The organism is Prochlorococcus marinus XMU1402 (assembly GCF_017696205.1).
Classification (GTDB): Bacteria; Cyanobacteriota; Cyanobacteriia; order PCC-6307; family Cyanobiaceae; genus Prochlorococcus_A; species Prochlorococcus_A marinus_AC.
In genome coordinates this window covers 1-115,343 of sequence record NZ_JAAORD010000001.1, presented here as the reverse complement: position 1 = coordinate 115,343, position 115,343 = coordinate 1, and the positions used below count along the sequence as shown (strand labels likewise).

Below are 115,343 nucleotides of genomic sequence, written 5' to 3'. Positions count from 1 at the left end.
ATCCACTTTTTCCGGAGGATCCAATATTATTTGCACAATGCAAACTAATTGAAGACTGGGCAGATACTACAATGGCTACAACTTGTAGAAAAGCTTTAATAAAATCTGCAATAGAAAATCCACAGCTAAGAACTGCATTACTTCCAGATGAAATACCTTCTACAGTTAAAAATATTGTTGATAAATTACCTTTTGAAAATCTTAGTAAAATTTCTAATGTAGTTTTGTCTTCTAAAGATAATTTAGAACTCCAAAAATTACTGGAAGTTTTATCAAAATCCTTGATCAACAAAAAATATTTAGTTGGAGATAGTTTATCAATTGCAGATATCTCAATTGCTGCTCAATTATCCCTTATTAAATTTCCAAAGTCTGCAGGACCAATTCTTTCAGGAGAGGGGAGCCAAGAATATATAAACAACCCTTATTTAGAAAATCTTTTCATTTGGAGGAACAACTTAGAAGAATATCTTTTCAGTGCTAACTCTCAATAAATTCAAACTTCAATTTATATTTATTTGTTTTGATAGCATGAATAGAAGGATCACCAACTTTTGAACCATAAGAAGCAACATATTGTACTCCACAAATTGATGGTTTGATTGAATTATCAACTTCCAATATTTCTTCGGAACATTTTTGAAATTTACTAATGGTCTCTACCTGATTAATCCTTGAAGCACCAGGCTTATGTGCTGTTTGTATAACTAGCTCATCTGCGAAAAAAATATCATTATCTTGGATCTGATTTCTCCCTGTAATTCTTGAATCAATATAAAAATCATCTTTTAAATAAGTAATTTGGTTATTAATAGATTGAGGATCATTTACAACCTTGATTAAGTTTTCACCAAATATTGCTTTTCCAATAGATTCAGAATTTTTTGCACGATTACCAACAATTAAATCTGAATCATTCTTAAAGAAATTTACTTTATAAATAACTGGCTCTTCTGAATCATTAACTATATCTTGAGAAGTAACAAGCCAATTACCCTCGAACCATTTAGGATAAATTAAATCCTTAGAAGTATCTGAAAATTTAAAATTTGGTAAATATAATTCTGGCCATTGATTTACACGATTTTCCAAAAACTCTCGTACGTTAGAATCTACTAGAGCAAAAGAACTTTCTAAAAAAATTCCTTGAAAAATCAAGCAAAGAATTAATCCAAGAAGAATTTTCATTATGTCAAATCCACTAATAAGATCATCAGACCATTATGTATTATTAGAGCCAGATTCAAAGGAAAAAATTGTATCAAAGCAAGAAGCAATTTTATGGTTGAAGAATTGGCTTAGTAAGACAGAAACACAAACAATATATCAAAATATAGAAGATCCTGATCAGGAATTTTTTGAAGAATTATTGGAAAGCACTTATGAATTAGAAATAAAATTAGGATACGTTATCAAATGGTTTGCAGTAAGAATTGAACCAGATTAACTGATTATTTCTTTATGAATTGCATTAATTATTTTCATAGCAACTTCTTCAATATTTTCTTTTTTTACTTGAATTCTTAAATCTGCTTGAGAATACAAATTTTCTCTAGATTGAAAAATACTCATATATAGATCATTTAGATTCTTTCCCTGAAGAAGTGGCCTATTTTCAATTTCATTTTTCAATCTTTCAATTGCTATATCTTTGTCGAGATCTATCCAAGCAATTATTCCCTGTCTTAAGATTCCCCAGTTTTCCGATTTGGTAACTATTCCTCCCCCAGTTGAGATTACTAATGAAGGAATTTTAATAGTTTCTTTAAGGCAGTTTGCTTCTAATTCGCGAAAATTATCTTCTCCTTCATCCTTAAAAATTTGATTAATAGATTTTTTTGCCAACTTCTCTATTAATGAATCTAAATCAATGTATTTATACTTCAATAATTCAGCCAGCTTCAAACCAGTTTGTGACTTGCCAGAACCCATCATTCCTATTAAAAATATGCTTCTGCCCTTAATAGCATGAACTGTTTTTTCGATAATGGATTGTTCCATAAAGACAAAAGCGTATTTAAAACCTTAAGATAGTATTATCGCAGACAGGTATGACTTCTACACAATCCAAACCATCTCATGGAAAAGGACGTGAATGCGTCATAACTCGACGTGCCTGCTTTAGTTCTAGTCACCGTTATTGGCTTCCTGAAAAAAGCCCAGAAGAAAATTTATCTCTTTTTGGAAAGTGCAGTATTGCACCAGGTCATGGTCATAATTATGAACTTATTGTTTCAATGGGTGGAGAACTAGACTCTGATGGAATGGTACTTAATCTCTCTGATGTAAAACACTCTATTAAAGATAAGGTTACTGGACAATTAGATTTTCGTTTCTTAAATGATGTCTGGCCTGAATTTAATGTTAATAATCAAGAGGGTATACTTCCCACAACTGAAGCATTAGTAAATGTCATTTGGAGTCGTCTGAAGGATGATTTACCTCTTACAAGTCTAAGACTTTATGAAAACCCAAATTTATGGGCAGATTATTTTGGAAAAAACATGGAAGCATTTTTAACAGTACAAACTCATTTTGCAGCCGCTCATAGACTTGCAAAAGAAGAGATATCCTTTGATGAAAATAAAAAAATCTATGGGAAATGTGCCAGAGTTAATGGACATGGCCATAACTATCTTGTAGATATAACTGTAAAAGGAGATATTGATAAAAGAACAGGAATGGTTTGCGACTTATCTGCCCTCCAAGAGATAATTAACGATTTAGTTGTTGAACAACTAGATCATACTTTTCTTAATAAAGACATCGAATTTTTCCATAATTGTGTTCCAACTGCTGAAAATATAGCTTTATATATTTCTGATATTCTTAAAAAACCAATACATAATCTTGGTGCAACATTACACAAAATAAGACTCCAAGAGAGTCCAAATAATGCTGCAGAAATTTATGTTGATCAAAAGTTGACCAATTCGTTGAAGTTGAAACTGGAAAATAGTTTAGTCACGCAAACTTGAATATCCCGAGAGTAATTATTGTTATAGCATCAAGTCTTGATGGGAGAATTGCATTTCCTGGAGGTGGAGAATCGCATCTTGGGAGTGATGAAGATAAAAAAATATTAAATCAAAACTTATCAATGGTTGACGCCACCATTTTTGGTTTAGGTACTTTAATAGCTCATCAATCAACTTACCTAGTTAAAAATCTCACTGCTAATAACGAAGTAAATATATCAAAAAGCCAACCAATTTCTATTGTTGCTTCAAATAGCAAAAAATTTAACAGTAATTGGAAATACTTTCGTCAACCAATTAGAAGATGGCTAATAAGCTCAAGTAAAGTTGATAATTCGTCGAATAATGAATTCGAGAAAGAACTCTTTTTCGAAGATTCATGGAAAAAAACTTTAATTTCACTTCAAAAACAAGGGATAAATAAATTAGCTCTTTTAGGAGGTGCAAAACTTATAAATTCATTTATAAAAGAGGATCTAATAACAGATATCAAAATTACAATTATTCCACGAATTATTGGAGGTAGATATACATGGATCCCTCCTGAACAAACAAATGCAATTTTTAATCTCAAAAGGCTATGGGAAATAAAATCAATTAAAAATTTAATGAATAATGAAATCCATGTTCATTACAAAAAGATTTGAAATAGTTTCAATAATAAATGAACGAAAAAATACATAAAGTTGAAGTCAAATTGTCAATTAAGGAAATCTCCAAGGAGATATGGAATGAATTAGCAAATGAAATTAATAATCCATTTTATGAATGGACTTGGATTAAAAACCTTGAGATTTCTAAAAGTGTTTCAAGAGAAACTGGGTGGCAGCCTCTATATTTTATTGCTTATAAAAATGAAGAAATACTTGGAATTGCCCCACTTTTTTTAAAAAATCATAGCTATGGAGAATTCATTTTTGATCAATCATTTGCGAGATTGGCTCAAGAGCTGAATTTAAATTATTACCCTAAATTAATTGGAATGAGTCCTTATAGTCCTGTAAATGGATATCAATTTCTTTATAAAAAAAATAAAGATAAGAAAGAAATTACAAATTTACTTATAAACCATATCGAAAGCTTTGCGATTAGAAACAAAATCCTAAGTTGTAATTTTTTATATATTGATGAAAGCTGGGGCAACCATCTTAAATCTTTGGGATACTATGAATGGATAAACTCCAGTAGTGAATGGAGGAGTAATGGAGAAAAAACATTCGACGATTTCCTTTCTAGATTTAACTCTAATCAGAGAAAAAATATAAAAAAAGAGAGGAAATCAATTACTAAACAAGATATTAAAGTAGAAATTTTTAATGAAGATTCTATCAACCAAGAAATCCTCAAAAAAATGCATAATTTTTATGAACAGCATTGTTCGAGGTGGGGAGTTTGGGGAAGTAAATATCTAACATCTACATTTTTCGAAACACTTGTTGATAATAAAAAAAATCTTTTACTTTTTAGTGCATCAAAACATGATTCAAATGAAATTTTTGCTATGTCTATGTGCGTTAAAAATCAAAACAACTTATGGGGTAGATATTGGGGTAGTCAAGAAGAAATATCTAATTTACATTTTGAATTATGCTATTACCAGCCAATTGAATGGGCAATAAAAAATAGTATCCATTTGTTTGATCCTGGAGCGGGTGGTAAACATAAAAGACGGAGAGGTTTTTTTGCAAAAAGCACCGTTAGCATGCATAAGTGGTTTGACAAAAATATGGAAAATATAATTTATCCTTGGCTAAATGAAGTGAATAAACAGACCGAGATGGAAATTGATTTTGAAAATAAATCTATACCCTTTAAATAAAAAATTATTCGGCTTTACCAAAGATTATATTAGTAATATAGTTTTTTATTAACTTCTAAGAATGGATTCTAAGAACAGTTTCGATGAAAAAACAATGATTGATAATAACCTATCCAACCGATATATAGATTTAGATCCAAACGGTTATTTTATTATCAAAGTAGATTTAGAACAAAATAAAATAATTTTAGAGCACTTTCTAAATAACATCGATGAGGAAGGCTATGCCCTTGACCCAGAAACAAATGAACCAATTAAATGCGACTCTCAAAATAAAAGAGTTAGTAATGAAGTTTTTAAAGGTATTAGTGCGAAACAACTTGGAATAATGATCACTGAAGAAAGAAATGACTTAATAACCAGATTCGACCATGCCCTATATTTAGGCCGGGAACTACAAAAAGCAGAAGAATGTTTGTACAAAAGATTAACATATATCCAAGATTAAGAAATTAAACGAAAAAATCTAATCTTTTCATCTGATGTTAAATTAAATAAAAATAAAAACATTAATGAACATCATTTTCTATTTTGCATTTATTGGTTTTGGTTTTGGAGCTGCTTTCGCATTAGATAAGCTCTTAAGAGCAGTTAAATTAATTTAAAAAAACTATAAAATTTTAATAGTCTCTCCATACAAATCATATTCATCACCAAAAGAAATATTTGCTTCAACAAATTTACCAATATAATTTTTCAAATCAATTTTATCCTTAAGAGATAAAATTACTGTTCCGTCAACTTCAGGGGCGAAATTATAGGACCGACCTATTAATTCGTTATTATCTGATATTTTTTCTACCAAAATCTTCATTTTTGAACCAACATATGACTGATTTTTATCTTTGGAGATATTTTGTTGAACTGAAATAACGTTATCTTTTCTTGCCTCTGCAACCTCTAGGGAAACTTTATTTGGCAAATCAAAAGCTGCAGTTCCTTCCTCAGGAGAAAAAATAAACACTCCCACATGATCAAATTTGTGCCTATCCAAAAATTCGAGAAGATGTTCAAAATGTTCTTTTTCTTCTCCAGGGAATCCAACAATGAGACTAGTTCTTAATACAGCAGATGGAATTTCTTCTCTAATTTTCTCCAAAATTGATTCATTCAAAGAAGCCTGCCAAGGTCGATTCATACTCTTCAATACATCAGGATGACTATGCTGAAGTGGTAAATCAAAGTAAGGCACTATATTCTTTGAATCTTTGAAAGCTCTAATAACATCATCAGTTAAACCCGTTGGATAAGCATAATGTATCCTTATCCAAGGAATTGGAACTTTAGAAAGCTCATTCAAAAGTTTGGCTAATGATGGTTTTCCATAAATATCTTGACCATAATTAGTTGTTATTTGACTAATTAAAATGATTTCTTGAATACCCTGTTTTGCAAGACTTTTAGCTTCTGAAACTATAGATTCTATTGTTCTACTTCTTTGAGGACCTCTCAACTTAGGAATAATACAAAAAGCGCAATTATAGTTGCAGCCTTCAGCAATGCGAAGATAAGCAACAAATTTATTTTTATCTACAAAGCGAGGTATTTCCTCATCTGCAATAAATTCCGGTATTTTTGAAACTTCATTAACGATTTCCCCTTTTTCTACTCTGTCTAAAACCTTGGCTATCTTTTGATAATCTCCTGTTCCAATCAAACCTTTTATTTCAGGGATTTCTTTTATAAGCTCATCTTTAAAATGCTGAGCCATACAGCCTGCAACTATTACTTCTTTTCCTTGATTTGTATATTCTAGAATTTTCCTAATAGATTCTTCTCTAGCTGTTTCAATAAAACTGCAAGTATTTACAACAACAACATTTGCATCATTTATATTGCTGTCAACTTCATAACCCTCTTTATCTAATAAGCCTTGCATATGTTCAGTATCAACAAGATTTTTCTCACAACCAACATGACTGAATGCAACCTTAGATAGTTTTTTTTCTTTTACATTGAGACTATTTTTTTTCACAACTTGAAAAATAAGAATTAAAAGATTGACACAGCATTTCGTATATAACTCTCATGCCAAGATAATATTAGGATAGATAATGTAAATAACAAACTTTCTTTTTGTATGTCCCTTAAAACTTTAAACAGAAGAAATAAAAAGGATTTGAAATGGCCAAAAATCATAATTGCAATTCTTAGCACTATAGGCATAGTTGATACAGGTTCGATTACTTTAAAAAACTGGGGATTATTTACTTCGCTTTCATGCCCAGGGATACAAAATGGTTGTGAAACAGTTTTAAATAGTCCTTGGGGTACTTTATTTGAAAATAATCAAGTTAATATACCTCTCTCATTGGCTGGATTTATAACATATTTATCAATATTAGTTATCACAATAGTACTCTCGCTTAATTTAATTTCCCCAAAAGAAAAACTAAATAAGTTTTTATGGTGGTTTGTATTTCTAATTTCTTGTGCGTCATCAACATTTAGCTTTTTATTGATAAATATAATGTTTTTTAAGATTCAAGCATATTGCTTTTTTTGTATACTTTCAGCAATTTTATCGTTTTCTATCTTTATAATTTCTATGATTGGAGCAAAGTTCGAAAGTAGAGAACCTATGATTTTTAGAGGTTTCATTGTAGCTATTAGTGTCCTGCTGGGGGGCCTAATTTGGTCAACTAACGTTGACCCCTCTAATGCTATTGATGTTGCAAACCCTACTGAAAATGTATCGCCAATAATTACCACTTCAAGCTCTCCCCAGAAGGTAAAGTTTGCAAAATTTTTAAGTGAAAACAATATTGTTATGTATAGTGCATACTGGTGCCCTCATTGCCACGATCAGAAACAATTATTTGGTAAGGAAGCAGTTAAAGAATTAAAAGTAGTTGAGTGTGCTAAAGATGGTAAAGATAATGAGTATGAGCTATGCCAAACGAAAGGAATTAGTGGATTTCCTTCTTGGGAAATAAATGGAGAAATTATTAGTGGTACGCGTGACTTAAATGAATTAGCAACAAAAACAGACTATCAGGGAGATCTTAATTTTTAATAAATCTTTTTTGAATTTTTTTATTTAGCTGTTGCCTAGTATGGCATTCCCAATTTTTATCTTTATTTGGAAAATCATCTCTATAGTGACCTCCTCTACTTTCTTTTCTAAATAGACAAGCTTCTAATAGAGTTAGAGTTGTTATTTGTCTATTTTTCAAATCAAGTAAAAGATTCAGTACTCTCCGATTGCGTTCACTCAGTTTGATTTTTTGATCAAAATGTATTTTTTCAAGACTTCTAAGTAAAGTATTTTTTTGTAATTTAGAAATATCATCTTGAATATAACTTAGAAAATTACTCATATTGACCTTATGTCGAGAGACACCTAAATTTGCCCAACATAGTTTTCGTAACTCATCAATTTTCTCAGCTAATTTAGTAATTTGATCTTCTTTCGGATCTTGAATATCTAATTCTTGGAATGATCTATCAAATTTTACAAATTTAGGAGGATCATTCAAAATAATTGAAGACATTTTTCTTGCAAAAACAAGGCATTCCATTAGTGAATTGCTAGCCAATCTATTAGCACCATGGACACCTGTTGAAGCAACTTCTCCTACAGCGTATAGCCCTTTTTTTGTAGAAGAAGCATTTAAATCAGTTTTTACACCTCCCATCCAATAGTGAGCTGCAGGAGCTACGGGGATAACCTCATTTAAAGGGTTAACACCATAATCATTGCATCGACTTAAGATAGTGGGAAAACGCTCCACAATTTTTTCTGGATCAATGTACCTCAGATCTAATCCAACATGATCTACATCATTTTCATGCATATTCTTCATAATTGCTCTACTTACCTGATCTCTAGTAGCTAAATCACGATATTTAAGATTTTTAACTGGGCTTTCACCATTTTTATCAACTAAAATAGCGCCTTCTCCTCTAAGTGCCTCAGATATTAAGAAACAAGGTGCTCCATAAAATTTTAAAGCGGTTGGATGAAATTGAACAAACTCTAAGTCTTCAATAGCAGCGCCTGCCTTCCATGCAAGAGCTATTCCTTCTCCAGAAGATTGAGCAGGATTGGTTGTATTAGTAAATAAATGCCCGCCTCCTCCTGTAGCCAAAACAACCGCTCTAGATTGAATCCAATATAAATTCGCTCCATCAAGAACCTGAACTCCTTTACATTCCTCATTTTCAATAAGAAGTTCAGTTACTCTTACACCTCTACAGTGCAGAATATTTTTTTTATTTTCAACATGATCTTCTAAAACTTCAACTAATGCTCTTCCAGTACGATCTTTTACATGCAAGACTCTTCTTCGAGAATGGGCTGCTTCTAAAGTAGTAGCTAGTTGATCAGAACTTTGGTCAAAAATCATGCCTAGATTCTGTAACCTTTCAACGCAACTCGGGGCTTCTTTAACCAGCATTTCTACAGCTTGATAATCGCAAAGTCCATCCCCCGCTTTTAAAGTATCATCAGCATGAAGCTCGAATGAATCATCTTGTCTAATAACAGATGCTATTCCTCCTTGCGCCCATCTACTAGATGATACTTTGCTAGTGTTTCTATTTAAAAGAAGGACTTTTAAATTTGTTGGCAATTCAAGGGAAGTCATAAGTCCTGCAGCACCAGCACCTATAACAATTACATCCCAATTATTTATTGGAATCAGTTCATGGGAAAATGGAGGTCTCAGCATTAAACCAATCCACTTAATGATGGTTGAAGAATTGCTAAAAAAATAAAAATACCATCAACAATTAGTGTCGTTTGAATTACATAACTAGAAACCAAGAGTGCTTTACCATTAGTAGTATTAATTGTCGCAGAATCAAAAATTTCTTTTGAAATAAACCAAAGTATAAGTCCAACAAAAACAATAATAGATAATGATTTGAATTGAATAAGATTTTCTGAGGTTTTTTGAAGAATTAGAGGTGCAGTTTCAGAATCTGCTGCTATTACCTGCCGCCATTGATCCATTATTCCAATTAAAAATATTGTAATATCAGTCATTGCTGTTCCAAACAAAGAAGAAATATAAAAACTAGAACCAATTTTCCAATTAGTACCCAAGCCAATTAAAGCTAACGGTAAAACAACAGCTTCAACAGGAATGTGAAGGATTGGAAATGGACTTAACCATCCCCAGAATAAACATCCACCAAGCCAACTCCCTGATACACCAAGTAATAATGAACTTACAATAAACCACTTATTTGATCCCTTCTGATTTAAAGTAAATACCACTAAGAGAATAATAAAAGTAAAACAAAGGGCACTTATTGGTTCTAACCTAACCCAAGGGGCTTGAACAAAAATAGGTAAAATTACAAAGAAAGAAGACCATAATCTTAAAGATATAGGATTTGATAAAAAACAATTTTCGTATGAATCAACTTTCTTATTCAATTCATAGTTCAATTTATCTTCCACTTCTAAATTTTTTGTAATTAATTCTGTCAATGAATAAAGTTTTCGAGTTATTTAATTAATTTAAATCGTGTTTTTAAAAACTGCGAATGCCATATTTTAATAAATTAAAGGCCCATAAATTCTTATCTATATTTAGTATTTTAAAAGTATTTAATACACTTTGAGTCATATATAAGTTTAGAATAAATTTATAGAAGAGTATTTGGCCTTAAATTGTGTGGCAAGAAATTAATTACAGAGAAGAACCCGATGATCTTTTGGTCCCCGATATTACTCATAAAATAAACCCTGCAGAAATTGAAAGTATTGAAGCTAATTCCATCGCTCAAGAAATAGGATTTGAACCAGGTGATTCAATTATTAGTATTAATGGGAAAAAACCAAGAGATTTAATTGATTATCAAATTCTCATTAGTGAAGAAATTTTAGATATATCAGTTTTAGATAAAAATCATGAAATTCACAATATAAGTATTGAAAAAGATCAAGACGTTAATTTAGGTATTAACTTTAAAGATGCATTATTTGATTCAATCAAACAATGCAATAATAGATGTCCCTTTTGTTTTATAGATCAGCAGCCAAGTGGCAAAAGAAAAAGCCTTTATATAAAAGATGACGACTATAGATTAAGTTTCCTGTATGGCTCTTATCTAACTCTTACAAATTTAAAAGAAGAAGACTGGAAAAGAATTGCTACGCAAAAACTATCCCCACTTTTTATTTCAGTTCATGCTACGGATCCCATTACAAGAGAAAAATTATTAAAAAATCAAAAAGCAGGAGTGATCCTTGATCAAATTTCTTGGTTTGAAAAAAACTCTATACAAATACATGCTCAAATTGTTGTTTGTCCAGAAATAAATGATGGCGATATTCTTGAAAAATCAATTTTTGAACTTGCTAAATTCTACAAAAAAAATTCTCAGACAGTACTATCAGTAGCAATAGTTCCTGTGGGACTTACAAAATTCAGACCTGAAAATGATGGATTGAAATCAATAAGTCCAGAATATGCAATAAAAACAATTAGACAGGTAGAGAGGATTCAAGACTCTCTAAAAATTAATCTAGGAACTCGTTTTTGTTGGCTAGCAGACGAATGGTATTTAATAGCTGGTATAAATTTACCTAGTTATCAAACCTACGAATATATGCCACAAGAATCTAATGGAGTAGGATCAATTAGGAACTTTTTAAAGATTTTAGATGAAAATTCTAACAACTTGCCAAAAAAAATTAAACAGTCAAAAAAAGTCAGTTGGATCGTTGGTAAATTAGTTTATGAAGCCCTAATTCCTATAGTTAATAAATTAAACTTAATTGATGGTTTAAAAATTTACTTATATGGATTACCAAGTATTTATTGGGGTCAAGATCAAGTTGTTACAGGTTTGCTTACTGGAGAAGATCTAATATACGGGCTGAAAAATAAGGATTTAGGAGAAGCTGTTTATATACCATCTATTATGCTAAAACATAATACTGATTTATTTCTAGATGATAAAAATATTGCAGAAGTTGAAACTCAAATAAATAGCAAAATTCACGTTCTAGATGATTCAAATGATATTATTAATACTTTGATTGGTAATCGAAAATCATCGATATTATAAAATATGTTTAGAAGAGTAATAAATCCTATCTTATTCTTACCCCTTGCCATAAGTATCAACTCTAATAATGTGCTATCTAGCGAAATAAAAAATTATATTGATAATGTTTTAGAAGAAAAGTCAAATATTACTTATGTTGATTATCAAGAAATAGAAAAAATTGTTTTAAATAATAAAGAATTAAAATCATTAGAAAAATTAGTAACCTCTGCAAGCTTTAATCTTTCCAGTCAAATTTCTCAAAGATACCCATCTTTAGATTTTCAGGCAATGGGGTTACCAAGATATGTCGCGGGTAAAAATTACAGCAGTAATTCACAGACTTTAAAAACATCACAATTTACAGCTAATCCGTCTTTACAAATTAAGTGGGATTTAATAGACCCACTAATAGGATCCAAAATTAAAATTGCCAAAGAAAATTACAAAATTGCAAAAAATAATTATGAGATTAAGAAAAAAGATTTAATTCGAGAAGCAAAAATGAGGTATCACAAATACCAAAAATCATATCAAGATATCAAAAATAAAAATTTTACACTTAATTTATCAATTACAAGTTTAGATAATGCTCAAACAAAGTTAGAAGCTGGAATTGGTACAAAATTTGAAGTTCTTGAAGCAGAGGCTCAATTATCTCGAGATAAACAATCTCTCAATGAAAAAAAAATAGAACACCAAATTAATAGGATTTCCCTTAAAGAAATACTTAATATTAACGGGGATTTTGAAATTAATAAAGAGCAAAATCTAATAGGTTTCTGGAATCATAGATTGAATAAAAATATTAATGAAGGTTTAGATAAAAATCTTTCCTTAAAAAATCTTATCCTTCAACGATCAATCAAAAAGAACCAAGCAAATAGTTTTCTAGCTCAAAATAAGCCAAATATCTATATTAGCAATACATTATCTAGTACATTTTCCAAAGGTGAATCTCTAACAACTAATATCGACTCTGAAAAATCTGGATCTAATTATACAAATACCATAAGTCTAAATTTTGCATGGAGTATTTTTGATGGCGGACAAAATAAGAACTCTTACAAATCAAAAATAGCAGAAGCTGAAGCTGAAAAATATGCTTATGAAAATCTAAAAAATGCTTTAACAACAAATATTAGTAAAGCCTACTTAAATCTCAAATTAAATGAAGAGAAAATAATTACCTCTCTAAAAGAAATTGAATCTAGTACAGAGTCTTTAAGGCTTTCTAGACTTAGATATGATGTTGGAATATCAACTCTAAAAGATGTTCTTGTTAGGCAAAGTGAATTAAGTAATGCGAAATCAAAAAATATTAATGCAATATACAATTACAATTTGAATTTAGATGAATTAGAAAGATTAACTTTTATTGATATAAGTAAAAATTGTTTGGGTATCAATAATACTAAAGTTAAAGATAAAGATTCTATTTGCAATATACAAAGATGAATCCACCAAATTTAACTAATAAGCAACTAAGTGAACTAAATTCTTTATTTGAATTAGTTAGTGAACGACAGAAAAAAGATTTTGGAAATATTAGTGCCAGCAATAAAGCAGATGGATCATTATTAACAAGTTGTGATTTATGGAGTGACAAAACAATAGTAGATGGCTTAGCTTCCATAGCTCCAGGTGAGGGCGTCCTTAGTGAAGAAGGGCAAAAGTTCATTCCAAACTCAAAAGCTTTTTGGGTAGTCGATCCACTCGATGGGACAACAAATTTTGCTGCGGGCATTCCTTATTGGTCTATATCAGTGGCAAGATTCGTTAATGGTAAACCGCAATCTTCTTTTTTAATAATTCCCACATTGAAAAAAAAGTTTGTATCCATTAAGGGAAAAGGAGTTTGGTTAAATAATCAGAAAATAGATCCTAACCAAAATAATCGTCAAAGTGAATGCATTTCTTTGTGTAGTAGATCTATAAAAATTTTACAAAAAAAACCAAACTCAGTATTTCCTGGCAAAATCAGGCTGTTAGGTGTATCCAGTTTAAATCTAACAAGTGTAGCGATGGGACAAACTTTCGGAGCAATAGAATCAACTCCCAAGATATGGGATATTGCAGCGGCTTGGTTGATATTAGAAGAACTTAATTGTTCTATAGAGTGGTTAGAAACTAATCCTTTAAGTTTAGTTTCAGGAGAAAACTTGAGCGATGTTAATTTTCCATTAATTGCTTGTAGATCTATAGAAAAAGTTGAAATTTTAAAGCCATGGGGCAATTTATTATTGGCAAAATAGTTGCATCATAAATAAATAATTGCTTGAAAAATTTCTTTATCAGATACAATAAAAAATAAATGAAAAATATTTGAAGAAAATTAATATGCAGCGCAGTTCAACCTGGATACTGAAAAGTTTGTGGGGTGCATGTGAAAGATGGAGTAAATCTGATTGCATTGATCTAAGTGCTGCGTTTGCCTATTACACACTGCAATCATTTTTTCCTATTCTTTTAATTTCTCTTTCAATAGCATCATGGTTTCTAGGCAAACAAGAGGGTTTAGATCAAGAAATAATTGCTATTGCGGCCCAAGTTTTACCTCCGTCAGTAGTTGACTTAGTAAAAACAACATTATTTAAATTAATTGATCAAGGTTTTGGTGCTGGTATTCTAGGAGCCATGTTTTTGCTTTTTACAGCAGGAAATGCATATTTATCTCTTCAAAGAGGAGCAGACAGACTATGGGAAGACGAACTTCCTTCAAAAAAAATTAATGCTGCCTGGAGAGAGCAAGCATCGAGATTTCTGAGAAATAGAGTTGAAGCTTTCTTAATAGTATTCTTTATTGGTTTTTTAATGGTATTAGATCAAATTAGTGCCAATTTAAGGATGATCCCAAGTAACGTTTTGGAAAATCTCTCAAAATCTAACAATTTAATATCTGACTTATTACTAAAGTTACCGCTTCTACAAGTTGGCCAATTTGCAATCCCACTATTTGGCTTTTCTTTAATGGCTCTTTTATTACAAGCTCTTTTACCTAGTAGAAAAGTTCCTTTAAGGCCTCTATTACCTGGATCTTTTCTTATTGGAATTGGTTTAACTACTTTGAACCTAGCAGTAAGTAAAAGTATTCTCTCGCTTGGTGCAAGATTTCAAGCATATGGTTTTATCGGTGGTTTTCTTGTACTTACTTTATGGGTCTGGTTACTAGGAGTGATTTTATATTTTGGTCAGTGTTGGAGTGTCGTTATTGCTAGCATGACTTTAGTAAATAAAAAAAGACAAACAAGATAAAAAAACTATGAATTATTTTCTAAGAGTTAATAAAAATTTAATAACTTATACTTTGATACTTTTAATGATTATTCCTATATTTGGAATCAACTTTTTTATAGGTTTTATAGGAAATATCCTTTTTCTTTTATTTCTGATTCCCTTTTTTTTATTGATTCTAGCATTTGTAGGTTTTAATTTTTATAAGTCAAAAATTATTAGATGTAATAATTGTGGTGCAATATCATTAGGTTTAAGTGAAACCTGCGTGAATTGTGGAACAAACTTAGAAAATATTAACAGTAAAAAAAGTATTGATACAAAACCTGGGGAGAGTACTATCGAAGTAAAGGCAGAAGAAATAAAATAAAATCTATCCTATTCCAATTTGGCGAAGAATACTTTGCCCAGTAATTAATTCGGTGCCCAAGCCAATTAAAATTCCCATCATAGCCATACGTCCATTCCAGGTTTCAGCAAAATTAACAAAGCCAAATCTTTGTTGATTTTCATCATTCATAATTAATTAAATTACTCAATAATTTATTTTAACGTTTCAAATAAGAATTTATGATAATTAATAAATTAATTATTTAACATGTCTAACACCATCGACAGGTCGATACTCGTCGCCAGTTGATTCCTCATATATAATTGCCGGCAAACCTGTATCAAACATTGTTTGTAAAGCTTCTTTTAACAAAGGATTCCATCCTCCAGTGCTTACTTTCCCATGTCTTACTGTCCAATCCCAAGTCCCCTTAAGATCTCTGGGTATTCTTCCTTCTCTATCTCTTCTCGCAACTAAGTCTAAAGATTCAACTAAACCAACAATAATGGGATTTTTACCATAAGAAGGAGTAAGGCTGAGTTCTAGCCTAACAGGATCTTCCTTAACCATTTTCAGGCGAAACCTAGGTGGCAATTTAAGAGACCTTATTACAGCTGAGACAATTTTTGTTCTTAATTCCAATGTTTTTACCTTAAATTTTAAAATAATTGATTAATCAATCAGTTGTAGAACCCTTTTCTTCCAGAGAAGAGTCATTATCATTTGAGAATCTAACTGTTAATAGTTCTTCTTCTGTTATATTTCCTGATTTATCAAGAAGTTCGGGATGTATTGTGTATTTTTTTTGCTTTAAATTCGATTTGTAAAGTGTTTTTTCTGTGCCGGAAATACCCCAGCCATTGGACATAACTTTAAAAGCTTTCCAGACTAGAAAAGTTAAAGCTGCTGAATATATAATTGGAAACAGAAGTGTCATTTAATTTATTGATTAATAAGATCTATGCTATTTATAATAACGTGAAAAAAAGAAATTTAACCATTTTCCGAAAATAAATCCCTCTATAAATTAAATAAATTTTTTTTAAGTAGTTATAGTGAAATTACACAAATATTGTGTATCAAATGTATAGGAAGAACATAGAAAAATCAAAATTGAAAAGCTGCATCCACAAGAAATTAATAGTTTCTTCAGTTATATCAATGGGAATTTTATCTACACCAAAGGTAATATGTGGACCATTAATAAACCCAAGATTTAAAGAAGTAAATGAATATTCAAAGAAATCTTTCATTACTAAAGCTGTCGAAAAAACTGGTCCTTCTGTAGTAACAATTGAAACTCAAAAATTTGTTAAAAAAAGAAAATTTTCAAATAATTCTCAAATATTTCTTGACCCGTATTTTGAGAGATTTTTTGGATTAGATTTACCTAAAGAAAATCAGCCAAGCATAGAGCAAAGCCAAGGAAGTGGCTTTATATTCGCCGACGGACTTGTTATGACTAATGCTCATGTCATTCAAGGATCAGATAAGGTAATTGTTGGTTTAACCAATGGTAAAAAGTTAAAAGGTCAACTTATAGGACAAGACTTTTTTACCGATTTAGCTGTTCTTAAAATTGCGGGTAAAGGGCCTTGGCCAAAAGCAAAATTAGGAGATTCTACAAAAGTTAAAGTTGGTGATTGGGCAATCGCAGTTGGAAATCCATTTGGACTTGAAAATACAGTTACTCTTGGAATTATTAGTAACCTAAAAAGAAACGTCGCTCAATTAGGTATATATGATAAAAAACTTGAACTTATTCAAACAGACGCTGCTATTAATCCTGGAAATTCTGGCGGTCCACTATTGAATAGCAATGGAGAGGTTATAGGTATTAATACACTAATAAGATCAGGGCCAGGAGCTGGGTTAAGTTTCGCAATCCCAATAAATAAAGCTAAAGAAATTGCTGATCAACTAATAAATAAAGGGAAAGTAATTCATCCTATGATAGGCATAAGCCTAATAGAAAAAAGCAGTTCCGAAAGCAATTTGAATCAGGTAATTGTTGGATACGTAGTTCCGAATAGTCCAGCTGAAAAGAGTGGGATAATGAAAAATGACATAATCATAAAAGTGGGTAGTAAGGACATTGAAACAAGTTCAGACGTCATAAGCCAAATAAGTCAAAATGGTATTAATAAAAAAATAAATATATTATTAAAGCGAAGAAATAAATTTATTAAATTAAAAGTAATACCAACTGATATTACCAATTTACAAAACAAGTAAAAGTTTCAATTATCATTTTTTTTGAGTATTTCCACGCATCTAGAAATACAAGTACCATCTTTCATATCACAACTTGAAATGCATTCAAAATAACTTTTAATAGGATCGTAAATTTGAAGATATTTTTCTTTTAAATAATACTTTTTCATAATTAATTATTAAAAACTATTTTGTATCTTTAAGATTAAACAAAGATTGCAAAATATGTAAAGATAAATAAGTGATCTTGCTTAGCTAATTTTAAACTTTACCAAAAACAATTATTTATTATTTACTAATTTTGTTTTTTACTTTTTTTCTAAAAAATATTCGTAGTTTCCAATATATGAATTTAATTTTGAATCTTTAATTTCAATAATTCTATTTGCAACTTTTGAAATGAAATACCGATCATGAGAAATGATTAATAACGAACCTTTATAATTCTTAATTGCTAATTCTAAATTTTCTTTAGATTCTAAATCCAAATGATTAGTTGGCTCATCCAATAATAAAAAATTACTCGGATTCATAATCATAAGAGCCAATGCTAATCTTGCCTTTTCACCACCACTTAATTGTTTAATATACTTAAAAACAGTTTCATTTTGGAAGCCAAAACCTCCTAAAAATGTTCTTACTTTTTTTTGTGACCATTCTGGAGATTTTTTACATATTAAATCAATAACCCTTTCCTCAAGTGAAAGTGCTTCAGCCTGATTCTGTTCGTAATAGCTAGTAATTATATTGTGTTTACCTAAATTAATTTCTCCAATTTCAGGGGATATCTTTTTCATAATAATTTTAAGCAATGTAGATTTACCACAGCCATTAGGGCCTAATAATGCTATTTTCTCACCCGAAGAAATCTTTAAATTCACGTCTAAAAAAAGAATTTTATCTTCATAACTATGAGACAAATTTTTGATATTTAAAACTGATTTTCCTGAGCGAGGACAATCTGGAAAAGTAAAAGCAGGACCTTTTGATTTAGCTCTTGGAGCCTCAATTTTAGAAATCTTTTTTAATTGTTTTTCTCTACTTTTAGCTTGCGAACTTCTAGTTGCACTAGCTCTAAATCTATCTATATACTTCTTCTGAATCTCAATTTCTTTTTGTTGTAATTGGTATGCTTTATTTTGTGATTCTTCATTTAAAGATTTCTGTTCAACAAAAAAAGAATAGTTACCATTATATATTTCAGATATTCCTCTATCTATAAAAATTATTTTATTACATACTTTGTCTAAAAAATATCTATCATGGCTGATGATGATGATTGCAATTTTAAGCGACGCTAAATATTCTTCTAACCAGAAAATAGTCTCTAAATCTAAATGGTTTGTTGGTTCATCCAATAAAAGTAGATCAGGCTTTTGTAATATAATTTTTCCAAGTGCAACTTTCATCTGCCAACCACCTGAAAAATTACCAACTAATTTATCAGCATCTTCCAGAGAAAAGCCTAGTTTTGGCAATATTTTTTCTACATCAGATTGCATTCTATAGCCACCTAAAGTTTCAAATTTTGCTTGATATTTTGCAAGTTTATTTACTAATATTTCAAATTCATCGGAATGTTGTTTTATATCCAAGGATTCCATTTCTTTCTCAATTTCTAGAAGTTTAATGGCAACAATCTTAATTTCTCTGAAAGAACTTTCTAATTCCTCCCTTACCGAACAATCCAAGTTACAATCAAATTCCTGTTTTAAATGTGCAATTTTAGGGTTTCCCTCTTTAATAATCGTTCCACTTGTTTGATCTTCCTCTCCCATTAAAATTTTAAATTGGGTTGATTTACCTGCTCCATTAGAACCAACCAAGCCAACTTTTTCTCCTTTCTTAATCTCCCAATTAATATTTTTTAAAACAACATCTGTGGAATAAATTTTGCTTACACCTTCAAATCTAATCACTGTTTTAAAAATAAAATTTAAAAAATTTACGGCATATTTACTAAAAATATTTTTCTAGAATAAAATTGAATTATGAAACGAATAGAACAAATTGTAGTAATTTTCATAGCTGCAGCTCTTGCAATACCAAGTTATTGGTTTTTTTGGACTTTAGCTGGTGGAGGCGGTTACAACAAAAGAGTAAAACCCATGACGAATCAAAACAATATTTATTCGACACCTTCTACTACAGACCTCCTCGAGCCTTAACTAACCACATTTTAGTAGCCTCATCGTCAATAGTACTCAAATAATCAATAACCTCTTCTTTGGTTACAGAAATATTCAACTCATTGCCAATGTCACATATTTTATCAAGGGCTTTTTTAGGGTTAGTTAAAGCTGTCATAAACAAACTTTTTTTCTTTTTGGAGTCATTTGCTATTAACTTATAAAGCTTTTCGGCATTACTAGACATGTCATTAAAATCTATTTATTAATAGATTATTACTTCAAGCTACATTTTTTTCATTATATTTATCAAAAGATAAATCATTATCCGTATCATTTATTTCTTTTGCTGATGCATCTGCCATACTTCTTGCATCTAAACATAATACCTTTCTTAATTTCGCGAAGTTAGCTGCATGAGATTTTCTACCATCTTTTTGAGCATAATACTCAGACTGCTGAAGAATATGATGAAGATGGGTTAACAAATATGGACTAATTACAGCTGATACCAAAACATCACTATTTTCATTATCGTGAGAATCAGAATTAACTAACCTTTTTTTCTTTTTATCAATTATCGACCGTTTAGGTGAATCAAGTTTTCTTGAACTTTTCATAGGGCAATAAAAAAATTAATTGATACGGAGATATATTTCCTTACTAATAATATACACAAAGATAGTATCCTTGACTAACTGTGTATACTAATAAGTAACAGTTATCAACTTTGACTCATGGCTACCCGTCAAAACTCAACAAATGGGAAGCCCAAATCCCCTAGGATTCAAGTAGTTCTACCAGAATTAATATGTGAACAGCTGACTATTTTAGCTAGTAATGAATCTAGAACAGTTAGTAATATGGCAAAAGTATTAATACAAGAAGGTATAAAAAAATACTTCGAAAAAGAAGGTAAATCTCTCATTTCAGAAAATAATTCAAATACCGATAAATTTAGAGACGAACTTGAGAAACAAAGTATTAGAAGATTAAAAAGAGCTCCTCAAAGGATTCAATACTATAAAAAATCCAATTAAAATTAATTTTGAGGCAATTTTTGTAAATCTACAGTTTTTCCCATAACTACCAAAATATTTCCCCTTTCTAGAATATATTTTGCCGGTGGATTAACTGTTAACTCTTCAGCAGGTCCTGCTGCAAGAATATTAACTAAATAATTCTTCCTCAAATTTAGATCTCTTAAAGATCTTCCAATAAATTCCTCCGGAACAGTTATTTCATCTATACCAGTTTGATTATCTAATTCTAATCTTTCAATTAAATTTGGTCTAACTAGTTCTAAACCTAATCTTTCTCCTTGCATTCTGGAAGGGAAGACAACTTTATCTGCACCAACCCTTTTTAACATTTTTTCGTGCAAATCGCTTGTAGCTCTTGCTATTACTCTTTTCACTTTGCTACCCTCACTATCTTTAGCAATAAGTGTTGTAGTGATACTTGCTTCAATAGGTTCACTTATACCTACTACAACAGTATTCATTTCGAGAATTCCAGATTCTTTCATAGACTCTTCATCAGTACAGTCTACGACTCTAGCTTCTATGGAAGGTTCCAATTGTCTCAAATCATCAATAGCTTTTTCCGAATAATCTGCAGCCAAAACATCTGCACCATTACTAATAAGTTCTCTACAAACAGCGGTTCCGAATCTTCCAACACCAACAACTGCAAAAGTGAGGGCTTCTTTTTCTCTCTTTTGAGACCACTGCCACCAATCAGCCATAATAAAACTCAGTCAGTCCTAAACATAAAGATCAGCCCTAGGATAGCCAATTCTCTTTTGTCTATCTATTCTACTCTTATAAAGAGCCTGCCAAAGTGCACTAAGTAGCAAAAGAATACCAAGTCTGCCCACAAACATACCAACGATAAGAATAAATTGACCAAAATGATTTAATTTTGCAGTTAAACCAATATCAAAACCAACTGTTGCAAATGCAGATATGCAAGTGAACAAAATTTCAAGAAATGTGAAAGATTCTTTTTTAATAAACGTATTAGTTGTACTTAGCAGCATTGCCATTAAAAGTACAAAAAGCAAAGATCCAACTGTAATACCAACTGCCTTTAAGATAACTTTATCTGAAATTAATCTATTGCTTATAATTACATCTTTTTGGCCTCTCAAGGTTGATCTAGTTGCAGCCATTAAAGCAATAAATGTAGTTGTTTTAATACCTCCACCAGTACCTCCAGTACTTGCACCAATAAACATTAGAGTCATTAATAACAAAAGTCCCGTATCTGAGATAGAGTTTAATGAGATTGGATAATTTGTAAAGCCTGCTGTTCTTGCACTCACTATTTCAAAGATTGATGATAATAACCTCTCAAACAAATTCAAATTATTGAAAAATTTACTACTCAGCAATGATTCAGTGATAAAAAATCCTAATGATCCAAATAATATAAGAGAGAAACTTGTCCTAATAACTAGTCTAGAGTGAAGGCTCAATTTTTTATAAGAAAGATTTTTTTTATTATTCCAAATATCATCAATAACCCGCCATCCCAGTCCACCCATGACAATGAGAAAAATAAACACAGTATTAACCAAAAAATTTGTTCTATAATTTTGCAGACTATTTGACCATAAAGAAAAACCCGCATTGTTATATGCAGATATGCTGTGAAAAATCGAAGACCAAAGTCTTTCCCAATTATTTTGAATATCTACGAATCCAAAAGAATATAAAACAATTGCGCCAAACGATATGATACAAGTTGCAGTTATAGCAATGCTTTGAAAAGTTCGACCAATACCTCCAACTCCGAATTCATCCAGAGTTTTTCCTTTATCTAATCTAGTCCTTAGCTTTGTCCCCTTTACAACGAAACCTTGTAGAAATGTGGTAATTGCCATTAATCCAAGACCACCTGATAAAAGCATAAAAGCCAAGAAAACTTGGCCAAAGAAATTCAAATCAACACCAATGTCTATTATGGTCAAGCCAGTGACGGTTATGGCAGAGGTAGATGTAAAAAATGCCTCCCACAAACCAACCTTTGAAGATGAACATAAAGGGGAACTTAAAATTAAAGTTCCAAAGAAAATAATAACCAATCCTGTAACGATAGTAAATTGGGGTACAGATAGTTTTCTGTAAGCATCTTTTAACCTGTAAACTTTACTTGTGAATTCCACTTTATTTATCTGAAATTTAAGATTATCAATGCTGGCACTATAAGTGACATTATAAGTGTTAATCCAGCTCCATATTTTGCGACATCAAAAAATCTATATCTACCAGGACCATAAACCATTAAATTTGTTTGATAACCCATTGGAGTTAAGAAAGATTGACTTGCTCCAAATAAAACAAGCATTATTAAAGCACTGGGAGAAATCCCTAAAACGTTTGAAAATTCAATAGCAACGGGCAAAATCAAGGCAACCGAAGCAGCATTACTGATAAATTGGGTAAGGATAACGGTCGATACAAAAATTACGACTAAGGCAAAATACAAAGGCAACCCATCAAGAGCAAAATTAAGATTGAATGCAATTAAATCTGCTAATCCTGTTACCTGCATAGCTACACTGAAACACGATAAGGATCCCAACAATAAAATAACGTCTAACCTAATTGATTTTTGTATTTCTGCAGGTCTTAAACATCCAAAAGCAACCATCGCAATCACTGCCAAAAGAACTGAACCTACTAATGGAATATTAGTAACCGAAGGCAAAACCACCATTCCTATTGCAATTGCAATCGAGATAGGTTTTTTTATCAAGACAGGTAAATCATCTTCAAATTGATCTAAAATAAGCAAATCATTACTAGCCTGTAAACCTCTTATTGAATCTAACGGCGCTTGTAATAACAATACATCGCCTGCTCTTAAAACAGCTTTGCCTAATCTTTCCTGAACAGTTTGTTGGCCTCTTCTTAGTGCTAAAACCGTTGCATTATGACGTTGCCTGAATCTTAATTCTCTCAAACTTGCACCAGCTAAAGTTGAGCCTGCTGGTAACAAAGCTTCAAAGGTTTTAGTACCCTCATCATCTGAGAAAACGTTAGCTCCGTCGAAAGATGTTTTATTTTCTCCTAACAGAATGGTGTGTTCCTGCTGCAGCCTAAATAAATCTGCCCTTGTAACGCGTATTATTAATCTATCATCCGGTTCAATCTTTCTATCTGCCAAAGGAGGAAGAATAACTTTTCCATTTCGTTGTAATTCCAGAACATCAACGTCAAATCGTCTTTGTAATCTACTATTTCGTACAGATTGTCCAACTAATTCTGAAGTATATGGAATGGTAACTTCAGTAAAGTAAATATTCATATCCCCATTTTTAATAAACTCTTTATCTCTGCCTCTATCTGGCAAAAGCATGTCAGAAACAAGAATCATGTAAGTTGTACCTATAAGCCATACAGGAATCCCAATTGAAGTCAAACTAAATAATTCCAAAGCTCCATAACCTAATTGTTGACTAATATCACTTACAAGCAGATTTACTGAGCTACCCAATAATGTCAGAGTTCCACCTAGTAAAGTAGCAAAAGAAAGAGGTAATAAAACTTTTGATGGTGATATGTTTCTTCGCTCGCACCAACCTTCAATCAAAGGTAACAAAGACGCTACTACAGGAGTATTAGGTACAATTCCAGATATTGGAGCAATCAAAAAAGCTATTAAAGAAATTAATTTCCTTGGCGTTCTAATACTTTCAGAAGAAATCAATTCTCTTACTCTATCTAAGGCACCACTTTTAAATAATGCAGAGGAAACTGCAAATAAACCCATAAGGGTAATTAAAGATGGGCTACCAAATCCAGCTAGAGCTTTTTCGGGAGAAAGAACCCCGGTTGCTATAAATATTCCAACACATAACAAGCCAGTCAATTCTGGAGCAATAGTATTTTTGATAAACAAAATTATTGACATTATTAAAACAACTACCGTTATAAACGCATCAAAATTATTACTAACTGCTGCAATTAAATTCATATGAAACTTATTTAACTCAATATACCCAAAAACAATATTTCAAAAAAGTTTAAATTTAATTATCTTTTTTAGAAAACTTTTTAAAAATAGATTTTTTTTGGAATATCCATGAAGATAAAGATTTTAAGCTTTCCGTAATATCAGGCAACTTGGAAGTATAAATAAGTCTTCTTGCCTCAAAAGCTAATTTCCCAGATAAGGTCACCCCAAGCCCAGAAATCGAAGCTTCGCCTATTCCTAGGCTAATCATTTCACCATTGTCTTGAAATTCAAAAGGTAAAGGATCCTTTCCTTGAATTAATAGTTCTAGATTTTTAGCCAAGTGAATTCCTTCCTGCATAGCAACTTGAGCTGTTATAGGTAAATCCTCCATTCCTTCAATAATTGAAATATCTCCAATAGCAAAACAGTTTTTATAATTTTCTATTTGCAAATTACTATTAACTAGTATTCTTCCAAATTTCTTTGTTATTTGATCTGTTTTCAAATAAGACAAATTAGGTTTAACACCTGCAGTCCAAATAACAATATCTTTATCCAAAGAAGTTATTCCAAACTCATTAGAAATATTAATTTTAGTTTCTGAGACTTCTTTAACTGTGGAATTTAAAAAAATTTTGATTTTTCTTTTTTCTAGTGCAATCTCTGCTTGTTCCCTGTTAAAAATTTTGTTTCTATTAAGAATTTCATTTGATTTTTCTATTAAATTGATTTCAAATTGGTCTGAAAATATATCTTTAATTTTGCATGCTAACTCTATACCAGAGGGTCCACCTCCTACTATGAATAACTTTCTAGAAAACAAAGTTTCTTGCGATTGTTTTAAAAAAGATTTTAATTTATTAAGATCACGAAAATCATTAAAAAAATAACAATTTTCATCTACACCTTTAATTAAAAAATTATTGGGAATTGATCCTGTACAAATTACAAGATATTGATAGCTTAATTTTAATTCATCACTAAATTCAAGAATATTTTCTGTGAAGGAAATCTTGATTAAAGAATTTTTTAAAAAAGTTATACCTGCATCAGAAAAAATATTTGCAAATTTTGGCGTAGCTTCCCAACTTCTTATTTCTTTACTTAAAACTTCGTACATTAAAGGTTTAAATATAAAGTTGGATTCAGAATCAACTACAAGAATCGGTAAAGAAGGATTAAGATTTTTTAAATTCAACGCAAAAGTCATACCTGCAAAACCTGCCCCAACTATTACTATTGGTTTTTGTATTGATTTCATTAGCGAAATATTGTTATGCGTAAATGTATTATTAAACTATACGAATAATTTTCAAATTGAGCGAAATAACATTAAATTCATAACCAACTTGAAGAATGATTGAAAACATCCACCAAAAAATTCAGCCTGAATTAATAAAAAAATATAATCAAGAACTAATAAATATAAAGCCTCAAGAAATGCTTACATGGGGTTATGAAAATTTTGATAGTCAATTTGCTATAACAACAAGTTTTGGAATACAGTCATCAGTTCTTTTAAATATGGTCAGTAAATTATGTCTGCAAAGAAAAATTAAAATATTTTGGATAGATACAGGTTACCTACCCCCAGAAACATACCAATACGCTGAAAAGCTCATTAAAGATTTATCCTTAGAAGTAGAAGTTCTGCAAAGTGAATTATCTCCAGCAAGAATGGAGGCCAAATACGGAAAACTTTGGGAAACAAATAAAGAGAGTGATTTAGATAAGTATCATGAATTGAGAAAGATAAAACCTTTAGAAAATGGTCTAGAAAAATATAATATTTTTTGCTGGGCAAGCGGTGTTAGATCAAGTCAAACAGAAAATAGAAGCAAAATGAAATTCATAGACGTAATTCGTAAAAGACTCTCTTTAAGACCTTTATTAAATTGGACAAATAAAGATATTTTTTATTACATGGAAGAGAATAATTTACCTGCCCATCCACTTTTTATCAAGGGTTATTCTTCTGTTGGAGATTGGCATTCAAGCAGTCCCGATGATATAGAAACAAAAGGTAGAGATACAAGATTTGGGGGAATTAAACAAGAATGTGGAATACACACTAATAATTAAATTGATCATAGAACAATGATCTCAGGTATAAATTTTTTATTAGTAGGCAATAGTAGGCTTCATTGGGCAAAATATTCTAACAATCAATCTGAATTCTTCCATACCAAAAAAGAGCAAAAAGTTCCCGAAAATATAGATCTTGATCAATTAATTTGGGCTTCTGTAGGAAAACTACCAAATTTTTTGCTGAAAAAAGAAAATGAAATAAAAACTAAAGATATTCAAATATCAAATCTTCCCGATAATTTTGGAGTTGATAGAGCTCTTGCTTGTTTTGCCTCTTATAAAATTATTGAAAACCCTTTCAAAAAAGATTTGCTAATCGCAGATTTTGGAACAATATTATCAATAACAAAACTAAATTCAAATGGATTTATTATTGGAGGTCAACTTCTTCCAGGTTTTCTAACACAATTAAAATCAATGGAACAAAATACAAAAAATCTTAAAGTTCCCAAAAAATATGATATTCCGATCAAAGATTTTTTAATTAATACAGAAGAAGCAATCTTAAAAGGAGTAATCAACTCTCTTACTGGCGTGATTAATAGTTTGTTTAACCCAGAAAAGGATATTTTAATAATCTGTGGGGGAGACTCTCAATTACTTGCAAAATCTCTTAAGGTTCAAAAAGAAAATATTATCAATGCTCCTAATTTAGTTATGGAGGGGATGATTATTCACCACCTGTCCCTAAGAAAATTAGCTTAACCCAAGGTCTGCAATTATATGATCAGCCATTATTGCTGCTTTTACCTTTAAGTAAATTTTTTCGATGTTACCTTCAGTATCAATTAAAAAAGTATTTCTCATCATTCCCATATATTCTTTTCCCATGAATTTCTTCAATCCATAGCTATCATAATCAGAAGAAACCTTGAAAGGTTCAGGATCAGTTAAAAGAATAAAAGGTAAGTTAAATTTTTCTATAAACTTCTGATGAGAGGATGCATTATCTTTACTAATACCAAGCACAACAATATTATTTTTTTGAAGTAAATCCCAATTCTCTTTAAAATTACATGCTTCTTTAGTACATCCTGGAGTATTATCTTTTGGATAAAAATATAGTATTATTCGTTTACCTTTAAAATCACTAAGAGAAACTTCTTTCTCAAAAGAATCTTTTAATTTAAATTCTGGTGCTTTGTCGCCAACCTTAAGAGCCATTGAAATTATTAAATGAGTATGAATATAAAATACCAAAAATTTGGTTTTATGAGATTAAAGGTGTGCAAGATGTCGCAACTGTGGAAGAAATTAAAACTGCAAAAAACCTAACAAATTCAAGATCAAAGATTTTTTTAGAAACAAGAGCTTATTTGCGACAATCACTTTCAACACTTTTTGATTTAGACCCCCTAGAAATTCCAATAAATGCTCTTCCTGGAGAACCTCCCAGTTTACCCTCTGGCATGGGAAATATAAGTTTAAGTCATTGTAAAGATGCTATTACTATAGTTTGGCATAAAGGTAAAATAGGGGTTGATATTGAAAGAACAGATAGAGATTTTAACCATATAAAATTTGCAGAAAAATATTTTTTTCATACCAATAAATCAAACCATAATAATTATTTAACAAAAAATATGATATTAAATCAATGGTGTGCTGTTGAAGCAGCTATAAAATGGGATCATGGAAAATTAGCTAAAGACATTAACCATTGGCAATTTTTTGAAAAGCCAAAGGAGTTAATTCATAAAAAGAAAAATATACATTTAAATTATTCACAGATTAACTTCCATAATTGGACAATCGTTTTAGCCTATGAAGAAAAAACTACTTTGAATCCTGAGATTATTTGTTGTTCGAAAAATTTTTAGTTTTCTTTTCTTCTAAGCAGTTTTTCATATTGAGTGTTTTCCCATCCATTATTTGGTTCCCATATTTTTAAACCTCTAAAAGATTTAGGAAGATATTCTTGTGCAACCCAATTACCAGGATAATTATGAGGATTGACATAACTATTAGAATTATTTTTTAAATGAAGTGGAACATCAAAAGCATTGGTAGATTTGATTGTTTCAATTGCTTTAAAAATACTTTTCGTACTATTACTTTTTGGAGACATAGCTAAAAATAAAGAAGCCTGAGTTAAAAAATATAATCCTTCTGGAAAACCAACTCTATCAAAAGCATCACAACAAGATTGTACAACTACTATGGCATTAGGATCAGCTATTCCAATATCTTCACTGGCAGATATAAGTAGTCTTCTAAAAATAAAATTAGGATCTTCACCAGCCTCCAGCATATTCGCGAGCCAGAATAAAGTTGCATTGGGATCAGAACCTCTTATGGACTTGATAAAGGCGCTAATTACATCGTAATGATTTTGACCATTTTTATCGTAAACAATATTTTTCTTTTGAATTGCATCCTCTGCTATTGAGAGATTAATCTTGATTTCTTTAGGATCATTTTCAACAGTTGTTTCAATGGCCATCTCTAGCGCATTGATTAATGTTCTTGCATCACCGCCAGAAAATTTTATTAAATGAGTTACAGCATCTTGAGTTAAACAAATCTTTTTTGAATCTTTTCTTTTAGAATAATGATTTATCACTTTTTGTATAATTTTCTGCAAATCATTTTCTGACAAAGGAAGTAATGTAAAAATACGAGACCTACTAACAAGCGCTTTATTAACAGCAAAGAAAGGGTTTTCAGTTGTAGCACCAATAAAAGTTATAGTTCCATTTTCTATTGAAGGTAATAAAGCATCTTGCTGAACTGATGTTAATCTATGAACCTCATCAATAAATAAAATTGTTTTTCTTTTTGAATTTATTAGTCTATCTTTTGCATTAGCGATTTCATTTCTTAATTCTTTAACACTTGATAATACTGCATTTAACTTAATTAATTTTGAACGCGTATTAAAGGAAATAATTTCAATAAGAGTAGTTTTTCCAACACCTGGAGGGCCAGAAAAAATAAAATTACTAATTTTATCGTTTAATATTGCACTTCTTAAAAGCGAATTCTCATTCAGGATGGATTGTTGACCAAAAAAGTCTTCCAAATTCTTTGGCCTTAATTGATCTGCCAAAGGAGCATTATTTTCTATTTGAGAATAATTAGTAAATAAATTTTCTGAATGCATATAAATAAAATCAAAAAATCATAACTTTCCAGTTTATGTAATTACTGTAGGAGTTTCCATTTTAGTAAGTTTTGAAATGTTTAATAAATCATCTAAATCATTTATTAGAGGTTTCAAAGCGATCTGAGGATTTAACGAAAGATTCTTTTTTGGATTGAAAAATTTCTCAAAATAAAGTCTTAATGTTGCACCCTTAGTTCCAGTTCCGGAAAGGCGCACAATTATTCGAGAATTATCATCAAGCACCAATCTTAAACCTTGATTTTCACTTGTGGAATTATCAACGGGATCTAAATATGAAAAGTTATCTGCAACTTTAACTAAATGGCCAGCAAAACTATTTCCTTTTAACTGTTCAAGCATAGAAGTTAGGTTAGAAAAGATTTGATTAGCAATATTTGAGGGAATAGCCTCATAATCATGTCTTGAATAATAATTTCTACCAAATTGTTTCCAATGATTCTGCATCAAATCACTTACCGAACATTTTTTCTCAGCTAAAACTTGTAACCAGTACAAAACTGCCCATAGTCCATCTTTCTCTCTCACATGATTACTACCTGTTCCAAAACTTTCTTCTCCACATAAAGTTATTAAATTAGAATCTAAAAGATTTCCAAAAAACTTCCAGCCAGTAGGTGTCTCGAAACAAGGTATATTTAATGCTCTAGCAACATTATCAACCGCTGAGCTGGTTGGCATAGATCGTGCTACACCTGTAATACCATCTTTATAACCAGGAACACATTTTGTGTTAGCAGTGATAACTGCAAGGCTATCACTAGGATTAACAAAACATCCACTTCCTAAAATCATATTCCTATCTCCATCTCCATCACATGCAGCACCAAAACTATAAGATTTTTTATTTAATAACAAATCAGCTAAGTGGGAAGCATAAGTAAGATTAGGATCAGGATGTAAACCTCCAAAATCTTTTAACGGGTTACTATTCATGACACAATCGTGTGCAAGACCCATTTTTTCAACAAAAATATTTTTTGCATATGGGCCTGTAACAGCATTCATTGCATCAAAAATTAGCGAGAAGTCTTTTTTTAAAAAATCACTAATTTGATCAAAATCAAAAATTTTCTCCATCAAATTAGAATAATCTTTTAATCCATCAATAATTTCTAAGGTAGTTTCACCGTAAGGATAAGTTCCATATTCACTAAAATCAGGTAATTGAATTTTACAAATTTTATAACTAGTTAGTAATTGCGAAGCCTTGAAAATCTTATTAGTAATTATCTCAGGAGCTGGGCCACCATTAGAGATATTCAATTTGACTCCAAAGTCGCCATCAATTCCACCTGGATTATGGCTTGCAGAGAGAATAATTCCACCAATAGCGTTTTCTTGTCTGATTAAATTTGATGTCGCAGGAGTAGATAATAAACCATATTTTGGAACAATAACCTTTTGAACTTTATGAGCAATGCATATTTGAATAATTTTTTCTATTGCTTCAATATTGCCATATCTGCCGTCACCACCAACTACCAATGTTGAACCTTTTAAATCTTCTAATGATTGTAAGATTGCTTCAATAAAAATTTCCAGATAATGTTCTTCCTGAAACTTTAAAGTACTTTTTCTTAAACCAGAAGTTCCTGGTTTTTGATCTAGAAAAGGAGAATTGATATTAATTACACTAACTTGAGTCATATTTTTAAGAAACTTCCAAAAATCTAACTAAATTAATGAGGCATTTCGGATGTTCTTAACATAGCGATAAACCATAATGAAGAAATTAGTAATGCACTAAGGATTCCATAGTTAACACCAAATTTAGAAATTGTAATTGGAACTATTAGTGGAAATGTTAATGCCCCAAACAATGGAGTAAAAGCTACAATTTTTTTTAGCATTAATTTAGTTTATTAAAACCATTCAGTCTCAGCATTATCTTTTTCATTAGTATCGTCAAGTGGTGTAGTTCTATCAAATTTCATTGATATACTTTTTTCTTGCTCACCAGATACATCAACAGCTTTAATATCATATTTTTGAGTCCCATCTCTAAATGGAACTTGAATTCTAAAAGTACCATCTGCAGCAAGAGGTACATCTTCTCCACCTATTGTCAGTTTTGCAGAAGGCTCTGTAGCTCCATAAACAATTAATTCAGCATCAGCAACGAGCCAAAAAGATCTATTTTTAACAACTCCGCTCCCAGAATCATTTAAACCTGATGACCATTTACCAGCACCTGAGTCTGTAAGATTATCATTAAGGTTTGTTGAATTTACATTTTCCATAAATTCTTCAGAACCAACTTTTCTTCTGAGAGGAATGTTAGTTGCTGCTTGGTATAGTCTTTCATGCATACCATTTTGCTCTGAAACAACAGGGTTTGAAATATCTAGGATTGACTCAGAAGTAGAGTCCAAATTAAAAGGTACAAATTTATCAAGAATTTGCTCAGAAGGATGAGAGCCAGGAACATGACTTATAGAAGAAAATGCCAATGACATCCAGTTAAAACCATATTTATAACCTAATTCAACTTTATAGTCTCTATCTGCAAGAGGAATTGGCAAGTACCACTCAGTACTGTAACTATCAACTGCTATCTCCCTTAATGTTCCTTGATTCAAGTTGCTTCCTTCAGAACCGGAAGCATCAAATAATCGCAAACATAATTTATTGGCTCCCAAAGATTGTGCTTTTTCTCTATCTGCATCAGAAATTTGCCAAAAAACATAAGCCCAATCTGGATCACGAGGCAGAAAAACTACATTTGTTTTAACTGCTTCACTACTTTTAAAAGAATTGGACTCAAAAGTTTCTTCAGATTTTACCTGGGGAGGAGGAGTATTTGTTTTTTTTGTATATTTTTCTTGATATTTGATTATTAAATCAACTAAAACAGCTTTTGTTTTGCGACTGTATAGCGGAACTGATAGTTTACTTGCTTCTTGACGTAATTGTCTGAGGGTAAGTGAGAGTAATTGATCTTTATTCATGATCCCATCAGTCACTTTAAATTCTCCGTTTTTATTTGGGATCAGTATGTTTCTTTTTTTTAGGAATTGCGTGTCTTTTTGTCCTGTCGTCAGCATCCTCTGACTACTAAAAAATTCTCAAAATTGATATTTCTCTTCAGAACAGTTGGTATCAAAGCAATTAATTAATTTTCAGATCTTTTTTAAATGTAAATTAATTTTCTTTTTTTTTAAATTTTATTACCTGAATTTGTTAACGACTCAACAAAAATAAATTTTTTCTTCGGGATCAATTAAAAGGGAATTCAGCGTTGTTCAACTAGAAGTACTAAATCATCTATTTCTAAATCCTCAATACTTTTTCCTATTTTTTTTGAAAAAGTACTTAATTTTTCCGAAGTGGATTCTAACTGCTCGTAAAAAAGATCACTAAATTTTTTATCATCAAATTTTTTGGATTGGTTATCACACCATTCTTTCAAGGGATTTTTATTTTGATATTCAAAACTATTATCTACATAGATAATTTTTAAAATCTGGAGGCAATGAGCGAGAATTCTTAAATGATGTTTCTGCATAATAGTTAGATCAAGGTTATCAATTTCTTGAATAGTTTCTATGCTTAATAAGTTAGACAGGGGATCAAGATGATTAGACATTAATTTTTAGTTTTAATAAAGGAAAAAAACTCAATATTGGGGTTATCTTTCGTTAAAGTATATAAAGCTAATTGTAATAAGTTATTTTTGATAACATGGTCAACGAAAATTTAGTTAAAGATGTAGTAAAAGAGCCTTACAAATATGGTTTCGTTACTGATATTGAAACTGAAAAAATAGAGAAGGGATTAAATGAAGATATCATAAGATTAATTTCACAGAAAAAAGAAGAGCCAAAATTTCTTCTTGATTTTAGATTAAAAGCCTTTAAAAAATGGCAAAAAATGAAAGAGCCTGATTGGGCAGGGTTAGGATATAAACAAATTGATTATCAAGATATAATTTATTACTCTGCTCCTAAGCAAAAAGAGAAAATTTCTAGTTTAGATGAAGTTGATCCCAAACTTCTAGAGACTTTTGACAAATTGGGAATACCCCTTACGGAGCAAAAAAAACTCACAAATGTAGCAGTAGATGCTGTCTTTGATAGTGTTTCTATAGCAACAACTTTTAGAGAAGAACTTGCTGAACATGGAGTTATATTTTGCTCAATTAGTGAAGCAGTAAAAAATCACCCGGATTTGATTGAAAAATATTTAGGTACAGTTGTTCCAGCTAGTGATAATTATTTTGCCGCACTAAATTCTGCTGTTTTTAGTGATGGTTCCTTTGTTTATATCCCAAAAGGTATTACCTGCCCTATGGATCTATCTTCCTACTTCAGAATTAATAGTGGAGATTCAGGACAATTCGAAAGAACACTAATCATTGCTGAAGAATCAAGTTCAGTAAGTTATTTAGAAGGTTGTACAGCTCCAATGTTTGATACAAATACCCTTCATGCAGCAGTTGTAGAGCTTATAGCATTAGACGACGCTTCTATAAAATATTCAACAGTGCAAAATTGGTATGCGGGTGATGAAGAAGGTATTGGCGGAATTTTTAATTTTGTCACCAAGAGAGGAAAATGTTTAGGTAAAAGAAGTAAGATTAGCTGGTCTCAAGTTGAAACAGGGTCTGCAATTACATGGAAATATCCTAGCTGTCTTCTTTTAGGGGAAGAATCTGTAGGAGAATTTTATTCAGTGGCACTCACCAATAATCTTCAGCAAGCAGATACCGGCACAAAAATGATCCATATTGGTCCTAAGACCAAATCAACTATTGTTAGCAAAGGTATTAGTGCAGGCAACTCAATAAATAGCTATAGAGGTCTTGTCAAAATGGGAACAAAAGCTACAGGATCAAGAAATTACAGTCAATGTGATTCAATGTTAATAGGGGATCAAGCTTCTGCAAATACATTCCCTTACATCAAATCTCAACAACCCAATTCTGAAATTGAGCATGAAGCAAGCACATGTAGAATCTCAGAAGACCAACTTTTTTATCTTCAAAGCAGAGGTATAGAATTTGAGGAGGCAGTATCCATGATGGTCAGCGGTTTTTGCAGAGATGTATTTAATCAATTACCTATGGAATTTGCTGCTGAAGCAGATAAGTTACTGGCACTTAAACTCGAAGGATCAGTAGGTTAATGAATCAATTTCTAAACTGAAATGCAAAGTAAAATGAAAGAATCAGATCCAATTTTAGAAGTTGAAAATCTCTCTGCATCTACTGATAATCTTCCAATTTTAAAAGGGGTTTCACTTACTGTCTATCCTGGAGAAATCCATGCCATTATGGGAAGAAATGGATGTGGCAAAAGTACTTTTTCGAAAATCATTGCAGGACATCCCTCATATAATATTACAAATGGCGACATAAAATTTTTAGGTGAAAACATCAACTCTCTAGAACCTGAAGAAAGAGCTCAATCAGGAATTTTTCTTGGTTTTCAATATCCAATTGAGATTCCAGGTGTAAGTAATCTTGAGTTTCTTAGAGTTTCAACTAATGCTAGAAGGAAATTCCTAAACAAAGAAGAATTAGATACTTTTGATTTTGAAGAATTAGTTAAAGAAAAGTTAGAAATTGTAAAAATGGATCATGCATTCCTATCAAGGAGTGTAAATCAAGGATTTTCTGGAGGTGAAAAAAAGAGAAATGAAATTCTGCAAATGGCTTTACTTGAGCCCAAGATAGCAATATTAGATGAGACCGATTCTGGTCTAGATATTGATGCTTTAAGAATAGTGGCATCAGGAATTAAAAAAATATCTAATGCACAAACTGGAATTATACTTATTACCCACTATCAAAGATTATTAGATGAAATTAAACCAAATTATGTCCATGTTATGTCAGACGGACAAATCATAAAAACTGGTGAAAGTGATCTTGCTCTAGAGCTTGAGAAAAAAGGGTATGAATGGACTGATAACTTTATAAAAGAGACCTAAATAAATGGAAATTATTGAAAAAATAAAAACTAATAAATCGATCAATAATCTTACAGAAATACAAAAAATCTGTCTAGATAAATTACAATCTAGCCCCCTCCCTAATCCTAAAAGTGAACTATGGCGACTTTCAAATAAATCAAAATTTTCAAACTTTTTAAAATACTCGGTTGATGAAAAAGATTCAAAATTTGATACACCTTTTCCGAACAATTCTCAAAAAACTATTAGGTTAGTAATTGGTGAAAATTGCCAAATTAATTTAATAGAGGAAAATTATTCAATAAAACAACTAAGTGAAGATAAATTAGTTAAATTTATCAAAGAAGAGATATCTTGTTTTGATCAAAACGAAAATTGGAGTGACTTACTAAATCTTTCTTTAAACTGTAAAAAGAATATCTTGGGATTAAAAATAAATGGATCACAAATCCCTCCTATTGAAATCTTTAGTCACGCATCAAGTAATTCTTTAAACGCAAAAACCCTTGTAATATTCTTAGAAAAGAATTGTGATATTGATTTATTACAAGTAAATCTTGGTAAAGACAACTCTTCATTATCTCAATCAACGTTCTTTTGTTTAGAAGAAAATAGTTCCGTAAACCATGGTGTTGTTTCTTACGGTGAAAACAAATCAAATCTATTAAATTCTCTCAATGTAATTCAACAAAATAATAGCGAATACAATTTGGGATCTTTACATTTCAAATTTAATTATGCAAGATTTGAAATTCGTATTAAACAATCTGAAGGAAACGCTAAAACCAATATCAGAGGTATGCAAATAACAAAAAAAGATGAACAAATTTCTACTTTTACAAAAATAGACTTTCATGGTCCCAATGGATTTCTAGATCAAATCAATAAATCACTTGCTGATGATAAATCACATGCGATATTTGAAGGTTCAATCATAGTTCCAAAAATTGCCCAGAAAACTGATGCTTCTCAATTAAGCAGAAATTTACTTTTATCAAATCGCGCACAAATAGATACCAAACCTCAATTAGAAATAATTGCTGATGATGTCAAATGCAAACATGGAGCAACAATTTCACAATTAAATGAAGAAGAACTTTTTTATATGCGAACAAGAGGGATCACATTAACAGAAGCAAGTAAACTACAATTAAGTTCTTACTTTCAAGAAATAATTTCATTTATTCCCGTTTCAAAAAATAGATGGGATTTGCTTGATAAACTTTTAAATGAAAATTAATGAAAACAATTCAAAATTTTCCTGAAATAACGAAGAAAGACTTTCCTCTTTTAAATAAGAACTTAAAAAGTAATGAGCAAATTATTTATTTAGACCATGCTGCAACCACTCAAAAACCAATACAAGTCTTAGAAAAAATTAATGAATATTATAAAAACTTTAATGCCAATGTACATAGAGGCGCACATCAATTAAGTGCTAAAGCGACAGAAGAATTTGAAAATGCAAGATATTTAATAAGCGAGTATATAAAAGCGAATTCAACAAAAGAAATCATTTTCACAAGAAATGCAACTGAGGCAATCAATCTAGCAGCTAGATCATGGGGCGAATCTTCATTACAAGAAAACGATGAAATTCTTTTATCAATAATGGAACATCATAGCAATATTGTTCCATGGCAAATGGTTGCAGCTAAAAATAAATGCAAATTAAAATTTGTAGGTATAGATAAAAATGGGAAATTAGATATAGACGATTTTAAATCAAAACTCACATCTAGAACTAAGCTTGTTAGCCTAGTACATGTTAGTAATACTCTGGGTTGCTGTAATCCAATCAAAGAGATCACTAAATTAGCCAAACAAAAAGGTTCTTTAGTGTTAATAGATGCATGTCAAAGTTTGGCCCATCAAAAACTAGATGTGATTGATCTTGATATAGATTTTTTAGCAGGCTCAGGACATAAACTTTGCGGCCCTACAGGTATTGGTTTCCTTTGGTCAAGAAAAGAAATCCTAGAAAAAATTCCTCCTCTCTTTGGAGGTGGAGAAATGATTCAAGATGTTTTTGAAGAGACAAGTACATGGGCAGAGCTACCGCATAAATTTGAAGCTGGAACTCCAGCCATTGCAGAAGCAATAGGTCTTGCAGAAGCAATTAATTATATAAACACTATTGGATTGAATGAAATTCATGCATATGAAAAGACTATTACTAAATATTTATTTGAAAAATTAAATGAAATAGAAAATGTTGAAATTATTGGTCCATCTCCCGAGATAGATCCAAACAGAGCATCACTTGCGACTTTTTATGTGAAAAATATACATTCAAATGATATTGCTGAAATTCTTGATTCAAAAGGAATTTGCATCAGAAGTGGGCATCATTGCTGTCAACCTCTTCACAGATACATTGGAATTAAATCAACGGCTAGAATTAGCATGAATTTCACAACCAATAAGGAAGAAATTGATGTATTTATAGAAAAATTAAAAGATACTATTAATTTTTTAAAAATCAATTCTTAGATATTTAGAGAATTTGTTAAAAATTCTTGAGATTTTTGCATTACTACTTCTTTATTTTCAATATTTTTAAATCCATGCCCTTCATTTTCAAAAAAAATAACTTCTGAATTCTTATTATTCTGAATCAAAATTTCTTGAATTCTTAAAGTTTGTTTATAAGAAATAACTTTATCTTTTTTTCCATGAAACAATAAGATAGGTTTCTTTATTTTATTAATATGATTAATCGGCGATCTATTTATATAATCATTATGATTTTTTGCATAATTCCCTACCAAAGAATTTAAATAATCTTTTTCAAACCTATGAGTGTTGTAATGCATATCATTCAAATCAAGAACAGGGTATTTACAAATTGCAGCTGTAAAAATAGATCCATATAATAAACAATTCAAGGCAGTTAACCCACCAGCACTATTACCAAAAATTACTACTTTCTCACTATCAATTAGATTTAATTTAATTAATTCAAGAACTAGTGCTTTGCAATCATAAGAATCAACAACGCCCCACTTATAATTCAACCTCTCTCTATATGCTTTGCCGAATCCAGATGATCCTCCATAATTAACTTCAGCAACAAAAAATCCCTTCGACGTCCAATATTGAACTTCAGAATTATATGATCCATCATAAAATGAAGTTGGGCCGCTATGTGCCCTAACAAAAAGGGGTGGTTTTCTATATTTTTCCACAAGCGGTCTATAGAGAAAAGAATGAGTAGATTTATCTTCAAAACCTTTAAACCAAAAAGACTCAGGAATGGAACAATCTTTTATATGTTCAACTTTTATTGCATCAAAAAAATTTGATGAAACTTGTTCTCCACAATCAATTTCAAATAAATTCCTCAAAAAATCAGATCCATAACCTTTAAAAACTAGTTTCTTCTCAAAAGCATTAAAATCACTTATTGAAGTAAAAGGAGTAGGAAATTCTTTAACAAATACAAGATCTTTATATTGTTCCAGTATGAAATTATTTTCTTTTTTTGCTAAACAAAATAAATTTTTTAGAGACCCTGAAAAAAATGTTATTCCAGAGACCCATTGCGGTGCTCCATATTCAAAGAAATTTCTTTCTACTCTTTTCTTAATAAAAATGCCATCAATTTTACTCACATCTAAAAATAATAAGTTCCACCATCCAGAACTATCTTCAGAACATACTAAAAGTGTCTCACTTATCCAATAAGGTTGAAAAAAAGAAACGTTTTTTTTGAAATTGATCAACTTATTTGAGAACTTTTTTATTTTTTGTATCTCTCCATCTAAGTCAATTTGAGCAAAAAAAAGATCATTTTTTTCCCAGGGCATATTTGGAGAATCCCACTCGATCCAAGAAAGTAAGCTAGCAGAAGTATTAGAAGATAAATCTCCTGCAAAATTTTTAAATTTTTTTATTCGATGAATATCTTGTTTAGTTTTTTGTAAGTTTAAAGAAAATAAATAATCTCTATTATTGATTTCACAAATACCATATAAAAAAAAATTTTCAGAAATGACAAATGAAGAATCGAAATTTCCCTCAATTGATTTAGATAGTTGTCTAGGTTCTTGAACTGAATCAAGATATTGATTGGAACTTCTATCATTTAATGAAACTTCTTTAAAAATTTGAAACCATATTGCCTTGGTTATTTGATCTATCCATATCAAATAAAAATTATTTTTAAAATTTATACATTTATAAGACTTCCCTCCATATCCATGAAAGTTATTTTTAATATTAAATTTTTTACTAGTTAATTTCTGGGGAAACGCCTCTTTGTCATTAAATGGTCTTGCAAAAATGGCATTTTCATTTTGACTTTCACAAACAACATCAATCCAAAAAATGGTGTCCCTTATAATACTTAATTCCTTAAAAGCTTCTTTTTTAGATACAGTTTTCCTAACTTTTAGCTTATCGTCATTACTCATTTAAAAAAATATAAAGAAAGTAAATTAAAGTGCTAATATTTTTATAGCTAAACTCATAACTAAAAACTTTTTCTAACGTGGCAAACCATTTTTCACAACTTGCAAAAAAGTCAATAACAAATGGAAACTCAGAAAAAATTGCAAAAGAGCAAAAAGGTAATCCATCTTTAGAAATTTATAAACTTGGTGATGAAGTATTAAGACAAAACTCCAAAAGAATTACTAAAGTTGACGAATCGATTAGAAAACTTGCTAGAGAAATGCTTCAAAGCATGTATGCAGCTAAAGGAATTGGACTTGCTGCACCTCAAATTGGCATCAACAAAGAGCTTCTTGTCATAGATGTAAATTTTGAAGATTCAGCAGCTGAACCTTTAATATTAATCAATCCAGAAATTACAGACTTTGGAACAACCCTTAATTCATACGAAGAAGGCTGCTTAAGTATACCTGGTGTCTATTTAAATGTAGTGAGACCATCAACTATAAAATTAAAATTTAGAGATGAAATGGGTAGACCACGAAAAATGAAAGCAGATGGACTTCTGGCGAGGTGTATTCAACACGAAATGGATCACTTAAATGGAATATTATTTGTAGATAGAGTTACCTCAAAAGATGATTTGAATAAAGAACTTTTAAAAGAAGGGTTTAACGAAAAAGACGTTATCTCAATTAATTAATTTAATGACTGAAACAACAATATTTCAAAAAATCATTAATGAAGAAATACCCTGCGATAAGCTTTACGAAGATAAGTTGTGTATTGCATTTAATGATATCCAGGCGCAAGCTCCAGTACATTTTTTAGTGATTCCTAAAAAGCCAATAATCAGTTTATTAGAGTGTATTGAAGAAGATGCAAATTTATTAGGGCATCTACTTTTTGTTGGTAGTAAAATAGCTAAATCAAAAAATTTAACTAATTGGAGAACAGTAATTAATACTGGAGCAGAATCGGGACAAACGGTTTTTCATTTACATATTCATTTTTTATCTGGAAGAAAAATGAATTGGCCCCCAGGATAAAACTCTCGAAAGAAATATTTATGGGTTATAAATAAGTAAAAAGTAAAAATGAATACCCCAAATTCTTTAAATACAGATTCTAAAAACTTATTAAATTTAATCTCAAAAAATTGGGACGAGCTAGATGATTCTCTCAAAACTAAGCTAATAAGAATTTGGAGTGTTTTAACTTATAAATGGCAATTACAAATTTTATTTAATTTACCTTTTTTACTATGGTGGGGATTAGATAAATTCCTTCCAAAAGTTCATGAATTTGATGCAACAATCTTGAATTACTTGAATTTACCTGACTGGGCACTTTCACTTATTGGCTTTGGTCAATAGACTTTTAAAAGTTATAATTTAACTTATAAAACTTTTGAGTAATGAATACAGCAGTTAATAATAAATCCAAATTTATATTGCAATTACAAAAATTAAGGAGATTATCTCAACCTTTTTTCTTGCCAATTGAGCAAAATAATGGAATACAATTCATTTGGCTCTTAATCTCGCTTTTATTCTGCGTTGGAGGAATAGTCCTTGTATTACTAACAGGCTTAATTAATTTATTAGAAAATTTTCAACCAGAATTATTAGAAAAATATTTTGAAGGTGTTGTTAGCACTCTTAATACAATTTGGGCTGGAAAATGGGGATTAATCTTCTCTGCATTATTCGTAATAGGTTCTTCAAGTTTCTTTAGTTTTAGACATCAACTAAAAGCAAAAAGATGGATTCATTGGATTTTATTAGGAATAATTGTATTAATGCTACTAGCAATTAATGGTATAAATGCCGGGATTGGTTTTATAGCAAGAGATTTAACTAATGCACTAGTTCAAAGAGAACAAGATGGTTTCTACAGAATTTTAGCAATATACGCATCTTGCTTTATTTTTGCACTACCAATAAGAGCTTTACAAATTTTCTTTACATTAAAATTGAGCATTATTTGGAGAGAGTGGCTTTCAAAAAGTCTGATCAGCCAGTATCTAACTAATAGAGCTTACTTCAAGCTTAATCCGAATGATGAACAAGCAACTGACGTTGACAATCCAGATCAGCGAATCTCCGAAGATACAAAATCATTTACTGAACAAAGCTTAACTTTCACTATTGGGATATTTGATGCGATTTTGACTTTTTCTCTAAATATTCTTATCCTTTACACCATTAGTAGAACGTTAACCTTTTCCCTATTTACATTTGCTGCAATAGCTTCTTCACTTCTAATATACGCAGGAAAAAGGTTAGTAAAAATTAATTTTGATCAGTTGAGATATGAAGCTGATTTCAGATATGGATTAGTTCATATAAGAAATAACTCCGAAGCAATAGCTTTTTATTCAGGAGAATATCCAGAAAATGTAGAAAATCAAAGAAGATTGGGAGTTTTAGTAAAAAACTTCAACCTATTAATAATTTGGAAAACAATAATATTTACAATGAAAAGATCGACTAATTATGCTGGAGTATTTTTTCCATATTTAATAATGGCTGTTCCATATTTCGCTGGAACTATTGATTACGGAAAATTTGTACAAGCAAATTTTGCATTTAATATGGTCGAAGGTTCTCTCTTTTTTATAGTTAACCAAATAGATGAACTTGCAAAGTTCACTGCAGGCATTAGCAGATTAGAAGGGTTTCAATCTGAAGTTGAGTTAATAAGCAAAGAAAAGCCATCTAAAAATAATATTTCTATTACAAATAAACCTGAGATACTCATTAAAAATGCAGATTTATGCACTCCCGGCTCTAATAAGCCCATTATTAAAGATCTGAGCATGAATATTAATAATAGAGACACCCTTTTAATCACTGGACCGTCAGGTTGTGGTAAAACCTCACTATTAAGAATGATTAGTGGTTTGTGGCAACCTGATAAAGGGTTAATAGAAAAGCCAAAAACAGGTGATTTACTTTTTATTCCACAAAAACCATACATGATTTTAGGTTCACTCCGAGAACAACTTTGTTATCCAACTGAAGTCAGTAAATTTAGTGACGATCATTTATTCTCTGTGCTTAAGGAAGTTAAACTAAATTCTATGCTTGATAGATATCCAAATCTTGATATCAAGCAAGATTGGCCAAGAATATTATCTCTTGGAGAACAACAAAGACTGGCTTTTGCAAGACTTTTACTGAATTCCCCTCAATTTGCAGTACTTGATGAAGCAACTAGTGCATTAGATATTGAAACTGAAAAATATCTCTATGGTTTGCTTATAAAAAGAGAACTTTCTCTTATAAGTGTTGGGCATCGTCCAACTCTAAAAGAATTTCACAATAAAGTTTTAAGTTTAAACGGTAAAGGGAACTGGCAATTATTCCCTACAAAAAACTATAATTTTGATAACTAAAATATTTTTATGAAAACTGGTGAAGATAGAGATGAGTTTAAAAACATTTCTGTTGATAATGAGTTAGAAGGTAGCGATCTCAAAACTGAGGAAAAGATTGATCAAGTAATTGATGAAGATACTGAAATGTATAATTTTGGCTGGAGTAATTATTCTGAAATAACTAACGGAAGATTTGCAATGATCGGATTCCTAGCAATAATACTAATTGAATTATTGAGTCAACAATCATTTTTAAAATGGGCAGGAATTTTATAATTAATCATCAAATCTAGAACTATTATCTCTTGGTTTCTTTTTATTTGTTCCAACTGAATATCTACCACTTTGATTTTTAGAACTTGATCTAGCTGAAGAGCTTCCTCTTCGAGTCTCACTTGTTTTTTTTACTTGATTAGAATCTCTGAATGAAGCATCTTCTACTTGAGCTGTTGAAGTTTGCTGCCTAAGAGGAGATCTTGTAGGTTTCTTTCTTAGTGGAGAAGAATCATCAGCAGTAGAAATATTGTCTTTTCTAGAAACTGTCCGATTGATTCTGGGTCTTGATCCTGTCTTAACTTCATTGCGAGATAAGTTTCTCCTCTCACCAAATTTATTGCTCTCTGATTGATTGTTATTTCTATCATCAAGATTCTGTCTTCTTCTCCTCCTTATAGGTTCCTCATTTTCAAACTGATCTACTTCTCTTGTCGATGGCCTGCTCCTGCTTGCAGCCGCAGAAGGTATGGCCCTTGAAATATTTCTCCTACGAGATCTCCCCTCCATAAAGTCTTCTTCAAATTCATCTTCTTGAGGTTTAAATCTTCTTGATGATCTTTCAGACTCTTCAAAACTATCGTAATCGTTATTAAATCGACCTCTAGAATTTCTTGGCACATCAGAAATAGGATCATCATCAAAATAAGATGACCTTCTAGCTTGATCAGTAGCAACTCCCCTCAATCGCACACTTTCGTATGCGAAAAAAACTGTGGTTCCTGCTAACAAAAACTGACCAAATTGAAGGATGGGATCTAACCTCCAGCCTTGAAAAAATAATATTCCCCCGCACAAAAGTCCTATAGCTGCGAAGAAAACATCATAATCTCTAGCTAATGCAGGTTTAAAAGACCTTAAAAAATAAAGGCCTCCACCGCATACAGCTAGGACAATACCAACAATACTGGCCCAATTGAGACTAGCATTGACCACATTCTTTCTCCAAAAATTTATTTATTAAAGGATTACTTAAATCCCCTATATATATAGTGTACTTAAAACTTCTACAAAAACTAGCGTCTTCCAGTAGAAGTACGATCGAGAGAATCTTTCTGACTGACAAAAATCAAAAATGCAGAGGCTGGAATGACAATAAGTAAAGCAGCTGCAATAAAACTACCTATCATTCCAACCGCGGAATTATTAGCAACTTCAGCAGAAAAATCTGCAACTAGCAATAAATTTGAGATTTGAAACACTTTTAAATATTAAATTCTCAATTTATAATACGAATTAAATACGTTTCAGTGGGTTATTTATTAAGATGAATTAAATAATTGTGATCTCTTTGCTTGTAAACTCTCTACAAATTTTAGATATTAGTTTAGGAATTTCTCTTTCATATCTCACTATAGTTTTTCTAATAAGGTTAATTCTTACTTGGTACCCAAAGATTGATTTAAGTAAAGGTTTATGGTTATTAATTTCAATACCATCAAGCTCTATTCTTAATTTAACAAGAAAACTAATTCCTCCTATTGGAGGAGTTGATGTTGGACCTGTAATTTGGATCGGAATTATAAGCTTTTTAAGAGAAATTTTAGTCGGTCAGCAAGGGCTCATAAAACTTGCATTGAATACAAATATCTCATAGAAATCATTTATTTTTTTCTCAGTAATTTGGCAATAATTCTTCTTCTACATATTTAGTATGTATCTTACCCTCCTTAAATTTAGATTTATTGAGTAAGGTTAAATGAAAGTTTATTGTTGTAGGAATACCAGTTACTGCACACTCATTTAAAGCCCTATTCATACGTTTAATTGCAGTATTACGATCTTTCCCCCAGACTATTAATTTACCAATTAATGAGTCATAGAAAGGAGGTATTTCATAGCCGGTATAAACATGACTATCCACCCTTACACCAGGACCACCAGGGGGAAGCCATCCAGTTATTTTTCCAGGAGATGGTCGGAAATTGTGAGAAGGATCTTCAGCATTGATTCTACATTCAATGGCATGACCGTTTAAATGGATATCATCCTGATTAAATTCCAAGTTTTGTCCGCTTGCGATTTTAATTTGCTCTGCTATTAGATCAACTCCAGTAACCATTTCAGTAACAGGATGTTCAACTTGAATCCTGGTATTCATTTCCATAAAATAAAAATTATCATCATCATCAACTAAAAATTCAACTGTCCCAGCTCCTTCGTAGCCGATACTTTTTGCAGCAGCAATAGCAGCGTTCCCCATTTTTTTTCTTAGCTCAGTATTAATTGCAGGACTAGGAGACTCTTCTAATAACTTCTGATGTCTTCTTTGAACTGAACAATCTCGCTCTCCTAAATGAACAACATTTCCAAACCTATCCGCCAAAATTTGAATTTCTACATGTCTTGGCTTCTTTATAAATTTCTCCATATATAAACCATCATTACCAAAAGCTGCTTCTGCTTCGCCTTGAGCTGCTTTAAACATTTTTTCGAGATTATTAGGGCTTTCAACCAGCCTCATACCTCTTCCACCTCCTCCAGCAGTCGCTTTGATAATTACCGGATAGCCAATATTATCTGCCAATTTATAAGCCTCATCAACATTTGACAACAAGCCTTTACTCCCAGGAACTGTTGGAACGCCAACTGCTTCCATAGTTTCTTTAGCTGTAGATTTATCTCCCATTGATCTAATAGCTTTAGGAGATGGACCAATAAAAACTATTCCGTGATCATTACACATCTCAGCAAATTTATCATTTTCAGCAAGAAATCCATAACCAGGATGAATAGCATCAACTCCTCTCGATGTGGCAGCAGCAAGTATATTTGGAATATTTAAATAACTTTTATTACTTAATGAATCTCCAACACAAACTGCTTCATCAGCAAGCTGAACATGTAATGCTTTTTTATCTACAGTACTAAAAACTGCAACTGTTGCAATACCTAGTTCTCTACAACTTCTGACAATTCGTAAAGCTATTTCTCCACGATTAGCAATTAAAACTTTTTCAATCATTATAAAATTAAATTGAAGAAATGAAAATGACTTAAAATAAAAAATTATTTGCCAAAGTATTTAACAAAATTTTTTAGTGATCAGAGGACATTTTTACAATACAGCCTAGAACGTTATATATGTATAAATATTTGTTTTATGCAAAGAAAAATTATTCATCATATTCAAAAATAATCTGTTAGAACTTCATGCTTATTTCAGCCAATAATGTATTATATTTTTAAGGTTTAAGTATCCCCAGGTTGCTGAGAACCCTTTGCGGACGTGGCGGAATTGGTAGACGCGCACGTCTAAGGAGCGTGTGGCTTCGGCCTTGCGAGTTCAAGTCTCGCCGTCCGCATTTAATGTATTCCGGTTTAACTGCAATGAAAAAAAAATCAGTTGCAGTAGTTATAGTTTCCAATGGTCCTGGTGAATTAACTACATGGGTAAATCCTGTAATAAATGAGCTTAACAAAATAAATAAAGCACTATGTGATGACGATAAAATCAATTTCACTCTTAGATTAGTCCTTGTTCCTTGCCCAAATGCCACTGGCAAAGAATATTTAGTTGCAAATTCATGGAATAAATTCGAATTAATTACAAAATCCAAAAGTTTTTGGAAATTATTAATCAAGCCACATTCTTTTGCGAATTGGCCCAAAAAAGGGGTCGTTATTTTCCTTGGTGGAGATCAATTGTGGAGCATTTTACTAGCTAAAAGACTAGGTTATCTAAATATCACATATGCTGAATGGATTTCGCGATGGCCTCAATGGACCAACGAAATTGCTGCCATGAATTTAAAAGTAAAAAAGTTAATTCCCAAAAAATATCAATATAAATGTCAAATCATTGGCGATTTGATGGCAGATATCAAACTTGGAAGTGAAATATCATTAAAAAATACCGAAAAAAATTATATTGCATTGTTGCCTGGTTCTAAAAAAGCAAAGCTCTCTGTTGGAGTTCCGTTCTTCTTAGAAATTGCAGATCATATAGCTGAAGAAAATCAAAATATAAATTTTATAATTCCCATTGCCCCAACAACTGATAAGAGTGAATTTTTATTTTTTCAAAGCGAGAGAAATCCAATTGCAAAATACTACTCATCAAAGATAAAAACAATTAAAAAAATCAAAGACTCATGTTTTGATAGTGTTATTGAAACATCAAAAAATACAAAAATCTACCTAATTGAGAAATATCCTTGCTATGAAATATTAAAAGAATGCGATCTTGCAATTACAACTGTAGGAGCAAATACTGCAGAATTAGCAGCAATTGCTCTTCCAATGTTAGTTGTTCTACCAACTCAACATTTAAATAAAATGAATGCTTGGGATGGCATTTTTGGATTAATCGGGAAAATTTCATTCATTAATAAATTCATAACTTTTGCAATTAAATATTTTTATTTTAAAAAAAAGAAGTTTTTTGCTTGGCCAAATATTAAAGCTAAAAGAATGATTATCCCTGAAAGGATAGGAAATATTTCGCCTGTAAAAATTGCAAGAGAAGTACTATTTCTCATTAAGAACAAGAATAAATTAAAAAGTATTAGTGATTCTTTACAAAAAGAAAGAGGTAATAAAGGGGCTGCAGAAAAACTTGCTTCTATGATTGTTAATGCAATAAAAAAACTTTAAAAATTACCAGGGATCATCAATGTCAAACTTTTCTGATTTTTTATTATCTTGAATTATATTTTGTTCATCAAGTGGTTCAATATCTAAAGTTTCTGTTGCATTTTGAATTGGTCTTTTAGAAGCTAAATTAGTAGTTGATTGTTTCTTTTGTTTAAAATCAACATTATTTTCTAAAACTATTGGATCAGCATTATCTTGAATCTGGTCCTGATCAGAATAATCATTATCCATGTATAGCTTTTTTCTGTTATTTATTTCCTCTGAAGAACCCTTAATTTCAACATATTCAAGTTCATCTTCATAATAATCATCATCTTGTTCACTAACTTCTTCATATTCCTCAACTAAATTGTTTTGCTGTTCTGATTCCGAACCCGACAATAACTGATTCTCAACTGGTACGAGATTGGCTGAATATCCATTTACATCTCTTTCATCCCATGAAGAACCCCCTACTCCAAGTTTCTCAAGAAGTCCACTACTTAATTGGTTCAATTTCTCTTCAGCACCTTCATAAACAATAATTCTATCAGTACCACTGCTTACAATTTCCTCTACAGGAATCTCCCAAGTACTTAAAACTCCCTCACCTAAAAGTGGGACACCAACTGCACCCATAACAAGAGAAATCAAATCTCCAGTCTCTATATCAAACGAAAACCCAAGAACCCTTCCTAAAAGTTGCCCAGATTCTGTAATCACTTGACAATTAATCACTTTCCCATATCTTTCTGGAGAAAAACTTTCACTCAAAGAATCTAGGGAATCGACTAATATTACATCTCCAACTTGCTTAATACTCTCTAAGGGCATCCATTTTGGTAAGCCCGGTAAAAACCTTGTAAGTGGATTATCTCTTAGTCCTAAAGCGACCACCTCTCTTCTGTCAATATCAACAACAACCTCACCAACCACGCCTAAACGCCTACCAGTATCAGTAGTTATAACTTGAGTTCCCATTAATTCTGACCTTAACCATAAGCGTTCGCTAGGTATAGAATTAGGGCGATTCTTATTAGCAGATGTGTTAGACAAACTCATAAATACCTTTTTATCATTCTGACGTATAAATTTAAAAAAGTGTGTTTATGCAGCATTTGGTAACCCAACAACTTGAGTATTAGCACCTCTTGCTTGAGCAACACCAATTGTTCGTTCAGATGCACTAATCATAGGCCTTCTATGGCTTACGACTATAAATTGAGCATTTGATGACTGATTAGATATTAACTTTGACAACCTTTCAACATTTATACCATCTAAAAAACTATCAACCTCATCTAATGCATAAAATGGGGAAGGTTTATACTTTTGCAAAGCAAATAAAAAACTTAAAGCAGTTAATGATTTTTCACCACCTGACATAGAGGCTAATCTTCTGACATTTTTCCCCTTAGGATGAGCTACTAGAGTTAATCCTCCTTCCAAAGGAAAATTAGGATTTTCAAGTTGAAGGAAGCCATCTCCATCCGATAAATTTGCAAAAATTTGTCTAAAGTGTTGATCAACTGCTACAAATGCTTGCATAAAAGCCTCTTGACGCATAGTCGAAACAGTTTCTATTCTGAGCAATAATTCAGATCTTTCATTAGATAGAATTTCTAATTTTTCTCGTAAACTATTTAATCTCTCAATTAATTCCTCTAATTCATCAAGAGCCAACATATTAACAGGTTCTAAACTTTGTAGTTTTGCATTGATGATCGAGATTTCTGATTGCAAAGATTCAAGACTCTTCCCTTCATATTCTCCAAATTTCGGGGAAGGATTAGGTAGATCTTTTTTATAATTTTCCAATTTTATTTTCTCACTTCTTATCTCTTCTTTAAGAGAAAGCATATCCCTTTCAAGATATTCAAGCTTCAATAGATAGTTATTATATTCTTGCCTTTTATTTGAAATTGAAGAGTTTAATTCATCTCTTTTCCTTCTCAATAATCCTAAATCCTCTTCTAGAGAATTTTTCTGACTATGAAGAACCAAAAGCTCTTTTTTAAATTTATCTCTTTTTTTTATCCATTCACTATGAGAAATTGCAAGTTCTTTGATAGATTGCTGCAAGTTTTTTTCCTGTAATAATATAATTTTTAATGAATTATTGGTCCGCTCCTTACTTAAAGCAAATTGATTTTTCTTATCTAATAATATTTCTCTTTCCTTAATAAGTAATTCAAGTTTTTTATCAAGATTATTAAAGTCGTTGTTAAAGTCGATTAATGATGATTTTTGATTCTTTTCATAATTAGTTTTTTGAATGCTTTGCAATTGATCAAACTTATCATGATGAGGCTTCAATTCATTTTTTAAAAAAACTAACTCATCATCTAGTAAATTATTGGTGCTATCTAATTTTTTTAATCTCGATTTAAAATCCTCAATTCTTTTCACGACAACTTCAAGAGAATTTTTATTTACTTCAACTTCTTTGTTCAATGAAGCACAATCCTCAATTATTTGACTACGGTTAGAGTTTAATTTGTTGAGTCTATTATTTTTTATGATCAAATCATTATTTGATTCTTTTAAAGCTTCTTCAATAACCAATAGTCTTTCTTTAGTAGGGCTAGAATCATCAAGATCATTATTAATTCCAAATCTATAAGATAAATCTTTATTTAACTTGCTGCCGCCTGTAATAGCGCCACTGGCTTCTAATAATTCACCCCCTAAAGTAACCAACCTATTTTTTTGTTTAGATAACCTAGCTGAGGCTAAGTCTGAAAAAACCAACGTATCGCCAAAAACATATCTAAAAACATCTGAATAAACTTCGTCAAAATTAATTAGGTTAATAGCTTTATCAATAAATCCAGACTCTCGATTATTTTCAAATCTTGAAATTACATAATTCTTCTTTTGACTTTTAATTCTATTTAAAGGTAAAAAAGTTAATCTTCCCGCTTTCTTCTTTTTAAGAATTTCAATTGCTTTTGCTGCAATATAATCATTATCAATAACAATTTGTCCGAGTCTATTTCCAGCAGCAATTTCTAATGCATATCTATTTTTCTCACTTACCTCTCCAAGTTGTGCTACATAACCATGAATACCCTCTAAACCTGCTTCTAAAAGAATTCTAAGAGCGTATGAACCTCTTGATTCATTTAAAGCTTCCTTCCTACTTTCGAATCTAGATAAATCCTTTTCAAGTCTTAATTGCTCGTTGTTAAGCCTTGATTTAGTTTTAATTAATAAATCAATTTCATTTTTTAAAGTATTTATTTCTAAGCTATTACTTGCCAAGTTTTTATTCTTTGTATCGGATGTCTCTTTTTTTCTTTGATTTCCCAAAAAAAGTTTCTGCTTTTCTAACTCTAAGGCTTCGATCTGAGACAATATCTCATCTTTTTGTATATTATTTTGAATAGTTTCTTCTTCCACTTTCCTTTTTTTGGTTTCCAAAGGATCAATTTGTTTTTTTATACTTTCAAGCTCAGCATTAATTTGGATATTTTGTTTAGAGAATTCTCCAGATTCTCCAGCCGCATCAGACAGTTTTTTTCTGGATAATTTATGTTTTGAAGTGAGATTATCAATTTGCAAGTTCAATTTATTTAAAAAATTATCATCAAAATTTTCTTGTCTCATCTTTTCTGACTCAATATTCCTCCTAGAAATTGCAATTTCATCTCTCTGTTTTTGTAATTTAATACCCTCTTCTTTATTCAAACTTGATACCCTATCAAGTTCTCTTAAGTTAGAATTAATACTTCCAATATCAGAATTCACTTTTATCAAAGTATCCTCTCCTTTCTCCTTAAGCTCATCAACTAGTATTTTTAAAGCATCTTCTAAAACTGATATTTCTTTATTAATAGATTCTTTTTGTTTATTAAATAAAATTTTATTTTTTTCAATTTCACCTTCTTTTTCTTCTATAGATTCAACATATTTAACTTGTTTATCAAAAATAAGAACTTTCTCTAATTCCATTATTTGATGTAGTTTTTCCTTTAACTGTTTATATTGCTTTGCTTTTTCACATTCTTTTTCAAGCTTATTTTTACTAGATTGCAATTCATTTTCTAAAATTTCACATCTTTCTTGTCTTTCAAAAACATCATTTAATTTTGCATTAGTTTGTTCTATTCTTGCATCAAAAAGTGCGACTCCTGCTAATTCATCAATAAGATTTCTCCTCTCCTTATTATTCATAGATACTATTCTTGTGACATCACCCTGCATAACAACATTGCTGCCCTCAGGATCAACACTTATATCCCTTAATATTCTTTGTATTTGTTGCAAGGTACATTGTTTTCCATCAGAAGTATATGTCGAAGCATAAGAACCGCCTGGCATAAGCCTTAATTTTCTAGACACTACCCATTCTTTTTGATCCTTGTTAAGAGAAATTTCTTCTTCTTCTAGTTCCAAAGGTTTAAGGTCCTCTCTGGGAGACCAATCTTGAATATTAAATTTTACTGATACAGATGTTTCTGATGACTTACCCTCTTTAACTTTGGAGTTATTTATTAGATCTGGTAATCTTTCAGCCCTCATCCCTCTACTATTAGCTAGACCTAAACAGAATAAAATTCCATCTAAAATATTACTTTTCCCAGAACCGTTAGGGCCTGTAACCACCGTGAAACCTTCTTCAAGAGGAATTTTTACATTTCCCCCAAAAGATTTAAAATTTTCAAACTCGACCTGATTGATATGTACCAATCTCAAGTCTCAATAGCTAAATAAGAATAACTAATTTGCAAAAATTCTCAATAGAAATATTACGTTTATTTATAAATGAAAATTAATAATTTTTGGACAATCTACAAGAATTACCCGAAATTTCAAACAAACCAGAAAGAAGTTCACCATCCAGAATGAATCGATAATATTCAGAGTCCAATTTATCAGAAACATTTTTAAATATTCCATGATCAATTCTTTTTACAAACCCTCTATTATCAGAAAGTTCATGTTCTATCCTGGACAGCCATAAAAGTCTATGATTTGGCTGCTTAGAAATTTCTATAGAAGATTGATTTAATAAAGGTAGTTTTAAAAATTTCCAAGTTAAACAATCTATCCCATTTTCAACAAGAAAATCATAATGAATATCTATAGCTTTAGCAGAATAAACTTTATGTTCAAGCAAAACCCATTTATTCATTATCTAATTGATAAATAAATCGAATCTATTTTCAAAACAAAGTTGAGTAAAGATATATTTTCTAAGAGATGTTTCCTGTTATTTAATTACTTGCATCAGGAACAAATCTTAAAGCAATAAATAGTAAACTTCCAGCTCCAGCGATAGCTGCAGCTACTAATCCAAAATCTGTAGGGATTGTGCGAGATGCAAAAATTAATGATGCAAATGTAATATCCATGATGAAATTTAAACTCATTTAATAAATTCAGTAATAGCTTAACAAAACCTTCTTACAGAACAGAGTAGATGAATAAAATGTAAATAAACTTTTATATGTTTTTATTCTATATAAATCGCACAATTCTTTAGTAAAGGGTTCCAAATTAAGAAAATAGGGTCTAATCTTAAAATAAATAAGTTTGAATAATGGAGACTTACCATCCTCCCAAAGAAGTAGAAGAAACAGAAGATAAATCTGATCTTCCTGAAAAAGAAGTTATCTTGGAAAAATGGTTACTTGAAAAAATTGACAGTTTAATACCTTTAATAAAAGAAAAATGGCCTAACATTGCACAACAAACCCTTGAAGCCACAAAAGGGAGTATTGATGATTTAGTTGAAGTAATAGCTACCCATAGTGGAACCTCAGCAATTGGAATAAAAAGCCAACTATTTGAAATCATTGATTCAATAAGAGAAAACAATTGGGAAATATCAGAAAAAATTGAGCCTATTGAAAGTCAATTAGAAGAATTATTAGAAGAGCTTAATAATACACTTAGACCAAAAATAGAAAGTCCAATAAGAAAAAAACCACTATTATCTATTGCTATTGCAGCTGGTATTGGTTTACTAATAGGAAGTCTCCTAAACAGTGGCAGAAAATAATATGGAAAAACCAAAAAATAAAAACTTTGCAAATACAGCCTCCAGAATTTCAGCCATCGCAAGTTCAGTGATGGATTTGCATGTCAGAATAGCTCTTCAAGAAGTAGATAGAGAAAAAAGAAGATTAATTAGTGGTGGAATATTTTTAGCAATTGGCAGCACATTATTATTATTAGTACTAATTTGCATCCATATTATTTTTTATCTTTTTCTAGCGAAATATAATAACTGGAATATTGAATATAATTTATTACTAATAATATTTATCGATTTATTTCTAGCAGGCCTAAGTTTGAAGCTTGGAGGAAAATTAGCCAAAGGACCATATCTTCCTCAAACATTAGAAGGTTTAGGCAAAACAACAAAGGCCGTTTTAGGCAAAAAATAATTTACCTAATTAAATATTTTATCCATCTACAATCTATCCCCCCATTACTAACAGGAATTTTCAATGAAGATTTCATTTTCAAATATTTTGTTAGTTTTGGATTTCCACTTAGGAGCCAAAATTCCCAATCTGAAAAATTGTTCTTTAGAAAGATTCCCATTTGTTCATATAAACTAATCAATTCATTTTCATCGCCTAATTTTTTGCCGTATGGAGGATTACATATGATGATCCCAGGTGTGCAACTTAATTGGAGTTCTAAAAAATCATTATTTATAAGCTCAATATAATTCTCGAGTCCAGCTAATGATATGTTTAGATTCGCCTGCTCAAAGACCTTTTCATTAATTTCACACCCTATTATTGTTGGTAATTTTTCATAATTTATAATTTTATTTTTTGCTTTATTTTTTTCATTAAGAAAAATATCTTGCCTAAAGTCTAACCAATTTTCAAAAAGATATACCTGATCAATATTTATGGGGACTCCAAGGAATTGATTGACTGCCTCAATTAAAAAAGTACCCGAACCACACATAAAATCTATTAATGGAACTTTGCCATTCCATTGAGTCATATTTATCAATCCAGAAGCTAAATTTTCTTTTAACGGAGCATACCCAATTGCGGGTCTATAGCCTCTTTTATGTAAGCTTTCTACGCTGCTTTGAAGACTAAGAATTGCTTTATTATTATTTAAATGCAGATGAATTATAAAATCAGGATTATCTAGAGAAATATTTGATCTTTTATTCCAAACTGCCTGTTGCAAATCAGTTATAGAATTTTTTACTTCAAGAGCAGTGAAATGAGTATGACTTAAAGAAGATGTTCTCCCAGTAACTTGAACATTAAACGTTTTATCAAAGTGCAACCAATGTAACCAATCAAATGAATCTCTTACCCCCGCATATAAAGATTGCTTGTCATAGCAATTAAAACTTGCAATTTCTCTATAAAAACGAAAAGCTAATCTGGAATAGAAATGAACTCTATAAAAAGTTTCAAAATCACATTCAAAATTAATAAATCTTTTATAAGTATTAATATTAAAGCCGCCTAAATTTGAAATTTCTTCTGCTAAAGATTTCTCTAGTCCTTCCGGAGATGATGCCACTACATTCATATACGATAAAACTTAATAAAAAAACTATTCAATAACCATTTTGCCTGTCAGAATATAAATGTCCAATTGGACTAGGTGATCTCAACCGATGTTTCGGACAGCGGTTCGATTCCGCTCAACTCCACTATTTGGGGTTGTAATGGTTTCGACGGGGCATAAGGAAGGTGACTGAAGCCGGCTCGGTTAGAGCAAAAACATAAATGCTAACAAAATCGTTAGTTTCTCCCGTCAAACAGCACCAGTTGCTGCTTGATCCTAAAGGAGATGGGGTTATATCAGCCTTATCAACCAAATGATACGAGGAGTCTGGAAGGACTCCACTTTTTTAAATAACTAAGAAGTTGTAATAGATAATTTATTAGTGTGTAAATATTGCTGCAAAAACTTGTATTAAAAAGAATTTTTTTAATTTTATAAGTATAAATACTTAGAAGATAAGTTTTAAATTAATTTATCTTATTAAAAAATCGAATTTTGCAAAATGGAAACTAATAAAAAACTGAATGACTTGATAATAAACCTTAAACCAAAAATTATTAGATTTACTGGCGAAAAATTTCCCAATGAACTATGGAATAGTGGTTCTCAAATAAAAAAAAATAAGAAAATATCTAACTAAAAATTTAATTAAATGCTTGAAAAAGGATTTTTAGGCATTTTTTTTAAACATTTTTTTGAAAATTCCTGAAGTACTTTAAATTCACGTTTATTTAAATTCCACTTTAATACATTCGATACATCTATAACTTGAGATTTTTTTCTCATCCCAACGAGTGGAATAGCTCCTTGATAACAACACCAATTAATTGCTACTTGCGCTTGGGAAACTGATCTTTGATTTGCAATTTTTTTTAAACACCTCCTCAATTCATATGTTGGTTTTTTATATTTTTCAAATAATGCATTGCGAATAAAACTTTTTTCTCTATTATCCTCTTTATCTGGATCAATACAAAGTATTCCAAAGGACAAAGGACTATAAGCAAAGAAATCAATATTATTTTCTTCGCAAATTTTTTTTACCTGATATTGTTTTTCTAAATCGGGAGCAAGCAAAGAAAACTGTATTTGAACACTCTTTAGGCTCTGATCTCTTTTTGCTAAGAAATTAATTAATTTCATCAATCTTTTAGGGCCTATATTTGATAAGCCTATTTGAAAATCAAAGCCTTCATCTTTTAAATCGCAAAGATTATTCAACAGACCTAATTCCTGCCAAGGATTGTATTTTGCAGTTGACCAATGTAATTGCACTATGTCTAATTTGTTATTAAGTCTTTCTAAACTTTTCAAAAAAGGTTTATTAAAACCTCTTTTTCCTATTCTCCAGGGATAAGGTGCAAGTTTGGTTGCTACTTGAATTCTTTTTTTCTTTGCTGAAGGAGTATTTAGTAAAAATTTTCCTATCAACAATTCACTTCTACCCTGAAGATTACCAGTACCGTAAGAATCTGCAGTATCAATTAGATCGAAACCTCTTCGTAACGCTTCATTATATGTCTCACGTAAATCATCGTCATTTGTAGATTGGTAATTCCAGAAAAGCTTATTCCCCCAAGACCACGTACCTAATCCAATTCTTTTCTTCACTAGCCAATTTAAATAAGGAACTTTATAAGGTTATCTAAAAATATTAACTTCTATAAAATATTTCAAAAAATAAGTTTTAGGGCATTAAAAATCAATTTCTCTTGACATTAAAAAATTATTCTCCAAAGTAGAAGAAATAAAAATAAAAAATTGTTCATTACCGTTTGCGGGCAAAAAGGGGGTGTGGCCAAGACCTGCACAAGTATTCACCTTGCTAGTGTTTGGCATTCTGAAGGTAAAAAAGTTTGCATTGTCGATGCCGACAAGAATAGATCTGCTTTAGCATACGCATCAAGAGGCAATCTTCCATTTCCAGTTTTTCCCGTCAGTTCAGCTGCTAAAGCATCAAGATCATCAGAAATTGTAATAACTGATGGCCAGGCTAGCAGTGATCAAGAAGAACTTAAACACTTAGCGTATGGTTCAGATTTAGTTATCTTACCTACAACTGCAAAAGCAAGATCAGTAGAATTAACTGTTGAACTAGCTAATTTATTAAGCAACTTAAAAGTTAACCATGCAGTAGTAATAGTAAAAGTTGATTTTAGACAGCAAAAAGCAGCGCAACAAGCCAAAGCTGCTCTAGAAAATTTTGGTTTGTATGTTTTTGATACATTTATACCCTTACTTTCAGCATTTGATAAAGCAGAAGCCTCGGGCAATGCTGTATTTGAAGCTGTAGACGATTTAGGTAGATCAGATCCTCGTCGAATGACGGGCTGGTCTGCTTATTGTTCAATTGCCTCACAAATTCCATGCCTGATTTCGAAGCCCTCATCCGACACCAACAACTTAAACAACCAACAACCAATCAGCGCTTAAAAGTAGTTGATTCTCCTAATTTTGAAGAAGAAAAAAACGAAGAAGCAATAATTCAACAATCTGGATTATTAGTTAATTTTCTTGGTGGTTTTGTAGGCTCTGTAATTGGAACTTTAACAATACTGTTTCTTTACATGAATGAATATCTACCATTAGATTTACTAAAACTTAAGTAGTATATTCGCTATTTATTTCAACATACTTTTTAGAAAGGTCGCACCCCCAAGCTGTGCCTTTCGATTCGCCAGAATTTAGATTAATCATAATTTTTACAATATCATCTACTAAATATCTACCTTTCATTCTGGACTTAATATAGTCTGTGACTGTTTGTGGATCATATTTATGTAACTTACCGTTTTGCAAAATCTGAGCGTTTCCTATATACAAGTCAACGTCATTTAAATTAAATTTAACTCCAGAATTACCTGCAGCAGAAATGATTCGTCCCCAATTGGGATCACAACCATGTATCGCAGTTTTTACCAAGGCAGAATTACAAATAGATTTCGCAAGCGTAATTGCATCATCTTTATTTTTTGCTCCTTGAACCAAAACTTCTAACAAACAATTTGCTCCCTCTCCATCCCTTGCAATATTTTTTGCCAAGTTCTGACATACAATATCAATGCCTTGTTGGATAATTGGAAAAAACCTTTTTTCAATTTTCTCTCCTGCATTTATTCCAACAAAAGAATCATTTGTGCTTGTCTCTCCATCAACTGATATTGCATTAAAAGATTTTTTAACCGCAATAGCAATCATTTTGTCCCATTCTTCTTTTTGAATTCCCGCATCACAGGTTAAAAAAGCAAGCATAGTAGCCATGTTGGGGTAAATCATTCCTGAACCTTTTGCAAATCCTGCTATTTTTATTTTTCTACCTTGAATAATCGTCTCTATTGACACTTTTTTCAAAGTCAAATCAGTAGTTAAAATTGCTTCTGCTGCATTTTGAAAATTATTACCCTTTAAATCACCAACTAAATTCGGTAAATTTTTTACTAAATCATTTATTTTTATTGGAACACCAATTACACCAGTCGAGCACATTAAAACTTCTTCTTCGTTTATTCCTAAAAGTTCTGCAATCTTTCCTGTAGCAATTTGAAAATGTTGAATACCAAGATTTCCTGTACATGCATTTGCTTGACCAGAATTAATTAGTATTGCTCTTACAAAACCTGAAGTTGTTTTAATCCTTTCCTCACAAATATCCACACAAGAAGCGCGAACTATTGATTGGGTAAACATCCCACTAAAAACACTTCCTTTTGGAGCGAGTATTAGTGCTAAATCTTTTTTATTAGAGGCTTTTAAACCAGCAGATATCCCAGCAAAAAGAAAACCCTTGGGTGTTACGTTACTGTCATCTACAAAAGACCAATTGGAATCTAACTGGTTCAAGCTTTTTGGTGTTTTAATTCATACTAACTACTCTTTAATACTAAAGAAACTAAGTAATTAGATTATTATTAATTATATGGATATTGTTCAAAAATCAAAAAACAACCAAAGAAGGATTGGTTTGACAGGAGGTATTGCAAGTGGGAAGACAACCATAACTAATTACATTAGAAAACATAAAAACATACCAATATTAGATGCAGATCATTTATCAAGAGAATTAATCAAACCAAACACATATGGATATAAGAAAATTTTAGATTATTTTGGAAATAAAATTATTGATAATAAGAACAATTCAGAAAGAGAAATAAACAGAAAACTTTTAAGGAACATTATTTTTAAACATTCAGAAAGCAAGGAATGGATTGAAAAACTGCTTCACCCCTTAATTAAAGAAAAAATGATAGAAGAATGCAGTCAATACACAAATAATCAAACTATATTATTGGTTATTCCATTATTGTTTGAAGCAAAATTTGAAGATATTTGCACTGAAATATGGTTAGTTCAATGTCCTAAAGAACTACAAAAAAACAGACTTATCACAAGAGATAAAATTAGCGAAAAAGAGGCATACGAATTGATCAATTTTCAATTAAGTTTTGAAGAAAAAAGAAAATTTTCAGATATTATTTTAGATAATTCGGATAATCAAAATAAATGGGTCAATACGATAAAAGATCTTCTTTAAAATTTAGCTATTTAATTTTTCCATAAGAAGTTTATTTGCAAGTTTGGGATCAGCTTTACCTTTTGTTCTTTTCATAAGTTGACCAACAAAAAAACCAAGTAACTTAGTTTTGCCATTTTTAAATGATTGAACTTCATTTGGATGTTCATTTATAAGTTCATCAATTATTGGTAAAATACTTGAAGAATCAGAAATCATTGCCAACCCTTTTTCTTCAACTAATTTTTTCGGAGAAATATTTGTTTGAATAAGTTCAGGTAGAATTTCTTTTGCAATTTTTCCACTAATTATATTTTTTGAAATCATGCTAATCATTTCGGCAAGATTTTCAGGACTAAGCTTTAGGTCACTAAAACTTAGTTTGTTTGATTTTAAATAGCCCACAATATCAGTTGTTACCCAATTTGAAGCTAGTTTGGCATCGGCACCATTTGCTACTGTTTCTTCAAAAAAGTTTGCCATGCTTATTTCATCAGAAATTACCCTTGCATCATATGCAGACAATCCAAATTGATTTATGTATTTATTTCTTTTCTTTGAAGGTAATTCTGGTAGTTCTTTAAACCATATTTCTTGTTGGGCTTTTGTTATTTCAATTGGACCTAAATCAGGATCAGGAAAATATCTATAGTCACTGCTACCCTCTTTTAATCTCATACTTTTCGTTAATTGCTTAGCTTCATCCCATAACCTTGTTTCTTGGAAAATTTTTCCTCCATTTTCATAAACTTCTATTTGTCTGGCTATTTCATAATCACAAGCCTTTTGAATGGCAGAAAATGAATTCATATTTTTTATTTCCACTTTGGTACCAAAAGGAGCATTAGGTCCTTTTCTAACTGAAATATTGACATCACAGCGTAATGAACCCTCTTGCATATTTCCGTCTGATACCCCTAGATATCTAACTGTTCTTCTGATCTCTGAAGCATATTCAGATGCCTCTTTACCTGATCTAATATCTGGTTTACTTACAATCTCACAAAGTGCTATTCCGGCACGATTGTAATCAACTAAAGAATACTTAGAGCCAGCTAATCTATCACTTCCTGAATGGACTAGTTTTCCGGCGTCTTCTTCCATATGTAGCCTTTCTATACCAATTTTTTTGATATAAGGTTCTTTGTCCTTTTCAATTATTTCAACCTCTAACCAACCATTTTCAGCTAGTGGCTCATCAAATTGTGAAATTTGATAATTTTTAGGCAGGTCAGGATAAAAATATTGTTTTCTATCAAATTTACAATGTTCTGCAACGTTTAAATTTAATGCTAACGAAGTTTTTACAGCGTACTCAAGAACAGTCTCATTCAGAACTGGAAGAGTTCCTGGTAACCCACAAACTACAGGATCTATATGCGTATTAGGTGCATCACCAAAAGCTGTTGACGCAGATGTGAATATTTTACTTTTCGTATTAAGCTGGACATGAGTTTCCAAACCAATCACAGCTTCCCAAGATTCCAAATTGTTCATTATTAAAAGTCTCTTTATTAATATTATTGGATATAACGGAAAAGAGGACCAAAACACAAATAAAAATATTAATTTTTAAATGGCACAAGAAACCAAAAATTCAATATTAATCATTGGCGGTGGACTTTTAGGTTTATCTATTGCTTATGAATTTTCTAGAAATAACTTCAAAGTTTTAGTTTTAAGCAAAAACAGAAATGAATCAGCTGGATTTGTTGCTGCAGGAATGTTAGCTACTCATGCCGAAGGGCTGGAAGATGAATTACTAAAATTTGGCCAAGAAAGTCAAAATCTAATTCCAAAGTGGATACAAAGTATTGAACAAGACAGTAATATTAAATGTGGTTTAAAAAAATGTGGCATAGTAGTTCCTTTTAAAAACAAAGAAGATCTTGAAGAGTTTCCCACTTATGAATATGGAAAATATTTAAATCACAAAGATCTTCAAACAGAAATTAATGGAATGAATTCTATTTGGAAACATGGTTTACTTTTTGAACAAGATGGTCAAATAGATAATCGAAGAAAACTGATGCGTGCTCTTGAGAGAGCATGCTCCTTGCATGGAGTCGAATTTCAAGAAGGATCAGAAGTAGAGGATTTGACATTCGAAAAAAACAAAATTACAGGTGCAACAGTTTTAAGTGCCACTGGGGAAATAAAAAAAATTAACTGCGAAAAAGCAATTATATGCAGCGGTGCTTGGAGTAAAAAAATTTTTAATAAGATTCCAGTCTTTCCTGTAAAGGGACAAATGCTATCAATACAAGGTCCAACAAATTTTTTGAAAAGGGTTATTTTTGGTCCAACAACTTATCTAGTTCCACGTGATGATGGACTCATTATAGTTGGAGCTACTGTTGAAAAAGATTCAAAATTTAATCAGGGTAATACTCCTAATGGAATAAAACAACTGCAAGAAGGCATTCGCTCCTTATTACCAGAAGCTATTAATTGGCCACAAATGGAACATTGGTGGGGATTTAGACCTTGCACACCAGATCTAAAACCAATAATTGGAAAATCAAAAATTGAAAATCTTTTTATAGCTACAGGACATTACAGAAATGGAGTTTTATTTTCTGCAATAACAAGTGATCTTCTTTTGAAAATAGTTCAAAATAAAAATCTCAAAGAAATAGAAAAAAGCTTTTTAAAAAAATTTAGTTTAGATAGATTTGTGATTTAAATTTTAATTTTCAGATCGCCATTTCGCATCAGAAGTTTCCCAGTCACATAATTCCTCTTCGTTAAACCATAGATCAATTTCAAATTTTGCTGTATCTTCTCCATCAGAACCATGAATAATATTTCTCCCAATATCAATAGCTAAATCTCCTCTAATTGTTCCGGGCTCTGCTTCTAGAGGTTTTGTTGCACCTATTAGTTTTCTAGCACTCAAAATAACTCCTTCGCCTTCCCAAACCATTGCCACGACAGGACCACTTGAAATAAAGTCTACTAAATCACCAAAAAAGGGTCTTTCTCTATGTACTCCATAATGGTTTTGAGCAAGATCTTTTGAAGGAATTAATTGCTTTAATCCAACCAATTTAAATCCTTTTTTTTCAAATCTGCCAATAATCTCAGCAACATATCCTCTTTGAACTCCATCTGGTTTAATCGCAATAAAAGTTCTCTCTTTGGTCATTTAGTTAATAATCACTCTATGTATATTCAACTTTTGGGTGGTAACTTGGCAAGTAATCATTAAAATAAAAGATATTGTTTTGAGTTATTTTCAAAAACATTTATTAATCACTAAGACATAAATTGACCAATTTTGAGCCGAAAAAATTAAAGAATATTTGGACTATTGAAGATAGTATTTCGACTTACAATATAGACAAGTGGGGAGATAAATATTTCTCTATAAATTCCAAAGGAAATATATCAGTAACTAAAGATATAAAATCTGAAAATAAGATTGATCTTTTTAAACTTGTCAAAGAACTTAAAAGTAGAGAAGTAAATCCTCCATTAATCATAAGATTTAATGATATTTTGAAAGATCGGATCAATGCATTACATGACTCTTTTTTAAAAGCAATAAAAACCTATAAATATAAGAACATTTATCAAGGCGTTTTTCCTGTCAAATGTAATCAACAGAAAAATGTCCTAGAAAAGATAATAGAGTTTGGTAGCCAATGGAATTTCGGCTTAGAAGTAGGAAGTAAATCAGAACTATTAATTGGCCTTGCACTTCTTGAAAACCAAAATTCATTATTAATATGCAACGGATATAAAGATAAAAAATATATTGAGATTGCTACTTTGGCCAGAAAACTCGGCAAAAATCCAATAATAGTTATTGAACAACGAGATGAGGTAAAAAGAATTATTCAAGCAGTTCAAGAACTTAACGCGACTCCATTGATAGGAATTAGAGCAAAGTTATCAAGTAAAAGTAGTGGTAGATGGGGTAAATCTATTGGAGATAATTCCAAATTTGGATTATCAATCCCAGAAATTATGTTGACAATAAAAGAACTAAAAAAAGCAAATCTTATCAACGAAATGAAGTTGCTCCATTTTCATATAGGCAGTCAAATAAGTGATATTGCTGTGATCAAAGACGCATTACAAGAAGCGAGTCAAATATATGTTGAACTATGCAAGCTAGGGGCCCCAATGCAATATATCGACGTTGGGGGAGGATTAGGAATAGATTTTGATGGAACTAAAACCTCCTCCAACACTTCTACCAATTATTCTCTTCAAAATTATGCTAACGATGTAATTGCAACTATTAAGGATTCATGTGAATTAAATAATATCAAGCATCCAACCATCATCTCAGAAAGTGGAAGAGCAATAATTAGTCATTGTTCAGTTTTAATTTTTAATGTCTTAGGAACAAGTCATGTCAGTTCCAAATTACAAATTTTTGATAAAAAACAACAATTAATAATTTCAAATTTACTTGAAACTTTCTATGAATTAAAAAAACTTAAAAATAAAAAAATAAATTTATCTCAAATAATTGAACTATGGAATGATGCAAAAAAGTTTAAAGAAGATTGCTTAGTCGCTTTTAGATTAGGATTTTTAAGTTTGGCAGAAAGAGCTTATGCCGAAGAACTTACTTGGGCTTGCGCAAAAGAAATTTCTAATAACCTGAATAATGATGAATTGAATCACCCTGATTTATCTGAAATTACAGAAACTCTTGCATCAACTTATTATGCAAATTTATCTATCTTTAAATCTATTCCTGATAGCTGGGCAATAAATCAGATTTTTCCAATAGTACCAATACATAGGCACTTAGAGGAGCCGTACTGCAAAGGCAACTTTGCAGATTTAACATGTGATTCAGATGGGAAACTAAATAGTTTTATTGATAATGGAAAAATTAAATCATTACTAAATTTACATGAGCCAAAAAAAGATAAAGATTATCTAATTGGCATATTCATGACTGGAGCCTATCAAGAAGCATTAGGAAACTTGCACAATTTATTTGGCAGTACAAACGTTGTTCATATAGACATAAATCAAGATAATTCATATAAGGTAAGAAATATTATTAAAGAGGACAGTAAATCTGAAATTTTACAATTATTAGATTACAGTTCAGCTTCTTTGGTTGAATCTATAAGAATCAATACTGAATCAGCAATTGATCAAAAAAAATTAACTATTGAAGAAGCAAGAAAATTAATGGATCAAATCGAAATTAGTCTTAGAAAAAGTAGTTATTTATCAGAATGACTATCTAATGTTTTTTGCAAATAATTTTTAGCATAATCTAGAGCATAACTTAACTTATCAATATCTTTAGCACCTGCTTGAGCAAAGTTAGGCTTTCCTCCTCCACCTCCGGAACAAATTCTTGCAATCTCATTAATTAATTTACCTGCATGCAATCCTATTTTTACTGCATCATCACCTAAAGAAACTACAAATAACAACTTTTTATTTTCTGGATTTGGTATTCCACCAAGAATTACTATTGCTTTATTTCCCAAATGAGAAGTTAAATTAAATGCTGCAGATTGCAAAGAATTCCCATCTAAGCCATCAATCTGATTTACTAAAATTGAAAAAGAATTTACTATTTCTGCGGATGATTTTATAGAAGAGTATTTAAAATATGCAATTTCATCTTTCATTTTTTGTATCTCTTTATTCTTATTAATGAGCTCTGCTTGCAAATTATTAACCCTTTCAAAAATTTGATTAGGATTTGCTTTTAACAAATCACAAAGTTGGTTTACTAAAGCATTTCTATCACTGAAATAGTCTAATGCTGATTGACCTGATAATGCTTCGATTCTCCTTACTCCGGCTGAGATTCCTTCCTCACTAATTATTTTGAAAGAACCTAATTCGGATGTAGTTTTAACATGTGTGCCTCCACAAAGTTCCATTGAAACTCCTTGTACATTAACAACGCGCACCTCATCATCATATTTTTCTCCAAACATGGCGACTGCGCCCTTTTCAAGAGCCTCACTCTTAGACATATTTTTTATTTCTAGGGCATGATTTTCCATAATCCATGCGTTAACTAAGGTCTCAATCTTAGAAATTTGATCTTTAGAAATAGGATTAGAAGAATTAAAGTCAAATCGTAATTTATTAAAGGCTACTAATGAACCTTTTTGTCCAACACTTTCATCAACAACTGATTTAAGTGCAGATTGTAATAAATGAGTAGCTGTATGATTTGCAGCAGCCTTAGCTCTATTAGAGGCGCTAACATGAGTATTAACTTTTTGTCCAATAGTTAATATTCCTTTTTTGATCGTTCCATAATGTAAAAAAACATTTTTCTTTCGTATAACATTATCAACCAAGACCTCTACATCTTTTGAAAATATCGTTCCAATATCACCAACTTGCCCACCAGATTCTCCATAAAAAGTGGTCTGATCAAGAACAATTAAAACTTTCTGACCTTCACTTGCTTGCTTAACTAATGTTGAATCCAAAAATATGCCCTTTATTTCAGCTTCGGAAAGAAGTGAATCATAACCATTAAAAACAGTTTTGTTAAAAAGATCTATTTCTCGCTCTAATGATCCCTCTAATGTCAAATCAATATTATTTGAAGCAGCTTTAGCTCTCTCTTTTTGTGCATTCATTTCTTCTTCAAAACCCTTTACATCTACACTGATACTATTTTCTTCTGCAATTTCTACAGTAAGTTCTAGAGGAAATCCATAAGTATCATAAAGTTCAAAAGCTTTAAAACCAGAAATTAATTTCTGCCCTGAAGAAATTATCTCATCTAGCAATTTCTCTCCTCTTTCAAGAGTTTCCCTAAATCTTATTTCTTCAATTTTTATCTCATTCAAAATTAAATCATTATTATTTTTTAAATCAGGATAATTATTTTGCATTAAATTGATCCCGACAGTAGCAATATGAGGTAAAAATTCATTTGTTATACCTAATAATCTTCCATGTCTGACCATTCTTCTAATAAGCCTTCTTAATATATATCCCCTGCCGAGATTACTTGCTGCTACTCCATCAGAAATTAAATGAATAACAGCTCTTGTATGATCACCAATGATTTTTAAAGAAATTTTGTTTTTATTATGTGAAGAAAAATAATCAATATTTGCAATCTCACAAATTTTTTGAATGATAGGAAAAATTAAATCTGTCTCATAATTATTTTGCTTTTTTTGTAGTATTTGAGCCATCCTTTCAAGACCCATTCCTGTATCAATATTTTTAAATTTTAAATCTGTCAATTTTCCATTAGGATCACGATTATATTGCATAAAAACAAGATTATAAAATTCAATAAAACGATCTCCATCTTCTAAATCAATATTCTGAAGACCCTTTTCAGGATGAAAATCATAATAAAGTTCTGAACAAGGTCCACATGGACCTGTTTTGCCAGATGACCAAAAATTATCTTCTTCACCTAGTTTCACTATCCTATCTGGATGAATACCAATTTCATCTCTCCAAATTTTTGCAGACTCTTCGTCTTCGTAAAAAACACTCACAATTATATTTTCAACAGAAAGTTGATAAATATTAGTAACTAATTCCCAAGCCCATTGAATAGCCTCTCGTTTAAAATAATCTCCAAAAGAGAAATTACCAAGCATTTCAAAAAAAGTGTGGTGTCTAGCTGTAATTCCAACGTTTTCTATATCGTTTGTTCTAATGCACTTTTGGCTAGATGTAGCCCTTTTAGATGGTCTTTCTTTTAAACCTAAAAAAACTGGTTTAAAAGGTAGCATTCCAGCAATTGTGAGCATAACCGTAGGGTCATCGGGAATCAAAGATGCACTTGGAATGATTTTATGTAATTTTTCACTATAAAATTTTAAAAAAGCATTTCTTATCTCATCTCCAGTAACTATTTTTTTAATTAGTTGAGATGTCATTGATCAAGAATAAGAAGATTAAAAATTAAAGAAAAGCGTAATTTCGGTTATTTCGCAAAAAAATCACGCGAATTTATATTCTATACAACTAAAGTTAATTTATAAAGCTAATTATTCTATGATAGCCTCTGCCCAGACAAGTAATTCTAAATTGGCACAAACTAATAACAAGTTGACGGTTCAATCTCAAAATTTTGCTGATGATTCTTGTGCCATAAGATCATTGGATTGGGATCGCAGTAGATTTGATATTGAATTTGGATTAAGAAATGGAACTACTTACAATAGTTTTATTATTAAAGGTGAGAAACTAGCAATTATTGATACTAGTCACGCAAAGTTCGAAGAATTATGGTTTAAAGAATTACTGAAAAAGGTAAATCCGCAAGAAGTTGATTATCTAATTACTAGCCATACAGAACCTGATCATTCTGGTTTAATAGGTAATCTTTTAGAATTAAACCAAAATATCACAGTAGTAGGATCAAAATTAGCACTTAAATTTATTGAAGACCAAATACATATTCCCTTTAAACGTCTAGAGGTTAAGAGTGGAGAGTTTTTAAATCTCGGAACTAATCCTAATAGTGGTTTAGAACATAATATTGAATTCATAAGTGCACCAAATTTACATTGGCCAGATACCATATTTTCATATGATCACAGCACAAATGTTCTCTACACATGCGATGCATTTGGACTCCATTATTGTTCTGAGGAATTTTTTGACACTGATCAAAAAGAAATATACGATGATTTCCGTTTTTATTACGATTGCCTTATGGGTCCAAACGCTAGAAGCGTTATGCAGGCAATTAAAAGAATAGATAAGCTACCTGAATTAAAAACAATAGCTGTTGGTCATGGGCCTTTGCTCCATAATCAGGTCAATTTTTGGAAAGGAAAATATCTAGAATGGAGTAGTAATAAAAGCAAAGGCAATGATTTCGTGTCAGTCTGCTACATAAGCGACTATGGTTATTGTGATCGACTAAGTCAAGCGATATCTCATGGAATAAGCAAAGCAGATGCTCAGGTTCAGTTAATTGATTTAAGGTCTTCTGACCCGCAAGAATTAACAAGTTTAATTTCCGAATCAAAAGCAGTTGTCATTCCCACATGGCCGGTAGACTCAGATAATGAATTAAAAGAATCTCTCGGTACTTTATTCGCAGCACTAAAACCAAAACAATTTACTGCAGTTTATGATGCATTTGGTGGAAATGATGAACCAATAGATTCCTTAGCAAATAAATTAAGAGAACTTGGTCAAAAAGAAGCTTTCTCTCCCTTAAGAGTTAAAAACATTCCAGATCCCATTGTTTATCAACAATTTGAAGAAGCTGGAACTGACTTGGGTCAATTGATCAATAAAAAGAAGAATATTGCCTCTATGAAGAGCCTTGATTCAAATTTAGATAAAGCGTTAGGGAGATTAAGTGGTGGATTATATGTAGTTACAGCGAGCCAAGGCGAAGGTTCTACATTTAGACAAAGTGCAATGGTCGCAAGTTGGGTTAGTCAAGCAAGCTTTTCTCCACCAGGAATTACAGTTGCAGTAGCAAAAGATAGAGCTATTGAATCATATATGCAAGTTGGGAAAGGTTTTGTTGTGAATATTCTGAGAGAAGATAACTATCAAAAAATGTTCAGACATTTTTTAAAAAGATTTGCCCCTGGAGCTGATAGATTCGCAGATGTAGATGTAATTAGTAACATCGCTGAAGGGGGGCCAGTTCTTTCAGATTCACTCGCGTTTTTAGATTGTAAAGTTAGTTCCAGGCTGGAGACTCCAGACCATTGGATAATTTACGGAATTGTTGAAAATGGTAATGTTTCTGACTTATCATGCAAGACAGCAGTTCATCACAGAAAAGTTGCTAATCACTACTAATTAGACTTTTCAAAAAGAGTTTTGAAATCTATTATTATCTCTAAACTTAAATAGCAAAGTCCACAAAGTAGATGAAGTGCTTTTGACTCCTGAATTATTTCTACTCCTACTGAATAGAAAATGATAGTCGTGACGACCCCAAAGCACTAATACTCGCGTAGAAATACCCTATAAATTTCAAGTAAAAAGGAGGACAATATAAGTGTAGATATAGGAGGTCTTATGAAACTCATTACTCCTTTCACTATTCTCAATCAAAACTTCCATGAAATGGATTTAATTAGAGACGCAATTAAGAATAGAAGATTAGCAACAGAAAGATTGCATGATGATTACAGAAAAATTTATAAAAATCATCAATTTGCTTAGATAAACAACAAGAAATTGCGTTCCAGTTGGAAACCCTACATTTAATAACTCATTAATGGTGCTGTTATAGGTATAATCGTCTGATAGATAACGGTTTCACAAGAACTAAACGTTCTGGTCGATAGTCGAAAATCCGTTGAAAGTCCAAATGACACCTCATCACGACTAAAAAGTCAGAAACTACTACTAAAAAATAAGTCTTTAAAATGTCAAATATTAATATAAGCTTACTTGCAGAAAATCAAAACTTATCAGAATTTGAAATTACCGAAAATTTTTCTTGTGTAAGATTCTTAGACCAAAATAAAGAAAGATTTGAACTTGAATTTAACCTTGAAAAAGGAACCTCTTTTAATACTTTTTTCATTAAAAGTCATGAGGAACTTTTTATTATTCATCCACCTGAGAAACAATATTTAAATTCATTTAATAAAGTAATTTCTGGTTTTTGCGATCAATTTAAAGTAGATAAAATAAACTTCATTTCTGGTCATATTAATCCCCAAATTATTGAAACAATAAAAAATATAAGTACCCAATTTCATAACACAACTATTACTTGCTCTAATCCAGGTTATAAACTTATCAGCGAACTTTGGAATCAAAGAAATCCTACCTTAGAAAACTTTATTGAAATTCAATTACCTGAAATAAACATAGTCAAAAAAGAACTTAATTTAGAATTAGATAACATTTCACTAGAGTTAATTCCTATTCCAACAGCCCGTTGGCCTGGTGGGCTGATAATTTATGAACGGAATCAAGAAATACTTCTGAGTGAAAAAATTTTCTCTGCTCACATTGCGTGTGCTGATTGGTCTGAAACAAATCGAGTTAGTACAGAAATTGATAGGAAACATTTTTATGATTGCTTGATGGCACCAATGTCTAATCAAGTAGTATCGATAACTGAAAAAATTGCAGATTATGACATTAAAACTATTGCACCATTACATGGTCCCGCGATCGAATACAGCTTAAAAAGCTTTTTAAATGACTATATTAGATGGGGAGAAAATCTCACAACAAATAATCCTAAGATCGCTCTGATATATGCAAGTGCATATGGAAATACAGCCTCAATAGGTGATGCATTAGCTAAGGGAATAAATAGAACCTCTGTAGAAGTTGAAAGTATTAATTGTGAATTTACACCTAATGATGTACTTGTAAAATCTATCCAAAATGCTGATGGATATTTAATAGGCTCACCCACATTGGGTGGTCACGCTCCAACTCCAATAATCAGTGCACTAGGAACATTATTAGCAGAGGGTAATAGAGAAAAGCCAGTTGGAATTTTTGGCAGTTTTGGCTGGAGTGGCGAAGCTATAGATTTACTTGAAACAAAATTAAAAGACGGTGGTTTTAAGTTTAGTTTTGACCCTATAAGGATTAAATTCAGTCCAAATAAACCAAAGATTAAAGAGTTAGAAGAAATAGGAACTCACTTTGGAAGAAAAATTATAAAAAAAGCTAAGAAAAAACCCAGGAAATCAGATACTGGAATGATTACAAGCAAAACGGATCCAAAGCTGCAAGCCCTTGGAAGAGTAATTGGTTCACTTTGCGTCCTGACAGCCTCTAAAGGCAAAGATGAGAATAATATTAAAGGCGCTATGCTTGCATCTTGGGTTAGTCAAGCAAGTTTTTCTCCGCCCGGTTTAAGTATTGCGGTAGCAAAAGATAGATCGGTAGAGTCTCTTCTGCAAATAGGAGATTCATTCGCATTAAATATTCTTAGTGAAAAAGATTTTAAAGAACCTTTGAAAAGATTCACAAAGCCCTTTGCACCTGGAGAAGATAGATTTGAAGGAATAAATATTGAATTTACTCCTAATGAACAGATAATCATTCCTGAATCGCTAGCATGGTTAGATGCTTCTGTAAAAGAGAGAATGGAGTGTGGAGATCACTGGGTAATTTACGCCGAAGTACTACACGGTAATATACTAAAATCCGATAGTCTAACGGCAGTTCATCACCGCAAAACAGGTGCTAACTATTAAATTTATGTATCTAAATTTATGACTGAAACAAAAGATCTAATAATCATTACGGCTAGTTGTGGTAAAAATCTAGAACTTTCTGAAAAATTTCTTGAAAAAAGTAATGAACTTAAAATAAGTTCTGAAATTTTAGATCTTACCACTCTTGATATTCCATTATTTAATCCAAGAATTCACAGCAAAGAAAATATTCCAAATGAAATAAAAGAATTAAAAACAAAGCTTTTCAAGATTGAAAGGTGGGTGATTTGTGCGCCTGAATATAATGGATCTATACCTCCCATTCTCTCCAACTTCATAGCATGGCTTTCTATTTCGGGAGATGACTTTAGGAATTTATTTAACGGTCAACCGATTGCAATTGCAACATTTTCTGGTGGCATAGGGTTAGAACTGCTGACCTCATTACGCATTCAATTAGTGCATTTAGGAAGTCAAGTATTAGGGAGACAACTTTTGTCCTCATATAGTAAACCTATAGATACAAAAACTATTGAAGATATTATTCAAAGACTTTTACAAATGAAAAAATTAAAAACATAAACTTTTAAAACCTAATAAAATTTCATTGTTTTTCATTCCAAACTTTCAAAATTTCTCTAGCCATAGGAAGTGCATGAACAGATCCCCCACCAGGAGTATTTTGTGCAAAAGCAACTACAAGTAATTCGCTTTTTTCAGAGGGAGTAAAGCAAACGAACCAAGCATGATCTAAGCCACCTTCACCATCTTCAGCGGTTCCAGTTTTACCTGAAACTGGAGGTAAATTTGCAACTCCATAATTAATTGATACTCCTGTGCCAGACTCTACTACTTTCCTGAGACCATTTTTTATCAACTGAATATTATTTGAATCAATATCGATTTTAATAGGTTTTTTATGTGAAAAATTTTCTTGCTCTTTTTTAACTAAATAGGGAGTAACTAGATAACCTCCATTTGCAATTGCAGCATATGCTCTAGCTATTTGAATAGGGGTAACTTGAACTACAAATTGTCCAATAGACATACTCGCAATATCTTCTGGAACCCAAGGGGTTCTTCCTGGTTGTCCCCATCCTCTACCTTCTTTAGCCCATTCACTACTAGCTACTAATCCTATATTTTCTTGTTCAGAAATTTCAATTCCAGATAAAGAATGAAAACCAAGTTTTTTTGAGACCTTATGAATTTCATCAACTCCTACTCCATAACCTACTTGATAAAAAAATGTATTACTAGAAACTCTTAAAGCATCTTCATAACCTATCACTCCAAAGCCTAAATCATTGTGCTCTCTAAAACATTGACTCCCATATGTTATACATGGTTTCGTATCTAAAATTGTATCTCTAGGAAATTTTCCACTTTCCAAGCCGGCTAAAGCAGTTACAATCTTCCAAACACTTCCTGGGTCATAAGGATTTAATGCTCTATTAAATAGAGGTTTTGCAGGAGAATTAAATATTTTATTGTATTCTTTTTCAGGCTTAAAATCCTTTGAAAAAAAATTCAAATCAAAATTAGGCCTACTTGCCATCGCTCTTATTGCACCATCTCTTGGATCCATCACTATTATCGCTCCAGCTTTCTTATCTTTAAGGACTTCCTCAGCAACTAATTGCAGATCAAGGTCAATTGTTAGTTGAATATCATTACCTTGTACTGGAGGTCTTATCCCCAATGATCTTTGAAATTTTCCTAATGAATTTACTTCAACCATTTCTCCACCCCATTCACCTCTTATAAAATCTTCGTAAACATATTCAATTCCTGTTCTTCCTATTAAGTCATTTAATTTATAACCCTTATTAGATAGGAATTTATATTCTGATTCAGTAATTGGCTGAGTATAACCAATTACATGGGCAGCAAGAGATTTGTAAGGATAATTTCTAATTAATTTGGTAGCTATTTCAAAACTAATTAAATTATCTTCATTTTCCTTAAATTTTATTAATTGATCTTCACTTAAATCATCAAGAATAGTAACTGAAAGTTTTTGATTTTTTAGACCATCAGAATATTTTTTTTGAATTACATTACTGTCAATATTTAACAAATTAGAAATGCTTGATTTATGTTTTTGCCAATTGCCTTTATTCAGGGCTTGAGGCTTTATTATTAAAGAATATTTAATTCTACTATCTGCTAAAACATTACTATTTTTATCTAGTATTCTTCCGCGTATTGGCTGTGAAGCAATAAGTCTTATCCTATTTTCATCTGACATCTTCTTAAAAGATTCATAATTTAAAAGTTGTAAAAAAATTAACCTAAATAAAATTAATAAAAACGAAATAGAAGAAAAAATAATTAAGACTAAAGGTTGTCTCTTTAACGAAGTAAGTTTTTTATTAGAACTTGTATTAATCAAAAATATAAAACTTATTTAAATATTATTTTTTCTAATAAACCAATAGTTGATTTTATCTCATTAAGTCTAGTAATTAAATCTTTATAATCACTTTCTTCATTAGTAAGATTCAATTCATCATTTTCAATATCATTTGAATTCAAATTTTCACTCATAAAACTCATACTTCTTAAGTAATTATTCCAACTAATGTAATTTTAAATAAAAAAATTATTTTTTCAAAAATTATATTAACTTTGATACTTAAAAATTATCAAAAACAAATTAATTTAATTGATCTATATTTTGTTCAAAATAAGGATTACAACTATTTTTTGATATTCCAAGAGACCATCCGATAAATGAAGAAATAAATATTGTGACGATTAGCGGCAAAATTGCTTGTTGAGTATTCACAAGACTAAACCATTCCCTCCAGCTACTAAAAAATCTTTCTCTTTGAAATTTTCTTTTTTCATTTTCTAATAATCTCGCTTTTTTGGCGAAAGATTTTGTTACCCACTTTTCAAAAGGAATCTTTTTTATAATCGCCATTTTTCTCTCCACTTCTAATAATTGTCCAGAACTAAGATGAGGATGAAATGTACTTATCAATTCAAGAGTTTTTAAAAACATCTCAACAGTTGCATCTTTTATCAGCTTTTGGTCATTACTTAAATCAGCCCACTCTATTTCAGGATAAAAACGATTCCTATTTGGTGAAATTTGATCCTCTGACATTTGTCCGGGTTCTCTAAGCCATCTATTAGTATTTTCATCAAATCTTCGCCAATATAAAAAAGGATTAATAAAAATTGTTTTACCTGATACTTTGACTACATCTTGTTGAAGATGATTAGTTATCTTTTTTTCAGAATTTTTCAATTTTATCAAAAGTATAAATTAATATTCTTATTAAAGATTATCTTTTATTCATTATTTTTCCAGGTATATAGAAAACTATACTGAAAGTATTAAGTTATCGATAACTGCCAACGCTTCTTTAAATAATTACAGTATTCGCAATTTAAGGAAGGTTTTGGAAAAACATCTGAACGTAATAAATTAACCGTATCAATTATCTTATTTTCTACCCATGAAGTAGAACAATCTAATTTAATTAGATGTACGTCAAAATTTAATTGGTTATTAAATAACTCTTCATTTTTCTTTCCATTGAAATATAAAAGATAAGCTTCTTTGGCTACTTGAAAACCGTTTTTTTTAAAAAGCCACTGATACATTTCTAATTGTCTCTTATAAGCTTTTGCATATTCATATTTATTAAAAGTCTCAGACCAATCAAAATTATTTCTAGATGTTGCTTTTACATCAACGATAATAAGATCACCATTTTTTTTCTGCCAAATATCATCCACAGCTCCTCCAAAATCATAGTTATGTTCAATTGACTTATATCTTATCCCTTGAAAATTACTTCTCCAAAGTTCTAAATCTTTGTGTTTCAAAGGAACAGCATCAATACCATATTCAATAAATAAAGGATGCGGCTTTTGAATTTTTCTGTAATAATCAAATTCATTTTTACACAAATTATCTACAGCGATATTTAGAGTAAATGGTAATGATGGTGGTTTTATTTTATATTTTTTATCAAGTACACAACATCTTGGACAACTGAGATATTTCTCGACAGTAGATCGACTTAATTTAATAATCTCACTCATTACGATTAATATCTCATTTAAAAGTATTTTTTAAATAAAAGAAAAGTCTTAAATTTTTTAGAAACATTTTTTAACTTACTCCCACTCTATAGTACCGAGAGATAAGTAAGTCATAAGATTTTGCTTAAGCGTATGACAGAAGATATCTATGTAATACAAGATTTATTTAAAAGTAAAAAAAATTTCTTTAAAAAACTTAATTTGCATTTTCTCCATAATTCGCTTATATAAGTTTCCCTAAAAAAATAAGAATGAATGAAGAAAGTATTAATGAACGAACAAAAGTAATTGGTGAAATATTGAGTACTAAATTTGAAGAAATCGAAAATCGTGCTCTAGGTAATACTTGTGACTCTGGAATCCCCGTATCTTTTTATGATTATGACGCTATGACTCAAGGACTTCCAAGAGGGGGATTAATTGTTCTAGGTGGAAGACCTGCAATGGGGAAGACATCATTATCTTTAAATATGGCATTAAATGTTGCTAAAACTCAAAATCTTCCAATTTGCCTTTTCCATTTGGAAATTAGTAAGGAACAAATATCTAATCGACTTTTATCAATGGAATTAGGAATTGAATCTGGGCGACTAAGAACAGGCAGATTACAACAAGATGAATGGTTCTTACTGAATGAAGGCATTAATTCCCTAAGTAAATTACCTTTGCATATCACTGACAAACCAATAAGTTCCATTCAGGAAATGCAATCAATCTGCCAAAAAATTAAAGAGGAATCTAGAAAAAAGAGTTTAGGACTTGTAATTCTTGATTATGTCCAACTACTTGATTACTTACCCATATCAAATGTATCAAATAGAGAAGAGTATTTATTGAAATTAGCAAAGAGTCTTAAAAGGATGGCAGAGGAACTAAATGTTCCTGTTATTGTTATTTCTCAACTTAGTAAGGATGTAGAAAAAAGAAGAAATAAAAGACCTATGTTAAGTGATATCAGAGACTTTGAACCTCTTGAAGTGTATTCAGACATTATTACCATGATTTATAGAGACGAATATTACAACCCAGAAACCGAAGATAGAGGCATTGCTGAAATCATTACCTGTAAACATAGAAATGGTCCATTAGGAACAGTCAAATTATTATTTGAACCGCAATTTACTAGATATAGGAATCTTGCTGCTTAATCAAAATTAGGAATACAAGGTGTAGAGAAATTTAAAACTCTATGATTTCTCTATAGAGACAAAAATTTAGTCCGAGGGAAACCTGAGGGAAACCTCTTTTTAGGAAGAATTTATTTAATAAAAAATAAAAATTAATTACTCAATCACAGTAAATTAAATATTTGATTTGGTATCTTTTCATTACTTACTAAATGAAGTTTTTTTAAAAGTTTGTGCATAAAAATATTGAGGTGTCATATTAGAAATCCATCAGATTAATTATTAATTAATACAAGATATTCAGACCATTAAAATTCTGAACAAATTTAAATATGGAAATAAAAAATAATTCAATAGGTTCTCTTTATTCTTTTTTCATAGGATCAGGTTTAGTTAAAAATGACCTTAGATATCACAGACAAGCAATAGAAGATTTTAAAAAAGCAGTAAAAATAAATCCAAACATGTTCAATGCATATACCTTCATGAATATTTCCTATTACAAGTTATTCGAAAGCAATAAATTAAATTTAAATGATAAAAAAGAGTTTGATCAAAACTCAAAAAAAATTGATAATCTATTGGCATTAAATCATTCAAAAGAAACACCAGAAGAAAAATTATTAATTGATTCTGCAGAGAAATTAAAGCAAAAAGGAAGACTTAGTAAAGGTGGTTATACAGAAGAATCCCTTAAGGAGTGTTTGAATATTTATGAAAAAGTTCTGCAAATAAACGATACTAACGTTGATGTATATGAAGGAATGGCAATTGCAAAAATGGAATTGGGTGATTATGAGGAAGCAATTGATTTTTACTCCAAAGTTATAAGTTTAAAAAAAGATTCTCAAATAGCAATCTCATCTCTTGTGAGTAGAGGAAAACTAAATTTTAACCTTAGAAATTTTCAATCTGCTCTAGATGATTTAAATAGAGTTATAGATTCCAACTATTTTTTTCCTTATGAATATACCTTTAATCTACGTGCAAGAGTAAAGCGTAAATTAGGTGATAATAAAGGTGCAGATGAGGATCATAAAAAGGCAGATAGACTCAAAAAGTATGTAGAGAAAAGCAAATTTATTAAGGTGTAGAGAAATTTAAAACTTTACGATTTCTCTATAGAGACAAGATTTTCACTCTACGGGAAACCTGAGGGAAACCTGAGGGAAACCTACTTTTTGAATCTATAACTTGGTTTATAACCTATTCTTCATTCCCACTCAATAGTTCCAGGAGGTTTGCTTGTTATATCATAAACAACTCTGTTAACTGACTCTACTTCGTTCACGATTCTATTTGCAATCCTCTCCAAAATCTGAAAAGGAATTTTTGACCAATCCGCTGTCATACCATCCTCGCTTGATACGCAACGTAAAACTATTGGCCATGAATAAGTCCTTTTATCTCCCATCACTCCTACAGTTTTAACAGGTAGCAATACTGCAAAAGCTTGCCAAATATCATTGTAAAGACCTGCTTTTTTAATTTCATCTCTTACTATCCAGTCTGCATCTCTTAAACAATCCAGTTTTTCATTATTTACCTCTCCTAAAATTCTTATAGCTAATCCTGGTCCTGGGAATGGATGCCTTTTTATAATTTCATCCGGCAAACCTAAAGCAGCACCGACTTTTCGGACTTCATCCTTAAAAAGTTTTCTTAATGGTTCAACTAATTTAAATTGTAAATCTTTTGGCAATCCACCCACATTATGATGACTCTTTATTTTTACAGCTATTCTTTCACCTGTCTTAGGATCAATATTAGTACCAGCACTTTCAATAACATCAGGATATAGAGTACCTTGAGCTAAATACTGAAAAGGTCCCAATCTACTGCTTTCTTCCTCAAATACTCTAATAAATTCTTCACCTATAATTTTTCTTTTTTGTTCTGGATCAGTAATACCTTTTAATTTGGCAATAAACCTTTCCCTTGCATTAATATATTCAACTTTTATATGAAATTTTTTATCAAAAAAACTCATTAAAAATTCTGGCTCACCTTTTCTCATGAAACCTTGGTCTATAAACATACATGTAAGCTGATTTCCAATTGCTTTATTCAGTAGAAAAGCAAGAGTTGAGGAATCAACTCCTCCTGACAAGGCAAGCAAAACTTTTTTATTGCCAACTTGCTCTCTTATCCTTGGAATAGTTTCCTCTAAATAGGTTTCGGTTGTCCAATCCGACGCACAGCAAGAAATTTTATAAACAAAATTTTTAATTACCGTCATCCCAAATTCTGAATGAATAACTTCAGGATGAAATTGTACGCCAAATAATTTCTTTACATCATTTGAAATTGCTGCATGAAGTGTGTTTTCGGTATGAGCAATTTTATTAAATCCGTCAGGCAAACTATTAATTGAATCCCCATGACTCATCCACATAATAGATTTATCTTCAACATCAGAAAGGAGGTCAGATTCTTGATCTATAATGATTGGTGCTCTACCATATTCTGCTTTTTTGATTGCTGAAATAACAGATCCTCCAAGCTCTTTGACGATTAATTGCATGCCATAGCATATGCCAAGAATAGGAATTCCTAAACTAAAAATTTTTTCATCACACTTAGGAGCGTTTTGGTCATATACAGAATTTGGGCCTCCACTCAAAATAATCCCTTTAGGGTTAATATTTTTAATTTCCTCAATTGAAATACAATTACTTACTACAAGAGAAAAAACATTAGTTTCTCTAATTCTTCTAGCAATCAATTCAGAATATTGAGATCCGAAATCTAAGATTAATATTGAAGGATCTCGTTCTTTTTTTAAAGATGTTTGACTCATGTATAAAAGTTAGCTTAATTTATTTACAAAAGCATAATGAATCACAAATTAATTTCATTGAAAATAAGAAACATACTTATTACCATAATTTCCAGCCCACCTTATTTTCCTTTTTCTATCAAAAATGATTGATGCGATTTCCATATCAGTTTTTACATACCTATTTACATAAGTAAAAGAACGCTTTTCGATCGTATTAGATAAATTCTTGAATAATTTATCAGCTAAAGATTTATTAAATCTTTCAAGAAGTTGTAATGCATTCTCAAGATTATCTAACTGAGATAATTCAACTATTATTTCAGGTGGTAACTTTTCTTGAACAGCTAAATAAACAAGAATCTCAATTCTTGCATCAGCTAAATGATTATGTGTATGAAAAATACCACCTGCTAATTTAATTAATTTTCCGTGATAACCAAATAAAATTACAGTTTTTACTTTTTTTATTGCTGCGTCAACTAATAATGGTCCTATCCAATTTCCAATTTTGATAATTGGCAAATTAACATCATAATTTTTTGCCAAATTTAACCCATTTTCACCAATAACAAATACAACCTCCCCTTTAAAATCATTTTGAATTAACTTTGCTAAATTATTTTTAGCCTCTTCTAATTGATCAGGTGAAGCACTTGAATAAGTCTCAGCAGAAGTACCAATAATAGATAATCCATTAACAATACCAAATGACTTATTACTAGTTCTTTCAGCTAAAAATGCTCCCTTTGGAAAAATAATTTCCAATTTCAAATTAAAGCCCTCAGGAATACTATCTAATAAATTTTCATATAAAACTTCTTTTGCAAAATTAGAAATGCATATCTCTGATGTATCTTCTTTTATCCCTACACCAGATCCTGCAATAATATTTATTGGAATTGTGTGAACAGGATTATTAAAAGAAATTTTTTCTAAAGAGGCTATCGTCCATATTTCTAAGTTTTGTGTAATGTCAAGATCTAAGCCTGACTGTGCAAAGGTAATTCCTAATGCATGCGAGTCATCTTTAATTAAACCAACAGAATGAATCTCAATTTTTATTTCTTTTTTTTCATTAGGAATTTTTATTAGTTCATAATTTTCAAATGGCAACCCTACTAGTTTTTTTAATGCTGACCTAGCAGCTCCAGCAACCCACAAAGGTAAAGATAATCCTTTTTTCAAATCAAGTAATTGAAAAATATATAATGAGAACTAATCTAAGAATGACCTATTTAACAAAAAGTGGCCATACAGCAAAAATTATCATTGATGATTCCTGGACCCACACCAGTTCCAGAAAAAGTTTTACAAGCATTAAGTAAGCATCCAATAGGTCATCGAAGTAAAGAATTTCAAGATCTCGTAGAAAGCACTACTAAAAATTTACAATGGCTTCATCAAACTCAAAATGATGTTCTAACAATCACTGGTAGTGGGACCGCCGCGATGGAGGCTGGAATAATAAATACCTTAAGTAGAGGAGATAAAGTAATTTGTGGAGAAAATGGAAAATTTGGCGAAAGATGGGTAAAAGTTGCTAAAGAATTTGGTTTAGAGGTAATAAAAATTGATTCCGAATGGGGTACTCCACTTGATCCCGAAAAATTCAAAAAGATATTAGAGGAAGATAAACAAAAAGAAATAAAGGCAGTTATTTTGACTCATTCTGAAACCTCAACAGGTGTAATTAATGATCTAGAAACTATAAGTTCATATATTCGCGAACATAGAAAAGCTTTATCAATTGTTGACTGCGTTACGAGTCTTGGTGCTTGCAATGTGCCTGTAGATGCATGGGAACTAGATATCGTTGCTTCAGGGTCACAAAAAGGATATATGATACCTCCTGGGCTTAGTTTTATATCAATGAGCCAAAAAGCATGGGAAGCTACAGAAAAATCTAACTTACCAAAATTTTATTTAAATTTAAAATCGTACAGAAAGAGTCTCTTAAGTAACAGTAATCCATACACTCCAGCAGTTAATTTAGTTTTTGCTTTAGATGAAGCTTTAAAAATGATGAGAGAAGAAGGCTTAGAAAACATTTTTCTAAGACACAATAAACACAAATTAGCAATGAGCAATGCTGTAAAGGCTTTAAATCTAAAATTATTTGCTGATGAAAAATATTTAAGTCCTTCAATTACTGCAATAAAAACAGATGGAGTTGATGCTGAAGAATTTAGAAAAACAATAAAAAATAATTTTGATATCTTACTTGCTGGTGGACAAGATCATTTAAAAGGGGAAATATTTAGAGTCGGACACTTAGGTTATGTTAATGATAGAGACATTATTACGGTGGTCTCAGCTATCAGTAATACACTTCTTAACCTAGGCAAAATCACAGCCGAGCAAGCTGGTGAAGCATTAGTTGTAGCATCTAAATATCTTGCGGCAAGTTAAGTTAAGTACCTGGCTCTTCAATATTTCCCCCTAACTCAACAATCTTTTTTCGAAGAACTATTGATTTTTTCTCATCTCCGTTAGTTTGAGCTATTGCAAGAGCAAACTCTAATTTTTCAAGCTGGTGACCACCCTCAAAAAAAGATAATTTTTTCTTTATCCGGCTTTTATTAGCTTTATATGAAATTTGTGAAGACATAAATTTTCATGCTTTAAGTAATATTATGCCAATAAAAGGGGACATTACGAGAGGAAAACAAAAATATAATTTGACTATAAACCCAAGCAAAAAAAAATTTTTCTAATATTATGTCCAAACATCCCTTAAATTTATGCCAAACATAAATCTAATCTATTATCTAATTGCAGGTGGAATTTTTGGGGCTTTAGCCCTAAAAACAGGTATACCTGCGGCGCCTCTTGCAGGAGCATTAATAGGCGCAAGCATACTTAGCATCAGCGGGAAAGTTGACGTAGCAGAATGGCCAATTGGGACAAGAACAATACTAGAAATTGGCATTGGAACAGTTATTGGTACATCTTTAACCAAAGACTCATTAATTGATCTTCAAACCTTATGGAGACCAGCCATTTTAATAACTTTTACTTTAGTTATTACAGGATTAGCAATTGGATTATGGACAAGCAGATTACTTAATATAGATGTAATAACAACAATTCTTGGTGCTGCTCCAGGAGGCATCAGCGGTATGAGTCTTGTTGGCTCTGAATATGGAGTAGGAGCTGCAGTGGCAACTCTCCACGCAGTAAGGTTGATTACTGTTCTTCTAATTCTTCCGTTAGTTGTAAAATTTTTAAACTTATTTGGAGTAATAAAATCTTAAATTTCTATAGACATATTTCCAATAAAAGATATTTTTAAAAGGGTAGCAAAAATTAAATGCAAGGATTTAAAAAAAAATTTATTTTTTTAACTCTAGGAATAATATGTCCATTATCACTCCAAACATCCAAAGTTAAAGCTGGCTCATTTGGAGCGGAAATTTTCTGTACCATGAGGGATGGAGGTAATGATCATGAAAGTAGTTGGGAAGCTGCATACACATATATAAAAAAACAAAAAGGAGGTCTTTTCAAAGTCTCTCCTAAACAAGCAGCAGCACAAATTACTGAATCGGTAATTAGAGATAGAGAAACCTTCAGCTATTGTGTTGAATACCTTGATAATCTTCATCCAAATAGAAAACTAATAAGAGATTTAGAAAAGGAGGAAGAAAAAAAGCAAAAAGAGTCTAAAGATAGAGAAAACAAAAGAAAAAGATTAGAAAAAGAATTAGAAGAAGCTAATGAGGAATTTAATGAAGAAACTCTTGAAAGATATAGTTACTAATATAGGCTTCTAAAGAGATAATACTTTTTAAAAAATTCAATAAATTTAATTTTGTATCTATCAACACTAAATTAAATTTTTGCCGGCAAATTTAAGGTAAAAAATAGAAAAAAAATATTGACTTTTTACATATTCAAGCCATTATTTATTTAATTAAATAGTCTGAATGCATATTAACGATGCGGTGTTTTTAGAGGATTTATGTCCCAAGTTCAGATTAAGACAATGGCGAAAATCAATTCATAGGTTTACAGGAAAAAGTTGTATATATTGCGGAAAACCATCTGAATCTATAGACCATGTATTACCACGAAGTCAAGGAGGCTTGAGTACAACAGAAAACTGCGTCCCAGCATGTCTTTCTTGTAATGGAGATAAATCAGACGAAAATGCTTTGTATTGGTATAGAAGACAAAAATTTTATGACCCAAGAAGAGCAATGGCTATTAGAGCTTGGTTAGAAGGTGATTTAAGATTAGCGATAAGATTATTACAATGGGCAAATCCAAACTTCAAAACAAATAAAAAAAATTGTGAAGCAAATGAATCAACATATAAAGCTGCTTAACTACCAAACATTGCACATTATTTTAGAGTTGTAAGTTTCACATATATTTTCAAAATTTCTTGGAGATTCAGGGTATATTAAAATTGCAGAAAATGAGATGATAATAACAAATAACTTTTGGTAGAATTTAAAATTAAAATAACTTGTTTCTGTTTCTTTCAAACGAACATAAATTTTACTACTGCAAAAAGTTTTTGATTTCAAATTAGGTTTAACAGCTGTCTTCATCATTAATTAATACATATGTACTACTTTAATACCATATGAATAATATCGCAAGTTCACTTAATAAAAAAAGTAAATTTTTAATCTTAGGATGTGGCTACAGCGGTAGTTTCTTTACAAAAACCATAAGAAAATTGGGTTTTACTGCTTTAACTAGCTCAAGGTCTAAAAACAAAGATCCTAATAGCTTTATTTTTAACAGTGAAACAAACATACTGCCTAACAAAGAAATTTTTGATGGGGTAACTCATATTCTTAGCTGTATACCTCCAGATAAAAATGGTAATGATCCAGTATTAAAATGTCTTAAAAGTAAACTAAAAACTTGTTCACTTGAATGGGTTGGATATTTATCTACCACAGGCGTATATGGCAATACTCAAGGTGATTGGGTTTCTGAGATAGACATTCCTAATCCTTTTCAAAAAAGAAGTCAGAAAAGATTAAATTGCGAAAAAGAATGGATTGCATCAGGTTTGCCAGTGCAAATTTTTAGATTACCAGGTATTTATGGACCTGGAAGATCGACTTTTGAAGCAATCAAAAACAACAAAATTCGCGTCATTGTTAAAAAAAATCAAGTATTTTCAAGGATTCATGTCGCTGATATTGTAAGTGCAATTATTTATTTATTAAAGAATAAAGATTCTTTAAAGTTTTATCAAATCATCAATATTGGAGATGATGAACCCTGTTCTCAAATGGAAGTAATTCAATATTGTTATGATTTACTTGGCACTAAAATGCCAGAGCCAATATTTTTTGAGGATGCAAAAAAAGAGTTATCGCCTATTGCCAAATCTTTTTGGATGGAAAACAGAAGAGTTTCTAATAAATTATTATGCAAAACACTCGGATATAAACTAATTTATAAAAACTACAAATTAGGACTAAAAAATTGTCTTTTGAATGTTTAAAAGTAACAATCTTGAAACCTTGTTATGAACTTTAATAGTAAAAATAATTTTAAAGTTGTAATAAGTATTGGAGATGAGTCTGGAATAGGACCTGAAATAATTCTAAAAGCACTATTTTCTCGACAAATACCAGAAAATATTGAATATATTTTAGTCGGATCCAATAAAAATTTACAAAATACATATAAAAATCTTAGATCTCTAGGAGTAAAAAATATCGCAAATCCCAATAATTTTCAAATTCATGATCTCGAAATTTCTTCGTCTAATAATCCTTCTAAATCAAGTTATGGAAATTCAAGTTTCAAATACTTAATAAAAGCAATTGAAATAGTAAAACAATATCCTAATTCAGCACTTGTAACTGGCCCAATTTGCAAGAAATCATGGTCATTGGCGGGTCATCATTTCTCTGGACAGACCGAAGTATTAGCAAAATCATGTGGAGTAAAAAATGTTGGAATGTTATTTACTGCTAAGTCACCAATTACAGGTTGGAGATTTAATACTTTACTCGCTACAACTCACGTAGCTCTTTGCGAAGTTCCCAAACTTCTAACAATAGAATTAATTCACTCAAAACTAGATCTCTTAAAAAAGTTTTGTAGTACATATATTGAGAATCCTACTTTAAAAGTGGCCGGATTAAACCCTCATGCTGGCGAAGAAGGCCTTTTAGGCAATGAAGAAAAAATTTGGCTTAATGACTCATTAATTGCTTGGAATGAAAAAAATAAAGATATTAAATTAATAGGCCCTTTATCTCCTGATAGTTGCTGGAATTCCTCTGCAAAAGCTTGGAGAAACAAAGATACTGAAACACATAATGGGATTCTTGCTATGTATCATGATCAAGGTTTAATACCAATGAAAGTTATCGCTCTTAATTACTCAGTCAATACCACACTAGGCTTACCTTTTGTCAGAACATCTCCAGATCATGGAACAGGGTTTGATATTGCTGGCAAAGGAATAGCTCAATCTCAAAGCATGATTGAGGCTATAAAAACTGCAATTGAAATGACAAGAAATTCAAGACTGCTTAACACGCATTAAAACTTGACCAAATTCAACCGGGGTTCCATTTTCAACAAGAATCTCTACTATTTCAGCATTAAATTCAGATTCAATTTCATTCATCAATTTCATCGCTTCCAATATACAGATGGTTTGACCAACCTTAACAATATTCCCTACTTCGACGAAAGGCTCCTCACCAGGAGCTGCAGCCCTATAAAAGGTTCCAACCATAGGAGAAGTGATTTCAGTAAGATCTGAGCGTCCAGGAGGGGCAACTTGAGGAGTTTCTGGGACATTAGAAATCGAAACATTTTCGTTTATGGATTTTTGACTTGAAATTATTTGCTTATCAAATGAATTATTAGGAACAGAATTGTTAGAAACCAAATTATTAGGTAATTGATTCTGATCAAACAAGTTCCTCTTTATTTCAAGTTTAAAATCTTCTCCTTCAAGGGAGAATTCTTGAATATCGCTTGTTGAGATTTTCTCTATTAAGCGATTTAAGTCTTCATGATCTAATTTCATAGCCATTAATTTTCACGTCCAAGATAACTATCGTTACGAGTATCAACCTTTATCATTTCTCCTACAGAAATAAACAAAGGGACCATAACTTGAGCACCTGTTTCTAGAATAGCTGGTTTTGTGCCCCCACTTGCTGTATCGCCTTTAACCCCAGGATCAGTTTCTGTGACTTTTAAAGTGATAGATATAGGAAGTTCAACTTCTAAAACTTTATCATTGTAAAAAACAACGTTAACCTCCATTCCTTCTTTCAAATACTTTGAACCTCTTCCGATTTGTTCAGCAGAAAGTCTTGTTTCTTCAAAACTTGTCATATCCATAAAAACATAATCTCCAGACTCCACATAAGTATGTTGGAGGTTAGACTTCTCTAAGATAGCCTGCTGTACTGATTCTCCGGCTCGAAAAGTTTTTTCAACTACATTGCCGCTTTGAACTGATTTTAATTTTGTTCGCACAAAAGCAGAACCCTTACCAGGCTTGACATGTAGAAATTCTACAACGCGCCAAACTTGTCCATCCAATTCGATGGTGGTACCTGTGCGAAAATCGTTACTGGAAATCATTCCTGTATTACATCCCCAAGGATCATAACCTGCAAGAGTGCTATGCAAAAATTCTTATCAAATCAGAACAAACTTTTCTTAATTCTATCTATCATAATTTTTCAAGTTTTTCTCTTTAAACCGATTGAAGTTCGCGCTGATTTACCTACTGGAAATGCAGTAAAAGACCCTAATGCAATCCTCAGAAACGCTCTCCCTATCAAGCAAGTTGAATTGCAAGAAATTCAACATAAATTGGAAGAAACTAGTGATCTTGTTAGAGGAGGAAGGTGGCCCGCTCTTACGAAAACTGTTACAAAATGTCAATCTTTACTAAAAAAATACCAAAGTCGAATTATTGATGATTTACCAAAGGATAAAAAGAAAATTGCTGAAAAAACATTTTTAGAACTCAAAGAAAATTTTGAAACTCTTCAAGATCATTCCAAAGCAAAGGATAAGTACTCATTTGTATCTACCCGCAAAGAGGCTTTAGATAAAATAGGTGGATTAGAAGAATATTTCCTTCCAAATCAATTTCCTTACGATATTCCGGAAGAGTTTGATAATCTTCCAAGATTACTAGGCAGAGCGAAAGTCAATATAAAAACCTCCAAAGGAGACATGAAAGCTATTATAGATGGATTTAACGCTCCACTTACAGCAGGAGCATTTGTAGATTTATCTTCAAAAAATTTCTACAAAGATTTACCCATTAATAGAGCAGAAGAATTTTTTGTGTTACAAACAGGTGATCCAATTGGTGAATCAATTGGTTATATAGATCCCGAAACAAATAAAGAACGTCACGTTCCTCTAGAAATTAGAATCCCTGATGAGAAAGAAACTTTTTATAATCAAACTTTTGAAGATTTAGGGCTTTACACAGAGACACCAACATTACCTTTCGCAACACTTGGGACTCTAGGGTGGTCTCATTCAAATACGGCAGTTGATGATGGATCATCGCAATTTTTCTTCTTTTTATACGAAGCAGAATTAAATCCAGCAGGTCGCAATTTAATTGATGGAAGAAATGCTGCCTTTGGTTATGTTGTAGATGGTTTTGATGTATTAGAAGAGCTAACCAAAGATGACACAATAATCTCAATTGATGTTTTAGACGGTATTGAAAACCTTAAATTAAATGCATAAAGAAACATTAGAAGATATTGGTGAAAAAGAATTGATTAATAGGCTTGGGAAATTTATGCCCAAAAATCAAGTTATTGATGATTGCGCTTTAATCAAAACTAGAAATGATGACTTACTTATCAATAATGATTCTTTGGTTGAAAATATTCATTTCAATGACTTTACTATTTGCCCTAAAGACCTTGGATGGAAAGCAGTTGTGAGCAACATCTCAGACTTATTATCCAGTGGTAGTAAGAAAACCATAGGAATTACAATAAGCTTAATACTACCGGCTAAAACTGAGTGGTTTTGGGTTGAAGAGGTGTATAAAGGAATAAATAAAGCTTTAAAAAAATATGGTGGAATAATTCTTGGAGGAGATTGCTCAAAAGGGAATCAAAAAACTATATCGATAACTGCCTTTGGGATTCAAGGCGAACTTGAATTACGAAGGAATGCGTGTAAACCTGGCGATATTATTTTAACTACAGGGATTCATGGTCTTAGCAAATTAGGATTTATGATACAGAGTCAAATGAATTTCGATAATAATGTTTCGCTTACTGAAAGATTAATCAGTAAGTCCATAGAGCATTTTTGTCGCCCTCAGGTTTACCCAAATTTTCTAAAAAATCTCCTTAAAACTCGTCCCAATAAAAAAATATACAAAATAGGATGTACTGATAGTAGTGATGGACTATTTCAAGCCGTGCAAGATCTAGCAATCTCTAGCAAATGTAAAGCAATTTTAAATTATAAAAAAATACCCAAAGATAAGGATTGGCCAAAAGGAGATAAATGGGATGAGTTTTATTTTTTTGGAGGTGAAGATTATGAATTAGTTTTCTCATTGCCCAAAAAATGGGCAACCAATTTAACCAGAATAGATAAAAATATTAACAAAATTGGCTATTTTGCTAATGGTGAACCATCAATAGAATTTAAAAATAATAAAAAAGATGAATTATTAAAAAATACACCTTTTAAACACTTTTAATTATTCCCAATTTTTAGCGACAATCTCTGCTAAATCTACAACTCTCTGGCTATAACCCCACTCGTTGTCATACCATGCTAAGACCTTCACAAGATTATCTCCTATACACATGGTCAAATCACTATCGACAATTGATGATTCATTAGTACCTGCATAATCGCTTGATACTAAAGGTTCATCACCATACTTAATAATGCCCTTCATTGAACCTAAAGATGCTTCCTTAAGAGCATTATTTACTTCTTCGCTTGTGACAGATTTAGAAGATTCGAAAACGAAATCCACAGCTGAAACGTTAGGTGTAGGGACCCTCATCGCAATTCCTGTCAATTTGCCTTTCATTTCTGGGTAAACTAGTGCAACCGCTTTAGCAGCTCCTGTAGAAGTTGGAACAATATTAGTAGCAGCGGCCCTCGCTCTTCTTAAATCTCTATGACTATTATCTAGAATTCTTTGATCACCTGTATAACTGTGAATTGTAGTCATCAGACCTTTATTAATACCAAAAGTTTGATCTAAAACTTTCACTACTGGAGCTAAGCAGTTGGTAGTACAACTAGCATTACTCAAAATATCATAGTCTTTATGGTTATAAGTATCAGCATTAACTCCAACTACATAAGTACCAACTCCAGCACCCTTACCCGGAGCAGTTAAGATAACTTTTTTTGCTCCAACCTCTAAGTGCTTGCTTGCTCCAACATCTGTATTAAAAACTCCTGTTGATTCAATAACCAAATCTACACCCCATTCTTTCCAGGGGAGATTCAGTGGATTTCTATCGGAGAAACACTTGATTGTCTTATTATTAATTACAAAAGTGTCATCAGTATACTGAATATCAACACCATCAAGTTGACCAAGGACTGAGTCATATTTTAAAAGATGAGCATTAGTCTTAGGATCTGAAGTTACGTTAATACCAACTACTTCAATATTGGTGTAAGCACCTCTACTGAGCCAACAACGCATAAAGTTTCGACCAATTCTGCCAAACCCGTTAATTGCAACACGCAAAGTCATAACTAATAATTTCTAAATGATTAACCTAAGTTGCTGATCATACTGAATTTTGTGCAATAACGTAAGGTTTTTTTGATTTATTAAGCAAATAAGTCTAGTTTTGTATTAATTCCAGAGAAAAAGTCTTTTTTTTTTAAGAAAAAATACCAAAATTTTACTTTGAAGTTATTTTAATTTAAGTAAAAGATAAACATTGGATAAAGAATTAATACCGAAAAATCATTTTCATTTTATTGGGGTTGGAGGTATTGGAATGTCAGCACTTGCAATTGGTTTACTGAAAAAAGGCTATTCAGTTTCAGGTTCGGATTTAGTTAAAAACAATGAAACTAAAAAATTAGAGAAATTAGGTGCAATTATCTTTAGTTCTCAAATTAAACAAAATATTAAATTTATAACTTCAAAATTTAACAACAAATTGATTAATTTTGTTGTAAGCACAGCAATCAAGCCTGAAAATGAAGAATTATCATATTGTAGAAAAAAAAATTTTTCAGTAAAACATCGTTCAGAGATTCTTGCAATGTTAATGCAGTCTTATACTTCATTAGCTGTTGCAGGAAGCCATGGAAAAACATCAACAAGTACATTTCTTTCCACACTGCTTGAGTTATGCACGCATAGTTCTTCTTCAATAACTGGGGGAATAATTCCTATTTACAATTCTAATTGTCACTTAGAAGATACAAAATTCTTAGTAGCTGAAGTTGATGAGTCTGATGGCACAATAAGTCAATATAAATCCAATATTGGAATAATTAATAACATTGATTTTGATCATTGTGATCATTTCTCTAATTTAGGGGAAGTGATATCTTCTTTTAATAATTTCGCTAAAAATTCTAAAAAATTATTAATTAATTTTGATTGTGAAATTACGCGGAATAATTTTTATTCTGAAAATAAGTGGTCGAACACTACTCCAATCAACGTTGCTTATGCTTTAATTCCGACTGAAATTAATATAAGTCATACGATTGGAAAATATTACGAAAATGGAAATTTCATAAGTACCATAAATATTCCAGTTCCAGGGTTACACAATTTATCTAATATCACTGCTGCAATAGCAGCTTCAAGAATGATAGGTATAGATTTTTTAAAAATTAAGGAAAATATAAAATACCTTAAACTGCCAAAAAAAAGATTTGAATTCAGAGGACAAATCGATGAAAGAAATTTATATGATGATTATGCTCATCATCCAAATGAAATAAAAGAGACGATTAAATTAGGAAGATTATTTATTAAGCCAAAAAATAATAATAAACTTCATAAAAGTAGATTAATCGCAATATTTCAACCTCATAGATACTCACGAGCAAAGCAATTTAGTAAAGAATTCGCTGAAGAATTATCAAAAGCAGATATTATTTATGTAACTAGTATTTATGGAGCAGGAGAAATAAACGAAGATAATATTACTTCGAAAATTATCACTGATCTGATTTATAGAAAAAACAAAAATGTAAGTTTCATAAATAATTATTATGAAATTACAAAGAATTTTTACGAATTAACTCAAAAAGGCGATTTGATTTTGAATATGGGAGCTGGGGATTGTCATAATTTCTGGTCAATTTTAAATGAAAAGAACAATACTTAACTAAACTAATTTATGAATAAAAAGTTTTTTTCTAAGAAATGTAATCTAAGTAATTATACAACCATAAAAGTGGGAGGAGTAGCTGAATATTTTGCTGAGCCAAGAAATTTAGAGGAATTTTTTTATCTAATAAAATGGGCCAATTTAAACAAACAAAAATGCCAAATAATTGGCGCAGGTTCAAATCTTTTAATAAATGATATTTTCATAAAAGGTATAGTTATATGTACAAAAAAAATGAAGTCATTAACAATAGAACCATATTCGGGAATTGTTGAAGCGGAAGCCGGGGTAATGCTCCCAACATTATCTAATGCTCTTGCTAAGAATGGATTACAAGGAGGTGAATGGGCTGTAGGAATTCCAGGAACATTAGGAGGAGCAATTTATATGAATGCTGGTACAGGTAATTTATCGCTTGCAAAAAATCTTATTTCCGTAAAAGTTATAAATAATAAAACTCATGAAAAACTTGAAATTGAAAAAAAAGATATCAATTTTGAGTATAGATTCAGCTCTTTTCAAGGCAATGATTTGACAATAGTTGGTGCAAGACTACATTTTGAGCCTAATGGAAATCTCAAACAATTAATTCAAACAACCAAAAATAACCTTAAATTAAAAACAGAAACACAGCCATATCATCAACCAAGTTTTGGTAGTGTGTTTAAAAATCCTGAAAATAATTATGCAGCAAAATTAATTGATGATATGGGTTTAAAGGGATTTAAAATTGGCGGTGCTGAAATTTCTTCATTACATTCAAATTTTATAATTAATAATTCTTCAGCAAGTTCAAAAGATATTTATGAATTAATAACTGTAATTCAACAAAAAGTACTACAAAACAAAGGAATTTATTTGCAACCGGAAGTAAGAATGATTGGTTTTGACTATCCTAATTAAAGAAACTTTTTTTATAAAATGGCGGGTTTTGGACTTCCTAACTTTGGACAACTTACAGAAGCTTTTAAAAAAGCTAAACAAATTCAACAAGATGCTCAAAAATTACAAGATGAACTTGAAAATATGGAGATTGAAGGAAAAAGCGATGATGAAATGATAAAAGTCTGGATAAGTGGCAACCAACTTCCTTTAAAGGTAGAAGTGCAAGAAAATATTTTAAATTCAGATAAAGAAAAAATAGAGCAAAACATCTTACAAGCTATTCAAAAAGCTCATGAATTATCTACTACAACTATGAAAGAAAGGATGAATGATTTGACTGGTGGATTAAATCTTAATCTTCCTGGTTTTGAGAATAGTGACTCTTAGAAGACTCGATCATTTGTTTATAAAAAGAATATCTTTCAAAAGATTTATTTAAATTACAGCCTTCATCATTCACATGTAAGCAATTGCGAAATTTACATCTAATTCCTTCATCAATTACTTGTTTATATATTTCTGAATAAAGATTTGGTAGTAACCTAATATCAACCTCTAAAGGTTGCATATTAAAACCAGGAGTGTCCACAATGTAACTTTGATTTGATATGGAAAATAACTCAACATTTCGAGTAGTATTTTTCCCTCTTTTAATTTTACTGGAAACTGGAGCAGTACTATTTTTAAGGCCTGGAATTATCATATTCAGCAAAGTAGTTTTTCCGACTCCTGATGGGCCCATAAATATTGAAGACTCTTTTTGCTTTAACTCAGCTAACAAATTTCTAAAATAATAAGATTTCTGCAAATTTAAAGTTATTGCTTGATAACCCCAATTCTCAAATTTATCAAGTAAGTAAGATCTTCTTGTATCTGAAATTAAATCACACTTTGTCAAAACTAATGACACTTCAACACCCATTGATTCTGCTGATATCAAAAACCTATTCACTTGAGATAAATTTAATTCTGGCTCTTTAACGGAAAAAGTTATATATATATTAGAAATATTTGCAACTGAAGGTCTAGCTAATAAATTTTTTCTTTTTTTTAGACTTGTTATTACTGCGCGTTTGCTTTTAAGATCAATACTGTCAATTACTACTTTATCTCCAACATAAATTAATTGATCTTTGAAATTTATAGACTTCTTCACTTTACATAAAAATCTTTCACTATTTACAAAGTTTTCTTGATTTTTCAAGTCAACTAAAAAAAAATCATTAAATTTTTTTGTAACTAAACCTAAATGTTTACAACTAGTTTTCATTCAATATTTTTATTTTTATAAATTTTTCATTTTCTTTGATTTGTTTAAACAAACATCCCATTTCTTTTAAATTATTTAATACCATTTCTTCTGGTTCACCTTTATCTAGTTCAACTATAAGTAGTTCATTTTTGGATAACTTCTCTAACGCCAATTTAATTTTGACAATATTTAAAGGACATGGAACAGATTTAAGATCCAAATGTTTTAAAGAAGTCATTAAGATTCTTTGCCAAATAATTTACTAAATAGTCCACTACTAGAATTTATATTTTTATCTGAATATTGAGAAGCTAAACTCTCTAAAAGTTTTCGTTCTTCGTCAGTTATACGAGTTGGTAATTTTACCTTTACTAGGACTTCATGATTTCCTCTAGCAACTGGATTACCAAGTCTAGGTACTCCTTTGTTCTCAAGTGAAAGAGTTGTATTTGGCTGAGTTCCACTTGGAATTTTTAAATTAACATTTCCGTCAACTGTAGTAATTTGAACAGTGTCACCTAGAATAGCTTGTAAATAATTTACAGCTATTTCTGAGGAAATAGTCACACCATCTCTTTTAAGTTTTGAATCATTTTTAACCTTGATAAAAACATAAAGGTCTCCTGGTGGACCCCCTTTCAAACCGACATTTCCCTCTCCAGAAACTCTTAATTTAGTACCGGTATCAACTCCTGCGGGAATATTAATTCTTAATTTTTTTCTGACTTGCTTTACTCCATTACCACCGCAACTTAAGCATGGATCTGCAATTATCTGACCTGTTCCATTACATGAAGGACATTCAGCTACTTGTGTGAAATTACCAAAAGGTGTTCTTGTAGCTCGTCTAACTTGTCCACTTCCTCCACATGTAGAACAAGTTTTTGGACCTGTTCCTGGTTTAGCACCTGTCCCTTTACAGACTTCACATGTCTCAAGATGAGGAATTTTAATTTCTCTTTGTTGACCAAATATTGCATCTTTAAATTCAACATTAAGGTCATACCTTAAATCATCTCCTTGTTGAGGGCCTCTTCTTTGAGTTCTCCCTCCCTGTGGATTTTGTCCACCAAAGCCATTAAAAAAAGTTTCAAATAAATCTGCAAATCCGCCCATATCACCCATATCAGGCATTCCAGCTGCACCGCCAAGGCCGGCTTCTCCAAACTGATCATATCTAGCTCTTGTTTCAGGATCGGCTAATGCTTCGTAAGCCTTGCCAATTTCTTTAAATTTATCTTCAGCACCTGGTTCTTTATTTACATCAGGATGATATTGCCTTGCTAATTTTCTATAAGCCCTTTTTAAGGTATCCGCATCAGCATCTCTTGAAACTCCAAGTATTTGGTAAAAATCAGCCATTAAATAATACTCAAGTAAAAATTTGGAATTTATAATTCATCAGAAGTATTTACCTCTGAATCTATATCCACTTCAACTGTATCCTTTTCTACTTCCTCTTGTGAAATTTGTTTGCCAGGTCCCATGGATACTTTAACCAAAGCATGTCTCAAAACCTTACCATCTAAATGGTATCCACGCTGCAATTCTTCTACGACAAAATCTTCCTTAAACTCTTCACTCGGCTCTCTTAATACAGCTTCATGTAAATTAGGATCGAATTGCTGACCAACAACTCTCATTGGTGCAACTCCTTGTTGCTTTAAAACCTCTACTAATTGTTTATATAATCCTTGATAACTTCTATGAAGAGCTTGAGCTTCTTCACTTTCTGGTTTAAGTTGTTGTCTCGCTCTCTCAAAATTATCGACAATAGGGAGTATTGCGGTTAAAGTCTTTGAAACAAGTTGAATTTTTAAATCATCTTGGTCTCTAGATTGCCTTTTTCTAAAATTATCAAAATCTGCTGAAATTCTTATATATTGATTTTTTAAAGTTTCATGCTCTTTTTCTAATTGTTCTAACCTTGCATCATTATTAGAAATAGAATTTTTTAATTCTTCGGTATTTATTTCTTCTGTGTTTTGAGATGATGATTCATGATTTTCAATTATTGGATTTTCTGAAGATGAAGCATCCTCATGATCAGAAATATCATTTTCTTTATTATCAATACTGTTTGATTGATTTTCAATCATTTTTCTAAAAATTTAATAAGACTATTTTCTATTAAAATGATCCACAAAACAAGTTGCGGAAGGCCGCACAAAATTTAATCAGGAACAAACCTTAATGCAAGGCCATTATTGCAGTATCTTTTGCCTGTTGGAGCTGGACCATCATTAAAGACATGGCCTTGATGACCACCACATCTAGAACAATGATATTCTGTTCTTGGAACAATTAACTTGAAATCAACCTTTGTTTCAACTGAACCTTCAATTGAATCCCAAAAACTTGGCCATCCTGTGCCACTATCATACTTTTTATCTGAGGGGAAAAGCGCCAAATCACATCCTGCACAATGAAAAACTCCTTCTCTTTTTTCATTATTTAGTGGACTACTAAAAGCTCTTTCAGTCCCTTCCTCCCTCAAAATATAATAAGAATCTGGACTAAGCCGAGATTTCCATTCTTCTTTTGATAAATTCCACTCTTTTTTAGAATTGATTGAAGAAGCTAAAACTTTCATAGGCTTATAGATTATATTTAAGAATGACATAATAGGAATTAGAATAAAATACCTTCTTGTAAGAAATTGATTCATATTATTTAAATCAGATATAAAAAGTAATGAATTTTTACCTTCCTAATTCTACGAAAAATATTCATAAATTAAGTATTGCTCCAATGATGGATTGTACTGATAAACATTTCAGAATGATAATGAGAAAAATAAGTTCTGAAGCTCTCTTGTATACAGAAATGATTGTAGCCCAAAGTTTAGTTCATACTAATAAAAAAGAAAATTTTCTAGATTTTAATAACGATGAACATCCGATATCTATTCAATTTGGTGGGGACGATCCTAAAATTCTTAAAGAGGCTGCTCAAATGGCACAAGATTGGGGGTATGACGAAATAAACTTTAATGTTGGCTGTCCAAGTCCAAGAGTCTGTTCCGGGAATTTTGGCGCTTCGCTTATGAAAGATCCTCAAAAAGTTGCAAAATGCATAGAATCCCTCAAAAATAACTGCAGCATACCGGTAACTATTAAACACAGAATCGGTGTAGACAACCATGATAGTTTTATGAATTTGAATAATTTTGTAAAATGTATCGCAAATGCTGGTGCAGACAGATTTACAGTCCATGCAAGGAAAGCTATATTAAAAGGTTTAAATCCAAAACAAAACAGAACTGTTCCTCCTCTTAAATACGATATTGTAAAAAAATTAAAAAAATTAAATCAAGAATTATTAATAGAAATCAATGGTGGTTTCTCAAATATCGATGAATCGTTAGAAGCCCTAAATATTTTCGATGGTGTTATGGTTGGTCGATCAATATATAAACATCCCATGAGATGGTCTGAAATTGATCAAAAAGTTTATGGGATCAATACCAAACCCAAATCAGCCTCGAAAATTATATATTCTTTAATTCCCTACATAGAAGAACATTTAAGTAAAGGAGGAAAATCTTGGGATATTTGCAAACATCTCATAAATCTTGTTGAGGGTATTCCAAAAGCTAAGATTTGGAGGAATCAAATTTCTGATAAATCTATAAAAAAAGAATTGGATATTAAATATCTAATGAAAAAAACTACTGACCTTGAAGAAATGGGTTACTAATTTTCCCCGTTTGAAGCATTATTCTCATTACTAACTCCCCTTTTTCTCCTGCTCCTACCACTTTCATATTCAGAAGTTTCCGAAGAATTTCCATAACTTCTATCTTCCCAACCTTCTGCTCCTGAGGATTTATTAGTGTAAGAGGTATTATTATTGGCTTCAGAATTACCGCCACCGTAACCACCGTAACCACCGCCGTTATTACCGCCACCGTAACCACCGTAACCACCGCCGTTATTACCGCCACCGTAACCACTGTAGCCACCGCCGCCATTATTACCACCACCGTAACCACCGCCGTTATTACCGCCACCGTAACCACTGTAGCCACTGCCGCCATTATTACCGCCACCGTAACCACTGTAGCCACCGCCGCCATTATTACCGCCACCGTAACCGCCGCCATTATTACCGCCACCGTAACCGCCTCTTCCTCCTCGGCGAGAACCGCCAGCACCTCTTGGCTCAGCCTTATTAATTCTTAGTGGCCTACCCATTAGCTCCGTACCTTGCAAACCATCAATAGCTGTTGACTCTATTGATTCATCTGCCATCTCAACAAATGCAAATCCTCTTTTTCTCCCTGTATCTCTTTCGAGAGGAAGAGAACAATTTACAACTTCACCAAAAGGGGCAAATAACTGTATAACATCTTCACGCTCTGCGCGGAAAGGCAAATTACCAACAAAAATACTCACTTTAAACTCAAAAAGAAATTTAGCTAATTAAAAAAACTACAATAAGTAGTCCCATAACTTTACTTAGTTATTCTACTTCAAAGCATACCCTTGTTGTAGAAAAATAATTTAGATTCAAAGTAACAATTTTTTCTGCCAATTATTTACCTCTTTTTCTACTTGAGAAAAACCTGTTCCACCCTCACTAGTTCTAGATTTAACAACATTAAAAGGTTCAAGATCGGCAAAAACATCCTCCTCGAATTTAGGATGAAATTTTTTAAATTCATCAATTTTAAGATTTTTAAATAAGATTTTTTTCTCCAAACAATATTTAACAATTTCTCCCACCACTTGATAGGCAGTCCTGAACGGTACCTGTTTCCCAACCAAATAATCTGCTAAATCAGTAGCATTTGAAAAATCATTTTCTACTGAATCAGATAAATTTTTAATATTAAATTCTATACCCTCATTAATTAAAATAGTCATTGCTTTAATGCAAGAAGATATAGTCTCTGCAGTATCAAATATTGGCTCTTTATCCTCTTGATAATCCTTATTATATGCAAGTGGTACCCCTTTAACCATAGTTAATAATGCTTGGAGATGTCCATACACTCTTCCTGTTTTACCTCTTATCAATTCTGGAACATCTGGATTTTTTTTCTGAGGCATTAAGCTACTGCCAGTAGCACATTTGTCAGTTAATTTTGCAAAAGAAAATTCATCAGTAACCCATAATATTATTTCCTCTGAGATTTTACTCAAATGAGACATTACCAAAGCAGATGCAGATGCAAACTCTATGCAAAAATCCCTATCACTCACTGCATCAATACTATTTTTATAGATCTTTTCAAAACCCAATTCTGCGGCTGTAAAGTTCCTATCTATTTTTATTTTTGTACCAGCTAACGCAGCAGCTCCTAATGGAGATATATTCACTCTAGATCTTACTTCTTTAAACCTTTCGCGGTCTCTTTGAAGCATTTCTAAATAAGCCAATAAATGATGAGCTAAAGATAATGGTTGTGCTCTTTGCATATGTGTATATCCTGGAATAAAAGTATAAATATTAGTTTTCGCATGACTTAAGAGGGATTTTTGCAAATCAGTGATTAAATTTTCAAGATTGTCAATCTCTTTTCTCAACCATAACCTTATATCTGTACCAACTTGATCATTTCTACTTCTACCTGTATGTAGTTTTTTTCCAGTTTCACCAATCAAACTAATTAATTTTTCTTCAATGCAATAGTGGATATCTTCAGAAGGAGGATTAGGAGAAAATTTACCCTCTAAATACTCAACTTTTATTTTCTCTAGACCATTAATAATTTGCAAAGTTTCAGAAGAGGATAAAACTTGAGTTTTGCCAAGCATTTTTGCATGCGCAATAGAGCAATCTAAATCTTCTAAAATAAGCTTCCTATCAAAACCAATTGAAGCATTAAACTTTTCGATAAATGGGTTAAGTGCATTATCAAACCTTTTACTCCAAACTTTTGCCATATTATTAAAGAGTAACTCTAGATATCTCTAATAAAGCATTTTTTTATATAGGTGACAAAAAATATCTAATTTAATTGCAAAATAACCATTGATGCGTCATCTTCCAAATGTCTATTTTCTCCTGTAAAGTCATCTAATTTCTTGAATATTTTATTTAAGATTTCTTGAGATGTGTAGGATTGCTTGCATAATTTTGTGAGGGTTTTCATTAACCTTTCCTCATCGAATCTTTCTCCTAGAGAATTAGAAGTATCGATTACTCCATCTGTATAGTATAAAACTAGATCATTTTCATTAAGCTTAATTTCACCACATTGATATTCAGCATCATTTTGCAGTCCAAGGACAAATCCTTCTGCATCTAATTTTATAATTTTCTGATCTGAATTTTTCCATAACAAAGGTGGGTTATGTGCTGCATTGGCGAATCTCAATTTTCGAGTTCTTGGATCGTAATCTGAATAAAATAATGTCACAAATCTATGAGATTGATCTAAATCATTTATTGCTAGTTGATTCAAATCATGCAAAATTCTATCTGGGGGCAAACCTGTAAGAACTTCTGCACGTAGCATTCCTCTTAACATAGTCATTAAAAGACCAGCTGGAATTCCTTTACCCATTACGTCACCTATTACCAATGCCCATCTAGCTTTTTCCTTTCTTTTTTCTGAAATATTCGTCTTTAAACACATAAAATCATAGTAATCTCCTCCTAACTGGAGCGCTGGTCTGCAATGTGCAGCTAGGTCTACACCATAAATAATTGGGCAATAATCTGGTAGTAATTGGGATTGAATTTCTGCACCGATAGAAATTTCTCTATCTACATTTTCATGATTTTTCTTTGTTTTTATTAAACAATAATTTTCTAATCCAACAGCTAAGCAATTTTGAATAAAATTAAAATTGCTATCTTCAATGATCGACTGATTACATATATCTTTGCAAAAAATGAAAATAAATCCTCTACATTTTCCCCTAGATAATATTTTTTTAGTTTCGATTTTATATTCTTTAAAATTAGTTTTTAAAGCATCTTCAAAGTTATGAATTTCCTTTATTTTAAAATTTTTAGAAAAATGAAATTGATTAAAAAAAGTATTAATTTCTTCTTGTATGGTTAAACATTCATTTTTAGCAGAAATTTTAATATTTTCATTCCAAATATTGCCCTCATAATTTAAAGGGATAATTAATATGACTTTATCATCAAAGATATGTTTTAAAATTAAACATATATAATCCAGAAATTTATTTATGTTAGAAAAAGTTTTTAAATAATATGCTAATGAAGATGCGATTTCATCAAACTTGGATTCATTTTTTAAAGATAAGTTAGATTCATTTTCCAAAAATTTTTCAATAAATTTGTTTGAAAATAATTTTTCTTTTTTATTATTTGTCACAACAAACTTGATAGATCAATAATTTTTATCATTATATTTAATTTTTTTAAAAAAATTAAATTAAATATTTATTTATCTGCAAGCAAAGCCTCCACAAATTCATAACTATTAAAGGGTCTCAAATCTTTTATACCTTCTCCAGCTCCAATAAATCTTATAGGTAAATTAACTTCTTCAGACACGGCCAAAGAGACTCCCCCTCTAGAAGTACCATCTAATTTAGTGATAATTGCTCCGCTTAAATTTGCTGATTTAGCGAAACTTTTTGCTTGCTTTAAGCCATTTTGACCTTGACTTGCATCTAGCACTAATAATGATTCAATAATTGCATCTGGGACTTTTTTATCAATAATCTTTTTTATTTTTGCTAATTCATCCATCAAATTATTTTTTGTTTGCAATCTACCTGCAGTATCAACCAACAATAAATCAACGTTTCTTTTTTTTGCAGAATTTATTGCATCAAAGACTACAGCAGCTGGATCAGCATTTTTTGATTGATTTGATATTACGTCAACATTACTCCTCTCTCCCCATACTTTTAATTGTTCTACAGCTGCAGCTCTGAAAGTATCGGCTGCAGCTATCAAAGTTTTATAATTACTCCTTGATGACAAATATGCTAATTTTCCTAGAGTAGTAGTTTTACCAACACCATTAACTCCCACTAATAACCAAACATTCAACTTCCCCTTTTGAGGGACTAAAATATCAGTACCTGAATTTTTTATTGGTTTATCGATAATTAATTTTAATTCTTTCTTTAAGAATTTTATTCCTGCTTCTCCACCAACAACTTCTTCATTTAATTTTTTTCTAAGAGAACTTATAACTTTATCAGTTGAATCAATACCAACATCAGCTCTTATTAGTAAGGTTTCTAAATCATCAAGAGATTCTGGTGTGAGAGGATCATCTCCTAATTTGTCTAATAATTCAGTAACAAATCCTTTTCGGGTTTCCTCCAATCCTCTTCTTAATTTTGTTAACCAATCAATTTCATCTACAGATATTTGATTTATTTTTTTTCCTTGAGCAGCTAACACCATTGCTGACCAAGTAAAATTATCATCAAATTCTCCCAACTCAGGTTCTTCAACAGTTTTGTTAGAACTAAGAAGATTTTCTGTTCTAGTACTATCAACCAAACCTTGTTTTTTCTCTTCCTTATCCTGTAATTCTTGTTTTTTCTCTTCCTTATCCTGTAATTCTTGTTTTTTCTCTTCCTTATCCTGTAATTCTTGTTTTTTCTCTTCTTGTCTTTTTTTTAAAAGTGCATAAGCTTGTTCTGCCCACTCTCGAGAATTATCAAGATCATTATTAGTCATTTATATGAATAGTTAAAACTTAATGGATTCTAAAATATTATTCATTTATATCAAAAAATTATTGCAATTTTGCTGTTTGTAATCTCCTTAAAACTCCATTAATAAATTTTCTTCCTTGCATATCACTATATTTATTGGCTAGATTTACCGCCTCATCACAAGCAACAGCAAGAGGTGTGCTCAGATAATTAATATCCACATAAGCTAAACGCAAAATATCTCGATCAATTCTTGGCAATCTTTTTAATCTCCAACCATCCATTACTTGATCAATATCAGAATCAATAATAGTAAGATTATTAATGATTTTAGTTATCCTCTCTTTAACATCCTCTCTGATATTGATTTGTCCACTAGAAACTATTAATTTTGGAAAGTCTAAAGTTACTGAAAGTGTATTCATAACAATTTCAATTTTTTTTAAAGACTTTTTTAACTCATCACGAACATCTGCAAAAGAAGAATTAACCCCTTCATGCAATTCACTTTCTAATATTTTTTGTGATGCATTTTCTAACTCTACTTCACAAGTATCTAATTCATCTCTACAGTGATTAACTAGAGAATCCAAAGCAGATTCAAAAATTTCCTCTACTTGAAGTTTATTTAATTTGAAATCACCTTTATCTTTTATCAGGCCTAATGAAATCAAAGATAATTCTCTAGAGAGAGATCTATTATTATTCATCAATTAAGAAGAAGTATTAGTAGAGGCACGCAATTGAGAAAATAATTTTGAAAATGTTGGGTTTGTAGTGTTATTTTTCTCATCTGGATTAACTATTCCAGCCGAAATTATTGTTCTAAAAGCATCTTCAACAGTAATATCCAAATCCTTAACAGAAGACTCAGGAACCAAGGTATACCAACCAGTAGTTGGGTTAGGTGCTGTAGGAATAAAAACACTTAACAACGTTTCATCCAATTCCGGCTGAAGGGAGGGTCCCACATTACCAGTTACAAACCCAACGCTATAAAGTCCTTCACGAGGGTATTCAACTAAAACAACTCTTCTAAATCGATTAGATTTATTACTTAAAAAAGTTTCAAGTAATTGTTTAAGAGTTTTATAAACTGCACCTGCAACAGGAATTTTTGATAAAGTTCCTTCACCGAATTCTAACAACCATCTCCCTACAAAATTTCTCGCCATTAAACCTATAAGTAAAATAGCTAATAAAGGAACAGTTAAACCTAAAGTAAGATTAATTAGATCTTGTAATAAAGGATTTAAAGTAATAAAAGGATTTAACTGCTTAGGAACGGAAGTAACTAATGTTAATACAAATTTACTAACTAATGATGATAGCCAGATAGTTGTTGCTAAAGGTATAACAACTAACAATCCCGCAATAAGATCATTTTTTAGATCCTGTTGGAGCCTAGATCCTAAGTTCGAATCTTGATTTTGACTAGATTCAACCAAAATAACGTTTTTAACTAAAATAACCTTACTAACAATTTAACTGTTTTTACTTGGTTAGGATATATTTTTTTTTAATATATTTAAATTATTTATTAGTTTTTTAACCAAATATAAATTTTAAGCGAAATTATATACATAATAAAAGAATGATCAATAGCCTTCAAGACAAAAAAGAAATAAGTAGAAAATTAAAAGAAAGAGCAATTAATGAAGGTTTTGCAATATCTGGAATTGCTTCTATACCAGGTAGTTCGCGCTTGAAATTAAGAACTAATGCATTAGATAGATGGTTATCGAATAACCACCATGGTGAAATGAAATGGATGGAAGCAGAAAGAAGAAAAGACATAAGCTCACTCCTTCAGGGAGCAAAAAGTGTTCTCAGCGTTGGGTTTACTTACATTAACTCAAATAACAGCAGGAACAAAATTTTCAAGATAGGTAAATTTAGTCAGGGAGAGGATTATCATAAAGTAATTTATAAAAAATTAAAGAATATCGGTAGATGGATTAATCTAGAAATTCCAGATTGCGAGTGGAAAATATGTGTAGATACCTCCCCACTTCTTGAAAAAGCATGGGCTGAAGAATCAGGTCTTGGTTGGATAGGTAAAAATAGCAATTTAATAACCAAAGAAAATGGTTCTTGGCTTACTTTAGGTTTTATGATACTAACGAAAGATTTGATACCAGATAAACCTCATCAATCTCTTTGCGGGAAATGTGATAAGTGTATTGAATATTGTCCGACACAAGCGATAGTAGAACCGTTTGTAATAAAATCAGACTTATGTATTGCCTATCACACAATAGAAAGCAGAAATAAAACTATTCCAAAAGAAATAAAAGAAAATTTAAATGGTTGGATTGCAGGATGTGATATATGTCAAGATATTTGCCCATGGAATAAATCAGTACCATACAATAATACTTTTGAAACAACTCCAAAAGAATGGATTCAAAATCTTACTATTGAGTCATTAAATTGGGATGATAAAACTTGGGAAAAAAACCTTAAATCAACGACCTTAAAAAGAATTAAACCATGGATGTGGAGAAGAAACATAAAAGCAAATCTGAACATTTAAAAATGAAAAAAATTGTTAAAAAAATAATATTTATCTCTTTAATTAGTTTTTCCTTTTTTAGAGTTAATCATGTTCAATCTTTAGTCCCCTACTATTATTTACCAACATTAAAAAATTTACAAAAAGATAGCTTATCTATTGGCAAAAATGCATATCAGCTTTTGTATTTTGGACAATATGAAAAGAGCCTTAACTTAGCAAAATTAGCTGTTCAAATAAATAACAAAGATGAAAAACTATGGCTAATTTTATCTGAAGCACAAATAGCTAACAAACTATACAAAAAAGCACTTATTTCACTAAATAAAGCACAAAAAATTAATTCAAAGAATAGTGAAATATATTTTGCAAAAAGTAGTGTTTATCTTAAGCTTTCAGAATTACAAAAGGCAAAGACTGCTTTAAAATCTGGATTAAGTGTCGAACCAAATAACCATAATGCTATTTTTCAATTAGGAAATATTTCATTAATGGAACAAAATTACTCGGAAGCTATTACGTTATTTGAGAGATCTATAAAAATAAAACCCGATTTCTGGCAAGCAATTAACAATCAAGGTTTAGCTTATTTCGAGAAAAATAATATCAATCAATCTTTAAAACATTTTGAAAAAGCAATCTCAATTGAGGAAAATGCAGAGCCATTATTAGGACTTGCTTCCTGTTTAAGAGTGAAAGATATTAAATTAGCGCTTAAACTCGCAAAAAAAGCTTTGATTAAAAATCCAAATTATATTAATCGTGATTATAGAAAAGAACAGTTGTGGGGAGAAAATATACAATCCTCAACAGAAATCCTTTTACAAAATGATCAACTTAAACAAGATGTAATATTGGCAAAGTCCAAAATAAATGAATCTTCTTAATTTCAATACTGGAAAATATTCGTTTACCTATTAGTCTTAATTTAATCAATAAATACATATTTAATTTTATGTTCTGATGGATAAGAAAAACTTCACTTCTATCTCTCTCCAAGAAGAAATGCAACGTTCTTATCTGGAGTATGCAATGAGTGTAATAGTTGGTCGTGCTCTTCCCGATGCTAGAGACGGTCTTAAGCCTGTCCAAAGAAGAATACTATTTGCAATGCATGAATTAGGTTTAACACCGGATAGACCATTTAGAAAGTGTGCAAGAGTTGTTGGAGATGTACTTGGGAAGTACCATCCTCACGGAGATCAAGCAGTATATGATGCATTAGTAAGGCTAGTGCAAAATTTTTCGACAAAATATCCCACACTTGATGGACATGGAAATTTTGGATCAGTAGATAATGATCCACCAGCTGCAATGAGATACACTGAAACAAGATTAGCTCCAATAGCCCACAAAGCGTTTCTTGAAGAAATCGCATCAGAAACAGTTAATTTCTCAAATAACTTTGATGGTTCACAAAAAGAACCAGATGTTCTCCCAGCCCAACTTCCATTTTTATTATTGAACGGATCATCTGGAATTGCAGTTGGAATGGCAACAAATATTCCTCCTCACAACCTAGGAGAGGTAGTAGATGGTTTAATTGCTTTAGTAAAAAATAAAGATATAAGTAATAAAAAACTTTCTAACCTTATTAAAGGGCCTGATTTTCCTACAGGCGGAGAATTAATTCATAATCAAGCAATAGATGAACTGTATGAAACAGGAAAAGGATCAATAACAATTAGAGGTGTCATAAATACAGAAGAAATAAATGTAGGAAAAGGTAAACATAAAAAAAATGCATTAATTATTACTGAGCTTCCTTATCAAATCAGTAAGTCAGGTTGGATTGAAAAATTAGCGGAACTTGTTAATGCGAGCAAAATCAATGGAATCTCAGATATTAGGGATGAAAGCGATAGAGATGGAATGAGAATTGTCATAGAGTTAAAAAAAGACTCTAATGCAGAACTTGTAATTTCTAATTTATATAAAAAAACAACTCTCCAAACAAACTTTGGTGCAATTTTTTTAACTTTAATTAAAGGCAAGCCTATCCAGCTAAACTTAAAACAATATCTTATTTTTTTTCTTGAATTTAGAGAAAAAACAATTAGAAAAAGAACTAATTTTTATCTAAAAAACACTCTTGAAAAACTTGAAATATTAGAGGGTTTATCAAAAGCAACAAAACATATTAAAAAAATTATCGCGTTTATTGAAGACTCAGCAAATTCTGCAGAAGCTAAATCAAAATTGATGGAGAATTTTTTCTTAAGTGAAAAACAAGCAAATTCAGTCTTGGAAATGCCACTAAAAAAATTAACAAATCTAGAAAGAAATCAAATAAAGAATGATATAAAAAATTTGCAAGAAAAAAAGAATTATCTTCAAAAAATACTGAACGAAAGAAAATTATTACTTGAGTTGTTAATAAATGAATTTTTATTATTAAAGAAAAAATATAATGTCAAAAGAAAAACAAAAATTCTTAAGAATATAGATCAAAATCAAGAAATAGAAATAATTAATAATCAGATACTAGAAGAATTTATAAATAAAAAAACAAAATTACACATAGATAATAGACTTTATTTAAAGAAAATGATTTTAAATAATTACAAAAAATCTTTTGAGGATACAAATAAAATTATAGATAATAAAAATATTCAAAAATTTATATGTAATGTCGATAAAAATTTAAAATTAATTGGAATCACATATACCGGAAAGGTTTTTCACATAGATTGGGAGTCAAAAATTAATAATGACTATAAATTAGATAATAAAAGCCTTGGGAATATTAATCCAAATGAAATAATAAATTTCCACTCAATTAAAAAAGGAATTAATAACTATTTATGTATTTTGAATTCTGATGGAAGATTTAAAAAAGTTTTGTTTGATAAGGATATGATTAACAGTAATAGATCTTTCGCAATAACAAAATTAAAAAATAATCAAAAAATAATTGATTCATTTATTTCTAATGAAGAAAAAAATTTAATAATATTAACCTCAATAGGAAGAATTTTTAAATTTAAGTTATCTGATAAATTTTTAAATCCAACTACTAAACAATCTCAAGGATTAATTCTTGTAAAACTTTTGCCGAGTGAAATAATTGTTTCTTGTTGCCCATATCAAAATGAAGAAAATATTTATTTAATTTCTAAACATGGGAAAATCTTTTGCTTAAATACAAATGAAATTTATTACGCGAATGAATACAGTTTGGGATATTTAAATGAAAAAACCCAGCTTAAAAAGGATATCTTCCTAAAGGTCATACCAAGTAACCATTACCTTGATATTGAAACTAATAAAAATAAATCTGCTAGGTTAAACTTCGATAAATTAAATTTCAAATCTAATACAACAAATTTTTTAATTGACTTTTTAAATTTGGAGATAGGAGAACATCTTGAAAATTGTTTTAGTCTCAAAAACCTTCTTGACTAAGATTTATATTCATTTTCAACCCAGTTTAAGTATTCTTGATTTACTGTTCCTGTTACATAAGAGCCAGTAAAGCAACTCATTTCCAAATCTTCAATTGAAGAATCACTTATTATCGATTTGCGTAAATTATTAACACTTTGATAAACAAGATTATCAATTTCTAGTTGATCGGCAATTTCACTTATTGTTCTATTATGAGCTATCAATTCATCCTTATTTGGCATATTAATTCCATAAACATGAGGAAAACGCACAGGTGGTGCTGCTGATGTGAAATAAACTTTATTTGCTCCTGCATCTTTAGCCATCTGGACAATTTCTTTTGAAGTAGTACCTCGTACTATTGAGTCATCAACAATTAATACATTTTTATTTTTAAATTCTGCACTCATAGCATTTAATTTTTGTCTTACAGATTGCTTACGTTTCTGCTGACCAGGCATTATGAATGTTCTACCAACATACCTATTTTTAAAAAAACCTTCTCTATACTCTATACCTAGCTGTCTAGCGACTTGCATAGCAGCAGGTCGAGAAGAATCAGGGATAGGCATTACAACATCAACATCTCCGGAATTAATATTCTCTTTTATTGTTTCAGACAAATAATCTCCCATTTTTAAGCGAGCTTTATATACTGAAATCCCGTTCATAATTGAATCTGGCCTAGCTAGATATACATATTCAAAAGCACAAGGACATAACACTGGATTTTCGGAACATTGCCTAGAAAAAAACTCTCCATTAAGGTTTATAAAAATGGCTTCTCCAGGGTCTACATCTCTAACTACTTGATAATCGTTATTCTCAAGCACTAAAGATTCGCTCGCAACCATCCACTCATCTTTTTTAGTAGTTAATGAAATTCTTTTTCCTATAACTAAAGGTCTAATACCAAAAGGATCTCTGAATGCTAATAAACCATGTCCTGAAATTAATGCTATTGAAGAATATGATCCCTGAATTCTTTTATGTAAAGATTTGACAGCATCAAAAATAATATCAGGTTGCAATTCTTGATTATGAATCTGCTCTTGCAATTCTGTAGCAAATACATTCAACAACATTTCGGTATCACTTGAAGAATTTGTATGCCGCTTATCAATATTGAATAATTGTTTTTCTAAATCTCTAGTATTAGTCAAATTACCATTATGTATCAAAACAATTCCATAAGGAGCATTAACATAGAAGGGTTGAGCTTCCTCTACACTTTCAGCTGATCCCTTTGTGGCATATCTAACATGACCCAAACCAATTTTGCCTATTAAATTCCTCATATCTCTTGTTCTATATGCAGTACTTACCTGACCTTTAGCCTTATGGATATGGAAAATAGTGTTTTCCATTGTAGCTATACCTGTTGAATCTTGACCTCTATGCTGAAGAAGCAAAAGACTATCGTAAATTTGTTGATTTACATCATCTGAAGAAACTATTCCAACAATTCCACACATAACTTAATTTATAAAAAATTTTGAAAATTGAAAATTCTTTTTCATATTTAAAAGTGGCCTGAAATACTATTATTAAATTTTTCGGTTAATTCCTCAACCCTAATATTGCAAATATTTTGTTCTTGAATTTTAATATTAAAAGTTTCACTTGAAACATATCCTATTTTTTTTATATAAACGCTTGATTGAGAATTAATTTGATTTATTTTTAAATATTTGAGCCATTCTTTTTCTTTATTTTTATCTATTGAAAAAATAATTCTAGAACCTCCTTCTGCAAACAATAGATTATCATTTCTATTAGAAACTTTTTCTACGTCTATTGAGGCACCTTTTGAAGATAAAATACAACACTCTGCCAAAGCTATAGCTAAACCTCCATCGCTAATATCGTGAGCAGAAACTACAAAACTATTTAATATCGCATTTCTTAAAAAACCCTGGCACAACTTCTCATCCAACAAATCTATTTTTGGAGGCCTTCCTGTAATTTCTCCATGAAAATATTCCAAATAAGAACTGGCTGCAATTGTTATTTCTGATTTATGAGAACCAATTAACCAGATTTGATCATTAAGATTTTTCCATTCACTACTTATAGCTTTTTCAGCATTATCTATCTTCCCAACCATTCCAATCACTGGCGTTGGATTAATAGGAGTTATTTTATTATCTTTATTTTTTGATTCATTATATAAGGAAACATTTCCCCCCGTAACGGGAGTTTCAAGAGCTTTACATGCTTCGGAAATTGCTTTGCATGAAGATGAGAGTTGCCAATATCCTATTTCATTCTCAGGAGAAGAAAAATTTAAATTATTTGTAATTGCTACTGGTTCAGCTCCAACGCAACTAACATTTCTGGCAGATTCTGCAACTGCGGCAATAGTTCCTCTGAAAGGATCAAGAGAAACCCATCTACTATTACAGTCGACGGAAGCAGCAACACCAGAAAATACTTTATTTTTATTTTTTTCAGTTTGTACCCTTAATCTTATTACAGCAGCATCAGATTCTCCGGGTTTAAAAACTGTATTTGCCTGCACTTGAGAATCATATTGTTTATAAATCCATCTCTTGGAAGCTATTGAGGGATTAGAGAGAAGTTTTAAAATAATTTGTGAATAAGAAAAACTCTTTTTTTCCTTCAATGAAAATATTTGTTGCTCATCAATTTCTGGTAAGTTTTTTTCTTTCCACTCCCATTTATTTAATAAATAAACTGGTGGATCATTTATTACAGGACGAATATTGACAGGGGTATCGTCAGATAAAGCAGAAGTAGGGATTTGAGCAACAATATTACCCTTATGAGAAATAATGACCTCTTTTGTATCTATTACTTCACCAATTACATTTGCATATAATCCCCATTTAGTGAAATTTTCAATAAGTTCATTAACTTTTTCTTCCTTTACCACGAATAACATTCTCTCTTGAGATTCAGATAATAAATACTGATATGGAGACATATTTTTTTCTCTAGAAGGGACCAAATCTAAATTAATAGATATTCCTAAATTTCCATTTGCAGCCATTTCTGCACTACTGCAGGTTAAACCTGCAGCACCCATATCTTGAGCGGCTATTACATCTCCTGTCTTGAAAGAATCTAAACAAGCTTCAATAAGACTTTTCTCAACAAATGGGTCACCTACTTGAACTGCAGGCCGATCATCTAATGAAGCTGTAGTTAATTCTGAACTTGCAAAACTAGCCCCACCAACTCCATCTCTACCTGTTGTATTACCAACATATAGTACTGGTGATCCTACATTTTTAGCTCCGGAACAAACAATTTCATTAGTCTCTAAAAGTCCTAAAGCCATTACATTTACAAGAGGATTACCAGAATAACTATCATCGAAGTCAATTTCACCTCCAACAGTAGGCACACCCACACAATTTCCATAGTGTGCTATTCCTGATACAACTCCTCGAAGCAAATCTACATTTGATGGTTTGTCAAGATTGCCAAATCTTAATGAATTCAAAACTGCAATTGGCCTTGCACCCATTGTAAAAATATCTCTTAATATTCCTCCTACCCCTGTTGCTGCCCCTTGAAAAGGTTCGATTGCAGAGGGATGATTATGACTCTCTATTTTAAAAACAAGTTTTTGATTATTACCAACATCAATAACGCCAGCATTTTCTCCGGGGCCAACCAAAACATTTTTACCTTTAGTAGGAAAGTTAGATAATAAAGGTTTTGAATTTCTATAACAACAATGTTCAGACCACATAACACCAAACATTCCTAGTTCAGTCCTATTAGGTGTTCTTTTTAATCTTTTACAAATTTCGTCGTAATCATTAACGGTTAAATTTTCAACTTTAAGTGCTTCACTAAGATCATATAGATCATTATTTTGAGAATTTATCATTCTTTAGATCCAAGGGTCATCGTCTTTTTTATCACTAAAAGATCTTGATGTTATATCTTTATTATAAAAACTATTTTGTTTAAAATCTAAATTTGGGTTTATATCTTCATCATCTTCTAGCCAATCTTCTAATCTGTTAGAAGCTATATTTTTCATATCATCGAATCTATCAAAAATTTTTTTCCCTTTTTGCCAAAATTCATTTTTAATACTTGATTTTATCAAAAATAAATCATCTAAAGAATTGCTTTCACAAAATACTAAACCAGGTTGTTGATCTTTTATATTTTCAATATTTAATTTCCATCTACTAGAACCTGGAATCTTAGGATTAGATCGAGAAACTAAATAATAATTTATTTTACCTGTTTTCATATTAAATAAAAAATCTGCTATAACTCCTATTTTTGAGCCATTTATATTTATTAAATTAGCTTCTATTAATGTTGGAAACCTATTTAAAGTTGCTAAATCAGAAATTGCTGGATCACCTTTGACATAAATATCATTATCTATTATTTGAGTAATTTGATTTAATCTCCAAACATTTCGTTTTAAATCAAAATTTGAAGGACGTGAATACCATCCTAAAATACGATGAACAGGAGGATGCATCCATACATTTTCTCCATTTCCATAGTTAAGAGTATTTTTTCCCTTAACATTATGATTTAATAATTCACTTAATAAAATTTCTTTAGGTAATTTCAAATTAGGAACGCACCTGAACAGGCATGACTAAATAAGTAAAAGAATTAAAGTTATCTTCTGGTACAAAAACAGCAGGAGTCGTTGAAAGATTACATTTTAAAAGTACATTTTCAGAAGCAATAACTTTTAACCCTTCTAAAAGGTATCTAACATTAAATGCAATATCAAAATCTTCTCCAGAATAGGAAACAGGTATTGATTCATTTGCGCTACCAATATCTTGTGCATCAGCACTTACTGAGGCTAGATCTGTATTATCCAATTTAATTTTAACAACACTGCTCTGTTGATCAGCTAAAACAGCAATTCTTTCTAATGCTTCAATAAATTTTTTTGTTTTAAACTTGATTGTTTTAGAAAATGTATCTGGTATTAATTGAGAATAATTTGGATAGGTACCTTCAAGTGTTCTTGTTGTAATTATTTGATTAGAAGAAATAAAAACTACTTGACCTTTGTCGTAGAAAAGTTTAATTGAATTATCTGAGCTTTTTAAAGTCACTAATTTTTCAATTTCCCTTAAAGAACTTGTTGGAATTGTTACTGTTAAATCACTTTCATTAGAATAAAAATTATCTTTATTTGCAATATTTTCTTCGTTTCCAATTAACGCTACCGCTAATCTATGACCATCGGTTGATGCAGACTCTAAATAACTCTGTTTAAACGTAAAATTAACTCCGGTAAGTAATTGCTTTGAGTCATCATTACTACTTGCAAAAATAGTTAATTTTAAGGCTTTCAAAAAAGAAATAGGTTCAATATTTAAAGAAGTACCGCTTTCAACAAATGGCAAGTTAGGATAATCATCTGAAGGTATACCTTTAAGATTAAACGATCCTCTATCACTTTTTATTAAAACATTTTCTAAATCTTGATCTACTTCTAAAGAAACAGGAGTTTCATTAGGCAATTTATTTACTATTTCAGATAATAATTTTGAAGGTATCGTTATAGCACCACTATTTTTAACAGTTCCATCAAAAGAAGTTTGAATTCCTAAATTAAGATCAAATCCTGTCAGGCTAATCTTATTTGTTCCTTGATCGGCTGTTAAAAGTATATTGGCAAGAATGGGATGTGTTGGTCTTGAAGCAACAGCTTTACTTACTAATTGAATAGCATTATTTAAATCATTTTGATTACAAATAATCTCCATCAGGTTTTGGATTTTTTTTACACATTCAATATACTTTTTTCGTTAATTAAATTCAATAATTTAATTTATTACTCTAGTTCTATAATAAAAAATAATAAAAATAAAAAATTTAGTAGTAGTAGTTTTTGTGGAA

General features: G+C 31.0%; 118 protein-coding genes, 1 tRNA gene and 1 pseudogene (1 of these 120 running past the window's edge). 60 read left to right on the top strand and 60 right to left on the bottom strand.

Annotated elements, in window-relative coordinates; all coding sequences use genetic code 11:
* Nucleotides 1–494 carry the 3' portion of a glutathione S-transferase gene (locus tag HA141_RS00605; RefSeq protein WP_209116254.1) on the top strand. 232 nt of this gene lie to the left of the window's left edge, so the window shows 494 of its 726 coding nt (coding positions 233–726); the start codon falls outside the window, past its left edge; the stop codon is at nt 492–494.
* Here the strand turns inward: HA141_RS00605 and HA141_RS00600 are convergent.
* Nucleotides 481–1,188 (bottom strand): DUF6816 family protein, encoded by a 708-nt coding sequence (locus HA141_RS00600; RefSeq protein WP_209116253.1) that lies wholly within the window; start codon nt 1,186–1,188, stop codon nt 481–483. The genes HA141_RS00605 and HA141_RS00600 overlap by 14 nt on opposite strands.
* 1 nt (nt 1,189) lies before the next feature.
* Between HA141_RS00600 and HA141_RS00595 the strand changes: the two genes are divergently transcribed.
* The gene (locus HA141_RS00595; RefSeq protein ID WP_209116252.1) at nt 1,190–1,447 is read left to right on the top strand and encodes a chlororespiratory reduction protein 7; all 258 of its coding nucleotides are present in this window, start codon (nt 1,190–1,192) and stop codon (nt 1,445–1,447) included.
* Here the strand turns inward: HA141_RS00595 and HA141_RS00590 are convergent.
* Nucleotides 1,444–2,001 carry a shikimate kinase gene (locus tag HA141_RS00590; RefSeq protein ID WP_025952223.1) on the bottom strand — a complete coding sequence of 186 codons (558 nt, stop codon included), beginning with the start codon at nt 1,999–2,001 and terminating at the stop codon, nt 1,444–1,446. The two genes, HA141_RS00595 and HA141_RS00590, sit on opposite strands and share 4 nt — an antisense overlap.
* Nucleotides 2,002–2,051: 50 nt before the next feature.
* On the opposite strand from HA141_RS00590, the gene HA141_RS00585 reads away from it, so the two are divergent.
* From HA141_RS00585 to petL, 5 genes are all read left to right on the top strand, one after another.
* Entirely contained in the window at nt 2,052–2,978 is a 927-nt protein-coding gene (locus HA141_RS00585) for a 6-pyruvoyl trahydropterin synthase family protein (RefSeq protein ID WP_209116251.1), read from the top strand.
* On the top strand, nt 2,975–3,625 hold the full coding sequence (locus HA141_RS00580) for a RibD family protein (protein ID WP_209116250.1): 651 nt from the start codon (nt 2,975–2,977) through the stop codon (nt 3,623–3,625). The genes HA141_RS00585 and HA141_RS00580 overlap by 4 nt, the downstream gene beginning before the upstream one ends.
* Nucleotides 3,626–3,642: 17 nt before the next feature.
* Nucleotides 3,643–4,797 (top strand): GNAT family N-acetyltransferase, encoded by a 1,155-nt coding sequence (locus HA141_RS00575; RefSeq protein ID WP_209116249.1) that lies wholly within the window; start codon nt 3,643–3,645, stop codon nt 4,795–4,797.
* Between the two features lie 61 nt (nt 4,798–4,858).
* The gene (locus HA141_RS00570; protein WP_209116248.1) at nt 4,859–5,245 is read left to right on the top strand and encodes a DUF4346 domain-containing protein; all 387 of its coding nucleotides are present in this window, start codon (nt 4,859–4,861) and stop codon (nt 5,243–5,245) included.
* 64 nt (nt 5,246–5,309) lie between these two features.
* Nucleotides 5,310–5,402 (top strand): cytochrome b6-f complex subunit PetL, encoded by a 93-nt coding sequence (petL, locus tag HA141_RS00565; RefSeq protein WP_011375671.1) that lies wholly within the window; start codon nt 5,310–5,312, stop codon nt 5,400–5,402.
* Between the two features lie 5 nt (nt 5,403–5,407).
* On the opposite strand, the gene rimO is transcribed toward petL, so the two are convergent.
* Nucleotides 5,408–6,772, bottom strand: coding sequence for a 30S ribosomal protein S12 methylthiotransferase RimO (gene rimO, locus HA141_RS00560; RefSeq protein WP_209116247.1), 1,365 nt, complete (start codon nt 6,770–6,772; stop codon nt 5,408–5,410).
* 105 nt (nt 6,773–6,877) lie between these two features.
* On the opposite strand from rimO, the gene HA141_RS00555 reads away from it, so the two are divergent.
* Complete coding sequence (locus tag HA141_RS00555; protein ID WP_209116246.1) at nt 6,878–7,813, top strand: vitamin K epoxide reductase family protein; 936 nt, start codon at nt 6,878–6,880, stop codon at nt 7,811–7,813.
* Here HA141_RS00555 and nadB read toward each other — a convergent pair.
* Entirely contained in the window at nt 7,803–9,470 is a 1,668-nt protein-coding gene (nadB, locus tag HA141_RS00550; RefSeq protein ID WP_209116245.1) for an L-aspartate oxidase, read from the bottom strand. The two genes, HA141_RS00555 and nadB, sit on opposite strands and share 11 nt — an antisense overlap.
* Nucleotides 9,470–10,237 (bottom strand): DUF3120 domain-containing protein, encoded by a 768-nt coding sequence (locus HA141_RS00545; protein ID WP_209116244.1) that lies wholly within the window; start codon nt 10,235–10,237, stop codon nt 9,470–9,472. The genes nadB and HA141_RS00545 overlap by 1 nt, the downstream gene beginning before the upstream one ends.
* Nucleotides 10,238–10,422: 185 nt before the next feature.
* On the opposite strand from HA141_RS00545, the gene HA141_RS00540 reads away from it, so the two are divergent.
* The 5 genes from HA141_RS00540 to HA141_RS09635 all read left to right on the top strand — a co-directional run bounded on the left by HA141_RS00540 (nt 10,423) and on the right by HA141_RS09635 (nt 15,406).
* Nucleotides 10,423–11,823 (top strand): TIGR03279 family radical SAM protein, encoded by a 1,401-nt coding sequence (locus HA141_RS00540; RefSeq protein ID WP_209116243.1) that lies wholly within the window; start codon nt 10,423–10,425, stop codon nt 11,821–11,823.
* A gap of 3 nt (nt 11,824–11,826) precedes the next feature.
* Nucleotides 11,827–13,260: a TolC family protein gene (locus HA141_RS00535; protein ID WP_209116242.1), complete on the top strand. Its 1,434-nt coding sequence runs from the start codon at nt 11,827–11,829 to the stop codon at nt 13,258–13,260.
* Complete coding sequence (locus HA141_RS00530) at nt 13,257–14,057, top strand: inositol monophosphatase family protein (protein WP_209116241.1); 801 nt, start codon at nt 13,257–13,259, stop codon at nt 14,055–14,057. The genes HA141_RS00535 and HA141_RS00530 overlap by 4 nt, the downstream gene beginning before the upstream one ends.
* An 85-nt stretch (nt 14,058–14,142) precedes the next feature.
* On the top strand, nt 14,143–15,057 hold the full coding sequence (locus HA141_RS00525; RefSeq protein WP_209116240.1) for a YihY/virulence factor BrkB family protein: 915 nt from the start codon (nt 14,143–14,145) through the stop codon (nt 15,055–15,057).
* 151 nt (nt 15,058–15,208) lie between these two features.
* Nucleotides 15,209–15,406: a hypothetical protein gene (locus HA141_RS09635; RefSeq protein WP_245157246.1), complete on the top strand. Its 198-nt coding sequence runs from the start codon at nt 15,209–15,211 to the stop codon at nt 15,404–15,406.
* A gap of 3 nt (nt 15,407–15,409) precedes the next feature.
* Here the strand turns inward: HA141_RS09635 and HA141_RS00515 are convergent, their stop codons facing one another.
* From HA141_RS00515 to HA141_RS00505, 3 genes are all read right to left on the bottom strand, one after another.
* Nucleotides 15,410–15,556, bottom strand: a complete 147-nt coding sequence (locus HA141_RS00515) for a high light inducible protein (RefSeq protein ID WP_209041481.1) — start codon at nt 15,554–15,556, stop codon at nt 15,410–15,412.
* A 69-nt stretch (nt 15,557–15,625) separates the two neighbouring features.
* Complete coding sequence (locus tag HA141_RS00510) at nt 15,626–16,009, bottom strand: hypothetical protein (RefSeq protein WP_209116238.1); 384 nt, start codon at nt 16,007–16,009, stop codon at nt 15,626–15,628.
* A 34-nt stretch (nt 16,010–16,043) separates the two neighbouring features.
* Nucleotides 16,044–16,304, bottom strand: coding sequence for a DUF2973 domain-containing protein (locus tag HA141_RS00505; RefSeq protein WP_209116237.1), 261 nt, complete (start codon nt 16,302–16,304; stop codon nt 16,044–16,046).
* Between the two features lie 176 nt (nt 16,305–16,480).
* Here HA141_RS00505 and HA141_RS00500 point away from each other — a divergent pair, with 176 nt between their 5' ends.
* Nucleotides 16,481–17,602: a trypsin-like peptidase domain-containing protein gene (locus HA141_RS00500; protein ID WP_245157245.1), complete on the top strand. Its 1,122-nt coding sequence runs from the start codon at nt 16,481–16,483 to the stop codon at nt 17,600–17,602.
* A 287-nt stretch (nt 17,603–17,889) separates the two neighbouring features.
* Here HA141_RS00500 and HA141_RS00495 read toward each other — a convergent pair whose 3' ends face one another.
* A complete protein-coding gene (locus HA141_RS00495) occupies nt 17,890–19,500 on the bottom strand; it encodes an ABC-F family ATP-binding cassette domain-containing protein (RefSeq protein WP_209116235.1) in 1,611 nt (536 codons plus the stop codon).
* A 72-nt stretch (nt 19,501–19,572) separates the two neighbouring features.
* Between HA141_RS00495 and HA141_RS00490 the strand changes: the two genes are divergently transcribed.
* Entirely contained in the window at nt 19,573–19,749 is a 177-nt protein-coding gene (locus HA141_RS00490) for a hypothetical protein (protein WP_209116234.1), read from the top strand.
* Here HA141_RS00490 and HA141_RS00485 read toward each other — a convergent pair.
* Together HA141_RS00485 and HA141_RS00480 are read right to left on the bottom strand one after the other, a co-directional pair.
* On the bottom strand, nt 19,727–19,957 hold the full coding sequence (locus tag HA141_RS00485; protein ID WP_209116233.1) for a hypothetical protein: 231 nt from the start codon (nt 19,955–19,957) through the stop codon (nt 19,727–19,729). The two genes, HA141_RS00490 and HA141_RS00485, sit on opposite strands and share 23 nt — an antisense overlap.
* Nucleotides 19,958–19,991: 34 nt before the next feature.
* Nucleotides 19,992–20,330, bottom strand: coding sequence for a hypothetical protein (locus HA141_RS00480; protein ID WP_209116232.1), 339 nt, complete (start codon nt 20,328–20,330; stop codon nt 19,992–19,994).
* 117 nt (nt 20,331–20,447) lie between these two features.
* On the opposite strand from HA141_RS00480, the gene HA141_RS00475 reads away from it, so the two are divergent.
* Nucleotides 20,448–20,750 (top strand): ribbon-helix-helix domain-containing protein, encoded by a 303-nt coding sequence (locus HA141_RS00475; RefSeq protein ID WP_209116231.1) that lies wholly within the window; start codon nt 20,448–20,450, stop codon nt 20,748–20,750.
* Between the two features lie 2 nt (nt 20,751–20,752).
* Here the strand turns inward: HA141_RS00475 and HA141_RS00470 are convergent, their stop codons facing one another.
* The 4 genes from HA141_RS00470 to HA141_RS00455 are packed head-to-tail and all read right to left on the bottom strand — an operon-like array spanning nt 20,753 to nt 25,936.
* Nucleotides 20,753–21,457: a potassium channel family protein gene (locus tag HA141_RS00470; protein ID WP_209116230.1), complete on the bottom strand. Its 705-nt coding sequence runs from the start codon at nt 21,455–21,457 to the stop codon at nt 20,753–20,755.
* A gap of 18 nt (nt 21,458–21,475) precedes the next feature.
* Nucleotides 21,476–22,879, bottom strand: coding sequence for a TrkH family potassium uptake protein (locus HA141_RS00465; protein WP_209116229.1), 1,404 nt, complete (start codon nt 22,877–22,879; stop codon nt 21,476–21,478).
* A 5-nt stretch (nt 22,880–22,884) separates the two neighbouring features.
* Entirely contained in the window at nt 22,885–24,693 is a 1,809-nt protein-coding gene (locus HA141_RS00460; protein WP_209116228.1) for an SLC13 family permease, read from the bottom strand.
* A gap of 55 nt (nt 24,694–24,748) precedes the next feature.
* Nucleotides 24,749–25,936, bottom strand: coding sequence for an NAD(P)/FAD-dependent oxidoreductase (locus HA141_RS00455; protein WP_209116227.1), 1,188 nt, complete (start codon nt 25,934–25,936; stop codon nt 24,749–24,751).
* Nucleotides 25,937–26,031: 95 nt separating this feature from the next.
* Here HA141_RS00455 and HA141_RS00450 point away from each other — a divergent pair, with 95 nt between their 5' ends.
* The gene (locus HA141_RS00450; RefSeq protein WP_209116226.1) at nt 26,032–26,757 is read left to right on the top strand and encodes a phosphoadenylyl-sulfate reductase; all 726 of its coding nucleotides are present in this window, start codon (nt 26,032–26,034) and stop codon (nt 26,755–26,757) included.
* A gap of 15 nt (nt 26,758–26,772) precedes the next feature.
* The gene (locus tag HA141_RS00445) at nt 26,773–27,468 is read left to right on the top strand and encodes a type III pantothenate kinase (protein ID WP_209116225.1); all 696 of its coding nucleotides are present in this window, start codon (nt 26,773–26,775) and stop codon (nt 27,466–27,468) included.
* On the opposite strand, the gene bcp is transcribed toward HA141_RS00445, so the two are convergent.
* The gene (gene bcp / locus HA141_RS00440) at nt 27,460–27,927 is read right to left on the bottom strand and encodes a thioredoxin-dependent thiol peroxidase (RefSeq protein WP_032516873.1); all 468 of its coding nucleotides are present in this window, start codon (nt 27,925–27,927) and stop codon (nt 27,460–27,462) included. The genes HA141_RS00445 and bcp overlap by 9 nt on opposite strands.
* Between bcp and HA141_RS00435 the strand changes: the two genes are divergently transcribed.
* Complete coding sequence (locus HA141_RS00435; RefSeq protein WP_209116224.1) at nt 27,927–28,583, top strand: 4'-phosphopantetheinyl transferase family protein; 657 nt, start codon at nt 27,927–27,929, stop codon at nt 28,581–28,583. The genes bcp and HA141_RS00435 overlap by 1 nt on opposite strands.
* On the opposite strand, the gene HA141_RS00430 is transcribed toward HA141_RS00435, so the two are convergent.
* The 5 genes from HA141_RS00430 to HA141_RS00410 form a co-directional block, all read right to left on the bottom strand.
* Nucleotides 28,580–29,866 (bottom strand): replication-associated recombination protein A, encoded by a 1,287-nt coding sequence (locus HA141_RS00430; RefSeq protein WP_209116223.1) that lies wholly within the window; start codon nt 29,864–29,866, stop codon nt 28,580–28,582. The two genes, HA141_RS00435 and HA141_RS00430, sit on opposite strands and share 4 nt — an antisense overlap.
* Before the next feature lie 33 nt (nt 29,867–29,899).
* Nucleotides 29,900–31,537 carry an alpha-D-glucose phosphate-specific phosphoglucomutase gene (locus HA141_RS00425; protein ID WP_209116222.1) on the bottom strand — a complete coding sequence of 546 codons (1,638 nt, stop codon included), beginning with the start codon at nt 31,535–31,537 and terminating at the stop codon, nt 29,900–29,902.
* Between the two features lie 32 nt (nt 31,538–31,569).
* Entirely contained in the window at nt 31,570–31,740 is a 171-nt protein-coding gene (locus HA141_RS00420) for a hypothetical protein (RefSeq protein ID WP_011375642.1), read from the bottom strand.
* Nucleotides 31,741–31,752: 12 nt separating this feature from the next.
* Nucleotides 31,753–32,853 carry a DUF4912 domain-containing protein gene (locus HA141_RS00415; RefSeq protein WP_209117869.1) on the bottom strand — a complete coding sequence of 367 codons (1,101 nt, stop codon included), beginning with the start codon at nt 32,851–32,853 and terminating at the stop codon, nt 31,753–31,755.
* A 269-nt stretch (nt 32,854–33,122) separates the two neighbouring features.
* Complete coding sequence (locus HA141_RS00410) at nt 33,123–33,476, bottom strand: hypothetical protein (RefSeq protein ID WP_209116221.1); 354 nt, start codon at nt 33,474–33,476, stop codon at nt 33,123–33,125.
* A 95-nt stretch (nt 33,477–33,571) separates the two neighbouring features.
* Between HA141_RS00410 and sufB the strand changes: the two genes are divergently transcribed.
* The 4 genes from sufB to HA141_RS00390 are packed head-to-tail and all read left to right on the top strand — an operon-like array spanning nt 33,572 to nt 38,296.
* Nucleotides 33,572–35,014 carry a Fe-S cluster assembly protein SufB gene (gene sufB, locus HA141_RS00405; protein ID WP_209116220.1) on the top strand — a complete coding sequence of 481 codons (1,443 nt, stop codon included), beginning with the start codon at nt 33,572–33,574 and terminating at the stop codon, nt 35,012–35,014.
* Nucleotides 35,015–35,035: 21 nt separating this feature from the next.
* A complete protein-coding gene (sufC, locus tag HA141_RS00400) occupies nt 35,036–35,821 on the top strand; it encodes a Fe-S cluster assembly ATPase SufC (protein WP_209116219.1) in 786 nt (261 codons plus the stop codon).
* Nucleotides 35,822–35,825: 4 nt separating this feature from the next.
* Nucleotides 35,826–37,043, top strand: coding sequence for a SufD family Fe-S cluster assembly protein (locus HA141_RS00395; RefSeq protein WP_209116218.1), 1,218 nt, complete (start codon nt 35,826–35,828; stop codon nt 37,041–37,043).
* The gene (locus tag HA141_RS00390; protein WP_209116217.1) at nt 37,043–38,296 is read left to right on the top strand and encodes an aminotransferase class V-fold PLP-dependent enzyme; all 1,254 of its coding nucleotides are present in this window, start codon (nt 37,043–37,045) and stop codon (nt 38,294–38,296) included. The genes HA141_RS00395 and HA141_RS00390 overlap by 1 nt, the downstream gene beginning before the upstream one ends.
* Here the strand turns inward: HA141_RS00390 and HA141_RS00385 are convergent.
* Entirely contained in the window at nt 38,293–40,218 is a 1,926-nt protein-coding gene (locus tag HA141_RS00385; RefSeq protein WP_209116216.1) for an alpha/beta hydrolase family protein, read from the bottom strand. The two genes, HA141_RS00390 and HA141_RS00385, sit on opposite strands and share 4 nt — an antisense overlap.
* A gap of 77 nt (nt 40,219–40,295) precedes the next feature.
* On the opposite strand from HA141_RS00385, the gene def reads away from it, so the two are divergent.
* From def to HA141_RS00360, 5 genes are read left to right on the top strand one after another with little or no spacing between them, the layout of a single operon-like run.
* Complete coding sequence (gene def, locus HA141_RS00380) at nt 40,296–40,901, top strand: peptide deformylase (RefSeq protein ID WP_209116215.1); 606 nt, start codon at nt 40,296–40,298, stop codon at nt 40,899–40,901.
* A 4-nt stretch (nt 40,902–40,905) separates the two neighbouring features.
* Complete coding sequence (locus HA141_RS00375; protein ID WP_209116214.1) at nt 40,906–41,247, top strand: histidine triad nucleotide-binding protein; 342 nt, start codon at nt 40,906–40,908, stop codon at nt 41,245–41,247.
* Nucleotides 41,248–41,295: 48 nt separating this feature from the next.
* Nucleotides 41,296–41,574, top strand: coding sequence for a hypothetical protein (locus tag HA141_RS00370; RefSeq protein ID WP_209116213.1), 279 nt, complete (start codon nt 41,296–41,298; stop codon nt 41,572–41,574).
* Nucleotides 41,575–41,615: 41 nt separating this feature from the next.
* On the top strand, nt 41,616–43,598 hold the full coding sequence (locus tag HA141_RS00365) for an ABC transporter ATP-binding protein/permease (protein WP_209116212.1): 1,983 nt from the start codon (nt 41,616–41,618) through the stop codon (nt 43,596–43,598).
* Nucleotides 43,599–43,607: 9 nt separating this feature from the next.
* Nucleotides 43,608–43,856: a chlorophyll a/b-binding protein gene (locus tag HA141_RS00360; protein WP_209116211.1), complete on the top strand. Its 249-nt coding sequence runs from the start codon at nt 43,608–43,610 to the stop codon at nt 43,854–43,856.
* Here the strand turns inward: HA141_RS00360 and HA141_RS00355 are convergent, their stop codons facing one another.
* Together HA141_RS00355 and psbX are read right to left on the bottom strand one after the other, a co-directional pair.
* A complete protein-coding gene (locus HA141_RS00355) occupies nt 43,857–44,789 on the bottom strand; it encodes a Ycf66 family protein (RefSeq protein ID WP_209116210.1) in 933 nt (310 codons plus the stop codon). It abuts the gene before it with no gap.
* Nucleotides 44,790–44,869: 80 nt separating this feature from the next.
* Nucleotides 44,870–45,055, bottom strand: a complete 186-nt coding sequence (psbX, locus tag HA141_RS00350; RefSeq protein ID WP_209116209.1) for a photosystem II reaction center protein PsbX — start codon at nt 45,053–45,055, stop codon at nt 44,870–44,872.
* An 89-nt stretch (nt 45,056–45,144) separates the two neighbouring features.
* On the opposite strand from psbX, the gene HA141_RS00345 reads away from it, so the two are divergent.
* Entirely contained in the window at nt 45,145–45,450 is a 306-nt protein-coding gene (locus tag HA141_RS00345; protein ID WP_209117867.1) for a YggT family protein, read from the top strand.
* 18 nt (nt 45,451–45,468) lie between these two features.
* Here HA141_RS00345 and accC read toward each other — a convergent pair whose 3' ends face one another.
* A complete protein-coding gene (gene accC, locus HA141_RS00340; protein ID WP_209116208.1) occupies nt 45,469–46,818 on the bottom strand; it encodes an acetyl-CoA carboxylase biotin carboxylase subunit in 1,350 nt (449 codons plus the stop codon).
* Between the two features lie 258 nt (nt 46,819–47,076).
* On the opposite strand from accC, the gene HA141_RS00335 reads away from it, so the two are divergent.
* Together HA141_RS00335 and HA141_RS00330 are read left to right on the top strand one after the other, a co-directional pair.
* Nucleotides 47,077–47,158: transfer RNA gene (locus tag HA141_RS00335), tRNA-Leu, on the top strand.
* Nucleotides 47,159–47,162: 4 nt separating this feature from the next.
* Nucleotides 47,163–48,449: a glycosyl transferase gene (locus HA141_RS00330; RefSeq protein ID WP_209116207.1), complete on the top strand. Its 1,287-nt coding sequence runs from the start codon at nt 47,163–47,165 to the stop codon at nt 48,447–48,449.
* 3 nt (nt 48,450–48,452) lie between these two features.
* Here the strand turns inward: HA141_RS00330 and HA141_RS00325 are convergent, their stop codons facing one another.
* From HA141_RS00325 to HA141_RS00310, 4 genes are all read right to left on the bottom strand, one after another.
* Nucleotides 48,453–49,490 (bottom strand): PRC-barrel domain-containing protein, encoded by a 1,038-nt coding sequence (locus tag HA141_RS00325; protein WP_209116206.1) that lies wholly within the window; start codon nt 49,488–49,490, stop codon nt 48,453–48,455.
* Nucleotides 49,491–49,535: 45 nt separating this feature from the next.
* Entirely contained in the window at nt 49,536–53,126 is a 3,591-nt protein-coding gene (gene smc, locus HA141_RS00320) for a chromosome segregation protein SMC (RefSeq protein WP_209116205.1), read from the bottom strand.
* A 76-nt stretch (nt 53,127–53,202) separates the two neighbouring features.
* On the bottom strand, nt 53,203–53,565 hold the full coding sequence (locus tag HA141_RS00315; protein WP_209116204.1) for a hypothetical protein: 363 nt from the start codon (nt 53,563–53,565) through the stop codon (nt 53,203–53,205).
* An 82-nt stretch (nt 53,566–53,647) separates the two neighbouring features.
* Nucleotides 53,648–53,803: a hypothetical protein gene (locus HA141_RS00310; protein ID WP_011862094.1), complete on the bottom strand. Its 156-nt coding sequence runs from the start codon at nt 53,801–53,803 to the stop codon at nt 53,648–53,650.
* A gap of 170 nt (nt 53,804–53,973) precedes the next feature.
* Between HA141_RS00310 and HA141_RS00305 the strand changes: the two genes are divergently transcribed.
* Nucleotides 53,974–54,435 (top strand): DUF883 C-terminal domain-containing protein, encoded by a 462-nt coding sequence (locus HA141_RS00305; protein WP_209116203.1) that lies wholly within the window; start codon nt 53,974–53,976, stop codon nt 54,433–54,435.
* A 1-nt stretch (nt 54,436) separates the two neighbouring features.
* Nucleotides 54,437–54,823, top strand: a complete 387-nt coding sequence (locus tag HA141_RS00300) for a phage holin family protein (RefSeq protein WP_025932891.1) — start codon at nt 54,437–54,439, stop codon at nt 54,821–54,823.
* A gap of 1 nt (nt 54,824) precedes the next feature.
* Here HA141_RS00300 and HA141_RS00295 read toward each other — a convergent pair whose 3' ends face one another.
* The gene (locus tag HA141_RS00295) at nt 54,825–55,949 is read right to left on the bottom strand and encodes a THUMP domain-containing class I SAM-dependent RNA methyltransferase (RefSeq protein ID WP_209116202.1); all 1,125 of its coding nucleotides are present in this window, start codon (nt 55,947–55,949) and stop codon (nt 54,825–54,827) included.
* Between the two features lie 481 nt (nt 55,950–56,430).
* On the opposite strand from HA141_RS00295, the gene HA141_RS00285 reads away from it, so the two are divergent.
* Nucleotides 56,431–56,568, top strand: a complete 138-nt coding sequence (locus HA141_RS00285) for a hypothetical protein (RefSeq protein ID WP_209116201.1) — start codon at nt 56,431–56,433, stop codon at nt 56,566–56,568.
* A gap of 8 nt (nt 56,569–56,576) precedes the next feature.
* Here the strand turns inward: HA141_RS00285 and HA141_RS00280 are convergent, their stop codons facing one another.
* Entirely contained in the window at nt 56,577–57,539 is a 963-nt protein-coding gene (locus tag HA141_RS00280) for an aldo/keto reductase (RefSeq protein ID WP_209116200.1), read from the bottom strand.
* 150 nt (nt 57,540–57,689) lie between these two features.
* Between HA141_RS00280 and HA141_RS00275 the strand changes: the two genes are divergently transcribed.
* Nucleotides 57,690–58,361: a ParA family protein gene (locus tag HA141_RS00275; protein ID WP_079298105.1), complete on the top strand. Its 672-nt coding sequence runs from the start codon at nt 57,690–57,692 to the stop codon at nt 58,359–58,361.
* Complete coding sequence (locus HA141_RS00270) at nt 58,295–58,537, top strand: hypothetical protein (RefSeq protein ID WP_209116199.1); 243 nt, start codon at nt 58,295–58,297, stop codon at nt 58,535–58,537. Before HA141_RS00275 ends, HA141_RS00270 begins: the two co-directional genes overlap by 67 nt.
* Here HA141_RS00270 and argJ read toward each other — a convergent pair.
* Nucleotides 58,530–59,768: a bifunctional glutamate N-acetyltransferase/amino-acid acetyltransferase ArgJ gene (gene argJ / locus HA141_RS00265; protein ID WP_209116198.1), complete on the bottom strand. Its 1,239-nt coding sequence runs from the start codon at nt 59,766–59,768 to the stop codon at nt 58,530–58,532. The two genes, HA141_RS00270 and argJ, sit on opposite strands and share 8 nt — an antisense overlap.
* A 76-nt stretch (nt 59,769–59,844) precedes the next feature.
* Here argJ and coaE point away from each other — a divergent pair, with 76 nt between their 5' ends.
* The gene (gene coaE / locus HA141_RS00260; protein WP_209116197.1) at nt 59,845–60,462 is read left to right on the top strand and encodes a dephospho-CoA kinase; all 618 of its coding nucleotides are present in this window, start codon (nt 59,845–59,847) and stop codon (nt 60,460–60,462) included.
* A gap of 3 nt (nt 60,463–60,465) precedes the next feature.
* Here the strand turns inward: coaE and gatB are convergent, their stop codons facing one another.
* Nucleotides 60,466–61,938 carry an Asp-tRNA(Asn)/Glu-tRNA(Gln) amidotransferase subunit GatB gene (gatB, locus tag HA141_RS00255; protein WP_209116196.1) on the bottom strand — a complete coding sequence of 491 codons (1,473 nt, stop codon included), beginning with the start codon at nt 61,936–61,938 and terminating at the stop codon, nt 60,466–60,468.
* A gap of 79 nt (nt 61,939–62,017) precedes the next feature.
* Between gatB and thiO the strand changes: the two genes are divergently transcribed.
* Entirely contained in the window at nt 62,018–63,127 is a 1,110-nt protein-coding gene (thiO, locus tag HA141_RS00250) for a glycine oxidase ThiO (RefSeq protein ID WP_209116195.1), read from the top strand.
* A gap of 3 nt (nt 63,128–63,130) precedes the next feature.
* Here thiO and ndk read toward each other — a convergent pair whose 3' ends face one another.
* Nucleotides 63,131–63,589, bottom strand: a complete 459-nt coding sequence (gene ndk, locus HA141_RS00245; protein WP_209116194.1) for a nucleoside-diphosphate kinase — start codon at nt 63,587–63,589, stop codon at nt 63,131–63,133.
* A gap of 122 nt (nt 63,590–63,711) precedes the next feature.
* Here ndk and speA point away from each other — a divergent pair, with 122 nt between their 5' ends.
* Entirely contained in the window at nt 63,712–65,655 is a 1,944-nt protein-coding gene (gene speA / locus HA141_RS00240) for a biosynthetic arginine decarboxylase (RefSeq protein WP_209116193.1), read from the top strand.
* On the opposite strand, the gene alaS is transcribed toward speA, so the two are convergent.
* The gene (gene alaS, locus HA141_RS00235; protein ID WP_209116192.1) at nt 65,640–68,300 is read right to left on the bottom strand and encodes an alanine--tRNA ligase; all 2,661 of its coding nucleotides are present in this window, start codon (nt 68,298–68,300) and stop codon (nt 65,640–65,642) included. The two genes, speA and alaS, sit on opposite strands and share 16 nt — an antisense overlap.
* Nucleotides 68,301–68,418: 118 nt before the next feature.
* On the opposite strand from alaS, the gene HA141_RS00230 reads away from it, so the two are divergent.
* From HA141_RS00230 to HA141_RS00215, 4 genes are all read left to right on the top strand, one after another.
* Entirely contained in the window at nt 68,419–70,194 is a 1,776-nt protein-coding gene (locus HA141_RS00230; RefSeq protein WP_209116191.1) for a diflavin flavoprotein, read from the top strand.
* Nucleotides 70,195–70,416: 222 nt separating this feature from the next.
* Nucleotides 70,417–70,563 carry a hypothetical protein gene (locus tag HA141_RS00225; RefSeq protein ID WP_209116190.1) on the top strand — a complete coding sequence of 49 codons (147 nt, stop codon included), beginning with the start codon at nt 70,417–70,419 and terminating at the stop codon, nt 70,561–70,563.
* 206 nt (nt 70,564–70,769) lie between these two features.
* Nucleotides 70,770–72,572 (top strand): diflavin flavoprotein, encoded by a 1,803-nt coding sequence (locus HA141_RS00220; RefSeq protein WP_209116189.1) that lies wholly within the window; start codon nt 70,770–70,772, stop codon nt 72,570–72,572.
* Nucleotides 72,573–72,590: 18 nt separating this feature from the next.
* On the top strand, nt 72,591–73,115 hold the full coding sequence (locus HA141_RS00215; RefSeq protein WP_209116188.1) for an NAD(P)H-dependent oxidoreductase: 525 nt from the start codon (nt 72,591–72,593) through the stop codon (nt 73,113–73,115).
* Between the two features lie 22 nt (nt 73,116–73,137).
* Here the strand turns inward: HA141_RS00215 and mrdA are convergent, their stop codons facing one another.
* From mrdA to HA141_RS00195, 4 genes are all read right to left on the bottom strand, one after another.
* On the bottom strand, nt 73,138–74,928 hold the full coding sequence (gene mrdA, locus HA141_RS00210; RefSeq protein WP_209116187.1) for a penicillin-binding protein 2: 1,791 nt from the start codon (nt 74,926–74,928) through the stop codon (nt 73,138–73,140).
* Between the two features lie 11 nt (nt 74,929–74,939).
* Nucleotides 74,940–75,083: a hypothetical protein gene (locus HA141_RS00205; RefSeq protein ID WP_209116186.1), complete on the bottom strand. Its 144-nt coding sequence runs from the start codon at nt 75,081–75,083 to the stop codon at nt 74,940–74,942.
* Between the two features lie 109 nt (nt 75,084–75,192).
* On the bottom strand, nt 75,193–75,801 hold the full coding sequence (locus HA141_RS00200; RefSeq protein ID WP_209116185.1) for a hypothetical protein: 609 nt from the start codon (nt 75,799–75,801) through the stop codon (nt 75,193–75,195).
* 80 nt (nt 75,802–75,881) lie between these two features.
* Nucleotides 75,882–76,595 (bottom strand): PD-(D/E)XK nuclease family protein, encoded by a 714-nt coding sequence (locus HA141_RS00195; protein ID WP_209116184.1) that lies wholly within the window; start codon nt 76,593–76,595, stop codon nt 75,882–75,884.
* A gap of 251 nt (nt 76,596–76,846) precedes the next feature.
* Between HA141_RS00195 and HA141_RS00190 the strand changes: the two are divergent.
* Together HA141_RS00190 and HA141_RS00185 are read left to right on the top strand one after the other, a co-directional pair.
* Nucleotides 76,847–77,743, top strand: a pseudogene (locus tag HA141_RS00190) (replicative DNA helicase); the annotation flags it as partial.
* 311 nt (nt 77,744–78,054) lie between these two features.
* On the top strand, nt 78,055–78,816 hold the full coding sequence (locus HA141_RS00185; RefSeq protein ID WP_209116182.1) for a tetratricopeptide repeat protein: 762 nt from the start codon (nt 78,055–78,057) through the stop codon (nt 78,814–78,816).
* A gap of 119 nt (nt 78,817–78,935) precedes the next feature.
* Here HA141_RS00185 and guaA read toward each other — a convergent pair whose 3' ends face one another.
* Together guaA and cbiD are read right to left on the bottom strand one after the other, a co-directional pair.
* Nucleotides 78,936–80,522, bottom strand: coding sequence for a glutamine-hydrolyzing GMP synthase (gene guaA / locus HA141_RS00180; RefSeq protein WP_209116181.1), 1,587 nt, complete (start codon nt 80,520–80,522; stop codon nt 78,936–78,938).
* Between the two features lie 54 nt (nt 80,523–80,576).
* Nucleotides 80,577–81,689, bottom strand: coding sequence for a cobalt-precorrin-5B (C(1))-methyltransferase CbiD (gene cbiD / locus HA141_RS00175; RefSeq protein ID WP_209116180.1), 1,113 nt, complete (start codon nt 81,687–81,689; stop codon nt 80,577–80,579).
* An 87-nt stretch (nt 81,690–81,776) separates the two neighbouring features.
* On the opposite strand from cbiD, the gene HA141_RS00170 reads away from it, so the two are divergent.
* Nucleotides 81,777–82,913, top strand: coding sequence for a pyridoxal-phosphate-dependent aminotransferase family protein (locus tag HA141_RS00170; RefSeq protein WP_209117865.1), 1,137 nt, complete (start codon nt 81,777–81,779; stop codon nt 82,911–82,913).
* 1 nt (nt 82,914) lies between these two features.
* On the opposite strand, the gene HA141_RS00165 is transcribed toward HA141_RS00170, so the two are convergent.
* Complete coding sequence (locus HA141_RS00165) at nt 82,915–83,112, bottom strand: hypothetical protein (RefSeq protein WP_209116179.1); 198 nt, start codon at nt 83,110–83,112, stop codon at nt 82,915–82,917.
* 133 nt (nt 83,113–83,245) lie between these two features.
* Here HA141_RS00165 and HA141_RS00160 point away from each other — a divergent pair, with 133 nt between their 5' ends.
* From HA141_RS00160 to pdxA, 5 genes are all read left to right on the top strand, one after another.
* The gene (locus HA141_RS00160; RefSeq protein ID WP_209116178.1) at nt 83,246–83,758 is read left to right on the top strand and encodes an AbrB family transcriptional regulator; all 513 of its coding nucleotides are present in this window, start codon (nt 83,246–83,248) and stop codon (nt 83,756–83,758) included.
* Nucleotides 83,759–83,814: 56 nt separating this feature from the next.
* Nucleotides 83,815–84,264 (top strand): DUF6554 family protein, encoded by a 450-nt coding sequence (locus tag HA141_RS00155; RefSeq protein WP_209116177.1) that lies wholly within the window; start codon nt 83,815–83,817, stop codon nt 84,262–84,264.
* A 166-nt stretch (nt 84,265–84,430) separates the two neighbouring features.
* Nucleotides 84,431–84,832 carry an HNH endonuclease gene (locus HA141_RS00150; RefSeq protein WP_209116176.1) on the top strand — a complete coding sequence of 134 codons (402 nt, stop codon included), beginning with the start codon at nt 84,431–84,433 and terminating at the stop codon, nt 84,830–84,832.
* A 263-nt stretch (nt 84,833–85,095) separates the two neighbouring features.
* On the top strand, nt 85,096–85,974 hold the full coding sequence (locus HA141_RS00145; protein WP_209116175.1) for an NAD-dependent epimerase/dehydratase family protein: 879 nt from the start codon (nt 85,096–85,098) through the stop codon (nt 85,972–85,974).
* A gap of 24 nt (nt 85,975–85,998) precedes the next feature.
* Entirely contained in the window at nt 85,999–87,030 is a 1,032-nt protein-coding gene (gene pdxA / locus HA141_RS00140) for a 4-hydroxythreonine-4-phosphate dehydrogenase PdxA (protein WP_209116174.1), read from the top strand.
* Here the strand turns inward: pdxA and accB are convergent.
* Nucleotides 87,007–87,528: an acetyl-CoA carboxylase biotin carboxyl carrier protein gene (gene accB, locus HA141_RS00135; protein ID WP_209116173.1), complete on the bottom strand. Its 522-nt coding sequence runs from the start codon at nt 87,526–87,528 to the stop codon at nt 87,007–87,009. The two genes, pdxA and accB, sit on opposite strands and share 24 nt — an antisense overlap.
* Nucleotides 87,528–88,088 (bottom strand): elongation factor P, encoded by a 561-nt coding sequence (gene efp, locus HA141_RS00130; RefSeq protein WP_209117862.1) that lies wholly within the window; start codon nt 88,086–88,088, stop codon nt 87,528–87,530. The genes accB and efp overlap by 1 nt, the downstream gene beginning before the upstream one ends.
* A gap of 42 nt (nt 88,089–88,130) precedes the next feature.
* On the opposite strand from efp, the gene HA141_RS00125 reads away from it, so the two are divergent.
* Together HA141_RS00125 and thiL are read left to right on the top strand one after the other, a co-directional pair.
* Complete coding sequence (locus HA141_RS00125; RefSeq protein WP_209116172.1) at nt 88,131–89,222, top strand: peptidylprolyl isomerase; 1,092 nt, start codon at nt 88,131–88,133, stop codon at nt 89,220–89,222.
* Nucleotides 89,215–90,201 carry a thiamine-phosphate kinase gene (thiL, locus tag HA141_RS00120; protein ID WP_209116171.1) on the top strand — a complete coding sequence of 329 codons (987 nt, stop codon included), beginning with the start codon at nt 89,215–89,217 and terminating at the stop codon, nt 90,199–90,201. The genes HA141_RS00125 and thiL overlap by 8 nt, the downstream gene beginning before the upstream one ends.
* On the opposite strand, the gene gap is transcribed toward thiL, so the two are convergent.
* Nucleotides 90,202–91,224: a type I glyceraldehyde-3-phosphate dehydrogenase gene (gene gap, locus HA141_RS00115; protein ID WP_209116170.1), complete on the bottom strand. Its 1,023-nt coding sequence runs from the start codon at nt 91,222–91,224 to the stop codon at nt 90,202–90,204.
* 193 nt (nt 91,225–91,417) lie between these two features.
* On the opposite strand from gap, the gene murC reads away from it, so the two are divergent.
* Genes murC through HA141_RS00100 form a run of 3 tightly spaced genes read left to right on the top strand, consistent with a single transcriptional unit; the run spans nt 91,418 to nt 94,105 of the window.
* Entirely contained in the window at nt 91,418–92,830 is a 1,413-nt protein-coding gene (gene murC / locus HA141_RS00110; protein ID WP_209116169.1) for a UDP-N-acetylmuramate--L-alanine ligase, read from the top strand.
* Nucleotides 92,831–92,842: 12 nt separating this feature from the next.
* Nucleotides 92,843–93,736, top strand: coding sequence for a UDP-N-acetylmuramate dehydrogenase (gene murB / locus HA141_RS00105; RefSeq protein ID WP_209116168.1), 894 nt, complete (start codon nt 92,843–92,845; stop codon nt 93,734–93,736).
* Nucleotides 93,737–93,754: 18 nt separating this feature from the next.
* A complete protein-coding gene (locus tag HA141_RS00100) occupies nt 93,755–94,105 on the top strand; it encodes a YbaB/EbfC family nucleoid-associated protein (protein ID WP_209116167.1) in 351 nt (116 codons plus the stop codon).
* On the opposite strand, the gene rsgA is transcribed toward HA141_RS00100, so the two are convergent.
* The 5 genes from rsgA to msrB all read right to left on the bottom strand — a co-directional run bounded on the left by rsgA (nt 94,071) and on the right by msrB (nt 97,638).
* Nucleotides 94,071–94,988, bottom strand: coding sequence for a ribosome small subunit-dependent GTPase A (gene rsgA / locus HA141_RS00095; RefSeq protein ID WP_209116166.1), 918 nt, complete (start codon nt 94,986–94,988; stop codon nt 94,071–94,073). The two genes, HA141_RS00100 and rsgA, sit on opposite strands and share 35 nt — an antisense overlap.
* Nucleotides 94,978–95,208: a sulfurtransferase TusA family protein gene (locus tag HA141_RS00090; protein WP_209116165.1), complete on the bottom strand. Its 231-nt coding sequence runs from the start codon at nt 95,206–95,208 to the stop codon at nt 94,978–94,980. The genes rsgA and HA141_RS00090 overlap by 11 nt, the downstream gene beginning before the upstream one ends.
* Complete coding sequence (gene dnaJ / locus HA141_RS00085) at nt 95,208–96,332, bottom strand: molecular chaperone DnaJ (RefSeq protein ID WP_209116164.1); 1,125 nt, start codon at nt 96,330–96,332, stop codon at nt 95,208–95,210. Before dnaJ ends, HA141_RS00090 begins: the two co-directional genes overlap by 1 nt.
* Before the next feature lie 29 nt (nt 96,333–96,361).
* The gene (gene grpE, locus HA141_RS00080; RefSeq protein WP_209116163.1) at nt 96,362–97,069 is read right to left on the bottom strand and encodes a nucleotide exchange factor GrpE; all 708 of its coding nucleotides are present in this window, start codon (nt 97,067–97,069) and stop codon (nt 96,362–96,364) included.
* A gap of 74 nt (nt 97,070–97,143) precedes the next feature.
* Nucleotides 97,144–97,638: a peptide-methionine (R)-S-oxide reductase MsrB gene (gene msrB / locus HA141_RS00075; RefSeq protein WP_209116162.1), complete on the bottom strand. Its 495-nt coding sequence runs from the start codon at nt 97,636–97,638 to the stop codon at nt 97,144–97,146.
* Between the two features lie 26 nt (nt 97,639–97,664).
* Between msrB and dusA the strand changes: the two genes are divergently transcribed.
* Nucleotides 97,665–98,669 (top strand): tRNA dihydrouridine(20/20a) synthase DusA, encoded by a 1,005-nt coding sequence (gene dusA / locus HA141_RS00070; protein ID WP_209116161.1) that lies wholly within the window; start codon nt 97,665–97,667, stop codon nt 98,667–98,669.
* Here the strand turns inward: dusA and HA141_RS00065 are convergent.
* The 6 genes from HA141_RS00065 to HA141_RS00040 all read right to left on the bottom strand — a co-directional run bounded on the left by HA141_RS00065 (nt 98,666) and on the right by HA141_RS00040 (nt 105,024).
* Entirely contained in the window at nt 98,666–99,367 is a 702-nt protein-coding gene (locus HA141_RS00065) for an RNA recognition motif domain-containing protein (RefSeq protein WP_209116160.1), read from the bottom strand. The genes dusA and HA141_RS00065 overlap by 4 nt on opposite strands.
* Before the next feature lie 114 nt (nt 99,368–99,481).
* Nucleotides 99,482–100,861: an argininosuccinate lyase gene (gene argH, locus HA141_RS00060; RefSeq protein ID WP_209116159.1), complete on the bottom strand. Its 1,380-nt coding sequence runs from the start codon at nt 100,859–100,861 to the stop codon at nt 99,482–99,484.
* Between the two features lie 65 nt (nt 100,862–100,926).
* Nucleotides 100,927–102,270, bottom strand: a complete 1,344-nt coding sequence (locus HA141_RS00055) for a PP2C family protein-serine/threonine phosphatase (RefSeq protein ID WP_209116158.1) — start codon at nt 102,268–102,270, stop codon at nt 100,927–100,929.
* A 68-nt stretch (nt 102,271–102,338) separates the two neighbouring features.
* On the bottom strand, nt 102,339–103,598 hold the full coding sequence (ftsY, locus tag HA141_RS00050) for a signal recognition particle-docking protein FtsY (RefSeq protein ID WP_209116157.1): 1,260 nt from the start codon (nt 103,596–103,598) through the stop codon (nt 102,339–102,341).
* 58 nt (nt 103,599–103,656) lie between these two features.
* Nucleotides 103,657–104,286 carry a transcription antitermination factor NusB gene (gene nusB, locus HA141_RS00045; RefSeq protein WP_209116156.1) on the bottom strand — a complete coding sequence of 210 codons (630 nt, stop codon included), beginning with the start codon at nt 104,284–104,286 and terminating at the stop codon, nt 103,657–103,659.
* A gap of 3 nt (nt 104,287–104,289) precedes the next feature.
* Nucleotides 104,290–105,024: a DUF502 domain-containing protein gene (locus HA141_RS00040; protein ID WP_209116155.1), complete on the bottom strand. Its 735-nt coding sequence runs from the start codon at nt 105,022–105,024 to the stop codon at nt 104,290–104,292.
* A 146-nt stretch (nt 105,025–105,170) separates the two neighbouring features.
* On the opposite strand from HA141_RS00040, the gene queG reads away from it, so the two are divergent.
* The 3 genes from queG to HA141_RS00025 all read left to right on the top strand — a co-directional run bounded on the left by queG (nt 105,171) and on the right by HA141_RS00025 (nt 109,496).
* The gene (gene queG / locus HA141_RS00035; protein WP_209116154.1) at nt 105,171–106,112 is read left to right on the top strand and encodes a tRNA epoxyqueuosine(34) reductase QueG; all 942 of its coding nucleotides are present in this window, start codon (nt 105,171–105,173) and stop codon (nt 106,110–106,112) included.
* A gap of 2 nt (nt 106,113–106,114) precedes the next feature.
* Nucleotides 106,115–106,978, top strand: coding sequence for a tetratricopeptide repeat protein (locus HA141_RS00030; RefSeq protein WP_209116153.1), 864 nt, complete (start codon nt 106,115–106,117; stop codon nt 106,976–106,978).
* A gap of 76 nt (nt 106,979–107,054) precedes the next feature.
* Complete coding sequence (locus tag HA141_RS00025; protein ID WP_209116152.1) at nt 107,055–109,496, top strand: DNA gyrase/topoisomerase IV subunit A; 2,442 nt, start codon at nt 107,055–107,057, stop codon at nt 109,494–109,496.
* Here the strand turns inward: HA141_RS00025 and purF are convergent.
* Genes purF through dnaN form a run of 4 tightly spaced genes read right to left on the bottom strand, consistent with a single transcriptional unit; the run spans nt 109,493 to nt 115,210 of the window.
* Entirely contained in the window at nt 109,493–110,953 is a 1,461-nt protein-coding gene (gene purF / locus HA141_RS00020) for an amidophosphoribosyltransferase (RefSeq protein ID WP_209116151.1), read from the bottom strand. The genes HA141_RS00025 and purF overlap by 4 nt on opposite strands.
* A gap of 47 nt (nt 110,954–111,000) precedes the next feature.
* Nucleotides 111,001–113,340: a phosphoribosylformylglycinamidine synthase subunit PurL gene (gene purL / locus HA141_RS00015; protein WP_209116150.1), complete on the bottom strand. Its 2,340-nt coding sequence runs from the start codon at nt 113,338–113,340 to the stop codon at nt 111,001–111,003.
* A 3-nt stretch (nt 113,341–113,343) separates the two neighbouring features.
* A complete protein-coding gene (locus tag HA141_RS00010) occupies nt 113,344–114,051 on the bottom strand; it encodes a PRC-barrel domain-containing protein (RefSeq protein WP_209116149.1) in 708 nt (235 codons plus the stop codon).
* A 1-nt stretch (nt 114,052) separates the two neighbouring features.
* The gene (dnaN, locus tag HA141_RS00005; RefSeq protein ID WP_209116148.1) at nt 114,053–115,210 is read right to left on the bottom strand and encodes a DNA polymerase III subunit beta; all 1,158 of its coding nucleotides are present in this window, start codon (nt 115,208–115,210) and stop codon (nt 114,053–114,055) included.
* Nucleotides 115,211–115,343 lie beyond the last annotated feature (133 nt).

Coding starts and splice junctions, on each gene's coding strand:
- HA141_RS00600 (WP_209116253.1), bottom strand. CDS start 1,188: ATGAAAATTCTTCTTGGATTAATTCTTTGCTTGATTTTTCAAGGAATT.
- HA141_RS00595 (WP_209116252.1), top strand. CDS start 1,190: ATGTCAAATCCACTAATAAGATCATCAGACCATTATGTATTATTAGAG.
- HA141_RS00590 (WP_025952223.1), bottom strand. CDS start 2,001: ATGGAACAATCCATTATCGAAAAAACAGTTCATGCTATTAAGGGCAGA.
- HA141_RS00585 (WP_209116251.1), top strand. CDS start 2,052: ATGACTTCTACACAATCCAAACCATCTCATGGAAAAGGACGTGAATGC.
- HA141_RS00575 (WP_209116249.1), top strand. CDS start 3,643: ATGAACGAAAAAATACATAAAGTTGAAGTCAAATTGTCAATTAAGGAA.
- HA141_RS00570 (WP_209116248.1), top strand. CDS start 4,859: ATGGATTCTAAGAACAGTTTCGATGAAAAAACAATGATTGATAATAAC.
- petL (WP_011375671.1), top strand. CDS start 5,310: ATGAACATCATTTTCTATTTTGCATTTATTGGTTTTGGTTTTGGAGCT.
- HA141_RS00555 (WP_209116246.1), top strand. CDS start 6,878: ATGTCCCTTAAAACTTTAAACAGAAGAAATAAAAAGGATTTGAAATGG.
- nadB (WP_209116245.1), bottom strand. CDS start 9,470: ATGCTGAGACCTCCATTTTCCCATGAACTGATTCCAATAAATAATTGG.
- HA141_RS00535 (WP_209116242.1), top strand. CDS start 11,827: ATGTTTAGAAGAGTAATAAATCCTATCTTATTCTTACCCCTTGCCATA.
- HA141_RS00530 (WP_209116241.1), top strand. CDS start 13,257: ATGAATCCACCAAATTTAACTAATAAGCAACTAAGTGAACTAAATTCT.
- HA141_RS00525 (WP_209116240.1), top strand. CDS start 14,143: ATGCAGCGCAGTTCAACCTGGATACTGAAAAGTTTGTGGGGTGCATGT.
- HA141_RS00515 (WP_209041481.1), bottom strand. CDS start 15,556: ATGAATGATGAAAATCAACAAAGATTTGGCTTTGTTAATTTTGCTGAA.
- HA141_RS00505 (WP_209116237.1), bottom strand. CDS start 16,304: ATGACACTTCTGTTTCCAATTATATATTCAGCAGCTTTAACTTTTCTA.
- HA141_RS00490 (WP_209116234.1), top strand. CDS start 19,573: ATGAAACGAATAGAACAAATTGTAGTAATTTTCATAGCTGCAGCTCTT.
- HA141_RS00485 (WP_209116233.1), bottom strand. CDS start 19,957: ATGTCTAGTAATGCCGAAAAGCTTTATAAGTTAATAGCAAATGACTCC.
- HA141_RS00480 (WP_209116232.1), bottom strand. CDS start 20,330: ATGAAAAGTTCAAGAAAACTTGATTCACCTAAACGGTCGATAATTGAT.
- HA141_RS00475 (WP_209116231.1), top strand. CDS start 20,448: ATGGCTACCCGTCAAAACTCAACAAATGGGAAGCCCAAATCCCCTAGG.
- HA141_RS00470 (WP_209116230.1), bottom strand. CDS start 21,457: ATGGCTGATTGGTGGCAGTGGTCTCAAAAGAGAGAAAAAGAAGCCCTC.
- HA141_RS00460 (WP_209116228.1), bottom strand. CDS start 24,693: ATGAATTTAATTGCAGCAGTTAGTAATAATTTTGATGCGTTTATAACG.
- HA141_RS00455 (WP_209116227.1), bottom strand. CDS start 25,936: ATGAAATCAATACAAAAACCAATAGTAATAGTTGGGGCAGGTTTTGCA.
- HA141_RS00450 (WP_209116226.1), top strand. CDS start 26,032: ATGATTGAAAACATCCACCAAAAAATTCAGCCTGAATTAATAAAAAAA.
- HA141_RS00445 (WP_209116225.1), top strand. CDS start 26,773: ATGATCTCAGGTATAAATTTTTTATTAGTAGGCAATAGTAGGCTTCAT.
- bcp (WP_032516873.1), bottom strand. CDS start 27,927: ATGGCTCTTAAGGTTGGCGACAAAGCACCAGAATTTAAATTAAAAGAT.
- HA141_RS00430 (WP_209116223.1), bottom strand. CDS start 29,866: ATGCATTCAGAAAATTTATTTACTAATTATTCTCAAATAGAAAATAAT.
- HA141_RS00425 (WP_209116222.1), bottom strand. CDS start 31,537: ATGACTCAAGTTAGTGTAATTAATATCAATTCTCCTTTTCTAGATCAA.
- HA141_RS00420 (WP_011375642.1), bottom strand. CDS start 31,740: ATGCTAAAAAAAATTGTAGCTTTTACTCCATTGTTTGGGGCATTAACA.
- HA141_RS00410 (WP_209116221.1), bottom strand. CDS start 33,476: ATGTCTAATCATCTTGATCCCCTGTCTAACTTATTAAGCATAGAAACT.
- sufB (WP_209116220.1), top strand. CDS start 33,572: ATGGTCAACGAAAATTTAGTTAAAGATGTAGTAAAAGAGCCTTACAAA.
- sufC (WP_209116219.1), top strand. CDS start 35,036: ATGCAAAGTAAAATGAAAGAATCAGATCCAATTTTAGAAGTTGAAAAT.
- HA141_RS00395 (WP_209116218.1), top strand. CDS start 35,826: ATGGAAATTATTGAAAAAATAAAAACTAATAAATCGATCAATAATCTT.
- HA141_RS00390 (WP_209116217.1), top strand. CDS start 37,043: ATGAAAACAATTCAAAATTTTCCTGAAATAACGAAGAAAGACTTTCCT.
- HA141_RS00385 (WP_209116216.1), bottom strand. CDS start 40,218: ATGAGTAATGACGATAAGCTAAAAGTTAGGAAAACTGTATCTAAAAAA.
- HA141_RS00375 (WP_209116214.1), top strand. CDS start 40,906: ATGACTGAAACAACAATATTTCAAAAAATCATTAATGAAGAAATACCC.
- HA141_RS00370 (WP_209116213.1), top strand. CDS start 41,296: ATGAATACCCCAAATTCTTTAAATACAGATTCTAAAAACTTATTAAAT.
- HA141_RS00365 (WP_209116212.1), top strand. CDS start 41,616: ATGAATACAGCAGTTAATAATAAATCCAAATTTATATTGCAATTACAA.
- HA141_RS00360 (WP_209116211.1), top strand. CDS start 43,608: ATGAAAACTGGTGAAGATAGAGATGAGTTTAAAAACATTTCTGTTGAT.
- accC (WP_209116208.1), bottom strand. CDS start 46,818: ATGATTGAAAAAGTTTTAATTGCTAATCGTGGAGAAATAGCTTTACGA.
- HA141_RS00330 (WP_209116207.1), top strand. CDS start 47,163: ATGTATTCCGGTTTAACTGCAATGAAAAAAAAATCAGTTGCAGTAGTT.
- HA141_RS00325 (WP_209116206.1), bottom strand. CDS start 49,490: ATGAGTTTGTCTAACACATCTGCTAATAAGAATCGCCCTAATTCTATA.
- HA141_RS00315 (WP_209116204.1), bottom strand. CDS start 53,565: ATGAATAAATGGGTTTTGCTTGAACATAAAGTTTATTCTGCTAAAGCT.
- HA141_RS00310 (WP_011862094.1), bottom strand. CDS start 53,803: ATGAGTTTAAATTTCATCATGGATATTACATTTGCATCATTAATTTTT.
- HA141_RS00305 (WP_209116203.1), top strand. CDS start 53,974: ATGGAGACTTACCATCCTCCCAAAGAAGTAGAAGAAACAGAAGATAAA.
- HA141_RS00300 (WP_025932891.1), top strand. CDS start 54,437: ATGGAAAAACCAAAAAATAAAAACTTTGCAAATACAGCCTCCAGAATT.
- HA141_RS00295 (WP_209116202.1), bottom strand. CDS start 55,949: ATGAATGTAGTGGCATCATCTCCGGAAGGACTAGAGAAATCTTTAGCA.
- HA141_RS00285 (WP_209116201.1), top strand. CDS start 56,431: ATGGAAACTAATAAAAAACTGAATGACTTGATAATAAACCTTAAACCA.
- HA141_RS00270 (WP_209116199.1), top strand. CDS start 58,295: ATGCCTGATTTCGAAGCCCTCATCCGACACCAACAACTTAAACAACCA.
- coaE (WP_209116197.1), top strand. CDS start 59,845: ATGGATATTGTTCAAAAATCAAAAAACAACCAAAGAAGGATTGGTTTG.
- gatB (WP_209116196.1), bottom strand. CDS start 61,938: ATGAACAATTTGGAATCTTGGGAAGCTGTGATTGGTTTGGAAACTCAT.
- thiO (WP_209116195.1), top strand. CDS start 62,018: ATGGCACAAGAAACCAAAAATTCAATATTAATCATTGGCGGTGGACTT.
- ndk (WP_209116194.1), bottom strand. CDS start 63,589: ATGACCAAAGAGAGAACTTTTATTGCGATTAAACCAGATGGAGTTCAA.
- alaS (WP_209116192.1), bottom strand. CDS start 68,300: ATGACATCTCAACTAATTAAAAAAATAGTTACTGGAGATGAGATAAGA.
- HA141_RS00230 (WP_209116191.1), top strand. CDS start 68,419: ATGATAGCCTCTGCCCAGACAAGTAATTCTAAATTGGCACAAACTAAT.
- HA141_RS00225 (WP_209116190.1), top strand. CDS start 70,417: ATGAAACTCATTACTCCTTTCACTATTCTCAATCAAAACTTCCATGAA.
- HA141_RS00220 (WP_209116189.1), top strand. CDS start 70,770: ATGTCAAATATTAATATAAGCTTACTTGCAGAAAATCAAAACTTATCA.
- HA141_RS00215 (WP_209116188.1), top strand. CDS start 72,591: ATGACTGAAACAAAAGATCTAATAATCATTACGGCTAGTTGTGGTAAA.
- HA141_RS00205 (WP_209116186.1), bottom strand. CDS start 75,083: ATGAGTGAAAATTTGAATTCAAATGATATTGAAAATGATGAATTGAAT.
- HA141_RS00195 (WP_209116184.1), bottom strand. CDS start 76,595: ATGAGTGAGATTATTAAATTAAGTCGATCTACTGTCGAGAAATATCTC.
- HA141_RS00185 (WP_209116182.1), top strand. CDS start 78,055: ATGGAAATAAAAAATAATTCAATAGGTTCTCTTTATTCTTTTTTCATA.
- guaA (WP_209116181.1), bottom strand. CDS start 80,522: ATGAGTCAAACATCTTTAAAAAAAGAACGAGATCCTTCAATATTAATC.
- HA141_RS00170 (WP_209117865.1), top strand. CDS start 81,777: ATGATTCCTGGACCCACACCAGTTCCAGAAAAAGTTTTACAAGCATTA.
- HA141_RS00165 (WP_209116179.1), bottom strand. CDS start 83,112: ATGTCTTCACAAATTTCATATAAAGCTAATAAAAGCCGGATAAAGAAA.
- HA141_RS00160 (WP_209116178.1), top strand. CDS start 83,246: ATGCCAAACATAAATCTAATCTATTATCTAATTGCAGGTGGAATTTTT.
- HA141_RS00155 (WP_209116177.1), top strand. CDS start 83,815: ATGCAAGGATTTAAAAAAAAATTTATTTTTTTAACTCTAGGAATAATA.
- HA141_RS00150 (WP_209116176.1), top strand. CDS start 84,431: ATGCATATTAACGATGCGGTGTTTTTAGAGGATTTATGTCCCAAGTTC.
- HA141_RS00145 (WP_209116175.1), top strand. CDS start 85,096: ATGAATAATATCGCAAGTTCACTTAATAAAAAAAGTAAATTTTTAATC.
- pdxA (WP_209116174.1), top strand. CDS start 85,999: ATGAACTTTAATAGTAAAAATAATTTTAAAGTTGTAATAAGTATTGGA.
- accB (WP_209116173.1), bottom strand. CDS start 87,528: ATGGCTATGAAATTAGATCATGAAGACTTAAATCGCTTAATAGAGAAA.
- efp (WP_209117862.1), bottom strand. CDS start 88,088: ATGATTTCCAGTAACGATTTTCGCACAGGTACCACCATCGAATTGGAT.
- HA141_RS00125 (WP_209116172.1), top strand. CDS start 88,131: ATGCAAAAATTCTTATCAAATCAGAACAAACTTTTCTTAATTCTATCT.
- thiL (WP_209116171.1), top strand. CDS start 89,215: ATGCATAAAGAAACATTAGAAGATATTGGTGAAAAAGAATTGATTAAT.
- gap (WP_209116170.1), bottom strand. CDS start 91,224: ATGACTTTGCGTGTTGCAATTAACGGGTTTGGCAGAATTGGTCGAAAC.
- murB (WP_209116168.1), top strand. CDS start 92,843: ATGAATAAAAAGTTTTTTTCTAAGAAATGTAATCTAAGTAATTATACA.
- HA141_RS00100 (WP_209116167.1), top strand. CDS start 93,755: ATGGCGGGTTTTGGACTTCCTAACTTTGGACAACTTACAGAAGCTTTT.
- rsgA (WP_209116166.1), bottom strand. CDS start 94,988: ATGAAAACTAGTTGTAAACATTTAGGTTTAGTTACAAAAAAATTTAAT.
- HA141_RS00090 (WP_209116165.1), bottom strand. CDS start 95,208: ATGACTTCTTTAAAACATTTGGATCTTAAATCTGTTCCATGTCCTTTA.
- dnaJ (WP_209116164.1), bottom strand. CDS start 96,332: ATGGCTGATTTTTACCAAATACTTGGAGTTTCAAGAGATGCTGATGCG.
- grpE (WP_209116163.1), bottom strand. CDS start 97,069: ATGATTGAAAATCAATCAAACAGTATTGATAATAAAGAAAATGATATT.
- msrB (WP_209116162.1), bottom strand. CDS start 97,638: ATGAATCAATTTCTTACAAGAAGGTATTTTATTCTAATTCCTATTATG.
- dusA (WP_209116161.1), top strand. CDS start 97,665: ATGAATTTTTACCTTCCTAATTCTACGAAAAATATTCATAAATTAAGT.
- argH (WP_209116159.1), bottom strand. CDS start 100,861: ATGGCAAAAGTTTGGAGTAAAAGGTTTGATAATGCACTTAACCCATTT.
- ftsY (WP_209116157.1), bottom strand. CDS start 103,598: ATGACTAATAATGATCTTGATAATTCTCGAGAGTGGGCAGAACAAGCT.
- nusB (WP_209116156.1), bottom strand. CDS start 104,286: ATGAATAATAATAGATCTCTCTCTAGAGAATTATCTTTGATTTCATTA.
- queG (WP_209116154.1), top strand. CDS start 105,171: ATGATCAATAGCCTTCAAGACAAAAAAGAAATAAGTAGAAAATTAAAA.
- HA141_RS00030 (WP_209116153.1), top strand. CDS start 106,115: ATGAAAAAAATTGTTAAAAAAATAATATTTATCTCTTTAATTAGTTTT.
- HA141_RS00025 (WP_209116152.1), top strand. CDS start 107,055: ATGGATAAGAAAAACTTCACTTCTATCTCTCTCCAAGAAGAAATGCAA.
- purF (WP_209116151.1), bottom strand. CDS start 110,953: ATGTGTGGAATTGTTGGAATAGTTTCTTCAGATGATGTAAATCAACAA.
- purL (WP_209116150.1), bottom strand. CDS start 113,340: ATGATAAATTCTCAAAATAATGATCTATATGATCTTAGTGAAGCACTT.
- dnaN (WP_209116148.1), bottom strand. CDS start 115,210: ATGGAGATTATTTGTAATCAAAATGATTTAAATAATGCTATTCAATTA.